Here is a 114,430-nt window from a genome sequence, read left to right as displayed (position 1 = left end):
CGGACGCGCCGGTGCACAACGTGTCACCGTCCGGCCCTCCGGGCTCCCCGCGGAAGCCGGGCCGGTTCAGCGGCCGAGCCGGTCGAGGACCGCGCGCGGCCGGTTGGTGATGATGGCGTCCACGCCCAGGTCGACGCAGAGGTCCATGTCCTCCGGCTCGTTCACGGTCCACACGTGCACCTGGTGGCCCGCCCGCCGCAGACGCTCGATGTACGCCGGGTGGTTGCGCACGATCCGTACCGAGGGCCCGGCGATCCGGACGCCGGCCGGCAGCCGCCCGTCCCGCAGCCGGGGCGAGACGAACTGCATCAGGTACACCGTCGGCAGTGTCGGCGCGGCGGCCCGCACCCGGTGCAGCGAACGCGCCGAGAAGCTCATCACGCGCACACGTGCCTCCGCGTCGTCGGCCGGGGCGTCCAGCCCGAACCGCTTCAGCAGGGCCAGCAGCCGCTCCTCCACCTGTCCCGCCCAGCGTGTCGGGTGCTTGGTCTCGATGGCCAGTTCCACCCGGCGGCCCGCGTCGGCCACGAGTTCCAGCAGCCGCTCCAGGGTGAGGACGGAGGTCGCCTCCCGGTCCTCGGGCCGGTGCTCGTACTCCGGTTCCTCGCCGCGCACCCGCCACGCCTCGCGCGTCTTCCAGGAACCGAAGTCCAGCGCCGCCAGATCGGCCAGCTCCATGGCCGAGACCGCGCCGCGGCCGTTGGACGTACGGTTGACGCGGCGGTCGTGCACACAGACCAGATGGCCGTCGGAGGTCAGGCGCACATCGCACTCGAGGGCGTCCGCGCCCTCCTCGATGGCCTTCCGGTACGCGGCGAGGGTGTGCTCGGGAGCTTCGTCCGAGGCCCCGCGATGGGCGACGACCTGGATGCGGTGCTGTCGTGCGTGGGTCACCGCGACATGGTGTCACCGCGCGGGGGCGCACGGGGGACGGAAGCCGGAGCGCGGGCGGGGAACAGCTGAGGAACAGCCGGGACACAGTCGGGGGCATCAAGGCCGGTATGTCTTACATTTCCTATGTAAGAAAGAACCACGGACGCACAGCGACGGCTTATGGTGCTCTGACGGCCCGTGGGAAAAGCTGGCGGCATACAAGAAGACATGCACAGCTACAACGCGCCGGACCGTCGAGGCCGGCGTGCACGAGCGTGGCTGAGTACGACTCAGTGTGACCGAACAACAGCCGTGGATCGAGGAGAAAAGCTGTGAGCACCGAGAACGAGGGCACCGCGGTACCTCCGGCCCCGTCCGCACCCCCCGTGCCGGTGGACTCCCCCGCAGCCTCCCCGCAGCAGCCGGCCCCGCAGCCCGGCGCCCCGGCAGCGCAGGCCGGGCACCCCGGCCACGGGGCGAACCCGTACGGGCCCGGCCCCGCCGCGCAGGGCTCGGCCCCCGACGCCTCCTGGCCCCCGCCCGCGCCGCCGGCCACCCCGTACGGGGGCGGCGACGGCACGGGTGGCGGCTACGGCGGCCCGGGAGGCGGTCCCGGCGGCTGGGGAGCCGCGTACCAGCCGCCCCCGCCGAAGTCCGGTCGCGGCCGCGGCGGACTGATCGCCGCGGTCGCGGTCGCCGCCCTGGTGGCGGGCGGACTGGGCGGTGGCCTCGGCTACACCCTGGCGGAGAACAACGACTCGGGTTCCACCACGGTCTCCGCCTCGGACACCGGCGGCTCCGTCAAGCGCGACGCGGGCACCATCGCGGGCGTCGCCGCCAAGGCGCTGCCCAGCACGGTCACCATCGAGGCCGAGAGCACCAGCGGCGAGGGCGGCACCGGCACCGGCTTCGTCTTCGACAAGCAGGGCCACATCCTGACCAACAACCACGTGGTGGCCGAGGCGGTCGACGGCGGCAAGCTGACCGCGACCTTCCCCGACGGCAAGAAGTACAACGCCTCGGTGGTCGGCCACGCCCAGGGCTACGACGTCGCCGTCATCAAGCTGGCGAACGCGCCCTCGAACCTGAACCCGCTCCCCCTCGGGAACTCCGACAAGGTGGCCGTGGGCGACTCCACCATCGCCATCGGCGCCCCCTTCGGCCTGTCCAACACCGTCACCACGGGCATCATCAGCGCCAAGGACCGCCCCGTCGCCTCCAGCGACGGCAGCTCCACCAGCAAGGCGTCCTACATGAGCGCGCTCCAGACCGACGCCTCCATCAACCCGGGCAACTCCGGCGGCCCGCTGCTGGACGCCCAGGGCAACGTCATCGGCATCAACTCCGCGATCCAGTCCGCGAGCAACGGCCTCGGCGGCACCGGCCAGGCCGGCTCCATCGGCCTCGGCTTCGCCATCCCGATCAACCAGGCCAAGTACGTCGCCCAGCAGCTGATCAAGACCGGCAAGCCGGTGTACGCGAGGATCGGCGCGTCCGTCTCCCTGGAGGAGACGACGGACGGCGCCCAGATCACCGAGCAGGGCGTCGGCGGCGCCGAGCCCGTCGAGGCGGGCGGCCCCGCCGACAAGGCCGGCCTCAAGCCCGGCGACGTGATCACCAAGCTGGACGACCACGTCATCGACAGCGGCCCCACCCTGATCGGCGAGATCTGGACCCACCAGCCCGGCGACAAGGTCGAGGTCACCTACGAGCGCGGCGGCAAGGAGAACACGGTGGAACTCACCCTGGGCTCCAAGACGGGCGACGACTGACCCGGCCTCCGCCCGCTGCCGGTACGCTGTACCCGCCCCGCTCCCAGCGGACCGGGGCGAGGTGGGTTGCCCGAGCGGCCTAAGGGAACGGTCTTGAAAACCGTCGTGGCGGCGACGTCACCGTGGGTTCAAATCCCACACCCACCGCACCCGGAGACGGCCCCTGATCAGGCACCACGGTCAGGGGTCGTTCCCTGTCCGGGGTCCGTCGGCCGGGTCAGGCGGGCGGCCGAGGTGATGGTGGCGCGGGCCTCCTGTTCGGAGAGGCCGGTGCGGCGGGCCGCGGTGACCAGGGCGTCGGTGAGGGCGGGGCCGATGCCGTTCTCGTAGGCGCGGCAGGCCGCCCAGAACAGGCGGGTGTTGCGTTGGCCCTCGTGCGCGGCGAGGACGAACTGCACGAGGCCCTGGCCGTGCGCGCCGCCCGGGGAGGGCGTGGAGCGGTGTGCGCGGGGCGCGGGGAGCAGCAGGCGCAGGAGGGCGCGCGGGCAGGGCGCGGGCGCGAGGTGCGCGGTCCCGGGGGCCGTGGTGTACGCGCCGTGCCGGGTGCGGGAGCCGGGGCCGACCAGGTAGCCGCCGGCGCCGCGGACGTCGATGCCGGGGGCGAGGCGGCCGGCGGAGTTGGGGACGGCGACGCCGGGCGGGCCGGTCAGCCACAGGTGGCGTCCGCCGCTGGGGGTGAGGACGACCACCGTGGGCGGGATCGTGAACAGGTGGCGCAGGGCCAGTTCGCGCAGGGCGGCCGAGGAGTCGCCCGTCGCCTTCGTGTCCAGGTCGATGCCGATGAGGTGGTGCGGCGGCAGGCCGCAGGCGATGCCGTAGCCCGTGGCCCAGGGGGCGGCCGCGAACAGCTCGCGGACGCGGTCGGGGTCGCTCGTCGCGTCGTGGACCCCGTGGCCGGGCCGGCCGCACTCGCCGTGGCAGGGCGCGGCGCCGGGGTCGTCGCGGTGCGGGGAGCGCAGGGCCGGGAGCTTGGTGCGGGAGAGCGGGATGACGGCCAGACCGCGTTCGGCGGCTGACAGTGCGTGTGCGAGGGCCGGCGTCCTGGCCTGCCGGTGGGTGGTGGCCATGGATTCATGGTCGTACGGGTGTTCGAGAAAAGGAAGGGGGAGTGCGGCCGACGCGCCGGGCGGGGTCGGGAAGGGCGGATGCGGCGGAACGCTTCGCCCCTTGTGGGGCTTGGGGTGTTGATGCCTTTCCTGCCCCTGGGTGGGACGCAAGGGGCGCAAAAGGGTTTATCGACTTGTCCTCACGCTTGAGGGCGAATCAGGGTCCTCGGGCTGGTTCGCGGGGGACGCGATGGGCAACTCTGATCACGCGACGTCGTGCAAGTCGCCGGGGCGGACGGCCAACTGCCCTGGTGAAAGGGCTTGTTCAGGTCTGGTTCACGTACTTCTCGCGCTGTCGGCAGCTGGCCGGTGCGCATCTTTCAGGAGGAACAACATGGCAAGCATCCGTACCGCCCGCGTCATCGCCGCCGTCTCCGCCCTGCCGCTGGCCGCCGCCCTCTTCGCCGGCGTGGCCGCGGCCGACAGCGGCGCCTTCGCGGACGACGGAGCGAACGCGACCGCCGCGGAGGGCTACGCCGGCATCATCGGCAGCGGCGTCGGTGACGACAACAACGGCAACTCGGCGACCACCCAGCAGCAGGCGGTCGGCTCCGGTGCCACGAACCAGAACAACACCGCGCAGGTCGACGGCTCCGCCTTCACGGCCATCAACCAGGGCAACGACAACGTCTCCGTCAACTTCACGCCGCTGTGGTGGTGAGCTGAGGGACGGCGCGGGCGCGGGCCCACCCGGCACCGGCGCCGCCCCTCATTCCGAGTGCGGGTGTGCTTCATGGGGTCGCATGGCGTCCGCGCGGCGGTACTTCGGTGCCGTCGCGCGGACGTGTCCCGGGCCCTGCCGGGCACCGCCCCCAGGGGTGATCCCCGACGCGTCCTCCTCCCTCGTCCACCTTCAGGAGGTGCAGCTCGCCCCACCCCTACAACCTGAGGCGGAGTCCGCTTCGGGACCTGCGGCCGATCCGGCGCGCACCCGGCGCTCCTAGCGTTGAGGCATGACCACACCCGTCTGCACCAGGGCTTCGGACGCCGCGACGGCGGCGCCGCGGACGTTCCCGCACCCGCCGCTGCCCTACTCGTCGTACCCCTCCTTCGCGTCGTACGTGAAGGCCCGGCAGCCGGTGCTGCTGCGCACCGCGCGGTCGCTGACCGCGAACCCGAGCGACGCGGAAGACCTGTTGCAGACCGCGCTCACCAAGACCTACGTGGCCTGGGAGCGGATCGAGGACCACCGGGCGCTCGACGGTTACGTCCGGCGCGCGCTGCTGAACACGCGGACGTCGCAGTGGCGCAAGCGCAAGGTCGACGAGTACGCCTGCGACGAGCTGCCCGAGCCGGAGCCGGTGCCCGGCGGGAACGACCCGGCCGAGCAGCAGGCGCTGCACGACGCGATGTGGCGGGCGATCATGCGGCTGCCCGCGCGGCAGCGGGCGATGGTCGTCCTCAGGTACTACGAGGATCTCAGCGAGGTCCAGACGGCCGAGGTGCTCGGGGTCTCCGTCGGCACGGTGAAGTCGGCGGTCTCGCGCGCGCTGGGCAAGCTCCGCGACGACGCGGAGCTGAGCACGGCCTTCGGCTGAGCACGCCGGCCGCACGTACCCGCCTGGGCACGCCGCCGAGCGCCCCGGGCACGTACCCCGCCTCGGTGCGCGGCCGGGCCCCTTGCCCCCGGCATCGCGACTGAGCACACCCGAGCCCCCAGCCGGGCGGCCTGGCCCGGGCCCCTCGCCCGGTATTCCGGCCCTCGCCCGGTTTTCCGGCCCGAGCCCCTCCGCCGGGCGCCTCCCCCGCGCAGGGCCGTGAACCGAGCGGACGCGACCCCGTGGCCGGCCGATCGGACTCGTACGTGATCGATCATCGGCCGGTAGTGACATACCACTTGGTACGTGCGCAGAATCAGCGCACCCCATGCCGCCGCGTAGGCAATGTCGCCCCGGGAGGTCACCGTGCAGAGCACGATGCAGGACGTACCGCTGCTCATTTCCAGGATTCTCACCCATGGCTCGACGGTCCACGGCGCCTCCCAGGTGACGACCTGGACCGGCGAGGGCGCACCGCACCGGCGTTCCTTCGCCGAGATCGGGGCCCGCGCCGCCCAGCTGGCGCACGCCCTGCGCGAGGACCTGGGTGTCGGCGACGGCGACCGCGCGGCCACGCTCATGTGGAACAACTCGGAGCATGTCGAGGCATACTTCGCGATCCCCTCCATGGGTGCGGTCCTGCACACCCTCAACCTCCGCCTCCCGGCCGACCAGCTCGTCTGGATCGCCAACCACGCCGCCGACCGGGTGGTGATCGTCAACGGTTCGCTGATCCCCCTGCTCGCCCCGCTGCTGCCGCGTCTGGAGACGGTCGAGCACGTCGTCGTCTCCGGCGCGGGCGACCGCTCGCCCCTGCTCGCCGCCGACGGCGCGGGGAACGGCGTACAGGTGCACGAGTACGAGGACCTGATCGCGGGGAAGCCGACCGTGTACGACTGGCCGGAGCTGGACGAGCGTACGGCGGCGGCCATGTGTTACACCTCCGGCACCACCGGCGACCCCAAGGGCGTGGTGTTCAGCCACCGCAGCGTCTACCTGCACTCCATGCAGGTCAACATGACCGAGTCGATGGGGCTGACCGACCAGGACACCTCACTGGTGGTAGTGCCCCAGTTCCACGTGAACGCGTGGGGTTTGCCCCATGCGACCTTCATGACCGGCGTGAACATGCTGATGCCGGACCGGTTCCTCCAGCCCGCGCCGCTCGCCGCGATGATCGAGGCCGAGCGGCCGACGCACGCCGCCGCCGTCCCCACTATCTGGCAGGGTCTGCTCGCCGAGCTGACCGCGAAGCCCCGGGACGTCTCGTCCCTCACCCAGGTGACCATCGGCGGGTCCGCCTGCCCGCCGTCGCTGATGGAGGCGTTCGACGCACTCGGCATGCGGGTCTGTCACGCCTGGGGGATGACCGAGACGTCCCCGCTGGGCACGGTGGCCCGCCCGCCGGCCCACGCGGTCGGCACCGACGAGGAGTTCGGCTACCGGGTCACCCAGGGCCGGTTCGCGGCCGGCGTCGAGGCCCGCCTCACCGGCCCGGGCGGCGAGCGGCTGCCCTGGGACGGTGAGTCCGCCGGTGAGCTGGAGGTCCGGGGGCCGTGGATCGCCGGGGCCTACTTCGGCGGGCCGGCCGCCGAACCGCTCCGCCCCGCCGACAAGTTCAGCGAGGACGGCTGGCTGAAGACGGGCGATGTCGGGACGATCTCCCCGGACGGCTTCCTCACCCTCACCGACCGGGCCAAGGACGTCATCAAGTCCGGCGGCGAGTGGATCTCCTCCGTCGACCTGGAGAACGCCCTCATGGCCCACCCGGACGTCACCGAGGCCGCCGTCGTCGCCGTCCCGGACGACAAGTGGGGCGAGCGCCCGCTGGCCACGGTGGTCCTGCGTGAGGGCGCCACCGCCGACTTCGACGCCCTGCGCGCCTTCCTCGCCGAGCACGGGAAAATCGCCAGGTGGCAGTTGCCGGAGCGCTGGACGGTCATCGAGGCGGTACCGAAGACGAGCGTCGGCAAGTTCGACAAGAAGGTGCTCCGGCGTCGCTACGCCGACGGGGAACTGCCCGTCACGCTCCTGTGACCCGCCGGTGAGCCCGGTAGGGGCGCGTGCCTGTGACCCGCCGGTGAGCCCGGTAGGGGCGCGTGCCTGTGACCCGCCGGTGAGCCCGGTAGGGGCACCCGCCGGTGACCCGCCGGTGAGCCCGGTAGGGGCACCCGCCGGTGACCCGCCGGTAAGCCCAGTAGGGGCACCCGCCGGTGACCCGCCGGTGAGCCCGGTAGGTCACGCGCCTGCGATCCGCCGGACGCCCGGGTTGGTCACGCTCCTGTGGCCCGCCGGGGCGCCCGGCCCCGCACGGCCGTGCTCCCCCAGCCCAGCGCCAGCCAGGCCCCGGCCACCGCGCACACGCCGCCCCAGCCCCAGTGGGTGAAGGCGGTCCCCGCGACGGCCGAGGCCACGGCGCCGCCCGCGAAGCCGGCGACGACGTAGGCGGTGTTGGCGGTGGCCGGGGCGGAGGTGGTGGTCAGCGCGAGGGTCTGGTTGGCGACGTGCGAGGCGACCAGGGCCGCGTGCACCAGGACCGCCGCCGCGCACAGCGCCGCCATGACGTGCCCGCCCAGCCAGAACAGCGGCACCGACACCGCGGCCCCCGCGTACGCCGTCCGGACGACCTTGGCGGCGCCGAACCGGTCCACCAGCCCGCCCGCGAGCGGCGCGGTGACGCTCGCCGCCAGTCCGAAGAGACCGAACAGGCCGGCCGCGGCGGTGGTCATGCCGTAGCCGTCCTCCTCGGTGAGCAGCAGCGCGAGCGTGGTCCACATCGCGCTCCAGGCGCCGTACATGCCCGCCTGGCGCACGCACGCGCGCCACAGTTCGGGCGAGCGCCGCACCACCCCCGGCAGCGCGGTGAGCCCGGCGAACAGCGGGCCGCCGAGCCGCGGCGTCTCCCGGGGCAGCGCGGCCGAGGTCGCGAGGCCCAGCAGGGCGGTCAGGCCGGCCGCGCCGAGGAAGACCCAGCGCCAGCCGAAGGCCTGCCCGGCCAGGGCACCGAGCACCCGGGCCGCCACGATCCCGGTGAACAGGCCCGCGATGACGGCGGCGACGTGCCGGCCCCGCTGGTGGGCGGGGGCGCGTTCGGCGACCAGTGGAACGAGGAGCTGCGGTACGACGGTGGCGGCCGAGGCCACCAGCACCGCGCCCGCGAGGGCGTACGTCCCGCCCGTCGCCGCCCCGGCGACCAGGGCCGCGGCGGCGGCCAGCGTGAGGACGGCGACCAGCCGGCGCCGGTTCACCCGGTCCCCGAGCGGGGCGAAGAAGAGCAGGCCGGCCGCGTAGCCGAACTGCGCGACCGAGGCGAGCCAGGCCACGGCCGAGGGGGTGGAGCCGAAGTCACGGGCGATGAGGGGGAGCAGCGGGGCGGCGAGGTAGATGTTGGCGGCCGTGACGGCGGTGCAGACGGCTATCAGGGGGAGGAACAGGCGGGAGCGGAACGAGCGGGCCGGGCGGACCGGGCGCGTGTGCCGGTCCGTGGCCGTCGCGGCGGCGGGGACCCCGGTGGCCGGTGCTGGTGAGGACATGGGCGGGACGACTCCTTCACGCACACAGTTGCAACTAACTGGTTGGTTGGCTACAACCACCGGTCCTTCCGCCGCATTCCCCTGGGGACGGAAACTTTCAACCAAACAGTTGGTTACCGCTCCCGGCTACCCTGGACCCATGGCAGCAAGGGACCCCGAGGCGACCAAGGCCCGGATCTTCGAGGCGGCCGTGGCCGAGTTCGCCGCCCACGGTGTCGCGGGCGCCCGCATCGACCGCATCGCGGCCGAGGCCAAGGCCAACAAGCAGCTCATCTACGCCTACTACGGCAACAAGACGGAGCTGTTCGCGACCGTCCTGGAGAGCAAGATGGTCGACCTGGCCATCTCGGTCCCCGTCGACCCCGACGACGTCGAGGGCTGGATCGACCGCCTGATGGACTACCACGCCGCCCACCCCGAGCTGCTGCGCCTGCTCTTCTGGGAGGGCCTGGAGTACGGCGCCGCCGAACTTCCCCACGAGGCCGAACGCCAGGAGCACTACGCCCGGAAGGTCGCGGCCCTGCGGGACGGCCAGCGGCGCGGCGTGATCACCGACGCGATCCCCGCCCCCGACCTGCTCTTCCTGCTGGTCGCGATGACCAACTGGGCGATGGTCGTCCCCCAGATGAAACGCATACTGGTCGGCGGTGAGACCCCCGACGCCGCCCGCCTGCGCGCCTCCATCAAGGAGGCGGCGCGCAGGATCATCGCCGTCGAGGGCCGCTGAGCCGAGGCCGTCAGTTGGTCCCGATCCGGGCGAGCAGCTCCACGATCCGGGCCTGAACCTCACCGCTGGTGGACCGCTCCGCCAGGAACAGCACCGTCTCGCCGGAGGCCAGCCGCGGCAGGTCGGCCTGGTCGACGGCGGCCGTGTAGACGACGAGCGGGGTGCGGTTGAGCTGTCCATTCGCCCGCAGCCAGTCGACGATGCCGGCGGTCCCGGCGCCCGGCTGCCGCCGCCCCACCCGCATCAGGTCCATCACGACCAGGTTCGGCCGGAACTGCCCGGCCAGCGCCACCGCGTCCGCGTCGCTCGCGGCCCGCGCCACCTGCATCCCGCGCCGTTCCAGCGTCGCCGTCAGCGCCAGCGCGATCTCCGCGTGCTCCTCGATCAGCAGCACCCGCGGCGGATGCTGCTCGCTGTCGCGCGGCGCCAGCGCCTTCAGCAGGACGGCGGGATCGGCGCCGTACGCCGCGTCGCGCGACGCCTGCCCCAGCCCGGCCGTGACCATCACCGGCACCTCGGCCGCCACCGCCGCCTGCCGCAGCGACTGGAGCGCCGTGCGGGTGATCGGCCCGGTCAGCGGGTCCACGAACAGCGCCGCGGGGAACGCCGCGATCTGCGCGTCGACCTCCTCGCGCGAGTGCACGACGACCGGCCGGTAGCCCCGGTCGCTCAGCGCCTGCTGCGTACTGACGTCCGGCGCGGGCCACACCAGCAGCCGGCGCGGGTTGTCCAGCGGCTCCGGCGGCAGTTCGTCGTCCATCGGCTGCGGACGCGGCGGATCGGCCACCTCCACGGCCCCGCCGGGCCCGTCCAGCGGCTCGGGTCCCTCGGCGGCGTTCCGGTCCGGCGCGCCTATGGCGTACGACCGTCCCGTGCCCTCGGTCGGCTGCGCGAGCCGGGGCGGCTGGACCTGGCCCTGCGGCGCGGCCGGCTGCTCACCCGACGGGTGCGGACGGCCGGCGGCGGGGTCGGGCGGCGTACCGAGCTTGCGGCGGCGTCCGGAGCCGTTCGGGTGGTGCGGGGCGGGGGTCGCCGTCGGCTGCTGCACCTGGGCGGCCTGCCGGTCGAACGGCACGCCCTGTCCCAGCGTCCGCACGCTGATCGACCGCCCCTGGGTGGAGTCCGGGTCCACCGGAGGGGGGGCCTCCGCGGGCAGTGGCTGCGCCGCGCGGGGGGTGCTCTCCGGGGGCAGCGGCGTACCGCGCCCGGCGGTGGAGGCGGTCTCGGCGCCGGGAGCGGGGGCCTGGGCGCGCGGCGGCACCGGCGCGGGCACCCCGGCGCCCGAGGTGTCACCGGGCGCGGGCCACGGAGCCGGGGCGGCGTGCGGCTGCCTCTGCGGCGGCAGCTGGGTCTGGGGCTGGAGCCGCGGTGGGGGCAAGGGCTGGGCGGCGGGGGCGACGGGAACGGCACCCTCCGGTGCCTCCCCGGCCTCGGCCGGCTCCGGCGGCGCTCCGACCGCCCGGCGCCGGCGGCCCGTGGGCGCGCTGGTGGGGTGCGGCTGCGGCGGGGTGTGGTCGCCGGCCTGGTCCTGCGGGACGGTGTCGTGCCGGCCCCCGTCGGCCACCGCGTCGTCGGAACCGGGGTGCGCGGAAGGCACGGGGGGCACCTGCCCGGGGACCGGCACCGGCATCGGCGGTTGCCCGGGGACCTGCCCGGGGACCGGTACGGCGGTCTGACCCGGGACCGGTGCGGGGCTCCGGCCCGGAGCCCCCGGAGCGGGTACGGCCGCCTGCCCGGCGACCTGCCCCGGAGTCGTGTCCTGACCGGCGACCGGAGGGACCGGGCCGCCGGACACCTGGGCAACCCGCGGAGCCGGGCCGCCGGGCACCTGGGGAACCTGCGGGGTCATGCCGCCGGGCACCTGGGGAACCGGGCCGGGAAGAGGGGCGGCCGGCGGAACCGGCGCGGCGGGGGCGGCCACCGGCGCGACCGGGGCGCCCGGCGCAGCCGGGGCGGCCTGCGGAACGGGCGAAGCCTGGCCGGGAATCTGAGGCGCGGCGGCCGGCGGCCGGGGTCCCGCGACCGGCGCCTGCGGCACACCGACCGGTGCCTGCGGCACACCGACCGGTGCCTGGGGCATGCCGACCGGTGCCTGGGGCATGCCGACCGGTGCCTGGGGCGTGCCGACCGGCGGCCGGGGCGCGGCGGCGGTAGCCCGGCCGGCGGGGCCCGCCACCGGCGCCTGCCCCGGCTGGACGGCCGCGGTCTCGGCCTCGGCCGGCCGGTCCGCGTCGGCCGGGGGCAGGGCGAAGACCTGCCGCGGTCCCGCGTCCTGCGCTGCCGCGCGCTCGGCGGCGGAGGCGAGGGCGCGGCGCCGCCGCCCGGTCGGCTGGTCGGCCTCGGACGGCGGCACCGCCCCGGCCACCGCCGTCCCGCCGCCCTGCGCGGGCAGCGCCGGCGGCAGGGCGTGCTGTTCGCCGCCGGGCCGCCGGGCCCGCCGCCCGGACGCCTCCGCCGCACCCTGCGGCGACACCGGAACCCCTTGCGGCGGAACCGTCCCGCCCAGGCCGTTGCCCGTGGCGGCGGCCCCCGCCGCGTGCTCGGCCGCGGTGACGACAGCACCCTCGGAGACCCCGGGACCTCCCGGAACCGCCTCCAGCGCCGCCGGGCCGCCGCCCGCGTCCTCAGCGGGCCGCCCGCGCCGCCGCCCGGTGCCGCCGGACCCGTCCGTCGCCTGCGCGGGGATCGGCGCCGGCACCGCTTCCGCGACGGCCTCGGCCTCCGCGGACGCCGCGCGGCGCCTGCGCCGTCCGGTCGGCACGCCGGCCTCGGGGCCCGTACCGACGGCCGTGTCAGCGGACGCGGACGCATCCGCGACCTCGCTCTCCAGGAACGCGTCCACCGAGGGGCGCCGCGCCCGCCGCCGGCCACCGCCCGGACCGTGCTCGCCCTCGTCCCCGCCGGGAACCGGACCCTCCGGCTCCTGGGCGACCGGAACGGCCGCGGGGGCGGGCACGGGAGCGACGGCCCCCGCCCCACCCCCGATCGGCACTTCGAGGACATAGGCGTTGCCGCTCATCCCCGGCACCGCGTGCGTCTGGAGGACGCCGCCGTGGGCTCGTACGATCCCGCGGACGATCGGCTGGTGCACCGGGTCTCCCCCGGCGTACGGTCCGCGCACCTCGATCCGTACGACCTCGCCGCGCTGGGCGGCGGCCACCACGACGGTGCTGTCCATGTAACCGCCCGCCGAGACGGGCGCGTTGCCGGTCGCGTCGACCCCGGCCACGTCGGCGACCAGGTGCGCGAGGGCGGTGGCGAGCAGCCGGGCGTCGACCTCGGCCTCGATCGGCGGCGCGTGCACGGCGAACTGCACCCGGCCCGGCCCGACCAGTTCCACGGCCCCGTCGACCCCGGCGGCGACGACCGCGTCGAGCATGACCTTCGTACGGGTCACCCCGCCGCCCTCGCCGGCCTCGGCGTCGAGGCGCTGGTAGCCGAGGACGTTGTCGATGAGGGTGGTGATGCGGGAGTAGCCCGCGGACAGGTGGTGCAGGACCTGGTTGGCCTCGGGCCACAGCTGCCCGGCGTCGTCCGAGGCCAGCGCGGCCAGCTCCCGCCGCAGCTCCTCCAGCGGGCCGCGCAGGGAGGTGCCGAGCAGGGTCAGCAGCTGTTCGTGCCGCCCCGACAGGGCCTCGTACCGGTCCTTCTCCCGTTCGCCGAGGGCGGCGTACCGCTCCTCGTGCGCGGCGAGTTCCTCCGCGTGCTGCTCGGTCAGCTCGGCCAGTTCGGCCGCGTGCCGCCGGCGCAGCGCGGTCAGTTCGGCGGCGTGTTCCCCGGCGAGCCGCTCCAGTTCCTCGGCGTGGAGCCGGTCCGCCTCCTCCTTCTCCCGCACCAGCGCGTCCAGGGGCCGCCGGTCGGTGAAGGTCATCACGGCGCCGACCAGCTGGTCGCCGTCGCGGACCGGCGCGGTGGTCAGGTCGACCGGCAGCGGGTCGCCGCTCTTGGTGAAGACCACCTGCCCGCGCACCCGGTGCTTGCGCCCGGAGCGCAGGGTGTCGGCGAGCGGCGACTCGTCGTACGGGAAGGGGGAGCCGTCGGCGCGGGAGTGCAGGACGAGGGTGTGCAGCTCGCGTCCGCCGAGGTCGCTGGCGCGGTAGCCGAGGGTCTGTGCGGCGGCCGGGTTGACGAGGACGATCCGTCCGTCGGTGTCCGTGCCGACGACGCCCTCGGACGCGGCCCGCAGGATCATCTCGGTCTGCCGCTGCGAACGGGCCAGTTCGGCCTCGGTGTCGACGGTGCCGGACAGGTCGCGGACGACGAGCATCAGCAGTTCGTCGCCGGGATAGCCGTAGGCGTCGTAGGCCTGCTGGCCGGAGTCGAGGTTGGCGCTGGCCACCTCGACGGGGAACTCGGAGCCGTCGGTGCGGCGCGCGACCATCCGGGTCGGCTTCGTCCGCGCCCGGGGGTCGACGTGGTCCGGCCGGCGCATGGAGCCGGGGATGAGCTTGGAGTCGAACTCGGGCAGCAGATCGAGCAGCCCGCGACCGACGAGCGCGGTGCCGGGGGCCTCGAACGCCTCCAGCGCGATGCTGTTCGCGTTGACGACGGTGCCATTGGCGTTGACCAGGACCAACGCGTCCGGCAGCGCGTCCAGTATGGCTGCGAGGCGAGCAGCGCCCCGGGATGGCCTGCCGCTCACGAGACGCCTTCCTCCCTGTTACCGCACCTTGCCGACCGCCCGGGCCATCTTGCCAACCGGCCCGGGGCATGTCACCCGAGGGAGTCTAAGGGCTGGGGTCGTGCCGGGGGCGCCGGATGAGAGGGAGGTCGCACGACGAAGTGACGGGGAACGCCTGTGCGTACGGTCTGACGTCGCGGGACCTTTGCGAGACCTTCGCGGAACCGTTCCCCGTCCTGTCCCTCTCCTGTACCGGCTACGCGGTGGCGGTACCCCGCAGGTCGGGCAGGAGCGGGACCAGCCGGTCCCAGCGGGCGATCCCGCAGCCGTCGCGCCGGTCGTACGTGGCGTCGACGCGGTGCCCGGCCCAGGTCCCGGTGACGTGCGCGGTGGCCGGCCCGCCGTACTGGAAGGTGCAGACGCTGCCCTCGGGGACCGGGCCGAAGACGTCCTGCCCGGCCCGCGTGCTCCGGTCGACCGCGGCGCAGGCGCCGGCCGGATCGGGGTGGCTGCCGCCGCCGGGCCGGCAGTACAGCTCGTACGTCCCGTCCTTGCCCCCGCCCGCGTCGCGGACGGTGACGGTCAGGTGATCGGGGCGGTCCTCGTCCCGGACGGGGGGCGGGGCGAGGTGACCGGCGGGGACCGCGGGGGTCGTGGCGGCGACGGTCGGCGCGGCGGACAGGGACGAGACGGCGGCGGCGCAGAGGGCGGCGGCGCCGAGGAGTCGGGTGATCTGAAGCATGACCTGACCAACGCGTCAACGCGCCGAACGTTGCGCCCACCCGGCCGACGGAAGGGCTTTGCCCTGCGGGCCGCCCGCCTAGTACCGTGGGAGCCGATTGGTGACACCGCGCTCGACTGTGTCATCATCGGCAAGCACCGCTCGCGCTCACGCGTGAGGGTGTGTTGTCTGGAGGCGTCGCCTAGTCCGGTCTATGGCGCCGCACTGCTAATGCGGTTTGGGTTTTAAAGCCCATCGAGGGTTCAAATCCCTCCGCCTCCGCATCACCACACGAAGCCCCGGCCCCAGCGGCCGGGGCTTCGTCGTCCCCTGACCGCCCGCCGTGCGTTTCCGCAGGTCACAAGGGGTGGGGGGAACGGATTTCACATGACGGCGGCAGTCATGTAATGTTCTTCCTGTCGCCGCGACGGGCCGGAAGGAACGGAAGCGGGGACGACAACAGAACAAAAGCAAGACAAGCACTCGTAGCTTAACGGATAGAGCATCTGACTACGGATCAGAAGGTTGCAGGTTCGAATCCTGCCGAGTGCACAGCAGACCAGGGGCCCTGCGGAGAGATCCGCAGGGCCCCTGGTTCGTGTCGTGCCGGTGGAGAATGCTCGGCATGGCTGTCATTCATCGCACCTTTCTCAAGCCGTCCAAGCTGGAGCTGCTCGCCACCTGGCTGCCGACCCGGCCCTGGTACCGGGGCGGCGCGGGAGAGCCGGAGCTGGCCAGGGCCGGCGGGTTCCGGCTCGACGATCCCGAGGGCGAGGTCGGGATCGAGTTCATGATCGTCACCGATACCGCCGGCGCCGGGCCGGCCACCTATCTGACGCCCCTGACCTACCGGGGCGCCCCGCTCGCCGGGGCGGAGCACGCCCTGATCGGCACGGCGGAGCACGGCGTGCTGGGGACGCGCTGGATCTACGACGGCTGTCATGACCCCGTCCTGGCCGCCCGGTTGACGGCACTGATCGAGGGCCGGGCGCAGGCCCAGGCCCAGAGCACCAGCGACACCCCCGACCGGGAGGTCACCCGCTCCTTCACGGGCGACGGTCTCGCGGACCTCACCGGCTCCGCCGCCGACGACCCCGAGGGCACCGTGCTGCCCGCCCCGCAGGGCCTGACGCTCCGCCTGCACCGGGTACTGCGCCCCGCCGAGGACGCGCCCACGGAGGCGGTCGGTCATGTCGCCGGTGCGTGGCGCACCCCGGACGGGACTCCGGCGCGGGGAGTGTTCGCCGTGCTGAGCGCCGGCTCGCACGGCTGACGGCGGGTGCGCGGGGGGGTTGTGCGCGCGGGCCGCCTCAGACGGTCTGCCACGGGTTGGACTCGTAACAGCCCACCAGCAGGGCCGTACGCGCCGGGTCGACGGTCAGGGCCGTTCCGTCGATGCCCGCGACCGGGACGGCCGGTGAGACGGAGTTGGTCAGGAAGGCGGAAAGGGCCGGGGCACCGGGCGGAGCGGTCGTGAGGTCGCCGAGCCGGACGGGGCGCCGCTCGGACGGGACGCCCTCGGCCGCCATCCCCCGTTGCAGCAGCCGCATCGTGATGCCCGGGAGCACGGCGGCCTCGGGCCAGAGGAAGCGCTCGCCGTCGTAGAAGCAGATGTTCCAGACCGACGCCTCGCTGATCCGGCCGTGCCGGTCGGTGAACAGCGCGTCGTCGTACCCGGCGAGGACCGCCTGCCGCCGGTGGTGGAGGAGGCCGAACGTCCCGGTGTGCTTGACGTGGGGCAGGTCCCGCTCGTACACCGTCGTCCGCAGGCGTACCGGTGCGGACCGCGCCTCGACGGGGGCGCTCGTCGCCACCGCCAGATCCGTCTCCACGGCCTCGCCGCGCAGCACGGCGTCCGGGCTCCGGCCGAAGACGGTCACCCGGACCGACGCCGCCGCCGGGCCTCCTTCGAGGGCGTGCCGCAGACAGGCCCGCACCCGCTCGGTGTCCAGTCCGGTGCCGAACAGCGCGCGCGTGCTCTCGTCCAGGCGCCTCAGGTGCAGGTCCAGACCCCGGACCGCGCCGTTCCGCACCTGCATCGAGGTGAAGTGCGCGTAGCCGGCCCCCGCCAGCCGCCTCAGGTCCTCGGCGTCCGCCTCGACACCGTTCACTTCCACCCGGTCGATGACGATCCCTCCCTCGTCCGTGGCCGCGCCGCAGGCGCGGCGATGCGGCGGCGGGTCCCCGGACGGTCCGTCGTCAGGGCGCTCGCGCGGGACGGCCAGTCGTGGAGGACGGCCACTTCGGCGGCCGAGCACTCGCCGAGCAGTCGTCGAGCAGCGTACGCGGACGGGACGCGGTGGGGCTCGCGGACCTCCTGGACGCGGGCCGGGGCGCGGCGGCGGGTGCCGGGGCGGGATGCAGGGGAGACAGGTGAGGCTGGGCTCGCCCGAGCCGTCCAAGGGGGCCGGCGCTGAGGCTGCGGGGAGGAAACGCCGAGGCCGGGGGCGTTGTCAGTGGTGCCCCCTACTCTCGGCAGAGATGGCACGGATGTGGCGGTGCTCGGGGCTCCGGTGGACGGCGCGGGGGCCCGAGCTGGTCTGGGACGGCGGGCGGCGCACGGCGCTGACCTGGGGGAAACGCGTGGCCTTCGGGGTCGCGGACGGGGACGGGGGTGGACGGGCATGCGTGGGAGCACGGGGGTACGCGTGCCCGCTGGGGGCGGCCGTGCCGGGGCGGAGCACGGGGGCCCGGTGCGAGGAGTGCGCGCGGCTGGACCGGGCGCACTCCGTGGCCGCCGACACGATCGCGGACGATCCCCGGCCCTACCGGGTGTACCTGGCCTGGTTCGGACCGGGGCTGGTGAAGGTCGGGATCACGGCGCTGGAGCGCGGGCCGGCCCGGCTGCTGGAGCAGGGGGCGGTCTGCTTCAGCTGGCTGGGCGGCGGACCGCTGATGGCCGCGCGGCGCACCGAGGAGCTGCTGCGCGCCGCGCTCGGCGTGCCCGACCGGATTCCGTACGCCCGCAAGCGCGCGGTGCGGGCGGTGCTGCCGGGCACGGAGGCGGAGCGCGCGGCGGAGATCGCGGAGTTGCACGGCCGGGCGGTGGCGCTGGGCGGCTGGCCGGAGGCGCTGACGCCGGAGCCGTTCCGGGCCGTGGACCACGTCCGGGCGTTCGGGCTGGGGGAGGCGGGCGGGGGGACCGCCGTCGCGGAGGTGACCGAGCTGGCCGGAGGAGGGGTGGTCGAGGGTGAGCTGGTGGCGGCGGCCGGGCCGGACCTGCATCTGGCGACGGGACGGGGGGTCGTCGTCCTGGACACCCGGCTGATGACGGGGTGGGGACTGGTGCCGGCCGGTGCCGGCGGCGGCCGGGTCGACGTGCCGGTGCGGGCGTTGCGGGCGGCGGTGGACGAGGGGCGGCAGGAAGGGCTGTTCTGACCGGAGGGCCGGGCCGGGCCGTTCCGGCGCGGACGCCCCGTGTGGCGGCGTGGCCGGGTTCCTGAGAGGTGCCTGTGGGTTTCTCAGAGAAATCACAGGTCGGGGAAAGCGTGTTCTCAGAGGACCCCGACAGGGTGTCCAGCATGACCACGACCTCGCCCCAGGGGCGCACCGAACTGCTGAGGCCGGACGGGAGCCCCGTCCGAGTCCTGGTGGTGGACGACGAGCTGTCGATCACCGAACTGCTGTCCATGGCCCTGCGGTACGAGGGCTGGCAGATCCGCAGCGCCGGGGACGGGCAGGGCGCGATCCAGACCGCCCGCGAGTTCCGCCCCGACGCCGTGGTGCTGGACATGATGCTGCCGGACATGGACGGCCTCAGCGTGCTCGGCCGGCTGCGCCGCGAGCTGCCCGACGTGCCGGTGCTGTTCCTGACCGCCAAGGACGCGGTCGAGGACCGTATCGCCGGGCTGACGGCCGGCGGCGACGACTACGTCACCAAGCCGTTCAGCCTGGAGGAGGTCGTCGCGCGGCTGCGCGGGCTGATCCGCCGCTCCGGCGCGGCCGACCGGCGGTCGGACTCCGTCCTGGTCGTCGGTGACCTCACCCTCGACGAGGACAGCCACGAGGTGACGCGGGGCGGGGACAACATCCACCTCACCGCGACCGAGTTCGAACTGCTCCGGTTCCTCATGCGCAACCCCCGGCGGGTGCTCAGCAAGGCGCAGATCCTCGACCGGGTGTGGTCCTACGACTTCGGCGGCCAGGCCAACGTGGTCGAGCTGTACATCTCGTATCTGCGGCGCAAGATCGACGCCGGGCGGGAGCCGATGATCCACACGCGGCGCGGCGCCGGTTACCTGATCAAGCCCGCGGCGTCATGACGGGCCGGCGACCGCGATCGCGCCGGCGACCGCGCCCGCGCCCGCCGCGCCCGCGCACCCTGCGGACGCGGCTCGTCGTCGCGTCGGTGGCGCTGATCGCGGTCGTGTGCGCGGTGATCGGCAGCGTGACCACGCTGGCGCTGCGGTCGCATCTGTACGAGCAGTTGGACGGGCAGCTCGGCGAGGTCGCCATGCGCGCCTCGGGCGACTTCTCGATGCCGGGCGGCGGACCGAAGGACGCGGGCGCGAACGCCGGAAAGGCCACCGGCGGCGTCGGGGGCGCCGGCGGTGACCAGAAGCCGGTCGAGCCGACCGACGTCGCCGACTTCGTCTCGCACGGCCCCCAGCCGGGCGGCACCATCGCCGCGAAGGTCGTCGACGGCGAGGTCACGGAGGCCGCGTACGGCAAGAAGTCCGACGAGGACCTCTCCCTGGACGGCACGTCGCTGGACGCCGGGCAGACCGCCGCGCTCGCCTCCGTCCCCCGGGACGGCGACAAGCACACCGTCGAGGTCCCCGGCCTCGGTGACTACCGCGTCACCTACAAGTCGGGCCCCAGCGGCGCCTACTACGTCGCCGTCCCGACCGCCGGCGTCGACAACACCATCAACACCCTGATCATCGTCGAGGTGAGCGTCACCGCGGCCGGCCTGATCGCCGCCTCCCTCGCCGGACTGGTCATCGTCGGTGTCGCCACCCGCCCCCTGCGCAAGGTCGCCGCCACCGCCACCCGCGTCTCCGAACTCCCCCTGCACACCGGCGAGGTCAACCTCGACGAACGGGTCCCGGAGTCCGAGTGCGACCCGCACAGCGAGGTCGGCCGGGTCGGCGCCGCGCTCAACCGCATGCTCGACCACGTGCACGGCGCGCTGCACGCCCGGCAGGAGAGCGAGACCCGGGTCCGGCAGTTCGTCGCGGACGCCAGCCATGAGCTGCGTACCCCGCTCGCCTCCATCCGCGGATACGCCGAACTCACCCGCAGAGGACGAGAACAGGTCGGCCCCGACACCCGGCACGCGCTCGGCCGCATCGAGTCCGAGGCCGGCCGGATGACCCTGCTCGTGGAGGACCTGCTGCTGCTCGCCCGGCTGGACGCGGGGCGGCCGTTGCAATTCGGGCGGACCGACCTCGTCCCCCTCGTCGTGGACACCGTCAGTGACGCCCGCGCGGCCGGCATGGACCACGTCTGGCGCCTTGACCTGCCCGACGAACCGGCGCTGGTCTCCGCCGACGCCGCCCGGCTCCAGCAGGTGCTGGTCAACCTGCTCGGCAACGCCCGCAACCACACCCCGCCCGGTACGACGGTCACCGCCCGGGTGCGCCGGCGGGGTCCCTGGCTCTGCCTGGACGTCGAGGACAACGGGCAGGGCATCCCGGCCGGTCTGCTCCCGCACGTCTTCGAACGGTTCGCGCGCGGCGACTCCGCCCGGTCCCGGGCCACCGGCTCGACCGGTCTCGGCCTCGCCATCGTGCAGGCCGTGTCGACCGCGCACGGCGGCGCGGTGACCGTGGACAGCGTGCCGGGACGCACGGTGTTCACCGTGTACCTGCCCGCGCTCTCCGCTCCGTCCGCGCCGGAGCCCGCACCGCCCGACCCATGGACAAACCGGGCATCGCACTCACAGGTGCAGCACAGCGCCACCACACAGGGGCGACAGCGCGGTTGAGAAAAGTCGGTGCCATGCGAACCGACTCTTCTCCGGGCACCCTTCCGGCGCGGGAGCACCTCCCGGCCGCGGGGGCCGGCACGCCTGTCCTGGACGTAGTGATCCCCGTCTACAACGAGGAGAAGGACCTCCAGCCGTGTGTGCGCCGACTGCACGAGCACCTCGCGCGCACCTTCCCGTACGCCTTCCGCATCACGATCGCGGACAACGCGTCCACGGACACCACCCCGCGGGTGGCGGCGGGGCTGGCGGCGGAGCTGGCCGAGGTGCGGTCCTTCCGGCTGGAACAGAAGGGCCGGGGCCGGGCCCTCAGGACCGTCTGGGCGGCGTCCGACGCGCCGGTCCTCGCCTACATGGACGTCGACCTGTCCACCGACCTCAACGCGCTGCTGCCGCTGGTCGCCCCGCTGATCTCCGGCCACTCCGACCTGGCGATCGGCTCCCGGCTCAGCCGCAGCAGCCGGGTCGTGCGCGGCGCCAAGCGGGAGTTCATCTCCCGCACCTACAACCTCATCCTGCGCGGCTCGCTCCAGGCCCGCTTCTCCGACGCCCAGTGCGGGTTCAAGGCCATCCGCCGGGACGTCGCCCAGGTGCTGCTGCCGCTGGTGGAGGACACCGGCTGGTTCTTCGACACCGAGCTGCTGGTGCTCGCCGAGCGCGCGGGGCTGCGCATCCACGAGGTCCCCGTCGACTGGGTGGACGACCCCGACTCCACCGTGCACATCGTCAGGACGGCGACCGACGACCTCAAGGGCGTCTGGCGGGTCAGCAGGGCGCTGGCCACCGGTTCGCTGCCGCTGGACCGGCTGGCCCGGCCGTTCGGGGACGACCCGCGTGACCGGGACATCACGGACGTGCCGCGCGGGCTGACCCGGCAGCTCGTCGGGTTCTGCGTCGTCGGCGCCCTGTCCACCCTCTTCTACCTGCTGCTCTACAGCGGCTTCCGGACCTTCGCCGGGTCGCAGTTCGCCAACGCCCTTGCCCTGCTGGTCTCGGCGGTCGCCAACACCGCCGCCAACCGGAGGCTCACCTTCGGGGTACGCGGCCGGGGCGGGGCCGTACGGCACCAGGCGCAGGGGCTGGTCGTCTTCGGCATCGGCCTGGTCCTCACCAGCGGATCGCTCGCCGCGCTGAACGCGGCCACGGACGGCGCGGCGCACTCCACCGAACTGGCGGTGCTCATCGCCGCCAACCTCGCCGCCACGGTGCTGCGGTTCCTGCTCTTCCGGGCGTGGGTCTTCCCGGACCGCCACGAGGACCTCCGCCACGAGGACCTCCGGCACGAGGACCTCCGCCACGAGGATCTCCGGCTCAAGGACCTCCCCAAGGCCCCCGAGCCGTCGACCGTGGCGGCCACCCCCAGGCCGGGCCCGTACGACGCGAACCCGTACGACGCGAACCCCTACGGCTCGAAGCCCTCCGACCCGGACCCGTACGGCCACCCACCGCTGCCCCGGCGCGGCGCCGTCCCGTACGAGACCCACCGGGACGCGACGATGCGCCTCCAGCCGGCGCGCCCGGCCGACCCCGACCCGAGGGACCCGCGATGACCACGCACCACGACCGGACGCCGGACACGGCCGGTGCCGACGCCCCGGCCACCTGGGGCCCGCCCCCGACCCCGCCCCCGGCCGGACCGGCCGCCGGGGACCGGCCCCTCCTCCGAAGACTGTGGCGCGGCCGTCCCGAGGACCCCCGCTGGGCGCGCCCGGCCCTCCTCGCCCTGCTCCTCGTCACCGCGCTGCTCTACCTCTGGAACCTGAGCGCCTCCGGCTACGCCAACTCCTTCTACTCCGCCGCCGTACAGGCGGGCAGCCGGTCCTGGAAGGCGTTCTTCTTCGGCTCGCTGGACGCGGCCAACGCCATCACCGTGGACAAGCCCTCGGCGTTCCTGTGGCCGATGGAGCTGTCGGTGCGGATCTTCGGGCTGAACTCCTGGGCGATCCTGACCCCGCAGGTGCTCATGGGCGTCGGCACGGTCGCCGTCGTGCACGCCGGCGTGCGCCGCCGGTTCGGGGCGCCGGCCGGTCTGCTCGCGGGTGCCGTGCTGGCGCTGACGCCCGTCGCGGCGCTGATGTTCCGCTTCGACAACCCGGACGCGATGCTGGCGCTGCTGATGGCGCTCACCGTCTGCTTCACCACCCGGGCACTGGAGGACGGCCGGACCAAGTGGCTCGTCTGGGCCGGGGCGGCCGTCGGCTTCGCCTTCCTCGCCAAGACCCTTCAGGCGTTCCTGATCCTGCCGCCGCTGGCCGTGGTGTACGCGGTCTGCGCGCCGGTGCGGGTGCGCAGGCGGTTCGCGCAGCTGGGCCTCGCGGCCGTCGCGATGGTCGTCGCCGGCGGCTGGTGGGTGGCGGTCGTCGAGCTGTGGCCGGCGTCGTCACGGCCGTACATCGGCGGCTCGCAGAACAACAGCTTCCTGGAGCTGACCTTCGGCTACAACGGCCTCGGCCGGCTCAACGGCGAGGAGACCGGCAGCGTCGGCGGCGGGGGCGGCGGGGGCGGCACCGGGCAGTGGGGCGAGACCGGCTGGGACCGGATGTTCGACTCCGAGATCGGGGGCCAGATCTCCTGGCTGCTCCCGGCGGCCCTGATCCTGCTGGCCGGCGCCCTGGTCCTCACCCGGCGGGCGGCCCGTACCGACGCGGCCCGTGCCACGCTGCTCGCCTGGGGCGGCTCGCTGGTCATGACGATGGCCGTCTTCAGCTACATGGCCGGCATCTTCCACCAGTACTACACCGTCGCCCTCGCCCCCTATCTGGCCGCCGTCGTCGGCATCGGTGCCGCGGCCTTGTGGGGCAGGCGCCGCGAGCCGTGGGCCGCGCTGGTCCTCGCCGCCGCCTGCACGGCGACCGCGGCCTGGGGATACGTCCTCCTCAACCGCACGCCCGACTACCTGCCCTGGCTGAAGTGGCTGGTCCTGGTCGGCGGCCTGGTCGCCGCCCTCGGCCTGGTCTTCACCGGACGGCTGACCCGGCGGCTCACGTTCGCGACGGCGGCGCTCGGCCTGGCCGCCGCGCTGGCCGGTCCGACGGCGTACACGCTCAGCACCCTGGCCGAGGGCCACACCGGCTCGATCGTCACGGCCGGCCCGTCCGGCACGAGCATGACGGGCGGCCCCGGCGGCGGTCAGGGCGGCGGCGTGCCGGGCCGGAACCAGGGGAACGGCCCCGGCGGCAACGCGCCCGGCGGCACCGGCGGCCTCCCCGGCGGCGGCCTCCCGGGCCGGAACGGCACCGGCACCGGCCAGAGCCCGCGGGGCGGCGGCGAGTCCGGCGGCCCCGGCGGCGCGGGCGGCGGCATGGGCGGCCTCCTCGACGGCGCCGAGGTCGACGCCGAGGCCGAGAAGCTCCTGGCGGCCGACGCCGACGACTACACCTGGGCCGCGGCCGCGATCGGCGCGCAGAACGCCGCGAGCTACCAGCTCGCCACCGGCGCCCCGGTGATGGCCATCGGCGGCTTCAACGGCACCGACCCCGCGCCGACGCCGGCCCAGTTCAAGAAGTACGTGGCGGAAGGAAAGATCCACTACTTCGTCTCCGGCGGCGGCACCGGCGGCATGGGCGGCGGCTCCGACAGCGGTACGTCGGCGCGGATCACGTCCTGGGTCGAGGCCAACTTCACGAAGGTCACCGCCGGTTCGGCCACCTTCTACGACCTGACCCGGCCGGCCGGCTGACGGGAGGCGGAGGATGACGAGGACGGGCGGTGGCCGGCGGCGCGGCGGGCGAACGCCCGGCCTCGACCGGGAACGGATCGTCCGCGCCGCGGTCCGGCTCCTGGACGCCGAGGGCCTGCCCGGCCTCTCCATGCGCCGCCTCGCCGCGGAACCGGACGTCACCGCGACGTCCGTCTACTGGTACGTCGACACCAAGGACGACCTCCTGGCGCTCGCCCTGGACGCCGTCCACGCCGAACCGGCCCCGCCCGCGCCCGGCGCCGGCGGGGACTGGCGCGACCGGCTGCGCGCCCTGGCCCGGGAGTACCTGGCCCTCCTGGACCGGCACCCCTGGGCGGCCCGGCCGGCCGGCACCGACCCGGCCCCGGGTCCGCACGCGGCGGCCTTCGCGGAGCGGGTGCGGGACACCGTCGCCCGGGCCGGCCTGCCCGCGTGCCGCCGCCCCGGCGCCGCCGTGAGCGTCCTCCGCTTCCTGCGGGGGCTCGGCGCGGCGCCCCGCCTGCCGGAGCAGGACGTCGAGTACGCCCTGGACCTGCTGGTCAGCGGCATCGAGGCGACGGCCCGCCCGGGAGCGCGGCCGGACGGGAAACCGGGCTGCCGGACGCGCGACTCCGGGGGACGGACGCGCGACTCCGGGGGACGGACACGGGACCCCGAGAGATGGACACGCCGCTCCGGAGGGCGGACGCGTCAGCCCTCCTCGGCCAGCCGCGCCGGGAAGCCCCCCGTCGCCACCGGACCCCACCGCTCCGGCGTCACCCGGATGATCGACTTGCCCTGCTTCACCATGGCCGCCCGGTACTCGTCCCAGTCCGGGTGCTCACCGGAGATGTTCCGGAAGTACTCCACGAGCGGCTCCACGGAGTCCGGCGCGTCGATGACCTCGGCCGTGCCGTCGATCTGCACCCAGGGGCCGTTCCACTCGTCGCTGAGCACGACCACGCTCACCCGCGGGTCGCGGCGCGCGTTGCGGGTCTTGGCCCGCTCCGGGTACGTGGAGACCACGATCCGTCCCGAGTCGTCGACACCGCAGGTCAGCGGCGACGCCTGGGGGCTGCCGTCGGCCCGCCGGGTCAGCAGCAGCGCGCGGTGACGGGGGCGGACGAAGTCGAGCAACCCGTCCAGCGAGACACGGGTGTTCGTAGCGATGTTCGGTGCCATGCCGCCAGCCTAGGCCGCCATGCCGTCGACGGCGCCCAACGCCTCGGCGAGGTTGTCGTGGACCGGCACGTCCCGGCGCAGGCCGGTCAGTTCCAGGACCCGGCTGGGCACCTCGTCCGGGATGGCCACCAGGCGGAGCCGGACCCGGCGGGGCAGCCGGTGGCGCACCTCGTCGATGAGGCGGACGCCCTGGGAGTCCATGAAGACCGTCCCGGTCAGATCCAGTACGAGGAGCCGCAGCGACTCACCGCGGGGGGTGGCCGCGGCGAGGATCAGCGGCAGCAGCCCCATCGCGTTGCAGTAGTCGATCTCCGGAGGCAGTCGGAGCACGGCGCAACCGGGCGGCTCGCACGGTGCGCCGGGTGGGGGGAGGAAGGTCACGTCACTCACCTGACAGACGTTCGTCCGGCTTCACAGGGGGGGCGGCCGCTTCCTGACCGACGCTCATTCCACCATGCCGCCCGCCGGGCGCGGAAGGCGGCCGGCCGGACGGTCAACCGGGCGTCACCGGCAGGCAACCGAGCAGCTAGAGTGCTGTCCGTCCTGTGCTCGCAGTCGGGAATGTGCTGCGGAGCTCTCCTGCGCACGGCCGTACGGCCGTGCATGCCGAAGAGGTTCGTGGTGACTGCGTCCGAATTTACCGATGTGCCGCGTTTTCCGGCTGGTTACGAGCTGGCCGAGGTCCTGACCGCGGCGGCTCGGCAATTGCACGAGACGGTCACCCCGAACGGCACCCTGCGCACCGCGGTGCAACTGGCGGTGTCCCTGGTGCCCGGCGCCGAGCAGGCGGGCATCTCGGTGGTGGAGCGCGGCAGCCAGCGCCGCACGCTCGCGTGGACCGACGAGACCGTCCGCACCGCCGAGTCCCGCGCCGGCGGCCGGGAACCGCACCCGCTGTGGGACCGCCTCTGGACGGCGCCCGTGGCCCGGCTGGAGGACAGCCTCGCGGAGGCCCCCGGCACGGCGCTGTCCGACTCGGGGCTGCGCTCGGTGCTGTCGCTGCGGCTGCGGGCCGACCGGCGCAGCCTCACCGTCCTGACGACCTACGCCCGCCGCCCCCGCGTCTTCGACGAGGACGCCACCCGCGTCGGGCGGCTGTTCACCCAGCACGTCAGCCTGGCCCTGGACACGGCGACCGAACGCGAGCAGCTCACCGAGGCCATGCGCACCCGGGACCTGATCGGCCAGGCCACCGGCATCCTCATGGAACGCATGGAGATCGACGCGGCCGGCGCGTTCGAGAGCCTGGTGAAGGCGTCGCAGCGGGAGAACGTGAAACTCCGCGACCTCGCCCGCCGCATCGTCGACGCCCACGAGGCCCCCGGCGGACGCCCGGCCGAGCGCTGATCCCCGAGGGCCGGCGCGGGTGCCGCCGGGCACCCGAGGCGTTAACGGGCGGCGACGGGATATCCGTACGGTCATGACCGCCGAGACGCCCGACACGCTCGACCACGCCATGGTGCGCAGCCAGGGCCTCGACACCCTGCTGCGCGATCTCACCGACCGCGCGGTGCGGGAGGTGCCCGGCGCGGTCGCGTGCAGCATCACCGTGCGCCGGGCCGACCGCCTCCTCACCCTGGCGGGCAGCCGGGGCCTGCCCGCCGGCCTCGACCTGCGGCAGTACGAGAACGGCTCGGGTCCCTGTGTGGACGCGGCGGAGACGGGGAGCCCGCGGTACGTCCCCGATCTGGCCACCGAGACCCGCTGGCCGGCGTACACGGAGTACGCCCTGGCCACCGGCGTCCGCTGTGTGCTGGCGCTGCCGCTCCTCCTGGAGGGCGAGACGGGCGCCGCCCTGAACCTCTACGGGCTCCTGCCGCACTCGCTGGCCCGGCATCGCGAGACGGCCCGCGCCTTCGCGGCGCGGACCGTCGGCGCCGTCGACGCGGCGCTGCGCATCGAGCGGCAGCGGTCCTCGGCGGCCGATGTGCGCACCGCCCTGCTGTCCCGGAGCGTGATCGACCAGGCGATCGGCATCCTGATGGCGCGGGAGCGGGTGGAGGCCCAGGTCGCGCTGGACCGGCTGCGCCGGGTCTCCCAGAACCGCAACGTCAAGCTGCGGGACCTGTGCCAGGACCTGGTCGACCAGGTGAGCCGGCCGGGCGGCTGAGACCCGCCGGGGGGCTCAGGCGGCCGGCGGCAGCGAGTCGCCCTGCACCGTCTGGATGTCCAGCTCCACCCGGAGCGTGGTGCCGATGGCGGCGATGCCGGCCTGGAGGACCTGGTTGTAGTTCATGGCGAAGTCCTCGCGCCGCAGCTCGGTGGTGGCCTTGAACGCCGCCCGGGTGCCGCCCCACGGGTCGGCGCCGGTGCCCAGGTAGGACAAGTCCAGGTCGACGGGCCGGACCACGCCGTGCAGGGTCAGCTCGCCGTGCACGGTCCAGCGGTCCCGTCCGGCCTCGGTGACGCCGGTGGACCGGAAGGTGATGTCCGGGAACCGCTCGACGTCCAGGAAGTCCGCGGACTTCAGGTGGGTGTCGCGCATGCCGTTGCCGGTGTCGATGGACGCGGCCCTGATGACGGCCTCCACCCGTGACTTGGTGACGTCGTCCGGCGCGATCTCGACGGTCCCGGCGAAGTCCGTGAACCGGCCGTGCACGCTGGAGATGCCCAGGTGCTGGGCGACCGCGGCGACGCTGGAGTGCGCCGGGTCGATGGTCCAGGGCCCCGGCGGCGGCAGCTCGGTGCCGCCCTGCCGGGCCAGCGTCACCGTGCCGACCTCGGCCCGTCCGCTGGCGGTGACGATCGCGCTGGACGCGGCCGGCGCGTACCCGACCGCCGTGACGATCACGGTGTAGGCCCCCGGCTGCAGTTCCGTGGTGTCCCGCACGGCCCCCTCGGCGTCCGCCTCGGCGCGCAGCACCTGAGTGCCGGTCATGTCGGTCACCGTGACGACCGCGTGCGACACGGCCCATCCGTCCCGCGTTCGGATCTTCGCGGTCAGTCCCATCCCGTTTTCTCCCTGCAAAGGCTCAGAAAGTGGTCACAGAAGAACCGGCCCGTGGCGGCGAGCGCGCCTCCGCTCAGAGCGCGCGCGCCACCACGGGCCGGGGCCTCGCTACTCGCCGGGGTGGGCGAGCTCGATGTCGTGGCCGTCCGCGCCCTGGCCGCTCAGGGTCAGGGAGGTGGCCACCGGCGGGTAGCCCGTCGCGATGACGGTGTACTCGCCGCTGTCCAGGTCGGTGAAGGCGTACGCCCCGTCCGACCCGGTGGTGGCGGTGCCGACCACGTTGCCGGCCGCGTCGACCAGCGTCACGCGGGCGTCGGCCAGCGGGCCGTGCGGCGCCTTGACGGTGCCCTGCACGCGGGCGCCGGCCTCCAGGTCGACCTCGACCCGGGTGACCCCGGTGCCGCCGACCTCGACGGGCAGCGCGCGCGGCCGGAACCCGGCGGCGTTGACCGCCACGGTCACCGTGCCCGGCACCAGTTCGGCGAGGGTGAAGTCGCCGTCCTCGCCGGTGGACGCGGTGGCGAGCAGGTCGCCGCGGACGTCGGTCACGATGACCATCGCGTCCTTGACGGGCTCGCCGTTCGCCGCGGCCCGCACCAGGCCGGTCAGGCCGCTGGTGCCGCTGAGCAGCACGTCGTAGGCGACCGGTTCGTCGTTGACGACGATCGTCGACGCCTGCGGCTGGTAACCGTCGGCGGAGGCGATCAGGACGTACGATCCGGCGCCCGGCGCGTCCACCGCGTAGGAGCCGTCGGCCTGCGCGACCGAGCGGCCGAGCTGCCGTCCGCCGAGCGAGATCAGCGTCACCGCGGCCTGCGCCACGGGCGCGCTCTCGGCGCCGCGGACGTGACCGCGGACCGGGACGCCGCCGGAGACGGGGGCCGGGGCGGCACCGGAGCCGCCGGCCGCCGTGGCGACCGCGGCGAGCCGCTGGGTCCCGTCCGGGCCCGGCTCGGCGACGGAGGCGGCCACACCGGCCGGGACCTGCTCGGCGGCCGGGGCGGCAGCCGACGTGGTGGCCTCGGCGGCGGCCGGGGCGACCGGGGCGGTGGTCCGGCCGGTGGCCTCGGCGGCCTGGGCCAGGGCGCCCGTGGTGCGCAGCGGGACCTCCTTGATGAACAGCGTCACCAGCAGACCGAGGAACGCGATCGGCGCGACGATCAGGAAGATGTCGGCGATGCCGTGCCCGTAGGCGCTCTCCAGCCACTCGCGGATGCCCGGGGGCAGCAGGTCCATGTCCGGGATCGAGCCGCCGCCGGAGGCCTTGGCCGCCGCCGCCTGCTCCTGCGGGCTGAGCTGCCCGATGGTGTCGGAGGCGTAGTGGCTGATCCGGGTGGACATGATCGAGCCGAGCACGGAGACGCCGACCGCACCGCCGAGGGACCGGAAGAAGGTCACGGTGGAGGACGCGGCGCCCAGGTCGCTCGGGGCCACCTGGTTCTGCGTGCAGAGCACGAGGTTCTGCATCATCATGCCGACGCCCAGACCCATCAGCGCCATGAAGATCGCGATCCGCCAGTACGGGGTGTCGTACCGCATGGTGCTCAGCAGGCCGAGCCCGGCGGTCAGCAGGACGCCGCCGGAGACCAGCCACGCCTTCCACTTGCCGGTCCGGGTGATGATCAGGCCGGAGACCGTGGAGGAGACGAACAGGCCGCCGATCATCGGGATGGTCATGACGCCCGACATGGTCGGGGACTTGTCCCGGGCGAGCTGGAAGTACTGGCTGAAGTAGACGGTGCCCGCGAACATCGCGATACCGACGAACAGCGAGGCCAGCGACGCCAGCGAGATGGTGCGGTTCTTGAACAGGCGCAGCGGGATGATCGGCTCGCTGGCCTTGGTCTCGACGAAGCAGAAGATCAGCGCGAGGAGGACCGAGCCGCCGACCATGACACCGGTCTGCCACGACATCCAGTCGTACTTGTCGTCGGCGAAGGTGACCCAGAGGAGCAGCAGGCAGACGGCGGCGCTGATGAAGAAGGCACCGGCCCAGTCGACCTTGACCGTGCGCTTGACCACCGGCAGGTGCAGCGTCTTCTGGAGCACGATCAGCGCGATGACCGCGAAGGGCACGCCGACGTAGAGGCACCAGCGCCAGCCGAGCCAGCTGGTGTCGGTGATGACGCCGCCGAGCAGCGGGCCGCCGACGGTGGCGACGGCGAAGGTCGCGCCGAGGTAGCCGGAGTACCGGCCGCGCTCACGCGGGGAGATCATCGCGGCCATGATGATCTGGGCCAGGGCGGACAGACCGCCGGCGCCCAGACCCTGGATGACCCGCGCGCTGATCAGCATCGCCGGGTTCTGCGCGAGACCCGCGACGACCGATCCGACGACGTAGACGATCAGGGCTATCTGGACCAGGGCCTTCTTGCTGAAGAGGTCCGCGAGCTTGCCCCACAGGGGGGTGGAGGCGGTCATCGCCAGCAGCGAGGCCGTGACGACCCAGGTGTAGGCACTCTGGCCACCGCCCAGGTCCCCGATGATCTCGGGCAGGGCGTTGGTGACGATGGTCGAGGACAGGATGGCGGCGAACATGCCGAGCAGCAGCCCGGACAGCGCCTCCATGATCTGCCGGTGCGTCATCGGAGCGTCTCCCGAGGAGCCTCCCCCGTGCTTGGCATGAGCCCGCACACCGGCCGGTGTGGTCGTTGCCATGGACTTCCTTTACTTACGTGGTGATCGCGGGTGTACGGGTGGACTGCTCGGCCGGGTGCGGCGCGGCGGTCCGCGCCGGCGCCGACCGGCAGTCGTCGAAACTCGCCCTGAGCCGGGCCATGAGCCCCGCGAGCTGGCCGACCTCGTCGTCGGTCCAGTCGCCCAGGCGGTGGGCGAGCAGCTGTGTGGTCCGTTCGGACAGCTCGTCGAGCTGCGCCTGGCCCTCGGGCGTCAGACGCAGGATGCGCGAGCGCTTGTCGGCCGGATCGGGGGACCGTTCGATCCAACCCCGATCGGCGATGTGCGCGACATGGCGGCTGGTCACCGACATGTCCACGGAGAGCAGCTCCGCGAGCTTGCTCATGCGCATGTCGCCGTGGCGGCCGAGCAACGTCAGTACGGCGGCGGAGCCACCGGGGCAGTCGGCCGGCAGGATGCGGCCCAGCTCCCGCTTCACGGCGCCGAAGGCGCTGAACTGGCGGATCAGCTCCTCGTACTGCGCCTTTCCGGCCATCTGCACCTCCTGATTTGTTGCTTAGGGCAACCATAAGAGCTGATGGTTGCTGAAGGCAAATAAAGAAGGTAAGAGAGCACTAAAAGCTTGGCAAAGGCAAGTATTGCGAATGTAAACGCACTGGTGGCGGGGGTCGACCGGGGAGCGGCCCTCCGGGGCGGGCCTGCGGTTGGGGCTGCCCGCCGGATTCGCTAGTGTCTCGGCCCATGGCGAACAACCAGGGCCCCCAGGGCAATTACGACCCCGCAGGCAGCACCCAGATGTTCCGCGCGTTCGTCGACGAGGAGGGCCCGGCCACCCGGCCGACGGCCGCCGCCGGCTCCTCCGGCCCCCGCGTCGGTCTCATCGTCGGTGTCGTGGCCGTCATCGTGGTCGTCGCGGCGGTGGCCTGGCTCGCGCTGAGCTGACCACGCGCCCGCGGACCCGAACCGTACGGACGCGTACGCCCCCACCGTCCCCCCCCCGTCACCGCCGCGGCGCCCTCGGGCGCGCCCGCGGCGGTGCGGTCGTCCCGCGGCGGACGGCACCGGGCGGGTGGGCGTGCGGCTGCGCGGTCGGTACGTGGGCGATCGCCGCGGCGACCGGTTTACGGGCGTTCGATGCGGTGACCCGTACATGCGTGGTGTCCGCGTGGTGTCGGTCGCGGGCGGCCGGTGCGCGGGCGGACGGCGGAAACGGTTCGCCGGAGGGACCGCCGACGCGGGTACGACCGGCCGGCCGACGGTGACCGGCACAGTGGTCGGCGGGCGTGGCCATCGGTGAAGGAGGGCTCGGCCGAGGAGCGGTCGGCCGATACCGGGCGTGCGGTCGGGGTCAGTCGGCGATGAGTCCGTCGCGGAGCTGGGCCAGGGTCCGGGTCAGCAGCCGGGAGACGTGCATCTGCGAGATGCCGACCTCCTCGCCGATCTGTGACTGGGTCATGTTGGCGAAGAAGCGGAGCATGATGATCCGCCGTTCCCGGGGCGGCAGCTTGGCCAGCAGCGGCTTGAGCGACTCCCGGTACTCCACCCCTTCGAGGGCCGTGTCCTCATAACCCAGGCGGTCCGCCAGGGAGCCCTCGCCACCGTCGTCCTCCGGGGCCGGCGAGTCCAGCGAGGAGGCGGTGTACGCGTTGCCGACCGCGAGGCCGTCGACGACGTCCTCCTCCGACACCCCGAGCACGGTGGCCAGTTCGCCGACCGTGGGCGAGCGGTCCAGCTTCTGCGACAGCTCGTCGGACGCCTTGGTCAGGGCGAGGCGCAGCTCCTGGAGGCGGCGCGGCACCCGCACCGACCACGAGGTGTCCCGGAAGAACCGCTTGATCTCGCCGACGACGGTCGGCATCGCGAACGTCGGGAACTCCACGCCCCGTTCGCAGTCGAACCGGTCGATCGCCTTGATCAGGCCGATCGTGCCGACCTGGACGATGTCCTCCATCGGCTCGTTGCGCGAGCGGAAGCGCGCGGCGGCGTACCGCACCAGCGGGAGGTTCAGCTCGATCAGGGTGTCCCGGACGTAGGCCCGCTCCGGGCTGTCCTCGTCGAGCGCGGCGAGCCGCAGGAACAGGGAGCGGGACAGGGTGCGGGTGTCGATGGCCTCCGGCGCCGGGAGGGGCGGGAGAGCCGGGAGAGGCTGGGCCGGCACGGCATCGAGCGTTACGGCCTCGTCGATGGAGCCGAGCGCGTCGAGCGCGTCGGGCGCGGTCTCGCTCTCCACGAGCGCGAGCACCTTCGAGCTGCCCTGGTCTGCGGACATGCCACCCCCTTTGGGTCGCGGGACGGTCGTGGCCTGGCGCTCCCACTTCAGGAACGCAGCCTTCACCTGAATACCGGAGCCGGAGCCCCGGCAAACGCGTCTCACGCAGAATGTCACATGTCGGCAACACGCTGTAGTGACATGTCGACATGCGAGATGCGAAAACCCCCTGGAAACAGGGGGTCTGACGGCCTGTCGGGCCGAAAACCACGGCAAAGGGCCTGGTGGACGGTTCGTTCTCGCGGGTTATGGCCCGCTTGCGCTTGCGATTACGCGTCGATCCGGTTCGCGGACCTCAACCGCTGGAAGCTACGCGCCAGTAGCCGCGAGACGTGCATCTGGGAGACGCCGAGTTCCGCGCTGATCTGCGACTGGGTGAGATTACTGTAGTACCGCAGCAGCAGGATGCGCTGCTCCCGTTCGGGGAGCTGGACGAGGAGGTGCCGGACCAGGTCGCGGTGCTCGACGCCGTCGAGGGCGGGGTCCTCGTAGCCGAGCCGGTCCAGCAGGCCGGGCAGCCCGTCGCCCTCCTGCGCCGCCTCCAGCGAGGTGGCGTGGTACGACCGCCCCGCCTCGATGCAGGACAGCACCTCCTCCTCGCTGATGCGCAGCCTCTCGGCGATCTCGGCGGTGGTCGGGGAGCGCCCGAAGGCCGTCGTCAGGTCCTCGGTCGCGCTGTTCACCTGGACCCACAGCTCGTGCAGCCGGCGCGGTACGTGGACGGTGCGGACGTTGTCGCGGAAGTACCGCTTGATCTCGCCGACGACGGTCGGCATCGCGAAGGTCGGGAACTGCACGCCCCGGTCCGGGTCGAACCGGTCGATGGCGTTGATCAGGCCGATCGTGCCGACCTGGACGACGTCCTCCATCGGCTCGTTGCGGGAGCGGAAGCGGGCGGCGGCGTAGCGCACCAGCGGGAGGTTGGCCTCGATGAGCGCCGCGCGCACCCGGGTGTGCTCGCTGGAACCGGGTGTCAGCTCCTTCAGTTCGCCGAAGAGCACCTGGGTCAGGGCCCGGGTGTCGGCCCCCCGGCTGCTGCGCCGGGGCGCGGGCTGCGGGGCGGGTGCGGGGGCCGGGGCAGGGGCGGGGGCGGGAGCGGGGGAGTCGGCGGTCTCGGCGGTCTCGGCGGTCTCCTGGGGTCCCTGCGGCGGTGCTTGAGGCGCAGTACTGGCCGGCACGGTCAACTCCACCTCGTGATTCGTCGCGCTCATCCGTCAACTCATCCGTCAAAAGCGGTCATAGCATCACAAGACATGTGCACTGTGTGCAAGCACCGCATAAGGTCGTGTTGAGGTAGGAAAGGGCGCCAAGGTGGGTAAAACCGGCATGCGTCACAGAAGAAACCCCGCACCGGAGAGGTGCGGGGCAGGGGGCTCGGGCGCGGCCGCGGGCCGGCGGTCTAGAACTCGTAGTCGGCCATCACCCAGGTGGCGAACTCGCGCCAGAGCGTGACGCCGGCCTGGTGCGCCGGGTGCTCCAGGTAGCGCTTGAGGGCGTCGGTGTCGTCGACGGCGGAGTTGATGGCGAAGTCGTAGGCGATGGGGCGGTCGGTGATGTTCCAGGCGCATTCCCAGAACCGCAGCTCGTCGATCTGGTCGCCGAGGGCGCGGAACGCCTCGACGCCCTCGACCACCCGCGGGTCGTCGCGCCGGACGCCCTCGTCGAGCTTGAACAGAACCAGGTGCCGGATCATCACTGTCCTCCGTGGGCGACCCAGGACATGAAGTCGCCGATGGCCTTGGCGGCGTCGGAAATGCCCTCGAACCCTATCTGCACGTAGTCCGCGGCCTTGGCCGGGTCCGTGATGATCAGGTACAGCACGAAGACCACGACCACATAGACGGCGATCTTCTTCGCGTTCACCGCCACCGCGGCCTCCCCTGTCGCTGACATGCCTGCCGCCCGGCCGGCCGGCTGCTCCGCTGCCCGAGCGCTGCTCATGATCGCACGAAGGACCCCGCCGTACGACGGGGTCCTTCAAAGAGCGGTAGCGGAGGGATTTGAACCCTCGGTGACTTGCGCCACACTCGCTTTCGAGGCGAGCTCCTTCGGCCGCTCGGACACGCTACCGGGGGAGACTTTACAGCACGGTGCGGGGTGCTCCGTAATCGGTTCTCAGCGGTTGCGGAAGAAGGCGGTCAGCAGGTCCGCGCAGTCCGCCGCGAGCACGCCCTCGATCACCTCGGGGCGGTGGTTGAGCCGCCGGTCGCGGACGACGTCCCACAGGGAGCCGGCCGCGCCCGCCTTCTCGTCGCGGGCGCCGTAGACCACCCGGTCGACGCGGGACTGCACGAGGGCGCCCGCGCACATCACGCAGGGCTCCAGCGTGACGACGAGCGTGCAGCCGGTCAGCCGCCACGCGCCGAGCCGCTCGGCGGCCCGCCGCACCGCCAGGACCTCGGCGTGGGCGGTCGGGTCGCCGGTGGCCTCCCGCTCGTTGTGCCCGGCGGCGAGCACCTCGGTGCCGTCCGGGGACAGCACGACGGCGCCGACGGGGACGTCCCCGCCGACGGCGGCCCGGCGCGCCTCGTCCAGGGCGAGCCGCATCGCGGGCCGCCAGGGGTCGCGCACCGGGTCCGGCGACGGACGACGGCCGCCCGGTGCGGTCAGCGGACGGTCTCCAGTGTCTCCGAGGCGCCCAGCGACTCGGCGATCTCCATGAGCGCGTCCTCGGTCATCGACAGCAGCTCCTTCCTGCTCACGCCCAGGTCGTCCAGGACCCCGGCGTCCCCCACCGGGCCGTGCGGCACGGCGTCGGCGGCGGGGGTGTCCGCGGCGCCCCCGGGTTCCTCGTCGTCGGCGTCGCCGTCCTCGGTGCCGTCGAGGTCGAGGGCGTCGAGGTCGGGGACGTCGTCGGGTTCCCGGCCGAGCAGTTCATCGGTGAGCAGGATCTCGCCGTAGCTGCTGCGCGCGGCGGCAGCGGCGTCCGAGACGTAGATGCGGGGGTCCTCCTCGCCGTCCACGCGGACGACACCGAACCACCCGCCTTCCTGCTCGATCAGGACGAGGACGGTGTCCTCGTCGGGAGAGGCTTCCCGGGCCAGGTCGGCCAGATCCGACAGGGTCTCCACATCGTCCAGCTCCGTGTCGCTCGCTTCCCACCCGTCTTCGGTGCGCGCGAGCAGTGCGGCGAAGTACACCGTGACTCTCCCACTGGTCATAGGCGTGCCGGTCGGGGTTCCCCCCGGCGGAGGTCTCGGGCGGGCCAGGAGCGGTCTCCGAGCCCCACCCACTCGGAATCGTGGCAGAAACATGGCCGTCAGGGGACGTCTTCGGCTCCCTGTGTCCGGCCGTCCTGATCGTGGGCCCGCCCTGGACACCGTCCCGTCCACGAGCACGCCGGAACCGCGTCACGAGGGGCTCACCAGCACACTCGTCACCGCCACGTGCGGATCGTACGCGGCTTTTCCTCGGCGTCCGCGCACACCCGCGCCAGGGCAACACCGGCGCGGCGCCCGATCTTCCCCGGCGGCCGGACAACCCGGCCGGGCTACCAGCGGAAGGTCCGCATCCGCATCGCCCGCCGCAGCCGGGCGGTCCGGGCCCTGCGCGGCTGCACCCGGTCCCGCAGTTCCCGGGCCTCGCGCAGCTCCCGCAGGAACCGCTCCCGCCGCCGGCGCCGCTCGGCGTCCGCGTTCGGGGCGGGACCGGGATCGCGGGCCGGGTCCGGAGCCGGGTCCTGGGCCGGGGCCGGTGCGGGCGGCTGTTCGTCGGCCGCCGTCCGTTCCCGCGCCGGCGGGTTCTCGGCCGCGCGCCTCGTCCTCGTCCTCGTCCGCTGCGTATCCGTACGCCTCGCCTCCGTACGCTGCGTTCCTCCGCGCCTCGTCTCCGTGCGCGTCGTCGTTTCCTTGCGCCTCGTCGTCTCCGTCCGGCCCGGCGCCGTCGTCCGACTCGTCTCCGTCCGGTCCGTACGGTCCCTCCGGTCCGTACGGTCCGTCAGGCCCTTCTGGTCCGTCCGCGTCCGGCTCGTCTTCGTCCGGCTCGTCTCCGCTCGGTCCCGTTCCGTCCGGTCCCGATGCGCCGGGTCCGGTCCCGTCGCCGTTTCCTCGCCCCTGGAGGGCCTGTTGGGGATTGTCCGGTCAGGCACAGTCTCACCACCCCGCGTTCGTCCTTTCCGTCTTCCCCCGTAAGGGCGGTCCGACGCGGGCGAGTGGGCGGAGTGCGGCGGCGGGGCGTTCGCACGGGCGCGGGGACGCCGGTGTCACGGGGCCCGGTTACTGTGGGGGACATGCGTCTCCACGTCGTCGACCACCCCTTGGTCGCCCACAAGCTCACCACGCTGCGCGACCGCCGCACCGACTCCGCGACCTTCCGTCGCCTCGCCGACGAGCTGGTCACCCTGCTCGCCTACGAGGCCACCCGTGACGTGCGGACCGAACAGGTCGACATCCAGACGCCGGTCGAGCGGACCACGGGCGTCAAGCTGTCCCACCCGCGCCCGCTGGTGGTGCCGATCCTGCGGGCCGGGCTCGGCATGCTCGACGGCATGGTCCGGCTGCTGCCGACCGCCGAGGTCGGCTTCCTTGGCATGGTGCGCAACGAGGAGACCCTCCAGGCCAGCACGTACGCCACCCGCATGCCCGACGACCTCTCCGGCCGCCAGGTGTACGTGCTGGACCCGATGCTGGCCACCGGCGGCACCCTGGTCGCCGCGATCAAGGAGCTGATCCGGCGCGGCGCCGACGACGTGACCGCCGTCGTGCTGCTCGCCGCGCCCGAGGGCGTCGAGGTGATGGAGCGCGAGCTGGCCGGCACCCCGGTGACGGTCGTGACCGCCTCGGTCGACCAGCGGCTCAACGAGCAGGGGTACATCGTGCCGGGCCTCGGCGACGCGGGCGACCGCATGTACGGCGCGGCCGAGTAACGCGGGACCCGGTCGGCGCCGGCCCGCTCAGCAGCCCTTCCCGCCGTTCCCGGCGCTGGCGGCGGGCTCGGGCGAGCCGAGCGCGGCCAGCGCCCTGTCCGCCCCGGCCTTCTTCGCCAGGCCCTTGAAGTCGTCCCCGATGATCAGGTCGACGGCGGCGCCCTTGCGGCCGGCGTCGGTGCGCCGCTCGGCGGCCGGGAGCTGGGTGCCGAGCACGGGCAGCGTGGTCCTCAGGGCCGCGGCGGGACCGAGCAGGAGGCCGGTGCCGTCGACCTTCTTGTCGTACTCCGCGGGCGCGTTGCCCACGTCGCCGATGCGGAAGCCGCGCTTCTTCAGTTCGTCGGCGGTCTCCTTGGCGAGGCCGCTGCGGGTCGTGGCGTTCAGGACGTTGACCGTGATCCCGCCGGGTTCCGGTACGGTCACGGGGGACGGCGAAACGTTCGTGCCGACGGTGTCGGCCGGGGTGCAGCGGCGGGCCGTGCCGGACCCGGCGGCGGACGCCTCGTCGCCGCCGGTGAAGACGTCGACGAGCTGCCAGGTGCCCCAGCCGAGCAGACCGAGGACGGCGACGCCGGCCACGGAGAGGGTGGCGAGCCTGCCGCGCCGCCGGGGAGGCCGCATCCGCGGGTACTTGTCACCCGTGATCCGGTATTTTCCGCCCATGCCGGGGGGAGTCAGCATGCTCATGCACGCAGCGTAGTGCGCCCGAGCGGCAATGCCTACTAGATGATCATTCGACGCCGCGGGCGGTATCGGAATGCAACCCGGACGGGTCAGGGGACGCCTGTCGGGGTGTCAGCCGGGGGTCACCGAGGCGGATGTCAGTCGAGTTCGAGGACGCGGGCGTGGAGTACCTGGCGCTGCTGGAGCGCGGCGCGTACCGCGCGGTGCAGGCCGTCCTCCAGATAGAGGTCGCCCTGCCACTTCACGACGTGCGCGAAGAGGTCGCCGTAGAAGGTGGAGTCCTCGGCGAGGAGGGTCTCCAGGTCGAGCTGGCCCTTGGTCGTCACGAGCTGATCGAGGCGGACCGGGCGCGGCGCGACGTCCGCCCACTGCCGGGTGCTCTCCCGGCCGTGGTCGGGGTACGGCCGGCCGTTTCCGATGCGCTTGAAGATCACACGGAAAGCCTACCGGCCCAGACGTTCCGGGCGCAGCCATGGAGGCGGAGTGCGGGACGGAAAAAGAAGGAGCAAAGAGGGGGGAAACGCGGAAACGGGGACATCGGCCGCCCCTCCTTCGCACCGGCCGCCCCCGCGCCCGCCCTCCCGGTTCCCCCGTCCGCCCTCCCGGTTCCCGCGCCCGCCCTCCCGGTTCCCGTCCCCTTTCTCTTGTGTCCGGCCGCCGCGCCCCGCCGTCTCGGGGGTCAGCCGCGTCCGGGCTCGCGTGCGGGTTGCTGCCGCTTCGCCGGGGTCGCCGGAGCGGGCCGCCCGGGGGCGGGTTCGGGGGCGGGGCCGGCGGTGGTGCGGGCGGCCTCCGCGCGCAGGAGGGCGCGCAGAACGGCGTAAGGGTCTCTGGGCATGGGGTCTCCCTGTTCCGTGAGTCGGGTCCGTGCGGGGCGCCGGGTGGTCCGGCCGAGTCGCGTACGGCCGGGACCGGCCCCGTCAGCAGCGCAGGACCACGCAGCGCGGAACGGGAGGGCGGGCAGGAGGAAAGGGCCAGGAGGGAGCGGGCGGCGGCACGACGGCGGCGGGCCGGTGCCGGACGCCCGGCGGTGGCGCGGGCCGCCGTGGCGCGCAGGGGCGCCGGGTCGCACGGGCCGGGACGCGCGGGGCGGTGTCGAGCAGGTCGTACTCCGCCGCCGTACCGCCGCTCCCGGCGTCCGCGGCGATCGGGGCGGACGGCGGCACCGACGCCTGCGCGTGCGCCCCGGGCACGAACAGGGCGAGCAGCAGGACCAGCACCCGCGTCGCACGCGGGCACCGCGCACGGCGCGTACGGGAGCCGCCCGGAGACTCGGCCATGCTCCATGCTGTGGACGGCCGCGCGGCAGCCGCATCCCGGAGTGGTCCGGTCGGGGCGCCCGTCCCCTCCTACTGCTTGGCCTTGGCCGCCTTCGCCGCCGCCTTCATCTCCTGCTTGTGCGCGCGGACCTTGGCCAGTGACTCAGGGCCCGTGATGTCGGCGACCGAACGGAAGGACCCGTCCTCGCCGTACGGGCCCGCCGCCTCCCGCCAGCCCTCCGGCCGCACCCCGAGCCGCTTGCCGAGCAGGGCGAGGAAGATCTGGGCCTTCTGCTTGCCGAAGCCCGGCAGCTCCTGGAGGCGCTTCACCAGCTCGCGGCCGGAGGCGGCGTCGCGCCAGACGGCCTCGGCGGCACCGTCGTAGTGCTCCACGAGGTACCGGCAGAGCTGCTGGACACGGCCGGCCATCGACCCCGGGTAGCGGTGCACGGCCGGCTTCGCTGCGAGCAGGGCCGCGAACTCCTCCGGGTCGTACGCGGCGATGTCGTGCGCGTCCAGGTCGTCCGCGCCCATCCGGCGGGCGATGGTGGCGGGGCCCTTGAACGCCCACTCCATCGGGATCTGCTGGTCCAGCAGCATCCCGATCAGCGCGGCGAGCGGACTGCGGCCGAGCAGTTCGTCGGCCTCGGGGTCCTGGGCGAGGTGCAGGGTGACGTCCATGCCCCGATGATCGCGCGCCGGCCGGCGGGCCGCGCGCCGGTACGGGGGCGGCGTACGGTCCCGCTCCGGGCGACAGCCGTGCTGCGCGCCGCCGTCGAGGAGACGGCCGCCCGCGTACCCTTCGGCGGATGAGGCAGATGAGTCCGCCGACCCCCGAGGAGCTCGTCGCGCACTACGGGCTGGAGCCGATCCCGCGCGAGGGCGGCCTGTTCCGGCGCACCTGGGCCGGACCCGAACGCTCCGACGGCCGCCCGGCGGGCACCGCGATCGTCGCGCTGCTGACCGCCCGCCCCGGCGACTTCTCCGCCCTGCACCGCCTGACCGCCGACGAGATCTGGCACCACTACCTCGGCGACCCCCTCGACCTGCTCCTCCTCGCCCCCGACGGCACCGCCCGTACGGCGGTCCTGGGACCGGACGTCCTGGGCGGCCAGCACGTCCAGCTCACCGTCCCGGCCGGCACCTGGATGGGCGGCCGGGTCGGGCCGGGTGGCGCCTGGACACTCTTCGGCTGCACGATGGCCCCCGGCTTCACCGCCGCGGACTACGAGCACGGCGACGCGGACGAGCTGACGGCTCGCTACCCGGCCGAAGCGGCCCGGATCATGGAACTGTGCCGCCCATGAGCCTCCTTGACGGACAGACAGCCCTGGTCACCGGCGCGGGCGGCGGCATCGGCCGGGGCATCGCCCTGCGCCTGGCGCAGGAGGGCGCGGCGGTCGCGGTGCACTGCCGTACGTCGGTGGCGGCGGCCGGCGACGTCGTGGACCTGGTGCGCGGGCGCGGGGGCCGGGCGGTGGTGCTGCGGGCCGACCTCACCGACGAGGACGCCTGCCGGAACCTGGTCGAGGAGGCCGCCGACTGGGGCGGCGGACGGCTGGACGCGCTGGTCAACAACGCGGCCGTCCAGCCGGTGCGCGCCCTGCCCGGGATGCCGGCCGCCGCGTGGCGGTCGGTGGTGGACACCGACCTGACCAGCGTCTTCGCGTGCACGCAGGCGGCGGCGGAGGTGATGCGCCGCACCGGCACCGGCGGCACCGTCACCCACATCGCCTCGATCGAGGCCCGCGCCCCCGCCCCCGGGCACGCCCACTACGGCGCCGCCAAGGCGGCGGTCGTGACACACGCCCGCGCGGCGGCCCTGGAGTACGGCCCGTGGGGCATCCGCGTCAACACCGTCTCCCCCGGCCTCACCGACCGGGCCGGTCTGACCGAGTCCTGGCCCGAGGGTGTACGACGCTGGCTCGCGGCGGCGCCCGCCGGCCGGCTCGGACGCCCCGAGGACATCGGCGACGCCTGCGTGTTCCTCGCCTCCCCGCTGGCCTCCTTCATCACCGGCCACGACCTGGTGGTGGACGGGGGAGTCTCGGCCCGGCCGTCCTGGTGACGTGTCCGCCCGCCGGGCCGTCCTGCGACCCGTGCCGTCGATCCCGTGCCCGTCGATCCCGTCGTCGGACCTGTCCTGCCGGCCCGTCCCGGTGAGCGCGGCGCCGCCGCGTCCGTCACCACGATCCCCTTCGACGTCGGCACCCCGGGCGGCCGGGGCGCCGTCCAGGTCACCCTGGACCCGGGCCGCACCGGCGACAACACGGTCCGGGCCGTCGTCCTCGACGCCGACGGCGCCCTGACCGCCGTACCCGGGCTCCCCCTCTCCTTCACTCTCCCCGGCACTCTCCCCGACCGGGACGCCGGCCCGATCGACGCGGGACTTGTCGACCGGGGCGGCTACTGGAGCACCAGCTCCCTCACCCTCCCCCTCCCGGGCGCCTGGACGGTCCGGGCGACGGTCCGCACCTCCGGCCTGGACCAGACGACGGCGACCCGCCCGGCCCGGACCGGACGATGACCCGCCCGTGATCCAGCTCACGCGGAACCGTTCCCTCGCTCCGGAGAGACCAGGGTGTGAGGTGCGGACACGAGCGGGACCTGAGCGACGGACATGAGCGACGGGCGATGAGCGACGGACATGAGTGAGCGCCTGCGCGCGCGCATCCGGGCGGGCGACCGGGACGCCTTCGCGGAGCTGTACGAGGAGTACGCGCGCCCCGTCTACAACTACGCCTACCGGCTGACCGGTGACTGGTCGACCGCGGAGGAGGTGATGGGGGACACCTTCCTGGAGGCCTGGCGCGGCCGGACCCGGCTCGACCCGGACCGCGGCGCGCTCGGGCCGTGGCTGCTGGGCATCGCGACGAACAAGGCCCGCAACGCCAACCGCGGCACCGGCCGGCGGCTGGCCTTCCTGGCCCGCCGCCCGGCGCCGGAACCGGTGGCCGACTTCGCCGAGGAGAGCGCCGGACGCCTCGACGACGCCCGCCGGCTGGCCGCCGTACGCCAGGTCCTCGGACGGCTGCGGCGTACGGAACGCGAGGTGCTGGCCCTGTGCGTCTGGTCCGGCCTCGACTACCCGCAGGCCGCCGAGGCCCTGGGCGTCCCGGTCGGCACCGTGCGGTCCCGGCTGTCCCGGGCCCGCGCCAGGCTGCGCCGCCTGACCGACCGGTATCTGGAGGAGGAGCGGCGCGGGCCGCCCGGGACGGCCCGCGCCCGGAAGCCGGCGGTGGACCCGGAACTCCCCCACCGCCACGGAGAGATACCCGGTGAGACCGCGTTCGCGGCTCTGCCGACAGCCCAGCGGACGAAGGAGGCACCCCGATGAACGCCACCGGTAACGGACCCGACCGGGCCCCCCGCCACCACGGCGCCGAGGGGGCCGGCCGGGAGGAGACGGACCGCGACCCGCTGCTCCGCCTCCTGCCGCCCCCGCCCGAACGGGACCTCTCCGCCGAGCGGCACTTCCACCACAAGGACCGCCTGATGCACCTCATCGACAACGACCGTGCCCGTGAGCCCCGCCCGTCCCGGTCCCGCCCGTTCCTGCGCCGCCCGGCGCTGTGGACCCCGCTGGCGGCCACCGCCCTGGCGGGCGTCCTCGCCGTCACGCTCACCACCACCGGCGACGACCGCCCCACCCCGCCGGGCGGCGGCGCGGCCGTCCTGCTCCAGCAGGTCGCCGAGGTGGCGGCCCGGACCGAGGCCACCGCCGTCCGCGACGACCAGTACGTCTACGTCAAGAGCCTGAGCGCCGGTGCGGAGCTTGAGGAGGACGGCACCTACCGGGCGGCGGGCGAGCCGGCCGAACGGGAGGTGTGGTGGTCCCAGGACCCCGCTCCCGCGAAGACGGTCGGCCTGATCCACGAGAACGGCTCCTACTTCCCCGTCAACGAACTGGTCCCGCCCGGCTCCGAGGGCGTCCCCGCCGGCCTCGACCGCCCCACCTACACCTGGCTCTCCACCCTCCCCACCGACCCCGACCGACTCCTCGAGCGCCTGTACGACCTGACCGACCCGGACGACGGCCAGGAAAAGGCCCAGGCCGTCTTCGACACCATCGGCGACCTGCTCTCCGAGACGTACATGCCCCCACGCAACGCCGCCGCCCTCTACCGGGCCGCCGCGAAGATCCCCGGCGTGACCAGGGAGACGGACGCCGAGGACGCGGCGGGCCGGCACGGCTACGGCATCCGCCGCACCGACACCCGCGCCGCCACCGCCACCGAGTGGGTCTTCGCCCCCGACACCCTCATCTACCTCGGCGAACGCACCTACCTCACCCGCGACACGACGTCCGGCAAGGCAGGCCAGACCCTGGAGGAGAACGCGGTCCTGACCCGGGGTGTGGTGGACGCCTACCGGGCCCGCCCGGACTCGCCCACCGACCCGGCGTGACCCGCCCCACACCCTGAAAGGCCCCGACCCCTGCCCGGTCGGGGCCTTTTCGGCCCCCAACACGTCGAAGGCCCCCTGTTTCCAGGGGGCCTTCGACATCGTGCCCGGTGAGGCACTGGCGGAGGATACGAGATTCGAACTCGTGAGGGGTTGCCCCCAACACGCTTTCCAAGCGTGCGCCCTAGGCCTCTAGGCGAATCCTCCGCTGGAGACATTACATGACGTCGGAGGGTGCTCGCGAACTCGTTCCGGGGGGCCGCGATCAGGTACGCTGGGTGCAGCCCCTCACGCGGCGCTATCTGACTGAACTCCCCCAGGGCCGGAAGGCAGCAAGGGTAGGTCGGCTCTGGCGGGTGCGTGGGGGGCGTTGTCGTTTCCGGGGCCGGGCCGGTTGTCAGTCGTCGCCTATAACCTCGTATGCGTGTCGTCTCTCGCGCTCTACCGCCGCTACCGCCCGGAGACCTTCGCGGAGGTCATCGGGCAGGAGCATGTCACCGACCCGCTGCAGCAGGCGCTGCGGAACAACCGGGTCAATCACGCGTACCTGTTCAGCGGTCCGCGCGGCTGCGGCAAGACGACCAGCGCCCGCATCCTGGCGCGCTGTCTGAACTGCGAGCAGGGGCCCACGCCCACGCCCTGCGGCGAGTGCCAGTCGTGCCGGGACCTCGCCAGGAACGGGCCGGGTTCGATCGACGTCATCGAGATCGACGCCGCGTCGCACGGTGGCGTCGACGACGCGCGTGACCTGCGGGAGAAGGCATTCTTCGGGCCCGCCGGCAGCCGGTACAAGATCTACATCATCGACGAGGCCCACATGGTCACGTCGGCCGGGTTCAACGCGCTGCTGAAGGTCGTCGAGGAGCCGCCGGAGCATCTCAAGTTCATCTTCGCGACCACCGAGCCCGAGAAGGTCATCGGCACCATCAGGTCGCGGACCCACCACTACCCCTTCCGGCTCGTCCCGCCCGGCACGCTCCGGGAGTACCTCGGCGAGGTGTGCGCCAAGGAGGACATCCCGGTCGCGGAAGGCGTGCTGCCGCTCGTCGTGCGGGCCGGCGCGGGGTCGGTGCGTGACTCCATGTCCGTCATGGACCAGTTGCTGGCCGGCGCGGGTGCCGAGGGTGTGACGTACGCCATGGCGACGGCCCTGCTCGGGTACACGGACGGCTCGTTGCTCGACTCCGTGGTCGAGGCGTTCGCCTCGGGGGACGGGGCCGCGGCCTTCGAGGTCGTCGACCGGATCATCGAGGGCGGCAACGATCCGCGGCGGTTCGTCGCCGACCTGCTGGAGCGGCTGCGCGACCTCGTGATCCTCGCGGCCGTGCCCGACGCCGCGGAGAAGGGGCTCATCGACGCCCCGGCCGACGTGATCGAGCGCATGCAGGCCCAGGCGCGCTCCTTCGGCGCCGCCGAGCTGAGCCGCGCCGCCGACCTGGTCAACGAGGGGCTCACCGAGATGCGCGGCGCCACCTCGCCCCGCCTCCAGCTGGAGCTGATCTGCGCACGCGTGCTGCTGCCCGCGGCGTACGGCGACGAGCGGTCGGTGATGGCCCGCCTGGACCGTATCGAGCGCGGGGTGAGCTTCTCCTCGGGCGCGGGCCTGCCGGCCGCCGGGTATGTGCCGGGACCCGAGGCCCACCCCGCCGCCGCGCCCGTGCCGCCGGGCGGCGGCGTCGCTGCGGCACGGGCGGCGGTCCGGGGACCGGGAGTGGCCGCACCGGCCGTTCCCGCAGGCCCGGACATGAACGCCGGTGCGGGTGCCGGTGCCGGTACGGGTGGTTCCGGCGACGCCCCCGCTCCCGCCTCGGCGCCCGTGCGGCCCGCCTCCGCGCCGCAGGCCACCGCGCCCGCGCGGCCCTCGCCCCCGCCCACTGCCGCCCCGAGCCCGCCCCCGCCCTCCGCCCCCGCCCAGCCGTCCGCGCCCGGTGCCTGGCCCACCGCTGCCCCCGCCGGCGGCGGCCGGCGTCCCGGTGGCTGGCCCACGGCCGCCCCCGCGGGCGGCGCCGGCCAGCCGCCGGCCCCGTCGTCCCCGCCCCCCGCCGCGGCCCCCGCACCCGCCCCGACGCCGGCTCCCGCCCCGTCCTCCGCCGGCCCCGCCTTCACGGCCCCCGGCGGCCTCGACCCCCGCACCCTCTGGCCGAACATCCTGGAGGCGGTCAAGAACCGCCGCCGGTTCACCTGGATCCTGCTCAGCCAGAACGCCCAGGTGACCGGCTTCGACGGCACCACCCTCCGCCTCGGCTTCGTCAACGCGGGCGCGCGGGACAACTTCGCGAGCAGCGGCAGCGAGGACGTACTGCGGCAGGCGCTGAGCGAGCAGTTCAACGTCCAGTGGAAGATCGAGGCGGTCGTCGACCCGTCCGGCGGCGGCTCGGCACCCCCGCCCCCGGCAGGCCCCTCCGGCGGCGGCCCGGCCGGTGGTGGCTACGGCGGTGGTGGGTACGGCGGTGGTGGGTACGGCACCTCCGCCCCCGCCCAGCGTCCGGCAGCGGCCTCCTCCCCGGCCCCCTCCGGCCCCGCGCCGTCCCCGACGGCCCCGGCGTCCTCCGCCCCCGTGTCGGCCCCGGCCCCCGCGGCCCGCCCCCCGGCGCCCGAGCCGCCGCCGGTCTCCATCGAGGACGACATCCCCGAGGACGACGACCCCGACCTCGACGAGTCGGCCCTCTCCGGCAAGGAACTGCTCGTCCGCGAGCTGGGGGCGACGGTGGTGGAGGAGATCGCCAACGAGTGAGCGCCGCCGGCCGGCGCGGGCTCCGGCCCGCACACGCTCCGGCCGTCGGTACTCCGGTCGTACGGCTGTTACTCGTGCGACCCGCGACCCGTCCGATCCGCGACCCGTTAGGGCCCGCGACCCGTACGACTCGTACGACCCGTGCGGCTCGCACCGCCCGTACGGGGTGCAGCCGTACGGGCCTCCCGCGCTCGCGCGCCCGCTCCCCTGCTCCTCGGACGATCCGACGAACGCCCCCGCCCCACCCGCTGGGCATCCCGTACAAAGGCCCCCGCCCGCTCCCGTTAGGCTGACCCCGTGAAGGTCCTCGTCATCGGCAGCGGTGCCCGCGAACACGCCCTGTGCCGTTCCCTGTCCCTCGACCCCGGCGTCACGGCGCTGCACTGCGCCCCCGGCAACGCCGGCATCGCCGAGGTCGCCGAGCTGCACCAGGTCGACGCCCTCGACGGCGTGGCGGTGACCGCGCTCGCCACGCGCCTCGGCGCCGAGCTGGTCGTGGTCGGCCCGGAGGCGCCCCTGGTCGCCGGGGTCGCCGACGCCGTGCGCGAGGCGGGCATCCCGGTCTTCGGCCCCTCCAAGGAGGCCGCGCGTCTGGAGGGCTCCAAGGCGTTCGCCAAGGACGTCATGGCCGGCGCCGGCGTGCCCACGGCCCGCTCGTACGTCTGCACCACCCCCGAGGAGGCGGACGCGGCCCTCACCGCGTTCGGAGCCCCGTACGTCGTGAAGGACGACGGTCTCGCCGCCGGCAAGGGCGTCGTCGTCACGGACGACATCGAGGCCGCCCGCGCCCACGCGCGCGCCTGCGGACGCGTCGTCATCGAGGAGTACCTCGACGGCCCCGAGGTCTCCCTTTTCGCCATCACCGACGGCGACAACGTACGTCCGCTCCAGCCCGCCCAGGACTTCAAGCGCGCGCTCGACGGCGACGAGGGCCCCAACACCGGCGGCATGGGCGCGTACTCCCCGCTGCCGTGGGCCGACCCCAAGCTCGTGGACGAGGTCGTGCACACCGTCCTCCAGCCCACCGTCGACGAGATGCGCCGCCGCGGCACCCCCTTCTCCGGTCTCCTCTACGCCGGGCTCGCGATCACCTCGCGCGGTGTCCGCGTGATCGAGTTCAACGCCCGTTTCGGCGACCCCGAGACCCAGGTCGTGCTGGCCCGGCTGAAGACCCCGCTGGCCGGCCTGCTGATGGCCGCCGCCACCGGCAACCTCGCCGATCTCGAACCCCTGCGCTGGAGCGAGGACGCGGCGGTCACCGTCGTCGTCGCCTCGCACAACTACCCCGGCACCCCGCGGACCGGCGACCCCATCACCGGCCTCGACGAGGTGGCCGCCGAGGACGCCCCGCACGCCTACGTGCTGCACGCCGGAACCCGGCGCGAGGGCGACGCCGTCGTCAGCGCCGGCGGCCGGGTGCTGTCCGTCACGGCCACCGGCGCCGACCTCACCGAGGCCCGCGACCGCGCCTACCGGGCCGTCGCCCGCATCGGCCTCGACGGCTCCCAGCACCGCACCGACATCGCGGCGAAGGCGGCGGCCGAGGTGACGACCGAGGCGTGACCGGCCCGCGTCGACGGACCGGGTGAGGACCGCGCACGGACGGAATCAGGCCCCGGTTCCCGGACTCCACGTCCCGGGAGCCGGGGCCTGATGTTCGCCGTCCGTCATCCACCTTTCCCCAAAGCCATTCCATCGAGTGACCGATGCCCCATACGGCTGACGGACCCCGGACCCCCAACTAGGGTGCGGCGCAAGCATTCCGGCACTTGGCCCACCGCGCATTGCGATGTCAGTGGCGGGTGCCACAGTGGGGGAGTGAGCACCAGCGGCGATCGCACCGCCACCAGGCGTGCGGGGTCAGTGAGGGGATGAGGTCCGGCATGAGCGGCATGGGCGTGGAGGAGCGGGGAGCGCTGGGCGCGCGTGCCCGGGCCCTGGCCGTGCTGCGGGTCCGCAGCCGGGCCCTCGCCGTCGCGCTGCTCCCGGCGGCCGCGGCGGTGATCCTGCTGGCGGGCGGAGCCACCGGCCGTCTCGTCGGCGCGGGCTGGGACGCCGCGCGCTGGACGGTGACCGTGCTCGCCCTCCTCGTCCTGCTCGCCGCCGCCGGGGTCGCCGCGGTGGTGGCCCGCGCGCGGCCCGCCGTCACCCCGACGGTCGCCGTCGCGGAGTCGTCGGCCCCTGACCTCTACCGGATGGTGCGCGACCTCGCCGACCGGCTCGACGTCCCCGCCCCGTCCGCGATAGCGCTCACCCCGGACTGCGACAGCTGGCTGGAGGACCGCACCCACCGGGCGCACGGCCGTCCGCCGCCCCCGGCGGGCGTCGACGACGGGACGGGTCCGGGCGGCCCCACCGACCGCCGGTCCTCCGCCGCGCCCGTCCTCGTCATCGGCTCCCCCTTCCTGTGGTGGATGCGTGTGGGCGAGCTGCGCGCGGTCCTCGCCCCGGTCGTCGCCGGTACGGGCCCGTCCGCGCACCCCGACATAGCCGCCGCCCGGCGTTTCGTCCGGGGCCTGGACGCGGCGGTGGCGGTGGCCGCGGAGCCGGGCCGGCACCCGCTGTCCCGTGCCGCGCGGGCCGGCGTCGGCTGGGTGGCCCGCCTGCTGCTGCGCGGTTGCCGGACGCACGCCGCCGAGATGGAGCGCGGGGTGGCGACCGCCGCCGCCGAGCGCGCCCAGGCCGTGGACTACGGGCTCCGGATCGTCGCGCAGGAGCAGGTCGGGCTGGCCTACGCGGGCTGGGACCGCCTGCTGACCCGGGTGGCGCTGCCCGCCTGGCGCACCGGTCGCTGGCCCACCCGGCTGGACGCGGGCGTCGTCGCCGCGCTGACCGAGCTGTCCCGCCGCGACCGGCTGGCCGAGGGCTTCGCCTCCCGGCTGGGCGAGCGTCCCGCCTGCGACCTGCTGGAGGAGCCCGGCGCGATGGACGAGGCCACCTCCCTCCTCGCCGCGCGCCTCTTCCACGGCGGCCCGGCCGAGCCCGGCGCCGACTGGGCGCCGCTGGAGTGGCACGAGTACCCGGAGGAGGTCGTCGACCGCACCTGGCGCACCGACGCGGCCCGCCTCCACCGGGTCCTGGACGCCCTCGGTGTCCGCCGCACCACCGACGACACCGGCCCGGAGACCGACGGCCCCACCCTGGCCCGCGTCCTCGACCACCTCACGGACGCGGCCCCGGCCACCGCCGGCACCGGCAGCGACACGACGGACGACGCCACCAGAACCGTGAGCGGCACGGACGCCACGCACGTCACGGACGACGACCACAACCCGAACGGCACGAGCGGCGGCCCGCACGACACCGCCCCCGCCCCCGGCACCGCCCCCGCACCCGACGTCGACTTCACCCCCGCACCCGTCTTCGACTTCACCCCCGCCTCCGACGTCGCCCCAGACCTCGACGATGACGACGACCTGTCCGGCACCACCGCCCGCGGCGCCGCGCTCGCCGCCGGCCTCACCGCCGAGCTGGCCCGCGAGGAGGCCGCGGCCGCCGCCGGCCTCCACCCCACCGAAAGACCGGCCCCGGCCGTCCACCCCCCGGCCCCCACCCCGGCCGCTCCCGAGACGGCCCTCTGGGACGACGGCCCCCTCCCCCTCCTCCCGCTGCGCCCCCCGCGCACCGGCCGCGAGATCCTCACCGACCACGTCACCGCGATGGTCTGCTGCGCCGCGATGGACACCGCCGGTGCCGCCCCCGGCCTGGACTGGCTCGACGGCCCGTCCCTGCTGATCCGCGGCGAGCGCGCCGCCGACCTGGCCCCCCGCGTCCTCGCCCTGGTCGAGACCGGCGACCCCGGCCCGCTGCGTACCTGGCTCACCGACCTGGGCATACGCCCCGAGAAGCCCGTACGCCTGGTCTGACCGCCGCCCGCTGCCCGCCGGCCACGGCTGCCCGTCGGCCACGATCGGTCACCGACCACGATCGGTCACCGACCACGACCGGCCACCGACCGCAGACCATCCCGCTCCCTCCTCCCGCACAACAGGTCCCCGCCACCCCCGACCACCCCTGGCACCCGGCCGCCCCGGCGCCCCCTCCACCCCCTCCCGCCCGCTGCCACCTCAGCGAACTCCCCGCGGACTCCGGCATTCCACTTCGACTCGGTCCGCGACGAACCGTGACAGCCCGCGTGCGAGATGTGATGTGCTGGGACCGATCGCGCACATGGCATTGGCGTACGTCATACGCACGACCACGGGGGCATGAGGGAGGGGATCGACCCATGGGGTCCGAGCAGATCCGCCGATGGGAATCCGGAGCACTCGCCCACGCCGTCACGGACCCCTTCGGCCAAGGGCCGGTGCCGTGGCTGCGCGGCGGCGAGACCTACTTCGGCGACAGCGGCCAGATCGTCCCCTGGTACGTCGATCCGGAGCCCGCCCCGCGGCCGGGCGGACGCGGCGGCGGGACCCGCGCCACGACAACCCGCAGCTCCCCGGACGGCGGCGGCCCCCGCGCCGCCGACGACGTGCACCTCCAGATCAAGGGATTCACCTCCACCGGCGCGGTCGCGCCCGGCGACGCGATCGACTTCCACATCACGGTGGACCCGCCCCAGGAGTTCTCCGTCGACGTCTACCGCATCGGCCACTACGGCGGCGACGGCGCCGCGAAGATCACCAGCAGCCCCCGGCTGTCCGGCATCGTGCAGCCCGCGCCGCTCGCCGCCGACCGCACCGTCTCCTGCCACCACTGGTGGCTGTCCTGGCGGCTCCAGGTCCCCACGTACTGGAACATCGGCGCGTACGTCGCCGTCCTCACCACCGCCGACGGCTACCGCTCCCACGTCCCTTTCACCGTCCGCGACAACCAACCCGCCGATCTGCTGCTGCTCCTGCCGGACATCACCTGGCAGGCGTACAACCTCTACCCGGAGGACGGCCGGGCAGGGGCCAGCCTCTACCACGCCTGGGACAAGGACGGCCGGCTGCTCGGCGAGGCCGACGCCGCCACGACCGTCTCCTTCGACCGCCCGTACGCGGGCGCCGGCCTGCCCCTCCACGTCGGCCACGCCTACGACTTCATCCGCTTCGCCGAGCGCTACGGCTACGACCTCGCCTACGCCGACGCCCGCGACCTGCACGCCGGCCGCGTCGACCCGACCCGCTACCGGGGCCTGGTCTTTCCCGGCCACGACGAGTACTGGTCCGCGGCGATGCGCCGCACCACCGAGCTGGCCCGCGAGCAGGGCACCTCCCTGGTCTTCCTCTCCGCCAACACCATGTACTGGCAGGTGGAGCTGTCCCCCTCCGCGTCCGGCGTCCCCGACCGCCTGCTGACCTGCCGCAAACGCAAAGGCCCTGGCAAGCCGGTGCTGTGGCGGGAAGTCGACCGCCCTGAGCAGGAGGTGCTCGGCATCCAGTACGCCGGCCGCGTCCCCGAGCCGCACCCGCTGATCGTGCGCAACGCCGACCACTGGCTGTGGGAGGCCACCGGCGCCCACGAGGGCGACCCGGTCGAGGACCTGGTCGCCGGCGAGGCGGACCGTTACTTCCCGCGCGCCCCACTGCCGCCGTACGACGAGCGGGTGCTGCTCGCGCACTCCCCGTACCGGGACCCCGACGGCGTCCCGCGCCACCAGGAGACGTCCCTGTACCGGTCGCCCTCCGGGGCGTGGGTCTTCGCGTCCGGGACGTTCGCCTGGTCCCCGGCCCTGGACCGTCCCGGCCACGTCGACCCGCGGATCCAACGCGCCACCGCCAACCTGATGGACCGCATCTGCAAACGCGACTGACCGGGACCCGACGGACCCGCGCCCCCGGCCGCCCCCGGCGGTTCCCCTCCCGCCCCACCCCCGACCCGCTGTCCTCCGCCCCGCACCCCGTACGGGAGAATGCGGAGGCATTGGACAGAACCACGGGGAGGAACCGTGTCCGGATTCGTCGAAAAGCCCGAGCCGACCGAGGTTCCGGGCCTGGTGCACCTGCACACCGGGAAGGTGCGCGAGCTGTACCGCAACGAGGCGGGCGACCTCGTGATGGTCGCCAGCGACCGCATCTCCGCCTACGACTGGGTGCTGCCGACCGAGATCCCCGACAAGGGCCGCGTCCTCACCCAGCTCTCCCTGTGGTGGTTCGACCAGCTCGCGGACCTGGTCCCGAACCACGTGCTGAGCACCGAGCTGCCCGCCGGCGCTCCCGCCGACTGGGCGGGCCGCACCCTGGTCTGCAAGTCGCTGGCCATGGTTCCGGTGGAGTGTGTGGCCCGCGGCTACCTCACCGGCTCCGGCCTGGTCGAGTACGACGCGTCCCGCACGGTCTGCGGCCTCGCCCTGCCCGAGGGCCTCGTCGACGGCTCCGAGCTGCCCGCGCCGATCTTCACCCCGGCCACCAAGGCCGAGGTCGGCGAGCACGACGAGAACGTCTCCTACGAGGAGGTCGCCCGCCAGGTCGGCGCCGACACCGCCGCCCGGCTGCGGCAGGCCACCCTCGCCGTGTACTCCCGGGCCCGGGACATCGCCCGTGACCGGGGGATCATCCTGGCCGACACCAAGTTCGAGTTCGGTTTCGAGGGCGAGGAGCTGATCCTCGCGGACGAGGTCCTCACCCCGGACTCCTCCCGCTTCTGGCCGGCCGGGACGTGGGAGCCGGGCCGCGCCCAGCCGTCGTACGACAAGCAGTACGTCCGGGACTGGCTGACCTCGGCGGAGTCCGGCTGGGACCGCAGGAGCGAGCAGCCCCCGCCGCCGCTGCCGCAGCGGGTCGTGGAGGCGACCCGTGCCAAGTACATCGAGGCGTACGAGCGGCTGACGGGCCTGAGCTGGTCCTGACCCCCCGGACCACATGGAAAAGCCCCCGGCCGGAGCCGGGGGCTTTTCCATCTGGAGCGAACGACGAGGTTCGAACTCGCGACCTCAACCTTGGCAAGGTTGCGCTCTACCAACTGAGCTACGTTCGCAGGTACTGCTCGCGCCTCCGCTTTCGCCGTGGCGCGAGCACCACTATACCCAACCTCGCTCTCGCGCGAGACGTACCGCGGCATGACGGTTCTCCGCCCCGAGCTTGGTCACCGCCGACGACAGGTAGTTCCGTACGGTCCCCTCCGCCAGCGCGGCCCGCTCGGCGATCTCCGCGACCGGCGCGCCGTCGGCGGCCAGTTCCAGGACCTCGGCCTCGCGCGCGGTCAGCGGCGAGTCCCCGGCGGAGATCGCGTCGGCGGCCAACTCCGGGTCGACGTACCGGTTTCCGGCCTGGACGGTGCGGATGATCTCGGCGAGCCGCTGGGCGCTCACCGTCTTCGGCACGAAGCCGCGCACCCCAGCCGCCAGGGCCCGCTTGAGGTGCCCGGGGCGGCCGTGGCCGGTCACGATCAGCACCTTGCAGCCGGGCAGCTCGGTGCGCAGCGATGTGGCCACCTTCACACCGTCGGCGCCGGGCATCTGGAGGTCGAGGACGGCCACGTCGGGGGCGTGCGCCCGCGCCATCGCCAGCGCCTCCGGGCCGGTGGCGGCCTCGGCGACCACCAGGAGGTCGTCCTCCAGGGCGAGCAGCGCGGCCAGCGCCCCCCGGATGAGGTGCTCGTCATCGGCGAGCAGCACCCGTACGACGTCACTCACGACGACCCCACCCCCCGCGCCCGTACGAAGTCACCCACGCCCCGCCTCTCGCACCCGCACGACGTCCCTCGCACCCCGACCCCGCCCCGCCTCCCGCACCCGCACGAACCTCCCTCACGCCACGCCGCAACACCACCCACACCCCTACGACGTCCCTCACGCCTCATCTCCCGCACCGGTCCCGGCGGCCACGGAGGCCCCGTTTCCCGCACCGGTCCCGGCGGCCACGGAGGCCCCGTTTCCCGCACCGGTCCCGGCGGCCACCGAGGCCCCGTTTCCCGCACCCGTCCCGACGGCTACCGAGGCCCCGGCGCCTGCCCCCACCCCCGCCCCCAGCGGCACCCGTGCCACCACCCGGAACACGTCCCCGTCAGCGGGCCCCGCCTCCAGCGTCCCGCCGACCGCGGTCAGCCGTTCGCGCAGCCCGGCCAGCCCCGAGCCGCCCCGCCCGCCCGCCGGTCCCCCGCCCGGCGCGCCGGGTGTCCCGCCGGGGGCGGCCCCGGCGCCGTCGTTCTCCACCGTCAGCACCACTCGCTCCCCGGTCGTCCGTACCGTCACGGCGCACCGCTGCGCGGCCCCGTGCCGCAGCACATTGGTGGTCGCCTCCCGCACCACCCAGCCGAGCGCCGACTGCACCGGTCCGGGCAGCCCGGCCGTGTCACCGGTCACCTCGCAGCGGATGCCCGCGGCCCCCAGGACGCCCCGGGCGCCGCCCAGTTCGGCCTCCAGGTCGGCCTCGCGGTATCCCCGTACGACGTCCCGTACCTCGCGCTGCGACTCGCGGGCGATGCGCTGCACCTCGATCATCTGCTCCACGCCCTCGGGCCGTCCGCGCCGGGTGAGCTGGACGGCGAGTTCGCTCTTGAGGGCGATCACCGCCAGGTTCCGGCCGATCACGTCGTGCAGGTCGCGGCCGAACCGCAGCCGTTCCTCGGCGACCGCGAGCCGGGCCCGGGTCTCGCGGGCCTCGTCGAGTTCGAAGACCGCGTTCAGCAGCCATACGGAGAAGACCGAGGTGAAGGCGAGGAAGCCGCCGCCCAGCACCACGCTGACCGAGGTGAGCAGCGCGGCCAGCGGATGCACGCCCAGGACGAGGGAGACGGCGACCGCGCCCGCCGCGTAGCCGCCGATGAGCGGGGCGACCCGCCGCCGGGGCAGCCCCAGCGCCATGAAGCCGATGCCGAAGGTGACGACGCAGCCGAAGAGGCCGCCCACCGCGGTGGCGAGGTCGTCGTCGTGCACGGGTCCGAACTGCACGAAGGCGATCGCCCCGGCCGCCAGCACGGCGGTGAGGACGCCGAGGGTCCACAGCAGCCGCACCGGCTGCTCGCGCCGCCCGCAGGTCCAGTCCAGCGCCCGCGCGCCGGTCACCGCGCAGACCGCGGCGTGCGCGGCGACCACCAGGCAGAGCGCGCCCGCCGGCCCGTGGCCCACCTGCGCGAAGACCGACAGTCCGGCCACGGAGACCTCGATCAGCGCGATGAAGTGGAACGACCACCGCGTGTACGTCTCCACCTTCGCCGGCGTGGTCTTGCCCCGCCACCAGCCGCCCGGCCTGCGCATCCGTGGCCCTCCCCGGTCCCGTCTCAGCGTCGTGGTTCCCAGCGGAACCACCGGCGTACAGCAAACACCGCGAGCACGGTCCAGGCCACCGCCGTCGCCAGGGCGCCCAGGGCCTCGCCGGCCGACAGGTCGCCGGTCCAGCCGCCGCGGACCAGCGCGACGACCGGGGTCAGCGGCAGCAGTTCGCAGACGGAGGCCAGCTTGTCGGGGAGGAGTTCCAGCGGGACGAACATGCCCGAGCCGATCACCGACACCATCATCAGCGGCATCGGGGTGACCTGCGCGCTCTCACCGGTCCGGGTGAAGGCCGCGGTGACGGCGGCGAGCGCGGCGCACATCACCAGCCCCAGCAGCAGACCGAGGACGGCCAGGTGCGGCGCGGGCGGCGCCGGCAGGTCCAGCAGGAGGGTGCAGCCGGCCGTGAGCAGCAGGCACTGGGCCAGTCCGATGACCACGGCCGGCAGGGCGGAGCCGCCCAGGATCTCGGCGTCGCGCAGTTCACCGGTGCGCAGCCGCTTGAGGACGAGTTCCTCGCGCCGGACGACGAAGACGCCGACCAGGGCGGAGTACACGGCGAAGAGCAGGGAGAAGCCGACCGCGGCGGGCAGGACCACGGTGCCCGGTGTCAGTCCGGCCCCGGCGAGGTCCATCTCCTCGGCCGCCGAGCGCACGCTGAGCGGCAGGACCAGCGGCACGAACACCGCGGCGAAGAGCGTGCCCTTGGCCCGGCCGAGCAGGGTCAGTTCGGCGCGGGCGAGGGCGGTCATCCGCCGCAGCGGCGTACTGGCCGGCCCCCGCGCGGCGCCGGTCCGGTCCTCGGTGGTGACGGTCATCGCACGCACTCCTTCGTCGAGAGGTCCGCCGCCGACCCGCCGCCGGCCTCTTCGGCGGCCCGCCGGGCGATCCCGAGGAACGCCTCCTCCAGGGAGGCCGGCCGCACGTCGAGGCGGCGCAGTTCCACCTCCGCGCTCGCGGCCCACATCAGCAGCCCGGTGGCGGTCCGCTGGAGTTCCCGGGTGCGCAGCCGGACCGTGCGGCCGTCGATGTCGTGGCCGCTGACGCCGAGTCCGGCGAGCGGCGGCAGGTCGCCCGCGAAGTACCCCTCGGGCAGTTCGAAGGAGATCCGGGACGGCTGCGCGGCGGTCACCTCGTCCGGTGTCCCGGTGGCGGCGATCCGGCCCTCGTGCATGATCGCGAGGCGGTCGGCGAGGTTCTCGGCCTCCTCCAGGTAGTGCGTGGTCAGCAGCACGGTCGTACCGCTGTCGCGCAGGGCCCGCGCCAACTCCCAGGTGTCGCGGCGGCCTTCGGCGTCCAGGCCGGTGGTGGGCTCGTCGAGGAAGAGCACCTCGGGCGAGCCGAGCAGCGCCATCGCCAGGTCCAGCCGGCGCCGCTGTCCGCCGGAGAGCTGCTTGACCCGGGTGCCGGTCTTCGCGCCGAGGCCGACCAGGTCCAGCACCTCCGCGACGGGCCGGGCGCCGCTGACGCAGCCCGCCCACATCCGCGCGGTCTCGGCGACGGTCAGCTCGGAGGGGAAGCCGCCCTCCTGGAGCATCACCCCGGTCCGGGGCCGTACGGCGGCCCGCTCGGTGTACGGGTCGTGCCCGAGCACCCTGATCCGTCCGGCGGTCGGCGGGGCGAGGCCCTCCAGGAGTTCGACCGTGGACGTCTTGCCGGCGCCGTTGGTGCCGAGCAGCGCGAAGATCTCGCCGCGGCGCACGGTGAAGCCGATCCCGCGCACCGCCTCGAACCCGCCCCCGTACACACGCCGCAGGCCGGTGACCTCAATCACGTGTCCGTGTTCGTTCGCATCCATGACTCCAGGGTCCCGGCGGCACGGGCGCCGGAGCAGTGCGCGGCGTCACGACTCGCCATGACAAATGTCAGACGGGCCAGGCCACTTGGAGACACGGGCACACGAGAGAACCCCCGGTCCAGAAGGACCGGGGGTTCTCTTCCCGAGCGGACGACGAGGCTCGAACTCGCGACCTCAACCTTGGCAAGGTTGCGCTCTACCAACTGAGCTACGTCCGCAATGCCGCCGACCAGCGTTCACCGATCGGTGCGAGCACCAGCCTACCCGATCGGATGAACCGGTCGGTACGGCGGTGCGGAGCGGGTGACAGGGATCGCACACTGCGTCTTCCCCCTGGAAGGGGGATGTTCTACTACTAAACTACACCCGCAAGCCCTCGTGAGCTGGGCTTTTCCGGCCCCGCCCCTCGGCGTGCTCCAGACTTTAGCTGATCGCCGGGGGTGTCGCGCAAGTCGGCTGCCGCCAGGGGCTCGTGACCGCCCGTCGGCCCCGGCTCACCGCGCCGCGGCGAAGGCCTCGTAGACCCGCTTGGGGATGCGGCCCCGGGCCGGGACCTCCATCCGGTTGGCCTGCGCCCAGGCGCGGACGGCCGCCGGGTCGGGGGCGACCTCCGTCTGCCGGTAGGCCTTGCCGGACCGCGACCGCTTGCGGCCGGCCTCCACGTACGGCTCCAGGGCCTCCCGCAGTTTCCGGGCGTGGGTCTCGTTCAGGTCGATCTCGTACATCCTGCCGTCGAGTCCGAAGGCGATCGTCTCCGCCGCTTCCGAGCCGTCGATGTCGTCGAAGAGAGTGACCACGACACGCTGCGCCACGAATATCGGTCCCTTCGTGCGGCATCTCCTCACTGACGTGCCGGGACGTCGTGGAGATGCCGACTGTTCGCCCGCAATTGGGCAAAGTATCGGCTAATGACATTTCATTTGTACAGTGCTCGGCAATGCAATGGGAAGACCGACTAAAACTCTTGGCGTGTCCGGCGCGCAATAGCTGCCCGCAGGTACTCGGCGATCTTTCCCTAAGCTTTTCCCGGGTCCCGCGCCCGATGCCGAATCGTGACAGGGCTCACGTACTTTCCTACAACTCTACACGCGTAGAAATTTCGGCGGCTTAAACCAGGTAGTCTGAAGGAACCTGCTCAGCACCACACACCGGGAGTGCCAGTGGCACGCGTCGTAGTCGACGTCATGCTCAAGCCCGAGATCCTCGACCCCCAGGGCCAGGCGGTGCAGCGCGCACTGCCGCGGCTGGGTTTCGAGGGGATCTCGGACGTACGTCAGGGAAAGCGTTTCGAACTGGAAGTTGACGGGCCGGTCGACGAGGCCGCCCTCGCCCGCATCCACGATCTTGCGGAATCCTTCCTCGCCAACACCGTGATCGAGGACTTCACCGTCCGCGTCGAGGAAGCGGCGGAAGTCGCGGGGGCGGTGAAGTGACCGCTCGTATTGGCGTCGTCACTTTCCCCGGCAGCCTCGACGACCGGGACACGCAGCGCGCGATCCGGGTCGCGGGCGCCGAGCCGGTGGCGCTCTGGCACAAGGACAAGGACCTCAAGCAGGTCGACGCCGTGGTGCTGTGCGGCGGCTTCTCCTACGGCGACTATCTGCGCGCCGGGGCCATCGCCCGCTTCTCGCCGGTGATGGACACCCTCATCGACCAGGCCAAGGCCGGTCTGCCGGTGCTCGGGATCTGCAACGGCTTCCAGATCCTCACCGAGGCGCACCTGCTCCCCGGCGGCATGCTGGGCAACGACCACCTGCACTTCATCTGCCGTGACCAGAAGCTGCGGGTGGAGAACGCCGGGACGGCCTGGACCAGCGACTACAGCGCCGGCCAGGAGATCCACATCCCGCTGAAGAACATGGACGGCCGGTACGTCGCCGACCCGCGGACGCTGGACGAGCTGGAGGCCGAGGGCCGCGTCGCCTTCCGCTACCTGGACGTCAACCCCAACGGCTCGCTCAACGACATCGCCGGCATCACCAACGCGGCGGGCAACGTCGTCGGTCTGATGCCGCACCCGGAGCACGCCGTGGAGCCGCTCATCGGCACCGGCCGCACCGACGGCCTCCCCTTCTTCACCTCGATCCTCAAGAAGCTGGTCAACGCATGAGCCGGACGCCTCTGGACACGGTCGAGCACGCGGCCGCGACCCCCGACGTCGAGCTGCCCTGGGCCGAACTGGGCCTGAAGAAGGACGAGTACGAGCGGGTCGTGGAGATTCTCGGCCGCCGCCCCACCGGCGCGGAGCTGGCCATGTACTCGGTGATGTGGTCCGAGCACTGCTCGTACAAGAGCAGCAAGGTGCACCTGCGCCAGTTCGGCGAGAAGGCCCCCGAGTCCGACGCCCTGCTCGTCGGCATCGGCGAGAACGCGGGCGTCGTCGACGTCGGCCAGGGCTACGCGGTCACCTTCAAGGTCGAGTCGCACAACCACCCGTCGTACGTGGAGCCCTACCAGGGCGCGGCCACCGGCGTCGGCGGCATCGTCCGCGACATCATCGCGATGGGCGCCCGCCCGGTCGCCGTGGTCGACCCGCTGCGTTTCGGCGCCGCCGACCACCCCGACACCAAGCGCGTGCTGCCCGGCGTCGTCGCCGGCATCGGCGGCTACGGCAACTGCCTGGGCCTGCCCAACATCGGCGGCGAGGTCGTCTTCGACGCCTGCTACCAGGGCAACCCGCTGGTCAACGCCGGTGCCATCGGCGTCATGCGGCACGAGGACATCCACCTCGCCAAGGCGTCCGGCGCCGGCAACAAGGTCATCCTCTACGGGGCCCGCACCGGCGGCGACGGCATCGGCGGCGCGTCGATCCTGGCCAGCGAGACCTTCGACGACGCCAAGCCGTCGAAGCGCCCCGCCGTCCAGGTCGGCGACCCCTTCCAGGAGAAGCTCCTCATCGAGTGCACCCTGGAGGCGTTCAAGGAGAAGCTGGTCGTCGGTATCCAGGACCTCGGCGCGGCCGGCCTGTCCTGCGCCACCTCCGAGCTGGCCTCCAACGGCTCCGGCGGCATGCGCGTCACCCTGGACGACGTACCGCTGCGCGACTCCACGCTCTCGCCCGAGGAGATCCTCATGAGCGAGTCGCAGGAGCGCATGTGCGCGGTGGTCGAGCCCGGGAAGGTCGACCGTTTCCTGGAGATCTGCGACAAGTGGGACGTCATCGCCACCGTCATCGGTGAGGTCACGGACGGCGACCGCCTGGAGATCTTCTGGCACGGTGGGAAGATCGTCGACGTCGACCCGCGCACCGTCGCCCACGACGGCCCGGTCTACGAGCGCCCCTACGCCCGCCCCGACTGGCAGGACGCCCTCCAGGCCGACGACGCGAACAAGCTGCCCCGGCCGCAGTCCGGCGAGGAGCTGAAGGACCAGGTCCTGAGGCTGGTCTCCTCCCCGAACCAGGCCAGCAAGAAGTGGATCACCCAGCAGTACGACCACTTCGTGCAGGGCAACACCGTCCTCGCCCAGCCCGAGGACAGCGGCATGATCCGCGTCGACGAGGAGAGCGGCCTCGGCGTCGCCATCGCCACGGACGGCAACGGCCGGTACGCCAAGCTCGACCCGTACACCGGCGCCCAGCTCGCCCTGGCGGAGGCGTACCGCAACGTCGCCACCACCGGCGCCAAGCCCCTCGCCGTCTCCGACTGCCTGAACTTCGGCTCGCCCGAGGACCCGGCCGTCATGTGGCAGTTCGCGGAGGCCGTCCGCGGCCTGGCGGACGGCTGCCGGCAGCTCGGCACCCCGGTGACCGGCGGCAACGTCTCCCTCTACAACCAGACCGGCGAGGCCGCCATCCACCCCACGCCGGTGGTGGCCGTCCTCGGCGTCATCGACGACGTGGCCCGGCGCACCCCGGTCGCCTTCCAGGAAGAGGGCCAGCTCCTCTACCTGCTCGGCGACACCCGCGAGGAGTTCGGCGGCTCGGCCTGGTCCCAGGTGATCCACGACCACCTCGGCGGCCTGCCCCCGAAGGTCGACCTGGAGCGCGAGCGGCTGCTCGGCGAGATCCTGATCTCCGCCTCCCGCGACGGCATGATCGACTCCGCGCACGACCTGTCCGACGGCGGTCTCGTCCAGGCGGTCGTGGAGTCGGCGCTGCTGGGCGACAAGGGCGCGCGGCTCGTCGTACCCGACGGGCTCGACGCGTTCACCTTCCTGTTCTCCGAGTCGGCCGGCCGCGCGCTCGTCGCCGTCCCGCGCTCGGAGGAGCTGCGCTTCACCGACATGTGCGGCGCGCGGGGCCTGCCCGCCACCCGCGTCGGCGTGGTCGACGGGGACGCCGTCGAGGTCCAGGGCGAGTTCGCGCTGCCCCTGGCCGAGCTGCGCGAGGCGCACGAGGGCACCATCCCGGCGCTGCTGGCCTGACCCGCCGCGCCCGTACGGGCCACCGTTCCGGACACCCCGCGGGGGACCGGGGCGGTGGCCCGTCGCCGTCCGCGGTGCCCGGGTTTCCCGAATCGTCCTGACGGGCACGGTGGTTGTGCCAACCTGAAGGCGTACGTGCGACGGGAACACCTGGGTGGGGGCCCCGATGGGTGAGCGGTTGCGGATCAGGTTCGAGGCGGACGGGCCGGAGCGCGAGGAGGAACTCCGTTCCCTGCTCGACTGGCTCGCGGACGACCGGTCGCTCCGCGGCCACCTCCGGCTGGAGCGGATCGAGGGGGAGAGCCCGGGGCGGATGAGCCCGGAGATCGCTGCGGTCCTCGCCGTGATCTCCACCGCGGCCGGCGTGCTGCAACTGCCCCTGTCGTACCTCGCGTGGCGGCAGAGCCGCAGCGACCGGACACCACCGGTCACCGTCCGGATCATCGGCGGCGACCCCGCCCGGGCCGAGGAACTGCTGCGCGCGCTGCGCGGCGAGACCCCGGAGGACAGCTCCGACGAGGGGCGGACGTGACCACCCCCGCCGACCCCGCCCCGCCCGCCGGTCCCCGGAGCCGGATCGACCCGGCCCGCTCCGCCTGCGTCCTGATCGGCGTGGACGACTACACCGTCCTCGACTCCCTGCGCAGCGTCCGGCACAACCTCGTGGACCTGCGCGCCGCCCTCACCGACCCGGAGATCTGGGGCATCCCCGAGGACCGCGTCCTCACGGTCGGCAACCCGGCCTCCGCGCGCGAGCTGATCGCCCCCGTCCGCAGGGCCGCCGAACTCGCCGAGGACACGCTGATCGTCTACTACGCGGGGCACGGCCTGATCGAGCGCCGCGAGAAGCAGCTGCTGCTCACCCTCCCCGACGCCGAGGACGACAAGCCCGAGACCTGCGTGCGGGCGGCCGACGTGAGCGCCGCCATCGGCGACACGGGTGCCGCCCAGCGCCGCGTCCTGATCCTCGACTGCTGCTTCAGCGGCAAGGTGCTCAGCGAGATGGCCGGCGAGGACCCCGGCAAGCAGGGCGGCAAGCTGGCGCTGCGGACGCTGCACGACGTCTCGGGGTCGTACGTCATGACCTCCGCGCCCAGGGACCGCCCCTCGCACGCCCCGGACCCCACGCGCTGCTCGGTCTTCACCGGAGCGCTGGTGGACGTGCTGCGGCAGGGGGTCGCGGACGGCCCCGACATGCTGGGACTGCACCACCTCTTCACGGAGGTGAAGAAGCGGATCGCGGAGATCCGGCCCATGATGCCCCAGCCCCAGGACGAGGACCGCAACGGCGTCGGCGGGCTGGACTTCGTCCGCAACGTGGCGGTGCTGCCGCCGCTGACCCCACCGGCCGACCGCGCCGCCGAGCCGCCCCGCGGCCGCGCCCGCACCCTCCTGTGGCCGCTCGCCGCCGCGGCGGCCGGCCTCGCGGTCGGCCTCGGCGCCCCCGGAGCCGTCGACTGGTGGCACACCGCGCACCCCGCCGCCGCGACCGGCGAGTGCGGCGGCCACCTGTCCACCCCCGACGCGCCCCGCGCCGTCCTCCTCGACCACTCCGACGCGCTGGACAAACGGAACGTCGACTACGAGAACATCGTCGGTCTCTCCTCCCTCGCCCTCGTCGCCGAGGGAGAGGACGGCGTCGAGGCGCTCGCCCTCGCCGACAATTCCCCCGGGCTGCTCTTCCCCCTCCGCCTCGGCACCCCCTCCGACCTGGACCCCGTCGCCGACACGGCGCGCACGCTGCGCCGGCCGGACGGCACCACGTTCCCCGAGAAGCGGCCCGACGCCGAGGGCCTCGTCATCGAACAGGGCGGCCGGACCGTCCTGGTCGCCTCCGAGGACGGCCCGGCCATCCGTCGCTTCGACACCGCCACGGGCAAGCAGCTCGGCAAGGATTTCGCCATCCCGGAGGAACTGCGCTATTCACCCGAGGGCAGCGCCCAGGTCGGCCGGGGAATCGAGTCCCTCGCCCTCTCACCGGACGGCCGGCACCTCTACGCGGGCTGGGAGGCGCCCCTCGCCAAGGACGGCGACAAGCGCGGGCGCCCCGTGATCCGCGTCCAGCGGTACACGGGGGAACCCGCCGGCACCTACACACCGGACGAGCAGTACGCCTATCTCGCCGGTGACGGGATGAACCTGGTGGAGCTGGTCGCCCTCGACAACACCGGCGACCTGCTCGCCCTGGAGCGCGAGCACACCTCCGACCTCGGCACCTCCATCCGGGTCGTCCAGATCTCCCTGCGCGACGCCCCCGCAGTGAACGACAAGGACTCCCTCCACTCGGACTCGGCGGACAACTTCGCCGACGAAACCCCCGTCCTCTCCCTCACCGCCTGCCCCTCGGGCGGCCCCGGAGCCGTCGCCACCCCCGGCTCCAACCCGGTCAACCCGCTGGTCGACAACGTCGAGGGCATGGCCGTGGGCAAGGCGTGGACCTCCGGCGCGTACGAGGGCTGGCGCCCCCTGTACCTGGTCTCCGACGACAACGGCAGCGGCGACCAGATCACCCGCCTGTACTCCCTCGCGCTGCGCCTGGAACCGTAGGCGCCCCGCGAAGACCCCGGCATAAGCTCGCCCCCATGCCGACGACGTCCAGGAAACGCCCCCGCTCCTACGACCCCGCCCGCACCCGCGCCGCCGTCCTCGCGCAGTCCGGGCACGTCCGGGAGGCCGTCCGCGGTCTCACCCCGGAGCAGCTCGCCCGGCCGACCCGGCTCGGCGACTGGACGGTACGGGACCTGGTCGCGCACATCGGCATGGCGCTCACCGCCGTACACCGCGCCCTGGACCGGCCGGCGCCGCCCGAGCGGACCGTCCAGGTGACCGAGTGGCCCTTCGCCACCGCCGGGAAGTCCGCCGCGATCGCCGACTTCACCCGGCGGCTCGCCGCCGACCACCCCGACCTCGACGCCTACCTCGCCGGTGTCGACGAGAGCCTGCGCGCCCTGCTCGACACCCACCCCGGCGGGCGGCTCCTCCAGACCAACGCGGGCGCGCTGCCGCTGGACGACTACGTCGTCACCCGCGCCGTCGAACTCGTCGTCCACACCGACGACCTGAACGCCGCCGTGCCCGGCCTCGGCGTCCCCCTCGACCGGCAGGCCCTGGCCACCGCCACCCGGCTGCTGGCCGACGCGCTCGCCCTCAAGGCGCCCGGCGGCGCCACGGAGGTACGGGTCCCGCCGTACGCCGTCGTGCAGTGCGTCGAGGGCCCCCGGCATACCCGGGGCACCCCGCCCAACGTCGTGGAGACCGACCCGCTCACCTGGCTCCGCCTCGCCACCGGGCGGCTGACCTGGGCCGACGCGGTCAAGGACGCCAAGGTCAGCGCCAGTGGGGAGCGCGCCGACCTCGGCGGGCTGCTGCCGATCCTCGGCTGACGGGAACCGGTTCCCCCGGACGCCCGTCGAATGGTCATGTACAGGCAGAAGCAGCGCACGATCATGACGGTGGCCGCCGCCGCGCTCGTCCCGCTCGCGGCGGCCTGCGGGGGCGAACACGCGGCCGGCGGCAGCACCTCGGCCGACGGCGAGGCCCAGGAGGTGACCGGCGTCCACTGGGCGATCGACAGCGTCACCACCGGCGGCGAGCGCCGGCAGGTCCCCCAGGGAGCCCACCTGACCCTCACCGCCGACGGCACCGCCGAGGGCAGCTACGGCTGCAACGACTTCCACGCCAAGGCGTCCGTCGACGGCGGCCGGGTCCGCCTCAGCGACGCCCGCTCGACCGAGATCGCCTGCGTCGGCCGGTCCGCCGACCTGGAGAAGTCCCTCGCCCGCGCCCTCACCGCCGGCCCCCTCACCGCCAAGGCCGACCACGGCCGCCTGACCCTCACCACCGCCGGCGGCGACACCGTCCGCCTCAGCGAGCGCCGGGACGCCCCGCTCCACGGCACCACCTGGACGGTGACCAGCCCCGGCACGGCCGGCCGCGCGCACCTCGTCTTCGACCGCTCCGCCGGGAACACCGCCACCGTCACCGGCCGCCTCGGCTGCAACCGCGTCACCGCGCGGGCCACGGTCGGCGACGGACGTATCACCCTGGGCCCGGCCACCACCACCCGAATGATGTGCGAAGACTCACTCATGGACGCCGAGAAGCGTCTGACGGGCCTTTTCGACCAGCGGATCGAGTATCGAATCGATCAGCGGACCCTCACGCTGACCAGCGCAAACGGCGAGACCGTCCGGGCCGTCGCGGAGCGGTGACACACGGGGGCGGCCCGATCCCCCATTCGGATCAGCCGCCGACCTCCCCTACACTCGGAGACGTGCCACGTGGTGACGGTCGACTCAATCACGATCTGCTTCCCGGCGAGAAGGGCCCCCAGGACGCATGCGGCGTCTTCGGTGTCTGGGCGCCGGGCGAAGAGGTCGCAAAGCTCACGTACTTCGGGCTCTACGCCCTCCAGCATCGGGGCCAGGAATCCGCGGGAATCGCGGTCAGCAACGGCTCCCAGATCCTCGTCTTCAAGGACATGGGCCTGGTCTCCCAGGTCTTCGACGAGACCTCGCTCGGTTCGCTCCAGGGTCACATCGCGGTCGGACACGCCCGCTACTCGACCACCGGCGCCTCCGTGTGGGAGAACGCCCAGCCGACGTTCCGCGCCACCGCGCACGGCTCGATCGCGCTCGGTCACAACGGCAACCTCGTCAACACCGCCCAGCTCGCCGAGATGGTCGCCGACCTGCCCAAGCAGGAAGGCCGCACCCCGCGCGTCGCGGCGACCAACGACACCGACCTGCTCACCGCGCTCCTCGCGGCCCAGGCCGACGAGGACGGCAAGCCCCTGACCATCGAGGAGGCCGCCCACGCGGTCCTCCCCAAGGTGCGCGGCGCCTTCTCCCTCGTCTTCATGGACGAGAACACCCTCTACGCCGCCCGCGACCCGCAGGGCATCCGCCCGCTGGTCCTCGGCCGCCTGGAGCGCGGCTGGGTCGTCGCCTCCGAGTCCGCCGCCCTGGACATCTGCGGCGCGAGCTACGTCCGCGAGATCGAGCCCGGCGAGTTCGTCGCCATCGACGAGAAGGGCCTGCGCTCCTCCCGATTCGCGGAAGCGAAGCCCAAGGGCTGTGTCTTCGAGTACGTCTACCTGGCCCGCCCGGACACCGACATCGCCGGCCGGAACGTGTACCTCTCCCGTGTGGAGATGGGCCGCAAACTGGCCGCGGAGGCCCCCGCCGAGGCCGACCTCGTCATAGCGACCCCGGAGTCCGGCACCCCGGCCGCGATCGGCTACGCGGAGGCCTCCGGCATCCCGTTCGGCGCCGGCCTGGTGAAGAACGCCTATGTGGGCCGTACGTTCATCCAGCCCTCGCAGACCATCCGCCAGCTCGGCATCCGCCTGAAGCTGAACCCCCTGAAGGAAGTCATCAAGGGCAAGCGGCTGGTCGTCGTCGACGACTCCATCGTCCGCGGCAACACCCAGCGGGCCCTGGTCCGCATGCTCCGCGAGGCCGGCGCCGCCGAGGTCCACGTCCGGATCTCCTCGCCGCCCGTGAAGTGGCCCTGCTTCTTCGGCATCGACTTCGCCACCCGCGCCGAGCTGATCGCCAACGGCATGACCATCGACGAGATCGGCACCTCGCTGGGCGCCGACTCCCTGGCGTACATCTCCCTCGACGGCATGATCGAGGCGACCACCATCGCCAAGCCGAACCTCTGCCGCGCCTGCTTCGACGGCGAGTACCCGATGGAGCTGCCCGACCCCGAGCTGCTCGGCAAGCAGCTCCTGGAGACCGAGCTGGCCGCCGGGCCCGCCGGTACGGCCGCAACCGACGCCATCCGTCGCCCGTAGCCGACCGTCCGCATCACCTGCCGTACGACACAAAGGTCAGAGGTTCTCATCGTCATGTCTGACACAACCGGTGCCAGCTACGCGGCCGCGGGCGTAGACATCGAAGCGGGCGACCGCGCCGTCGAACTCATGAAGGAGTGGGTGAGGAAGACGCGGCGCCCCGAGGTCCTCGGCGGCCTCGGCGGCTTCGCCGGCCTCTTCGACGCCTCCGCCCTCAAGAAGTACGAGCGCCCCCTGCTCGCCTCCGCCACCGACGGCGTCGGCACCAAGGTCGACATCGCCCGCCGCCTGGGCGTCTACGACACCATCGGCCACGACCTGGTCGCCATGGTCATGGACGACATCGTGGTGTGCGGCGCCGAGCCGCTGTTCATGACCGACTACATCTGCGTCGGCAAGGTCCACCCCGAGCGGGTCGCCGCGATCGTCAAGGGCATCGCCGAGGGCTGTGTCCTGGCCGGCTGCGCCCTGGTCGGCGGCGAGACCGCCGAGCACCCCGGCCTGCTCGGCGCGGACGACTTCGACGTCGCCGGCGCCGGTACGGGCGTCGTGGAGGCCGACCGGCTGCTGGGCGCCGACCGCATCCGCGAGGGTGACACGGTCATCGCCCTGGCGGCGTCCGGGCTTCACTCGAACGGGTACTCACTCGTCCGGCACGTCCTGCTGGGCGAGGCCGGTCTCGCCCTCGACGCCCACCTGGACGACCTCGGCCGCACCCTCGGCGAGGAACTCCTGGAGCCGACCAAGATCTACTCGCTGGACTGCCTGGCCCTCACCCGCACCACCGAGGTGCACGCCTTCAGCCACATCACCGGCGGCGGCCTGGCGGCCAACCTGGCCCGTGTCGTCCCCGACACCCTGCACGCCACCGTGGACCGTTCCACCTGGGCCCCGGGCGCGATCTTCGACCTGGTCGGCCGGACGGGCCGGGTCGAGCGCCTGGAGCTGGAGAAGACGCTGAACATGGGCGTCGGCATGATGGCGATCGTCCCGCAGGACTCCACCGACGTGGCCCTCGCGACCCTCGCCGACCGCGGCGTGGACGCCTGGGTGGCCGGCGAGATCACCGCGCGCGGCACGCATGACAGCGGAGCCGCCCTGGTCGGCGACTACGCCACGGCCTGAGACGGCACGACGGGAACCGGCCGGTGAGAACCGGCCGGTGACCGAACAGCCTGAACAGTCGAACAGCACAGAAGCCGGCCGGTGGCAGAGGCCACCGACCGGTCAGATGTTCAGTACAAGGTCAAGCGCCGCGACGCTGCGGTGAGGACTGGCCGTCCTCGTCCCCCTCGTCGTCGTCCTCATAGAGGTCGGCGTACCGGGAGTACAGATCGTCGTCGTCCTGCTCATCGTCCTCGAACCGCTCGCCGTTTGGCGGTTGCGGATTCGACGTCGATGCGCCCAGCTCCTCGGCCAGGCGTGAGAGGTCAGTCCCACCGCTGTTGTACTTCAGCTGGCGGGCGACCTTCGTCTGCTTGGCCTTGGCCCGGCCGCGCCCCATGGCTCGACCCCCTCAACGACGGGGCTCGACGGCCCCAGAGTCTTGACACGCGTTCATGGTCCAGAACGGGCTCTCCGCGAAGAGACCGGTCCGTAGGGCTTCCACGGTACCTGAGCCCGCGCCCATACGGTACGTCGCCCGCAGCACGTGCCCCTGACCGCAACCTCCGAGGCGCCCCGTCCTCGCTGGTCAACGGCGATTTTAACCACTTATCGGGCCACGACCCGCCGGAAGAAGTGAGAGTTCTCTCCAACTGCCCCCCGGCGGGTACCGCGGGACCCCTGCGGGCCCTCGTGGATCAGCCCCGGCCGCGGGCCTCCGCCATCCGCTGCTCGGCGATCCGGTCGGCCGCGGCGGCCGGCGGAATCCCGTCTTCCTTCGCACGTGCGAATATGGCCAGCGCGGTGTCGTGGATGCGTGCCGCCTTCGCCTTGCACCGCTCGAAGTCGAAGCCGCGCAGCTCGTCGGCGACCTGGATGACCCCGCCGGCGTTCACCACGTAGTCCGGCGCGTAGAGGATGCCGCGGTCCGCGAGGTCCTTCTCGACGCCGGGGTGGGCGAGCTGGTTGTTGGCCGCGCCGCAGACCACCTTGGCCGTCAGCACCGGCACGCTGTCGTCGTTCAGCGCCCCGCCGAGCGCGCAGGGCGCGTAGATGTCCAGGCCCTCGGTCCGGATCAGCGCGTCGGTGTCGGCGACGGCGCGGACGGCCGGGTGGGCCTCGGTGATCCGCCGTACGGCGTCCTCCCGCACGTCCGTGATCACGATCCGGGCGCCCTCCGCCAGCAGGTGGTCCACCAGGTGCCGGCCGACCTTGCCGACGCCCGCGACGCCGACCGTCCGGTCGCGCAGCGAGGGGTCGCCCCACAGGTGCTGGGCGGCGGCCCGCATGCCCTGGTAGACGCCGAAGGCGGTGAGGACGGAGGAGTCGCCGGCGCCGCCGCGCTCCGGGGACCGGCCGGTGGTCCAGCGGCACTCGCGTGCCACCACGTCCATGTCCGCGACGTACGTGCCGACGTCGCAGGCGGTGACGTACCGGCCGCCGAGCGAGGCGACGAACCGGCCGTAGGCGAGCAGCAGTTCCTCGGTCTTGACCCGCTCCGGGTCACCGATGATCACGGCCTTGCCGCCGCCGTGGTCGAGCCCGGCCATGGCGTTCTTGTACGACATCCCGCGGGCGAGGTTCAGCGCGTCGGCGACGGCCTCGGCCTCGGTGGCGTACGGGTAGAAACGCGTCCCGCCGAGGGCGGGTCCGAGGGCGGTGGAGTGGATGGCGATGACGGCCCTGAGGCCGCTCGCGCGGTCCTGGCAGAGCACGACCTGCTCATGACCGCCCTGGTCCGAGTGGTACAGGGTGTGCAGTACGTCAGCTGAAGCGCCGGATACGTCGGTCACTGTGGTGACTCCTGGGCAAGTAGCGGCGGGTGATGGCCGGCCCCCGCGGGGGTCCCCCACGCTTGTGGCAGAGGGACGGCGGTGGGGGCGTGGGACGAGATTAGAGCCTGCCGGCCCCGCCCGCCGCACCGTGCCGGGGATCACCTCCGCACGGAGTACCCCATGGCACGATTCGGGTGGGTTCCGGCGTCCCCGCGAGGGAGCCCGGCAGGTTTTCCCGGCGGTGCGCGGGGGAGGGAGCAGGCGTGCCCAAGGTGTCCTCGCTGATCGTCCCGTACGCCGCGTACTTGCGCGTGTACGAGCCGCTGGCGGCCTTTCCCGAGCCGGAGCGCGGCCACTGGACCCGCTACGCCCGCCGGACCGACCTGCCCTCGTACCAGGACGAGCTGCGCCGGTCCCTGGCCGACCTGCTGCCGAGCCCGCCGGTGCCGGTCCCGGTGCACGAGAGCGGGGACGCGTTCGTGCTGGAGTCCGACGGCGTGGTCCGCGTCTGCCCCTGGCGGACCCGGCTGCGCGGCTGGCAGGCGCTTCAGGAGCTGCCCGAGGACTTCCCGGAGCCGGTCGTGGACGCCCTGCTGCCCCCGGTCCTGCGCCGCCAGGCGGCCCAGGACTACGAACGCTGGCTGGCGGACCACCCCGACGCCCGCCCCTGGATCCGCACGGCGACCTGGCAGGTGCCGATCAACTGGTTCGTGCTCGTCTCCGACGAGGAGCGGGAGTACGACACGGGCGGCGACCCGCGCGGGGCGGCGCCGGTGCTGCGCTACCGCACGCCGATGGTGCAGGCCCGGCGCCGGGTGGCGCGGGGGCTGCGGGCGCTGCGCGAGGCCATGGACGAGGGGCCGCTGATCGACGGCCTGGTGGACGTGGGCCGCTGGCTGGAGGAGTTCCACCCGCGCTCGGTGGTCGAGCTGGACTACGGGGGCCTGGTGCACACCGTCCCGGCCGGCGCGCTGGAGGACGACCATTCCGCGGCGGACGTGGCCGAGGGCATCGACGCCCTGCGGCACGGCGACGGGGCCGCCGCGGGGGCGGCGTACGGGCGGCTCGTGGAGCGGTGGCGGGCGGTCCGGGACCGGCGGTCGGCGAACTGACGTTTGACGTGACGCCCGTTTTGGGGTTTCGTCACTCGCTCCGGGGGATTCCCGGTTCTTCCCGCTGTCGCCTCGGTGGGGGACGTAAGTCCCGATCCGGGCGTATGACTCAAGCGTGACGGACCGCACGTACACCGCCCTTGCGCCGCTTGCCCCTCCTCGTGCCAAAATAGGACAAGGAGTCCGGGGAGGGCTCCTTCCGTCCTACTGTGGTGCACTGTGGGCGGATTCTCGGCAATGCGTGCTTTGGGGGGTCCCGTGACCCCTGATCGCCGGTGTGACTGATCGTCACACCGGCGTGACTGTCCGCTATGGCATGGTCCATCGGCTTCCGTCGCTGATGGACACCTGGGAGGGCAATTCCATCGGTTTGGCCGACGCGGCTGGACAGATGGTGTAGTTGTAGTGCCGAGGACAAGCCGTTCGTCCTATAACCGACTCGACTCGCGTCCGCCATTTCGGGCAACGCGGGTCAAGGTGCAGAATTTAGAGGAAAGAACCGAGAAGGTTCGGTTCTCCCGAGGAGGCCGCTCATGACCGCTCGCACCCCTGATGCCGAGCCGCTGCTGACCCCCGCCGAGGTCGCGACCATGTTCCGCGTCGACCCGAAGACGGTCACGCGCTGGGCGAAGGCCGGCAAGCTCACGTCGATCCGCACGCTCGGCGGGCACCGCCGTTACCGTGAGGCCGAGGTGCGCGCACTGCTCGCGGGTATTCCGCAGCAGCGCAGCGAGGCCTGAAACACCGCATGACCGGACAGAACGGCAGGTCCCCCAACCCGCCGCGGCGTCCGGAACCCACAGCTCCAAGCGACGCGGGGATCTGCCCCAACAGGCCCCACGCCCACGCCGTTCACAGCTCCACAGGCATCTCAGGCAACTGACAGGGTGCGTCGTCGATCGCGCTGGACTCCGCCGGGTCCAGCGCGATTTTTTTGTGCCCGGTGACAGGTCGTGCGCGCGGTCTGTGCGCGGCCTTGTCGGAGTCTGGGGAGGGCTGCCGGGTCGGCTGTGAAGACCGCCTGGGGGGCAGTGCCCAGGTCGGTACAATTGCACATATTAAATTGACTAGTTGTAGGGGAGGTGTAAGTGCCCCCTTTTCAAAAATGAGTGCGGTGACACCCGTCACACGCCGGGTGGGTTGTTGGCCACGGCACCGGTGCGCTAGAGGAAGGGCCGCTTCCCATCGCCCCCCGCGCGTACGGGTGTTGACGCCGGCGGCGGCTCACGCGTCCTCGGTGGCGCGTCGGCCCTCCGCGGCCTCCTGACGGCCTGTCGGCGGCTGCGGGACGGAATCCATGGCCAGCCGCAGCAGACGGTGGCAGACGGGGCAGTGGCGCGTCAGATGGCCGTAGGAGGACGCGGCCGCCAGGTGCGCGCGGAGCAACGCCCGGGTCTCGTGCCTCGTCGATGCCGCCATGTGCCACCTCCGCCGGCCCGCACGGGAAGGGGCCCCTGCGTCCGGGGTACTCAGCGAAGGTGACGGCGTCAAGACCGGCACGAAAAAGCCCCACGTCATAAGACGTGGGGCTTCATACTGCGGTCCTGACGGGATTTGAACCCGCGGCCTCCACCTTGACAGGGTGGCGAGCACTCCAAACTGCTCCACAGGACCAGGTTTCGCGGCGCTTCACTCGCTCTTGCGCTGCGAGACGAAACTGTACAGGAGGGTGAGCACCCTGGTCGAACTCACCCTCCGTGGAGGCCCCGTCACGGCGCCGCCGCGTCGATCGCCTTCACGATCCGCTTGTCGGAGACCGGGTACGCGGTGCCCAGCGCGTGCGCGAAGTAGCTGACCCGCAGCTCCTCGATCATCCAGCGGATGTCCAGGACCTGGCGCGGCACCGGCCGCCCCCGCGGCAGCTGCTCCAGCAGCCACGCGTACTCGTCCCGCATCTCGTGGACCTTCTCCATGCGGGTGGTGTCCCGCTGGACGTTGGCCGGCATCTGCTGGAGCCGCCGGTCCGCCGCGATCAGGTACCGCATCAGGTCGGGCAGCCGCCGGATGCCTGCCTCCGTCACGAAACCGGGCTTCACGAGGGCGTCCAGCTGCCCGCGCACGTCCTGGAGGTTGGCGAGCAGCGCGGGGCTGCGTACGGCCTTCAGACGGCGTTCGGCGGCGCCCCAGGCGGCGAGCACCTGCTGCACCTGCCCGACCGTGCGGACGGTCGTGTCGACGATCTCCGCGCGGACCTTGTCGTACAGCTTCCGGTAGGACTCCTCGTCCCAGGCCGGACCGCCGAAGTCGGCCATCAGCTTGTCGGCTGCGGCCATCGCGCAGTCGTCGAAGAGGGCCTGGACCGAGCCGTGCGGGTTCGCCGACAGCCCCAGCTTCTGCTGGTTGGTGAGCTTTTCGGACGCGAACTTCGCGGGGTTGACCGGGATGTTGCGCAGGATCAGCCGGCGGGTGCCCTTCCACATCGCCTGCGCCTGCTCGGCCTCGGTGTCGAAGAGGCGGACGGAGACGGTGTCCCCGTCGTCGACCAGCGCCGGGTACGCCTTCACCGGCTGGCCGGCCCGGCGGGTCTCGAAGACACGGGTGAGCGTCCCGATCGTCCAGTCGGTCAGCCCGGTGCGCTCCAGGGACTCGCCGCCCTGCCGCTCGGCCGTCGCTGCGGCGGCCTGCGAGAGGGCCTTGCGCGCCTTGGGCTTGAGCTGGAGCCGGAGCGACTCCAGGTCCTTGGCCTCGGCCAGCTTCCGGCGCCGTTCGTCGACGATCCGGAAGGTGATCTTCAGATGGTCGGGGACCTTGTCCCAGTCGAAGTCCTCGGCCTCGAAGGGCACGCCGACCATGCGCCGCAGCTCCCGCGCCATGGTGGTGGTCAGCGGTTCCTGCAACGGCACCGCCCGCTCCAGGAACTTGCGGGCGTAGTCGGGGGCGGGCACGTAGTTGCGGCGGATCGGCTTCGGCAGGGAGCGGATCAGCTCGGTGACGACCTGGTCCCTCAGGCCCGGGATCTGCCAGTCGAAGCCCTCGTCGGTGACCTGGTTGAGGACCTGGAGCGGGATGTGCACGGTCACGCCGTCCGCGTCCGCGCCCGGCTCGAACTGGTACGTCACCCGGAACTTCAGCGGCCCCTGCCGCCAGGAGTCCGGATAGTCGTCCTTGGTGACCGCGCCGGCCTTCTCGTTGATGAGCATCTCGCGCTCGAAGTCGAGGAAGTCGGGCTGCTCGCGGTGCTTGCGCTTCCACCAGGAGTCGAAGTGCGCGCCGGAGACCACATGGTCGGGGACCCGCTGGTCGTAGAAGTCGTAGAGCGTCTCGTCGTCGACGAGGATGTCCCGGCGCCGGGCGCGGTGCTCCAGTTCCTCGACCTCGGTCAAGAGCCTGCGGTTGTCGGCGAAGAACTTGTGGTGGGTGCGCCAGTCGCCCTCGACCAGCGCGTTGCGGATGAACAGCTCGCGGCTGGCCTCCGGGTCGATCCGGCCGTAGTTCACCTTCCGCTGGGCGACGATCGGGACGCCGTACAGCGTGACCTTCTCGTACGCCATGACGGCGGCCTGGTCCTTCTCCCAGTGCGGTTCGCTGTACGTCCGCTTCAGGAGGTGCCCGGCGAGCGGTTCGACCCACTCGGGCTCGATCCTGGCGTTGACCCGGGCCCAGAGCCGGCTGGTCTCCACCAGCTCCGCCGACATCACGAACCGCGGCGGCTTCTTGAAGAGGGCCGAGCCGGGGAAGATCGCGAACTTGGCGTTGCGGGCGCCCACGTACTCGTTCTTGGCCGTGTTCTTCCCGCCCTCCCGCCCGGCGTCCTTCACGTCCTTCATGCCGACGTGGGAGAGGAGCCCGGCGAGGAGGGACTGGTGGACGCGGTCGCCGGGGGCGTCGTCCTCGTTGAGGTGGATGCCCATCTGCTTGGCGACCGTGCGCAACTGCGTGTAGATGTCCTGCCATTCGCGGATGCGCAGGAAGTTGAGGAACTCCTGCTTGCACATCCGGCGGAAGGAGGAGGAGCCGCGCTCCCTCTGCTGCTCGCGCAGGTACCGCCAGAGGTTGAGGAAGGCGAGGAAGTCACTGCTCTCGTCCTTGAACCGGGCGTGCTGCTGGTCGGCCTGGGTCTGCTTGTCCGACGGCCGCTCGCGCGGGTCCTGGATGGAGAGCGCGGCGGCTATGACCATGACCTCGCGGGCACAGCCGTTCTTGTCGGCCTCCAGGACCATGCGGGCCAGCCGCGGGTCGACGGGGAGCTGCGCCAGCTTGCGCCCGGTCTCGGTGAGCCGCTTGCGCGGGTCCTTCTGCGCCGGGTCGAGGGCGCCCAGCTCCTGGAGGAGCTGCACGCCGTCGCGGATGTTGCGGTGGTCCGGCGGGTCGATGAAGGGGAACTTCTCGATGTCGCCCAGGTCGGCCGCGGTCATCTGGAGGATGACGGAGGCGAGGTTGGTCCGGAGGATCTCGGCGTCGGTGAACTCGGGCCGGGCGAGGAAGTCGTCCTCGCTGTAGAGCCGGATGCAGATGCCGTCGCTGGTCCGTCCGCAGCGGCCCTTGCGCTGGTTGGCGCTGGCCTGCGAGATCGGCTCGATGGGCAGCCGCTGGACCTTGGTGCGGTGGCTGTAGCGGGAGATCCGGGCGAAACCGGGGTCGATCACGTACTTGATGCCGGGGACGGTCAGGGACGTCTCGGCCACGTTGGTCGCCAGCACGATCCTGCGTCCGGTGTGCGGCTGGAAGACGCGGTGCTGCTCGGCGTGCGAGAGCCGCGCGTACAACGGCAGTACCTCGGTGAACCGGTACTTCTTCTTCTCCAGCGCGTCGGCGGTGTCCCGGATCTCCCGCTCCCCGGAGAGGAAGACGAGGATGTCGCCCTTGCCCTCCGCCATCAGCTCCTCGACGGCGTCGGTGATCGCGGTGATCTGGTCCCGGTCGGCGTCCTCGGAGTCCTCCTCCAGCAACGGCCGGTAGCGGACCTCCACCGGATACGTCCGCCCGCTGACCTCGATGATCGGGGCGTCCCCGAAGTGCCGGGAGAAGCGCTCCGGGTCGATGGTCGCGGAGGTGATGACGACCTTGAGGTCGGGCCGCCGGGGCAGGAGCTGCGCCAGGTAGCCCAGCAGGAAGTCGATGTTGAGGGACCGCTCGTGGGCCTCGTCGATGATGATCGTGTCGTAGGCGCGCAGCTCGCGGTCGGTCTGGATCTCGGCGAGCAGGATGCCGTCCGTCATCAGCTTCACGAAGGTGGCGTCCGGGTTCACCTGGTCGGTGAAGCGCACCTTCCAGCCGACGGCCTCGCCGAGCGGCGTGTCCAGCTCGTCGGCGACCCGCTCGGCGACGGTCCGGGCGGCGATCCGGCGGGGCTGGGTGTGCCCGATCATGCCCCGGACGCCGCGGCCGAGGTCGAGGCAGATCTTGGGGATCTGGGTCGTCTTCCCGGACCCGGTCTCACCGGCGACGATGACGACCTGGTGGTCGCGGATGGCGTCGGCGATCTCGTCCCGTTTCTGGCTGACGGGCAGCTGCTCGGGATAGGTGACGACGGGCAGGTGGGCGCGGCGCGTGGCGATGCGCTGTTCGGCCCGGTCGACCTCCGTCTCGATCTCGGCGAGGACGGCGGCGCGGGCCTCCGGCTTGCGGATCTTCCGCGCGCCTTCCAGCCTGCGCCCGAGCCGGTGCGCGTCACGCAGCGACAGCTCGGTCAGACGGGGGGCGAGGGCGCCGAGGGCGGGGGCGGGGTGCGTAGACATACGGACTCCAGGATCTCATCCCGGCGAAAAGAGTGGCGAACGCTTTTGCCGTGCCTCATCCGTTCCGCCCCAGCAGCGCGGTGAGGTCACCGGCCGACCAGTGGCCGGCGGCGCCGGGGCAGGCGGCGACGTACCCGGCGACCGCGGTCAGGTCCCACGCCCCGGCGGACAGCAGCCCGGCGGCCAGGAACCGTACATAGGGGAGGGAGGGCGCGACCCACGGCACGTCGTGCATGCCCCACGGGGCGGTGAAGGTCAGGGCCGGCAGCCCGTCGAGCTGCCCGGCGCAGACCAGCGTCTCGTACCGCCCGCCCCCGAGCACGGCCCGCCCCCGCGTCAGGACGTCCGTCAGGTCGAACCCGTCCCCGCCGGGCTCCCGGTACATCTCCTGGGCGGCGATGTCGGCGAACTGCCCGGCGGTGACGAGGTGCGCCCGCGCCAGCACCCGCCCGTCCGCTCCCGGGTCGTAGAAGGCCCGGCCGCCCTGCCACACCGGTGACCTGGTGGCGAAGTACATCGCCCCGTCCAGCTCGACGGGCAGCGACCGCGCGGGCATCGTCCGGTCCCGGCACCCCGGATACCTCCGCCGGGCCCCGGCCGGCCGGCCGCCCCGGAGGTACGCGGCAAGCCGGCCGAGATGCGTGTTGGACCGTACGACGTGTACCAGACCAGCCCCGGCCGCCGGTCGCCCGGCAGCACGGGGTCGATGCGGCGCGGGGCGGTGACCATGCGGTACACGTACCCACACGAGAGAGCCCCTCTCCCGTAGTGCGGGGAGAGGGGCTCGTGCCCTGGTCGGGGCGGCGGTGGCTGGGGCCGGGGTCGAACCGGCGACCTTCCGCTTTTCAGGCGGACGCTCGTACCAACTGAGCTACCCAGCCACGAGGTTTCACGTGAAACGTGTACCTCAGCGGTCCTGACGGGATTTGAACCCGCGGCCTCCACCTTGACAGGGTGGCGAGCACTCCAAACTGCTCCACAGGACCAAGCGTGTGTACGACAGTGTCGCACACGATCTTGCGTGCCCCCAACGGGATTCGAACCCGTGCTACCGCCTTGAAAGGGCGGCGTCCTAGGCCGCTAGACGATGAGGGCTATCGGCCCGCCTGGGCGCTTCTCAGCGCGTCGGGGACGTGAGAAGCATATGGGATGGCGGGAGCTATCGCCAAAACGGTTTACGGGGAGGGGGTCCCGGCGGTGGGCGAGGGGGAGGCGCCGGGCTGGTTCTCCTTGGGGAGGTGGCGGCTGACCTCGGCCGTGGACAGGCCCAGCCCGCCCAGTTCGATCTCGTCCCACGCCTGGAGGCGGCGGCTGTCCCGGTCGAAGTAGAGGATCGACGCCTGGATCGGGTCGGGGTGCCTGCCCTCGACCGCGCGCAGGCCGCTGCCGCCCGTCGAGCCCTCGATCCGCAGCCGGGTGCCGTACTTCATGACCTCCATCTCCTCGTGGTGTACGTGCCCGGCCAGCACCAGCGGCACCGCGCCGTCCACCTCGCGGGCGGCGGACGGTTCGTGGGCGAGGGCGACGTCCACCGGGGTGCCCGCCGTGCTCTGGTCCCGCAGGGCGGAGGCGAGCCGGGCGCCGGCCAGTTCCTGGGATGCCTCCGCGCCCGGCCGCGCGTCGCGGTCCGGGGTGAACTGCGGGTCGCCGATGCCCGCGAAGCGCAGGCCGGCCACGGTGCGGGCCTTGCCGTCGTCCAGTACGTGGACGTTCTCCATGCCCTCCAGGTGGCGCTGGGTCGCCGTCGAGTCGTGGTTGCCGCGGACCCAGACGTACGGGGCGCCGAGGTCCTCGATCGGGTCCAGGAAGCCGTTCTCCGCGGCCGTGCCGTGGTCCATCGTGTCGCCGGTGTCGACGATCACGTTCACCTCGTACTGCTCCACCAGCGAGGCGATGATCTTCCAGCTCGCCGGGTTGAGGTGGATGTCGGAGACGTGCAGGACGCGGATCGTGCTGGGGTCCGGCTGGTAGGCGGGGAGCGTCGAGGTGGCGTCGTAGAGCTTGGTGACGTTCGTGACCAGGCGGGCCAGTTCCCGCTGGTAGACGTCGAACTCGGTGACGATCGAGCGCGCGTCGCCGACCAGGGAGGGGGCGGAGGAGAGCAGGCCGGAGAACTTCGGCTCCAGGACGGAGTCCGGCTTCCAGGTCGCGTACGCCGTGCCGCCGGAGGCGGCCAGGAGGGCCAGGGCGAGGCCGCCGGCGGCCAGGGCGCGGCGGGGGCGGCGGTAGACGGCGAGGCCGAGCGCGGTGGCGCCGGAGACGACGGCGACGCCGGAGCGCACGGCCAGGTCGAGGGTGCCGCGCGCGACGTCGCCGGTCACCTCGTCCTGGAGGCCGGAGAGGCGTTCCGGGTGGTCGACCAGGGCCTGGGCGCGGCCGGGGTCGAGCTGGTCGACGTTGACGTCCAGGCGGACCGGGGCGACGTGGCTGTCCAGTTCCAGGGCGCCCAGCGGCGAGATGTTGATCTTGGTGCCGCCGGTGAGGGAGGGGCGCAGGGTCATCGTCGTGTTCACGGGGCCGACGGGGGCGCGGACGTCGCCGACGACCAGCAGGCCGAGCCACGCGCCGAGCAGCACGACGACGACCAGGCCCAGGGCGCGGGTCCAGGGGTGCGGCCCGGATATCAGTGCCACGGTCGGGGGCCGGCGGTGGGTGCGGGCGCGGGACGGGCGGCGGAGGCGGCGGACGGCGTGCCGGACTGCGGTGGTGACGCGGGCCATTCGTCGCGTATGCCCATGTCGGCCGGGTGCCATGCGGGCGCGGCGGTGCCCGCGCGGCTGTGTCGTACGCGACAGCCGTACCGGACAATGGGCCTGTGCTGGAGATGACGCGCGAGGAGTTCGAGGAACTGGTCGCCGAGGCGCTGGACCGGATTCCGCCGGAGCTGACGCGGCTGATGGACAACGTCGCGGTGTTCGTGGAGGACGAGCCGCCGGCGGACGATCCCGAGCTGCTCGGCCTCTACGAGGGGACGCCGCTGACCGAGCGGGGGGAGTGGTACGCGGGGGTGCTGCCGGACCGGATCACGGTCTACCGGGGGCCGACGCTGCGGATGTGCGAGACGCGGGAGGACGTGGTCGCGGAGACCGAGGTGACCGTCGTCCACGAGATCGCGCACCACTTCGGCATCGACGACGAGCGGCTGCACGCCCTCGGGTACGGGTGACGGACCCGGTCGGTACGGCGGGGGCGCGTGTCCTCCTGCGGGCGCCGGGAGTTGGGCACGTCGACTCCTTGACGCCCCGGAGGTGGCTGCCCGTGCGCCCCTTGTACGTACCCGTCCGTCTGGCGGCCGCGGTGGTGGCCGTCGCCGCCGCCGCAGGCTGCGTGAGCGTGGGCGAGGGTGAACCGGACGGGAGCGGCGGGCCCCCGCACTCCGCGGCGGAGCGCGGCGTGCCCGGCGGCGGCCCGGCGGCCCCGGGCGCGGGCACCGGGATCGGCGCGGCGGCGGGCGACGGCCGGCCCGGGCACGGCAAGGGCAAGCGCAAGGGCAAGGACCGGGACGGCAAGGACGGCGGGCGCGAGGACGGCAAGGGCGAGGACCGGGGGAAGCGCACGGAGGCCGGCGCGGAGCCGTCGGCGCCGGGCGGCGGCTCCGCCCCCGCGCGCGGCGAGCCGGGCGGCCCGCCGCCGCCGCGGACCGCCGATCCGGAGCCCAGCCGGACGGCCGAACCGGAGCCTGAGCCGACCAGGGAACCGCCGGCCCCCCCGACGCCGGAGCCGACCGTCGCCGAGCCGTCGTCCTCGGCGCACGAGCCGCCCGGCCCGCAGCTGGAGCAGCGGGAACCGGCGCCCCGGGCGGGCGTACCGGCCTGACCGCGTGGACGAAAGGGCTGGTCAGCGTGGGTGTGCGGGGCTCGGTTTGCCTTAGGGGGTGTGGGGTGCGTATGGTGGTAGATCGTTTGATCCCATTTGCCCGGCGCCAACGCAGAGCGCGCCGTGTGGCGCGTACTCTCTCCCTTGCCGTGGTGGACCGCATTGAGGCGGTCGTATTGCGAATCGCGAATCACGGAGTTGACGGGCGCGTGCCGACGAGACTCCGGAAGGTTTCGCATTCGCATGTCCATCGCCAGTACTGATCACGTCGTCGTGCCCGAGAGCACCGAGGACACCACCCCCGAGGCCGTCGAGGTCACCGAGGCTCCCGAGGCCGTCGAGACCGCCGAGGCTCCCGAGGTCACCTTCGCGGGCCTCGGTCTGCCCGAGGGCGTCGTGCGCAAGCTCGCGCAGAACGGCGTGACCTCCCCCTTCCCGATCCAGGCCGCGACCATCCCGGACGCCCTGGCCGGCAAGGACATCCTCGGCCGGGGCCGCACCGGCTCCGGCAAGACCCTCTCCTTCGGTCTGCCGACCCTGGCCACGCTGGCCGGCGGCCGCACCGAGAAGCACAAGCCGCGCGCGGTCATCCTCACCCCGACCCGCGAGCTGGCCATGCAGGTGGCCGACGCGCTCCAGCCGTACGGCGACGTCCTCGGCCTGAAGATGAAGGTCGTCTGCGGCGGCACCTCCATGGGCAACCAGATCTACGCCCTGGAGAAGGGCGTCGACGTCCTCGTCGCCACGCCGGGCCGGCTGCGCGACATCATCAACCGCGGCGCCTGCTCGCTGGAGGACGTGAAGATCACCGTCCTCGACGAGGCCGACCAGATGTCCGACCTGGGCTTCCTGCCCGAGGTCACCGAACTGCTCGACCAGGTCCCCTCGGGCGGTCAGCGCATGCTGTTCTCCGCCACGATGGAGAACGAGATCAAGACCCTCGTCGACCGGTACCTGAAGGACCCGGCCCTCCACGAGGTCGACGCCGCCCAGGGCGCCGTCACCACGATGTCCCACCACATCCTGATCGTGAAGCCCAAGGACAAGGCGCCGGTCACCGCGGCCATCGCCTCCCGCAAGGGCCGCACCATCATCTTCGTCCGCACCCAGCTCGGCGCCGACCGCGTCGCCGAGCAGCTGCGGGACGCCGGGGTGAAGGCCGACGCGCTGCACGGCGGCATGACCCAGGGCGCCCGCACCCGCACGCTGGCCGACTTCAAGGACGGGTACGTCAACGTCCTGGTCGCCACCGACGTCGCCGCGCGCGGCATCCACGTCGACGGCATCGACCTGGTCCTCAACGTGGACCCGGCCGGCGACCACAAGGACTACCTGCACCGGGCCGGCCGCACCGCCCGCGCGGGCCGCACCGGCACGGTCGTCTCCCTCTCCCTGCCCCACCAGCGGCGGCAGATCTTCCGGCTGATGGAGGACGCGGGCGTCGACGCCACGCGCCACATCATCCAGGGCGGCACCGCGTTCGACCCGGAGGTCGCCGACATCACCGGCGCCCGGTCGATGACCGAGGTCCAGGCCGAGTCGGCGGGCAACGCCGCCCAGCAGGCCGAGCGCGAGGTGGCGGCGCTCACCAAGGAGCTGGAGCGGGCCCAGCGCCGCGCGACCGAGCTGCGCGAGGAGGCGGACCGGCTGGTCGCCCGGGTCGCCCGCGAGCGCGGCGAGGACCCGGCGGCGGCGATCGCCGAGGCGACGGCCACGGCCGGGGCCGAGGAGACGGCGGGGACGGCCGGGACGGCCGGGACGGCCGGGACGGCCGAGGTCAGCCTGCCGGAGCAGCCGGCGGCGCGGGACGTGGAGCGGACCGAGCGTACGGACCGCACCGAGCGGGCCGAGCGCACCGAGTCGCACTCGGCGCCGTACGAGCGGCGTGAGCGGCGCGACGACCGGGGTGACCGTGGTGGCTTCCGTCGTGACGACCGCCGGGACGACCGTGGCGGCCGTTCCTTCGACCGCCGGGACGACCGTGGTGGCGACCGTGGCGGCTTCCGCCGTGACGACCGCTCCTTCGACCGCCGGGACGACCGTGGTGGCGACCGTGGCGGCTTCCGCCGCGACGACCGGGGTGACCGTGGTGGTGACCGTGGTGGCTTCCGTCGTGACGACCGCCGGGACGACCGTGGCGGCCGTTCCTTCGACCGCCGCGACGACCGGGGCGGCGACCGTGGCGGCTTCCGCCGCGACGACCGCTCCTTCGACCGCCGGGACGACCGCGGTGGGCGTACCTTCGAGCGCCGTGACGACCGTGGCGGCTTCCGCCGCGACGACCGCCGGGACGACCGCCGCGACGGTGACCGTGGCGGCGACCGGGGTGGCCGTACCTTCGAGCGCCGTGACGACCGTGGCGGCTTCCGCCGTGACGACCGCGCCGGTCACACCGGCCACCGGGGCAGCGACCGCCCGTTCAACCGTGACCGCCAGGGCGACCGCCCCGGTTACCGCTCGGGCGGTACCGACCGGCCCTTCGGCCGCCGGGACGACCACCGTGGTGGTTCCTTCGGCCGCCGCGAGGACAAGCCGCGCTGGAAGCGCAACGGCTGACCCCGCCCGCAGCGCCTGAGTGAACGCCGTGGCCCCCACCGACACCGGTGGGGGCCACGGCGTTTCGTACGCGTGTCCCGTCTCCCTGTGGGGCATGTCACCCTCGATGGCTGGGAATCGCTGGGGACATGACAGATGACGCCAGAGCGAACGGCCCGGCCGGCCCGACCGCACCGCAGTCCGACGAGGAACGGCTGGCTCAGCTCGGCTACACCCAGGTCCTGGCCCGGCGCATGTCGGCGTTCTCCAACTACGCGGTCTCCTTCACGATCATCTCGGTCCTCTCCGGCTGCCTGACCCTCTACCTCTTCGGCATGAACACCGGCGGCCCCGCCGTCATCACCTGGGGCTGGGTCGGCGTCGGTCTGATGACCCTGCTCGTGGGCCTGGCGATGGCCGAGATCTGCTCGGCGTACCCGACCTCGGCGGGGCTGTACTTCTGGGCCCACCGCCTCGCGCCCCCGCGCTCGGCCGCCGCCTGGGCGTGGTTCACCGGCTGGTTCAACGTGCTCGGCCAGGTCGCGGTGACCGCGGGCATCGACTTCGGCGCGGCCTCGTTCCTCGGGGCGTACCTCAACCTCCAGTTCGGCTTCGGGGTCACCCCCGGCCGCACGATGCTCCTCTTCGCCGCCATCCTGATCCTGCACGGCCTGCTGAACACCTTCGGCGTCCGGGTCGTCGGCCTGCTCAACAGCGTCAGCGTGTGGTGGCACGTGGCCGGCGTGGCGGTGATCGTCGGCGCGCTCACCTTCACCCCGGACCGCCATCGGCCGGCGTCCTTCGTCTTCGGCGAGTTCGTCAACAACACCGGCTGGAGCAGCGGCCCGTACGTCGTCCTCCTCGGCCTGCTGATGGCCCAGTACACCTTCACCGGCTACGACGCCTCCGCCCACATGACGGAGGAGACCCGGGACGCGGCCACCGCCGGCCCCAAGGGCATCGTCCGCTCCATCTGGACGTCCTGGATCGCGGGCTTCGTCCTCCTCCTCGGCTTCACCTTCGCCATCCAGTCCTACGAGGGCGCCCTGACCTCCCCGACCGGCGTGCCGCCCGCGCAGATCCTCCTCGACGCCCTCGGCGCCACGGCGGGCGAACTGCTCCTCCTGGTCGTCATCGGGGCGCAGTTGTTCTGCGGGATGGCCTCGGTGACGGCCAACAGCCGCATGATCTACGCCTTCTCCCGGGACGGCGCGCTGCCCTTCTCGTCCGTGTGGCACACCGTCAGCCCCCGCACCCGGACCCCGGTGGCGGCCGTCTGGCTCGCCGCGCTGGCGGCCCTCGCGCTCGGCCTGCCGTACCTGATCAACGTCACGGCGTACGCGGCGGTGACCTCGATCGCCGTCATCGGCCTCTACATCGCCTACGTCGTCCCGACCCTGCTGCGGGTGCGCAAGGGCGCCGCCTTCGAGCGGGGGCCGTGGCACCTGGGGCGCTGGTCGCGGGCGGTCGGCGTGGCGGCGGTGGCCTGGGTCGCCGTCATCACGGTCCTCTTCATGCTGCCCCAGGTCTCCCCGGTCACCTGGGAGACCTTCAACTACGCCCCGGTCGCCGTCCTGGTCGTCCTCGGCTTCGCGGCGACCTGGTGGCTGGCCTCGGCCCGCCACTGGTTCCTCAACCCGGCCCACCCCCGCACCCGGGCCAGGACAGCGGCCCACGCCGGCGCCCCCGAGCCGGTCGATCCCTGACAACTCCCCCCGCGGCAGGCCCCCGACGCGGCCGTGTCCCCGATACCCGATCGGTTCCACGGCCACGTGGGGCTATGCTCGTGGGGGCGACATCGCCCTGGGCCCTTAGCTCAATTGGCAGAGCAGTGGACTTTTAATCCATTGGTTGTGGGTTCGAGTCCCACAGGGCCTACCGCGCGACCCCTGGTCAGAAGCTGTCCGACCGGGGGTCGAAGTCTGTCCGAGGCCCTGCGCGCCCCGCTGCTCCTCCCCGCCGGACTCGCCCCCGCTGCTCCTCCCCCGGACTGGGAGGGGCGTCGCCGCTGGGGGGTGCCGCCCACGGCGACGCGGCCAAGGAGCTCCTCCGGAAGGCTCGCTCCTTCTCGGGGGCGGGGCGCCTCGGGGGGCGGGGCGCCTCGGGGTGACGGGTCTCGTGTCTCGGGTCGAGCGAATAGCTGTGTTCGCCGGATCAGGTTTAGGCGGAACGCGCTCGCAGGTTTTCTGCCTCAATAAATGAGGCGGGATTTTCCCTCGCGCGTCGGGGGGCGGGGCGTGCTACTGTCGTTCTCAGTTGCAGTTGTGGTTCCCAAACTTTCCGGTTTTTCCGGATGGGGTGATCATCGCGGCGACACGGTGTCCGCACGGTGCGGTCCCGATGCACTGCCCCAAAGGAGAAATAACATGGCTGCTGGTACCGTGAAGTGGTTCAACGCGGAAAAGGGCTTCGGCTTCATCGAGCAGGACGGTGGCGGCCCGGACGTGTTCGCGCACTACTCGAACATCTCCGCCCAGGGCTTCCGCGAGCTGCTCGAGGGCCAGAAGGTCAACTTCGACATCGCGCAGGGCCAGAAGGGCCCGACGGCCGAGAACATCGTTCTCGTCTGATCTGACGCGTACTTCGTAGCTGGGGCCCGCATCCTTCGGGGTGCGGGCCCCAGCTGCTTGCGTTTTCGGGGCTGCGGGGACCGCAGGATCGCGTCTCCGCGCCACTCTTTTCTTCAGCGTCCGTGCTTGCTGTGTGCCACGCCTCATTTCCCGTCGTGGTGCCCGCCGGTCGCTTTCGCTTTTGTATTCCATCGGCCCAGTCCGGCGATTTCATGCGGCTCATCGCTGCGGGAATTCCTTGATATGTGCCGCATCGAGGAAGGTTCCGCATGAACCGCACACGTACGAACGACCGTTACGCCCGCACCCGGAGTGCCGCCGGTACCGGCGGGTCCTGGCGGGGCGGTGGCCGGCCCGCCGCCGCCCGGGGCCGTCGGCCCGCCGCCGTCCAGGGCGAGTTCGCCCTCCCCACGACGGTCACCCCCGCGCTGCCCGCCGTGGCGGCCTTCGCCGACCTCGGCATGCCCGGGGAACTGCTGGCCGCGCTCGGCACGGAGGGCGTCACCGTCCCCTTCCCCATCCAGGCCGCGACCCTGCCGAACTCCCTGGCCGGCCGGGACGTCCTCGGCCGGGGCCGCACCGGCTCCGGCAAGACCCTCGCCTTCGGGCTGGCGCTGCTGGCCCGTACGGCCGGACAGCGCGCCGAGGCCAGGCAGCCGCTCGGGCTGATCCTCGTACCCACCCGGGAACTGGCGCAGCAGGTCACCGACGCGCTCACCCCGTACGCCCGTGCCGTGCGGCTGCGGCTGGTCACGGTGGTGGGCGGGATGTCGATCGGCCGGCAGGCCTCCGCGCTGCGCGGCGGCGCGGAGATCGTCGTCGCCACCCCGGGACGGCTCAAGGACCTCATCGACCGCGGCGACTGCCGGCTCGACCAGGTCGCCGTCACCGTGCTGGACGAGGCCGACCAGATGGCCGACATGGGCTTCATGCCGCAGGTCACCGCCCTGCTCGACCAGGTGCGCCCCGAGGGCCAGCGGATGCTGTTCTCCGCCACCCTCGACCGCAACGTCGACCTGCTCGTGCGCCGCTACCTCAGCGACCCGGTCGTGCACTCCGTCGACCCCTCGGCCGGTGCCGTCACCACGATGGAGCACCACGTGCTGCACGTCCACGGCGCCGACAAGCACTCGGCCACCACCGAGATCGCCGCCCGCGACGGCCGCGTGATCATGTTCCTCGACACCAAGCACGCCGTCGACCGCCTCACCGACCACCTGCTCAACAGCGGCGTGCGGGCCGCCGCCCTGCACGGCGGGAAGTCGCAGCCGCAGCGGACCCGGACACTGACCCAGTTCAAGTCCGGTCACGTCAACGTGCTGGTCGCGACCAACGTCGCCGCGCGCGGCATCCACGTCGACCACCTCGACCTCGTCGTCAACGTCGACCCGCCGACCGACCACAAGGACTACCTCCACCGCGGCGGCCGGACCGCCCGCGCCGGCGAGTCCGGCAGCGTCGTCACCCTGGTCACCCCCAACCAGCGCCGCGACATGACCCGCCTCATGGCGGCGGCCGGCATCGTCCCGCAGACCACCCAGGTCCGGGCCGGTGACGCCGAACTGCACCGCATCACCGGGGCCCAGGCCCCGTCCGGCGTCCCGGTCGTCATCGCCGCGCCGGTGGTCGAACGCCCCAAGAAGCGCGCCGGCACCTCGCGCGGCCGGCGCCGCCGCCCCGCCTCGGCGGCCGGCCGCGGGCCCGTACGGCAGTCCTCCTCCGGTGCGGCGGCGTAGCGCCCGCGTGCCAGTGACCCGACAGGCCGCCGCCCCGACGCCCGCAGGAGGCACCCCATGACGCCGTCACCGACGCCACCGACGCAGCCCCGGACCCGCGGGGCGGACCCGGCCGGGCCGCGGGTCTGGCTCACCATGACCGTCGAGGTGGCGCTCTCCGTCATGGCCGCCGCCCGCGCCGCCCACCTCGTCGTCTGCGACGAGGACGGCCTCCGCGTCGGCCTGGTCACCCGGGCCCGGCTCACGGCCGTCCGGGACGGCGCCGGCTACACGGACCGCGTCCGGCTGAGCGATCTCACCGACGGCCACGGCCCCTTCGTCCTCTCCCGCTGAACCGTCTTCCCCCTCTCCCTGTGAGGCGTCATGCGCTGTGTCATCGCCCGTTTCCCGTTCGAACTGACCAAGAGCGGCGTGCTGGAAACGATGAAGGGCGTCAAGCCCGAGCCGGTCACCGGTGAGTCCGTGATCATCGGACGGCGGCACTACCCCGTCAAGCAGGTCGGCCAGGTCCTCACCCGTCAGGACCGCCGCGACTTCAGCGCCGCCGAAGTGGTCCGCGCCATGGTCCGGCTCGGCTTCACCTGCCGCACCGCCCTCCCCGCGGCGGAGCCCGCGCCCGCGCCTGCCCAGAGCCCGCTCCAGCGGGCCTCCCTGCTGCTCGGCGCGCCCCTGCCCGCCTGACCGACCCCGCCGGCACCGCCGGACGACCACCACGAGGACCCCGCCCGGCACCCCGCCGGGCGGGGTCCTCGTCGTCGTAGATCCGCGGATACGGATACCTCATCGCCGCGTGCGCCAAAATCTGTGATCGCCGCAGTAGACATTTGGTTCCGCAGTCTCTATCGTTTCTCTTGTAGCCGAGATCAAGTGAAGCCCGGCAGACACGAACTGCCGGGCAGCAGTACCCCGCATGACGGTGCGGCCGTGGAGTCTCGAAGCCAGGGTTGTCGTACGACGGTGACGAGGCTGACGGCCGGACCGGGTGGCCCGAGGTGATGAGGGGCCGCCGTCGGCAGGACCACGTGAAAGAGAACGGTTCGGAGGAAGAAACGGAGGAGTCGAGCGCCATCAGGATCGCCTGGGCCGCATGCATGAGCCCGGGTACCGCAGGACATCGATAGGCAGGTGGTCTCCGGTCACGCATCCGCGATCCCCGCACCCCCGTCGCAGTACCGGGCGGCCGTGCGGACACAGAAGGCCGGCGCCTCGACAGGGCCGGTAGATGGTGTTGCAGTTCCTTCGGGGCCTTGGTGCCGCATGGCACCAAGGCCCCTCGACGCGTGCGTTTCCCCGGTCCTCCAGTTCCCCGTGTCCCGACCCGAGCCCCTGGTCCCAGAGAGGTGAGATGACAGCAGACGAGTCGCTGGGCCGTCTCGACGACGACGACTACCCCGCCTACACGATGGGCCGGGCCGCCGAGATGCTCGGCACCACCCCCGGTTTCCTCCGCGCCCTCGGCGACGCCCGGCTGATCACGCCGCTGCGCTCCGAGGGCGGTCACCGCCGCTACTCCCGCTACCAGCTGCGCATCGCGGCCCGCGCCCGCGAACTGGTCGACCAGGGCACCCCGATCGAGGCCGCGTGCCGGATCATCGTCCTGGAGGACCAGTTGGAGGAGGCCCGCCGGATGAACGACGAGTACCGCCGGACCTACGGGGCGTCCAGCCCGACCCCGGCGATGTGAGGCGGACGGGCCGGCCGGCACCGCTCCCGTAGCGTTGCCCTGCCCGCCCGACCCGCCTCCCCTGGAGCCCGCCCATGCCCCACCCCCATGTCCTCCTCTCCGCGGCCGTCTCCCTCGACGGCTGCCTGGACGACACGGGACCCGAACGGCTGCTGCTCTCCTCCCCGGCCGACTTCGACCGGGTCGACGCGGTACGCGCGTCCGCCGACGCGATCCTCGTCGGAGCCGGCACGATCCGCGCCGACAACCCCCGGCTGCTGGTCAGGTCGGCCGAGCGGCGGGCCGCGCGGATCGCCGCCGGGCGGCCGGAGTTCCCGCTGAAGGCCGTCGTCAGCGGGACCGGCGACCTGGACCCGGCCGCCGCCTTCTGGCACACCGGCGGGCAGAAGGTCCTGTTCACCACCGACCAGGGGGCCGGACGCGCCCGCGCCCGCGCCCTCGCCGCCGACATCGTGCCGCTCGGCCCCGCGCTGGACTGGGACCGCACCCTGGAGTGCCTGTACGGGCGGTACGGCGTACGGCGGCTCATGGTCGAGGGCGGCGGCAGCGTCCACACCCAGTTGCTGCGCGACGGCCTCGCCGACGAACTCCAGCTCGTCGTCGCCCCGGTGCTCGTCGGCGACCCGGCCGCGCCCCGCCTCTTCGGCCCCGGCGCCTACCAGCGCGGCCGCCTGCGACTGGTGGAGACCCGGCGGATCGAGGACGTCGTGCTGACCCGCTACGAGCCCACCGCGCCCGGCACCGGCGACCGGGCCGCCGCCGCCGACCGGCACTGGCTGGCCCTCGCCTGCGAACTGGCCGAACGGTGCCCGCCCTCGGCGACGGCGTTCAGCGTCGGCGCGGTCGTGGTCGCCGCCGACGGCACGGAGCTGGCGCGCGGCCACTCCCGGGAGGGCACGGACCCCGTCGCGCACGCCGAGGAGGCCGCCCTCGCCAAGATCGACCCGACCGACCCGAGGCTGGCCGGCGCCACCGTCTACAGCAGCCTGGAACCCTGCGCCCGCCGCGCCTCCCGGCCCGCGCCCTGCGCCCGGCTGATCCTCGACGCCGGGGTCCGCCGGGTGGTCACCGCCTGGCGGGAGCCCGACACCTTCGTCCCCGGCGCGGACGGCAGCGGAGTGCTCACCGCGGGCGGGGCCGCGGTCGTCGTCCTGCCGGAGTACGAGGAGCGGGCCAAGGCGCCCAACCGCCACCTGCCCGGCTGACCGCGCGGCGGGGGACGCGGACGGGGCCGATCGGCCCAACCCGCCCTGCGGCCCGCCGCCTCCCCGGGCACGCTGCCAGTGATCGACGCGACAGTGCTCGACGCGACGCGGAGGTGGGCATGAGGGCAGTGCGCAGGCGGGCGGCGGCGCTGCTGGCGGCGGTGCTGCTGGCGGGAACGGCCGGCGCGTGCGGCCAGGAGTCCGGGCGGGTGCGGGCGGCGGCGCTGCCCGCCGACGCGGAGTTCACCCACCCCGGCGTGCTCGTCAGCGCGGCCCAACTGAAGACCGTACGGGAGAACACCACCGCCGGGCGGCAGCCATGGCTCTCGTCGTACCTGACCATGCGGGACAGCCCCTACGGGTCGTACCGGTACCGGGCGCGGCCCTACGCGACGGTCCACTGCCCAGGCGGCCAGGCGGCCGGGCGGGGCTGCGAGGAGGAGCGGCGGGACGCCATCGCCGCCTACACCCAGGCCCTGCTGTTCGGCGTCACCGGCAAGCGGCAGCACGCCGTCAAGGCCCGGCAGATCATGGACGCCTGGTCGGCGAGGCTCACCCGGCACACCGGGGAGAACGCCGGGCTCCAGGCCGGGTGGACCGCGTCGACCTGGGCACGGGCCGCGGAACTCGTCCGGCACACCCCGGACGCGGGCTGGCCCGAGAAGCGCGTACGGCGCTTCGCGCACATGCTGCGCACCGCGCACCTGCCCCGGCTGGCGGAGCGGACCCCCGACCACAACGGCAACTGGGACCTCGTCGTCACCGACGGGGCGATCTCCGCCGCCGTCTTCCTCGACGACCGCACGGCCTTCGACCGGGCCCTGCGCCGCTTCCGGGACCGCGTGCCCGCCTACTTCTACCTGCGCGAGGACGGCAAGCTGCCGTTCACCCCGGCCGGCAGCAGCATCGCCACCCGGCAGCGGCTGCTGACGTACTGGCACGGGCAGCGGACGTTCCGGGACGGCGTCGCCCAGGAGACCTGCCGGGGGCTCGCGCACGTCGGCCACTCCATCGCCGCCACCGCCCACATCGCCGAGACCGCCTGGCACCAGGGCGTGGATCTGTACGGCGAGGTCAAGGACCGGCTGACGGCCGCGCTCGCCCTGCACGCCCGCGGGCAGCAGGCCGGCGGCACCCCGCGGTGGCTGTGCGGCGGCAAGGTCGAGGGGAAGCTGGGACCGGACCTGGAGGTCGCGCTCAACCACCTGGAGAACCGGCTCGGCGGTTCCGTCCCCGCCGCGCACCGGCTCGCCGTCCGCACCCGCCCGGCCGGCACCGACGACCTCTTCGTCTCCTGGGAGACCCTCACCCACGCGGAGAATCCCGGGGACTGACCCGGCCCCGGGAAACCCGTGTGCCCAGCGGTCCGGACATGACGTACACTGGACACACAACGACGCGGGGTGGAGCAGCTCGGTAGCTCGCTGGGCTCATAACCCAGAGGTCGCAGGTTCAAATCCTGTCCCCGCTACTGAAGACCGAGGGCCGGAATCCGAAAGGGTTCCGGCCCTCGGTGTTTCCCGGCCCGGCGCCCCCGCGTCATCCGATCGGCCCGCCCCCGCTCGCCGCCCGTCCCCGTTCCGGGAACCCTGGACGGACGGGACGGGACGAAAGCAACGCGGACGCGCATGGCTGGCGGGAGACGAGTGGTGCGGCCTGGTGACGTGGAGGAGGGGCCGTACGCGCGGGCCGGCGGGCGGCTGCCCGGCGACCCGGTGCCCGACCCCGGCCTCGGCGACACCCCGCCGCCCGCGCCGCCCGCGCCGGCCGCGCGGCGCCGTTGGCTCTCCCACGACCACGCCCTCGTCCGCCTGCTCCCGCCGGTGCTGATCGCCGTCGCCGTCGTCTACGACCTCGTCACCCCGCGGTACTTCACCGCCGGCCCCCTCTACACGGCGGCCCCCCTGGTCGCCGCCCCGCTGTACTCCCGGCGCGGCACCCTCCTCACCGGGCTGGCCGTGGTCGCCGCCGTGGTCGGGCTCCAGTTCGGCAAGGGCGTCGCCCACTACATCGACTCCGTCACCGAACTGGTGACCATCACGACCGTCGCCGGGCTCGCCGTCCTCGTCAACTCCCTGGTCCGCCGCACCGACGAGCGGCTCGCCTCCGCCCGCGAGATCGCCGAGGCCGCCCAGCGCGCGGTGCTGCCCGAGCCCGCCGAACGGCTCGGCGGCTTCGAGATCGCCGCCTGCTACGAGGCGGCGCAGGCGGACGCCTTCATCGGCGGCGACCTCTACGCGGTGCAGGACAGCCCGCGCGGGATCCGGATGATCGTCGGGGACGTCCGGGGCAAGGGGATGGGCGCGGTGGCGGCCGTCGCCGTCGTCATCGGGGCGTTCCGGGAGGCCGCCGAGCAGGAGACGACGCTGGAGGCGGTGGCGCAGCGGCTGGAGCGGGCGCTGGCCCGGGAGGGCACCCGGCGCGAGGGGCTGGACGCCTTCGAGGGGTTCACCACCGCCGTCCTCGTCGAACTCCCGCACGGCGACGGAGTGGCCCGCGTCGTCAACCGGGGCCATCCGCCGCCCCTGCTGCTGCACGCCGACGGCCGCCTGAGCGCGCTGGCCGCCCGGGAGACGGCGCTGCCGCTCGGCATGGGGGAACTGGGCGTCTGGCCGGACCGCGCCGAGGAGGTCCCCTTCCCCGGCGGGGCCACGCTGCTGCTCTACACCGACGGGGTGACCGAGGCGCGCAACGCCCGCGGCGAGTTCTACGACCCGGCGGTGCGGCTGGCCGGCCGCCGCTTCCGGCGCCCCGGGGACCTGCTGGACGTCGTCGCCGAGGAGGTGCGCCGGCATTCGGGCGGCGGGATGGCGGACGACATGGCGCTGCTCGCCGTACGCCGTCCGGACCATCACGAGCAGTGACCGCCCGATCCCCCTCCGCATAACAATTGACGAACGGTCAGCGCGCGGGAGGTGTGACATCCGAGGTGAGGATATGGCGAGAGGGGGTCAACTCGCCCCGTTTTCGCCGGTCGTGCGGCCTTGGTTCCAGGGGGAAAGGTTAATGATCAAGAGGAACGGCTTGGAATGGACGCCCCGCTTCTATTAACGTTCGATAACGCAGCGCGGTCGTCCCAGCCGTCACAGAAGGCGGCTCCGCGCGCACGCGCCGAATCCCGTGAGGGAACCGGGGAACCACCACCTTGGGGTGAATCGGGCGTACACGGCTGTGGCGACACGGCCCGTTTACGCGCGTAGGAGACCTTCCTGCTCCGAACCCGTCAGCTAACCCGGTAGGCGGAGAAGGAAGGAAAGGAGTACGCCCACGTGGCGTCCAACCGGCCTGCCCCCGAGGCCCCGTACCTGCCGACCCAGCGCGACACCGAGACGTTCGGCCACGGCGGCTTCCGCGCCGATGACGGTTCCTTCGACCACTCCTACGACGCTTTCTCCGCCGGTCCTGCGGCAGGCGGCCCGGCCGACGGCCCCTTCGAGGAGTGGAACCCCACCGCCGACACCGTGCTTCCCGTGCGCGGCCGGCACCGCGTCGCCAAGCAGCGTGGCGGACTCGCCCGCAGCTCCACCGTCCTCGGCGTCGGCGTCATAGCCGCCGTCGGCGCCGGCGGCATGGCCAGCGCGCAGACCGGCAAGCCGCCGGTGTCGATCTCCATGCCGGACCTGCCCTCCGTGGGCTCGCTCCTCCCGGGCGACGAGGACGACCGGGCCGGGACGGACACGGCCACCCCGCTCAGCAGCGCCGCCGGCGTCGTCACCGCCGCCGCCGACGACGACCGGAGCACCGGTACCACCGCCGGCCAGGCCCTGGTCGGCCGGATCATGGCGCAGGCCGAGGAGCAGCAGGACCAGGTCGCGGCCAAGGCCGCCGCGGAGGCCGCCGCCGCTGCCGAGAAGCAGGCCGCCGAGGCCGCCGCGAAGGCCGCGAAGGAGGCCGAGGCCAAGGCCGCCGCCGCCAAGAAGAAGGCGGCGGAGGAGGCCGCGAAGAAGGCCGAGGCGGAGCGGCTCGCCGCGCTGGCCAAGCAGTACACGCTGCCGACCTCCTCGTACACCATCACCTCCACCTTCGGGCAGGCCGGCGTCTACTGGTCCTCCGGTTACCACACCGGCCTGGACTTCGCCGCCCCCACCGGCACCCTCATCAAGGCCGTGCACTCCGGGACCATCACGGAGGCGGGCTGGGCCGGCTCCTACGGCTACCGCACGATCCTGACCCTCGACGACGGCACCGAGCTGTGGTTCTGCCACCAGTCCTCGATCAATGTCAGCGTCGGCCAGCAGGTCAGCACCGGTGACGTCATCGGACGCGTCGGCAAGACGGGCAACGTCACCGGCGCGCACCTCCACATGGAGGTCCACCCCGACGGTTCCGCGAGCGGCGTCGACCCGATGGCGTGGCTCCAGGACAAGGGCCTCAACCCCTGATCCGCCCTTCCGGGTGAGACCCCGGCGGCCCGGCCGGCGACCCCCGGTGCCAGGGCTGCCGGTTCACGGGCGGTACGGGTGCGGGTGCGGGCGGTACGCGGCGGGCTGGTAGGGATACGGCGCCGGGGCGGACACCGGTGCCGGGTGCCCGTACGCGGGCCAGGGCGGCGCGGTCACCGGGACGGCCCGCGGTGCCGTGCTCCGCGCCGCGTGGACCAGCGCCGGACCCGCCGTCTCGCGCCGCCGCCACAGCTGTGCCAGCAGCTCCCGCTCCCGTACGACGAAGTCGGCGCCCGCCCTGCCCCGGCCCGCCCGGCGCCGCAGGACCGCCAGTGACGTCGCGTACGCCTCGTACTCCGCCACCGTGCGGGCCGCCACCCGGCCGCCGTGCCGGCGGGCATGGGCGCGGGCGATCCGCCGGGCCCGCATCGAGCCGAGCGCGTACGGTTCGGCCGGGGTCAGCCAGCCGGCCACCGCGTAGGCGGGCAACTCGGTACGGACCGTGCGCAGGTCGCGCTGCCGGAGCCCCACCGCCAGCCAGGTCAGCAGGCCGAACGCGGGGACCATGAACACCACGTAGACGGCGAAGAAGCCGTACTCGCCGAGGGCCGAGGAGCCGTTCCACAGCGCGTGCGTGCCCATCGCGAGCAGCAGGCCAGCCGGCGGAAGCAGGGCCCGGCGGGCGCGCCGGCCCTGGCCGCCGAGCGCGGCCAGGCCGAAACCGAGGCCGGTGAACGCCGTGAACAGCGGGTGCGCGAACGGGGACATGACGATCCGGACGAAGAACGTCGCCGCGGTGACGGAGGCGATGCCGCTGTCGCCGGTGAGCCGGTCGGTGCCGAACGCGTTGCCCAGGTAGAGGATGTTCTCGGTGAACGCGAAGCCGGTGGCGGTGACGCCGGCCAGCACCACGCCGTCGAGCAGCCCGGTGACGTCCCGTCTGCGGAAGAGGAAGACCAGCAGGACCGCCGCGGCCTTCGCGGACTCCTCCACCACCGGCGCTATGACGGTGGCCCCCCAGGTGTCCGCGCCGGCCGGATCGGCGGTGGCCGTCGCTATCCAGCGGGTCGCGAAGCTGTTGGCGACGATGGCGATCAGCGCCGCCGCGCACGCCCCCCAGGCGAAGCAGAAGACCAGGTTCCGCCAGGGGCCGGGCGCCACCCGCTCCAGCCAGCGGAACGCGGCGATCAGCAGCGGCACGGGCAGGACGGCGAGACCGAGGCCGACCAGGAAGCCCTCGGTGCCGGTCTGCTCCCGCACCAGGGCCAGGATGACCAGACCGGAGAGCGCGAGCAGCGTCGTCAGGGCGCCGAACCGCACCCAGCGGCGCTGCCACCAGTGCGGGCCGCCGGACCGGGGCGGGGCCGTCGGGGGCGGGGGCGGGGAACTGGTGGCCACGGCATCGATCCTGACGAGACGAAAGGCGCCGTCCTGGCTTCAGGCGCCGGTGGGGGGCTGGTCCTGGTGCGGTACGCGGCGGAAGAGCAGGTCGTTCACCACATGTCCCTTGTCCAGTCCCTGACCCTCGAAACGGGTCAGCGGCCGGTGCGCGGGCCGGGGCGCGAAACCACCGCCGGGCCGGGTGTTCTCGAAGGCGGGATGCGCGGTGAGGACCTCCAGCATCTGCTCCGCGTACGGCTCCCAGTCGGTGGCGCAGTGCAGCACCGCACCCGGTCTCAGCCGGGCCGCGGCGAGGGTGAGGAACTCCGGCTGGATCAGCCGGCGCTTGTGGTGCCGCTTCTTGGGCCAGGGGTCGGGGAAGTAGACCCGCAGCCCGGACAGCGAGTCGGGGGCGAGCATCTCGCGCAGCAGGATGACCGCGTCGCCGTTGCCCACCCGGACGTTGGTCAGGCCCTTCTCCTCGGCGAGCGCCAGCAGATGGCCCTGGCCGGGGGTGTGCACGTCGACCGCGAGCACATTGGTCCCCGGGTCGGCGGCGGCCATCTCGGCGGTCGCCTCGCCCATGCCGAAGCCGATCTCCAGGACCACGGGCCGGTCGTCACCGAACAGCTCGGGCAGGTCCAGGACGCGCTGCCCGTCGATGTCCAGGCCCCACACGGGCCACAGCCGCCGCAGGGCGTCCGCCTGCCCGGCGGTGACCCGGCTGCGCCGGGGCTGGAAGCTGCGGATGCGCCGCTCGAAGTGGGACCCGGCGGGATCGGCGCGGGGTCCTTCGGGGAAGCGGGGCTCGCCCGTGCGGCGCGACGGCGGCTGCCGGGGGGGTTCGGGGGTGGGGTGCGAATCAGACACAGTGGATCGATCTTACGGTCGTGAGGGCGCTGCCCGGTGCGCGGTGGCGCGGTCGCCGCCGGACCGGCCCAGCGCGGTCAGGGCGCGGCGGGCGACCTCCCGGCCGATGGGGAGCGCGGCGGTGGCGGCGGGCGACGGCGCGTTGAGCACATGGACCGCGCCGGGTGTCTCGCGGATCAGGAAGTCGTCGGCCAGCGTGCCGTCCGCCAGCACCGCCTGGGCCCGCACCCCGGCCGGCGCCGGCACCAGGTCGTCCTCCGTCACCGCCGGCAGCAGCCTGCGGACCGCCGAGGTGAACGCCGCCTTCGACAACGAGCGGCGCAGCTCCCCCGCGCCGTACCGCCAGTGCCGGCGGGCCAGGTGCCAGGAGCCCGGCCAGGCGAGGGTGGCGGCCAGCTCGCGGGGCCGGACGGTGGCCCAGCCGTAGCCCTCCCGGGCGAGCGCGGGCACCGCGTTGGGGCCGAGGTGGACGCTGCCGTCGACGCCGCGGGTGAGGTGCACGCCGAGGAACGGGAAGGCCGGGTCGGGGACCGGATAGACCAGGCCGCGCACCAGCTCCGGGCGGGCCAGCTCGTAGTACTCGCCCCGGAAGGGGACGATCCGCATGCCCGGGTCGTCGCCGGTGAGGCGGGCGATCTCGTCGCAGTGCAGCCCCGCGCAGTTGACCAGGACCCGGCCGCGGACCACGTCGCCGGAGCGGGTGCGGACCGCCACGCCGTGACCGGGCCGGCGGTCGATCCGGACCACCGCGCCGCCGTAGCGCAGCTCCGCGCCGGAGGCGGCGGCGAGCTGCCGGGCGACGGCCACGTAGTCGCAGACGCCGGTGGTGCCGACGTGTATGGCGGCCAGGCCGCGGACCTGCGGTTCGTACTCCGCGATCTGGGCGGGGCCCAGCTCCCGGACCGGTATGCCGTTCTCCCGGCCGCGCTGGACGAGGGCGTGCAGGCGGGGCAGCTCGGCGCGGTCGGTGGCGACGATCAGCTTGCCGGTGACGGCGTGGGCGATGCCGTACTCCGCGCAGAACTTGACCATCTCGGCGGCGCCGCGCACCGCGTACCGGGCCTTGAGGGAGCCGGGGCGGTAGTAGATCCCGCTGTGGATCACCCCGCTGTTGCGGCCCGTCTGGTGGCGGGCCGGGCCCGGCTCCTTCTCCAGCACCGTGACCCGCGTGCCCGGCGCGGCGCGCGTGATCGCGTGCGCCGTCGACAGGCCGACGATCCCGCCGCCGATCACCAGCACGTCGCAGTCGTACGTGTCCGCGCTCCGTGGCCGCACCTGCTTCACCTCCCGGGTTCGATAGTGCCTTGCGCCACTGACAACGCCCTCAAACCCGGCAGCCGCCGCAGGCTCAGGCGGGTGCCATCAGCAGCGGGCGGGCGCGCTCGCGCAGCTCGGCCACGCGCGGCTCGTCGCCGTACGGCTCCAGGCGGTGCAGCAGGTCCTTGACGTACTCGGTGGTGCGGGCGGAGGAGATCCGGTTGGCCACCTCGACCGCGCGGACGCCCTGCTCGCAGGCCGCGTCCAGGTTGCCCGACTCCAGCTCCGCGACCGCGGACACCACCAGCCGCAGACCGTGGCTGCGGACGAACTCCTCGGTGGGCCTGGAGAGCGCCTGCTCGGTGAAGCGGCGGACCTGGCGGGGCGCCTTCAGGTCGCGGTAGCACTCGGCGGCGTCGGCGGCGAAGCGGTCGTAGGAGTAGAACCCGAGCCAGTTCGGGTCGTTGTCCCCCGGGCGGGCGCGCTCCAGCCAGCTCTCGGCCGCCTTCAGCGCCCCGCCGGCCGCGTGCGCGTCGCCCGCGCGGGCGTGGGCCCGCGCCTCGACCAGGCGGAAGAAGCTCATGGTGCGGGCCGTGGCCAGGCCCCGGTTGCGCTCCAGGGCGGCCTGCGCGAGGTCGACGCCCTCGTCGCCGAAGCCCCGGTAGGTGGCCTGGAGCGACATCGACGCCAGCACGTACCCGCCGAGGGGGACGTCGGCCGCGGCGCGGGCCAGGCGCAGCGCCTGGATGTAGTACCGCTGGGCGGCCTCCTGCTGGCCGGTGTCGAACGCCATCCACCCGGCCAGCCGGGTCAGTTCCGCCGAGGCGCCGAACAGGGCGCGGCCGACCTCGTCGGAGTAGGAGCCGAGCAGCAGCGGGGCCGCCTCGACCCGCAGGCACTCCGGCACCATGGACGAACGCCAGTCGCCGCCGCCGTACTTGGAGTCCCAGCGCCGCGCGTCCTCCGCGGCCTCGCGCAGCTTGCGCACATCGCTGTGGCCGACTTTGAGCGGTGCGGCGGAGCCCTCGGCCGGGCCCGCGTCACGCGCCACCGAGCTGTCGGCCGGGGTTATCAGCCAGCGCGAGGCGGGCGTCGCGTACGCGCTGACCGCGAACGACCCCGCCAGTGACTGCCATATGCCACCGGAACCGGCCCGGCGGCCGGCCAGGTCGAGCCGGTACAGTTCCGTCGCCGTGCGCACCGCCTGGCCGACGTCCCGGGGGAAGGCGAGGCCCACCTCCGGCGCGGGGTCCGCGTCCGCCAGGCCGATCTCGTGCAGCGGCACCGGGCGGCCGAGCTTCTGGCCGATGGCGGCGGCGATGAGGTGCGGGGCCGCACCTTGCGGCACCATTCCCTTCGACACCCAGCGCGCCACCGACGTCTTGTCGTAGCGCAGGGTCAACCCGCGTTGCGCCCCGAGGTCGTTGACGCGCCGCGCGAGTCCTGCGTTGCTGATTCCCGCGAGGGCGAGAACGGCGCCGAGTTTCTCGTTCGGCCCGCGTTGCTCCCTGGACATGCGCCACCCCTCGACACAGACGGCTGCCGCGCTGGCATAACCATGCGGCATTCGTAAACCCAGCGTAGTTCGCCGCATCCCAAGCGTTAAGGGGCATTGTTCCGGATGGCGGGATTGTGGTCCGTACGGAAGTGCGGGGTCTGTACGGACTGTTGCGGCGTGCTCCCGGTGTGTGGCCGTGCGCCCGTGCGTGCGCTCTGGTCCGGCCACCGGGGGAGCGGTTCCATGGGCGTTGCGTGGGTCGGCCCGCTGTACTGGATCCAGTGGGCTGGGGGACACCGCCGCCTCATATCCCCGCGGGCGGCGGACCGGTCCGGGGGGCGCGTCCCGCCTCCCGGACCGTGCGCGGTGCGGGGGTGCGCGGAGCCTGGCAGAGCGTGTACGGAGCGTGTTCGAACGCGGTCATGGCTCCGCGAATTGGCTGAAAATAAGCTCCGTCGGTTCGCGTGTACTACCGCTTCTACCACGGCAGTTGAGGGCGCGTTGGGCGTCCTTGGGGCGCACGGTGGGGGCGCATTCGCGTCGCAGGGGCGACCGCCGGCACGGGTGGCCGGGGTCGCGCGAGGGCATACCGAAGGTGTGGCCGCAGGTGGGTGAGCGGCTCCGCCGACGCTCTGGCACGCGCCCTTCATGGCAGCATGGGGAACCAGTTCGTACGGTGCACTGGTTTGTCCACAGGCTGTGGAGGCGTCGATGCGGTGGTTGGTGGGGTGGAGCAGCGCCGCCGCGGGGGTCGCGGGTGCCCTGGGAGGCGGCGCCTCCGCCGGGGCCACCGGGTACGACGGGGAGACCGTGCAGCCGGTCGGCTCCCACCTCCTGTGGGGCGATCCCGACCCGCTCTGGGCGGTCGGTGACTGGCGGCCCGACGAGGTGCGCGTGGTCAGCGCCGACCCGCAGACCCGGATCGCCGTCCTCGGCCTCTGCGGGGCCAGCGACGAGCAGTTGCGGGTCGCCCTGTTCGCCGCGCGCGGCGGGGCGCTTCGGCACCTGACCGCCTGGCCGGGCAGTTACACCGCCGTCGTCCAGGTCGGGCGGCGGATCATGGTCTGCGGCGACCTCGCGGGCGCGCGTCCCGTCTTCCACACCCCCTGGGCCGGCGGCACCGCCTACGCGACCGCCGCGCTGCCGCTCGCCGACCTCGTCGAGGCCAACCTCGACTTCCCCTACCTCGCCGCGCTGCTCGCCGCCCCCGACGTACCGGCCGCCCTGGACGACTCCACCCCGTACGACGGCGTGAAACGCGTTCCGCCGGGGCACGCGCTGATCCTGCGCGCCGGGGCGCGCGAGATCGCCGGGTACGAACCGGTGGCCTCCCTCGCGGTGGCCGCGCCGCCCGCCGATCCCGAACGGGCGGTGGACGGCGTGCGGGACGCGCTGGTCGAGGCGGTACGGACCCGGCTCGCCGCCCCCCGGCACGTGCCCGGCAACGGCATCGACCCCGGGCCGGTGCCCGGCATGGGCCCCGCGGAACGGCGGGCGGCGCGCGGGATGCCGGTGCCGGGGATCGGCGCGGACCTGTCGGGCGGCCCGGCGTCCGGGACGCTGGCGCTGCTGGCCGCGGGGCTGCCGGGGATGCCGGGGACCGTGCTGGGACACGGCACGGGCGCGGGGGAGCGGCTGCTGGCCGTCACCTTCAACGACCTGGCGGTGGGCGGGCGCGAGGCCGAGCTGGAACGGGCGGGCGCGCTGGCCGCCAACCCGCGGCTGCACCACGTGGTGGTGGCCGGCGGCGCGGAGGTCCTGCCGTACGCCGAGCTGGACGGGCCGCTGACCGACGAACCGGCGGCCTGCCTGGTCTCGGTGGCGCGGCACCGGGCGCGGCTCGCGGCGGGCAGCGCGGACCACTTCACGGGGTACGGGGCGCGGGAGGTGCTGGACGCGCATCCGGCGCGCCTGGCCGACCTGTTGATGGACCGCAGGCGGCGGCATCTGGTCCGGCCGGTCGCCGCGCTGGCCAAGGCCGACGGGTCGGTGGGGTCGGTGATGGTGCCGGCCCGGGTGTACGGGGCGGCGCGGCGGCTGTCGCGGACGTCGTACCGGGCGGGGCTGGACGGGCTCGCGGAGCAGTTGCGGGCGCGCGGCCCGGTCCTGGACGGCGCGGAGGACGGGGCGGTGGGCGCGTCGCTGGCCGCGCTGAGCTGGGGCAGACCCGGTCCCGCGGCGCGGTGGGTGACGGGAGAGGCGCTCGCAGAGGTATCGGTTCGTCTTCAGACGGCGGCGCGGCGGTCGGCGCTGGGACCCGGGCAGCGGCCCGGTGACTTCCGGGCGCGGGCGGCGCTGTCGCGGCAGGCTGCCCAGGTGCGGGTGCTGGAGCAGGCGGCGGAGATCCGGTCGCAGCGGCTGCACACGCCGTTCCTCGACAACCAGGTGGTGCGCGCCTGCCGGGAACTGCCGGAGGCGCTGCGGGTGCGGCCGGGGGCTCGGGCGGCGATCCTGCGGACGGTGCTGGAGGGAGCCGGGGTCCCGGAGGTGCCCGGGGGGTGGGGCACGCCGGTGCAGGGAGTGGCGGCGCGGACCGCGCGGGCGGGGCTGCGGTCCGCGGCGGACGCGCTGATGGACGTGTTCGACCGGCCGCTGCTGGCGCAGGCGGGGCTGGTGGAGGCGCGGGTGGTGCGCAAGGCGGTGCGGGCGGCCGCGGCGGGGGAGGCGCTGCCGCTGGACGGGCTGGCGGACCTGATCTCGCTGGAACTGTGGCTGGGGCGGCTGCTGGCCCGCCGGGGCACCTGCTGGACGGGAACCCCGGCCCGCGCGCGAGCGGTACCGGGCGGCATCGCACCTCGCCGGGGGGCGCTGGCCTCCGGCGGTTGACCGGGGGTGCGGTGCGTCTATGTCCTTTATGTCCTTCGTCAAGCGAGCTGTGGGCTCCGTGACTGGTAGCAGGTTCCGTCGCGGAGCATGGCGAACAGGACGCTGATGCGGTGACGGGCGAGGCGGAGGAGGGCCCGGAGCCTGCGGCGGCCTCGGCGGGGTGCGGGGTGCGGTGGGGTTCGGTGCGGGGTGCGGTGCGCGGTGCGGTGGGGTTCGTGCGCGGTGCGGTGGAGTGCCTGCGGGTGGTGTGGGGTGCGGTGTGATGCCTGCGGCGCCTGTGCGGGTGGTGGGGGTGCGCGTAGCGCCTTGTGCGGGCGGGGTGGGTCGGGCCGGGGTGGGAGGTGTCCGTCGTAGGAACGGTGCGGCATCGGTTCTCTGCGGTGGTGAACGGGGTCGACGCGCCGACCGCTGCGGGCGGACACCCCCCGGCCCCGTCCCCTCCTCGCCGTACGCGACCGCGGCTCTCGCCCGGCTCCGGTGACCCCCGGCCGACCCACGCGTCGGGCTGCGCGCCGGGTGGGCTGGGTGTGCGGTCGGGCTTCGCGCTGGGTGGGTCGGGTGTATCTGTGGGCTTTGTGTGGCGTGGGCCGGGTGTATGTCCGGGCTCGCGCCGGGTGGGCTGGGTGTGCGGTCGGGCTTCGCGCCGGGTGGCCGGGTGTACTGCGGGCTTCGTGTGGCGTGGGCCGGGAGTACGTCCGGGCTCGCGCTGGGTGGGTCGGGTGTACGTCCGGGCTTCATGTGGTGTGGAGTGTGCCGTTGTCCGGTTTCGCGCGCCGATGGGCTGCGAGTGGGTCCGGTCTCGCGCCGGGTGGGCTGGGTGTGCGTCCGGCTTCGTGAGGCGCGCTGTTACTGCGTCTCAGCGTGCGGCGCGGGTGGCGGCGGTGTCCGGCTGCGCGTCGCGCGGGCGGTGCCCAGGTCTTCTCTGCGCCGGTGCTGGCGTGCCGTGTCCGGCGCAGCCGGGCTGCTGCCCCGCCCCACCGCGGCTGTGACGCGCCGGGCGGAGCGGCCGACTCCACCCCACTGCGGCTGTGACGCGCCCGGCGGGGCGGGCCGGCCCGCCTCACCGCGGGCAATCGTGCCGCCAAGGGCGATGGGGGCCCCTGCCTGAGCGAAGCCGAGAGCTTGGGGGAGGGCGGGCGCGGCGGCACCCCGCTCGCGCCGGCCCGTGCGACGCCCCCGCCTCAGCCGCGACCCCGGTCACCACGTGACGTCGGCCCGCGCCACGCCCCGGCCTCAGCCACCACGCCGGTCACGAGACGCCGCCGACCCGCGCGACGCCCCCGCCTCACACGCAACCCCGGTCACCACATGACGTCGGCCCGCGCCACGCCCCGGCCTCAGCCACCGCGCCGGTCACCAGGTGAACGCGGCCGGCCCCGACCACAGCCCCGCTCAGCAGACGACACCCCGCGCCCGCGGCTACGTACAGGTGAACCGCGACTCCACCCAGTCCGCCAACGCCAGACGATCGAACGCGCCCTCCGGCTCCACGACCAACCGCACGGACTCGTGCCCCGCGATACCGACCCGCACCGGCACCGCCGCGTCCCCGCCCTCGACCACCGCCGACCGCCACAGCCGCACCCCGTCGCCGAAGACGGAGAACCGGACCCTGCCCAGCTTCATCGTCAGGTCGTCGACCCCGACCAGCGCGTCGTACGACGTACAGGAACGGTTGAGGTCGATCGTCACGGAGGACCTGCCGTGCACCGTGACCCCGTGCGCGTACCGCTCCCCGCCGATCCGCGCGTCGGGCCGCTGCCACGCCCAACTGCTCTCCCCCATCCGCATCTCCGGCTCACTCCCGTCCCCGGCGATGTCGTACGACAACTCGCTCAGCTGGTAGACGGCCGGCGCAGCGGAAGGCGTCGGAGCCGGACTCTGCGGAGGCGTCGGAGCCGGACTCCGCGGAGGCCTGGGAGCCGGCGTCGGTGTCGGAGTGGGAGTCGGAGGCGGAGGCGGAGTAGGGGTCGGCGTGGGTGTCGGTGTCGGCGTAGGAGTGACCGTCGGCGTCGGTTCCACCGGCTCCGGCGTCCGCTCCACCGGCTCCGGCTCCGGCGTCGGCTCGGCCGGCCGGACCACCGGCGACGACTTGGGGGGCGCCGCCTCCGGCTCCGGTCGCTCCTCCGGCGTACCCCCCGTCAGTGCCATGACCACCGCCGCGACGGCCGCCGCCACCACCCCCGCCGCGATCCCGGCCTTCACCGGCGCGCCCAGCCCCTCGGACGCCGCCGCACCCCCGCCCCCGCCGGCCCCACCCGACGTACCGCTCGCGGCCGCCGCCGCCCCGGCCGCCCCCGCACCGGCGCCACCGGCGATGATCCCGGCCGCCTTGGCGTACCCGGCGGCACCGAACCACCCGATGACCGCGACCGGCACGACCGCCGGGATGCCCCCGGCGACCTCCGCGATCTGGCTGGCCGCCAGCCGGCACTTGGCACACTCCTCCAGATGCTTGCGCAGCCCCCGCTCGGCCCGGGTGCGCAGCCTGCCGCGCGCGTAGGTGCCCAGCCGGTCGGCGTACCGCGCGCACTCCTCGTCGGCGGCGAGGGCATCGCTGACATGGGCCTGGAGGTACGCCTGCCGCAGCCCTTCCCGGGCCCGGCTCGCCAGCACCCGCGTGCCGTTGGCGTCCAGCCCGAACAGCGTCGCCACCTGGCTCGGCGACTCCTCCTCGACCTCGGTGTGCCACAGCACCGCCTGCCACCGCTCGGGCAGCGAACGGAACGCCCGCATCGCCATGGACTGCTCGGCCTCGTGCATCGCCCGGACGTCCGCGCCCAGTTCGAGCGTGTCGTCGGCGGCCGTCGACGCCGGACGGGCGGCCTGCGCGGCGAACACCGCGAAGTCGTCGACGAGCTGCTCGCGCCGCGCCGACCGCGTCCACCCGGCGGCGACCCGCCGCACGCTGGTGAGCAGGTACGCCCGGACCGCGTACTCGGGGCCGGAACCGCCGCGCACCGCCTGGAGCACCCGGGCGAACACCTCGGCCGTCAGGTCCTCCGCGGTGTCGGCGTCCCGGCAGCAGGTGCGGGCGTACCGCCGCACAGCGTCCGCGTGGCGCCGGAACAGCTCCGCGTAGGCCGTGTCGTCGCCCCCGCGCAGCCGCTCGATCAGCTCGGCGTCCGACGGCGGCACCTCGCGCGGCGGCGGCAGGACGCTCTCGCCCCGCGGATCACGCTGGGGCGGGACACCCTCCGGAGATACCTCCTGGAAGACACCCTCGTGGGAGGCACCCTCCTGGGGGACGCCCGCCGCCTGCCCGTCCTGCGGCAGGTCCTCCGGCAGGTCATCGGATTCCGGGTCCCCGTCATCGGGTGAGCCGCCCCGCCTGTCAACGTCCATCGCGGTAAGCCCCCGCCACCTGCCCGACCGATCCGAATACCGGATCAGGCTGTCACAGAGGCTCACCGGCAGGAACAGGCGGTACCGAGCATCACTCGTCCGTGGGATTTCACCGCCAGGGAGCAATGATCTTCATCCGCGTGGGGAAACATCATGGCTCCCCCGGCGACCCCTGGGGCCTGTCGTTCGGATCACGCCGGTGAGCGGGGCCTGGCACGCGCACCTGCCGCGTTGTCGTCACTCGCCGGCGCTCCGCGTCGACTCCCTCCTCCGCCTCGCATCCGCACGCACCAGGCCCCGCTCACCGGCGCGAGGAAGGCGCAGCCGATTCCCCGCGAGCTGATCCAAACGACAGGCCCCAGCGGCGAGGCCCGTGACCGCCTCACGCCGGCCGCGACCGCAGCCCCTCCAGCAGGATGTCCAGCAACCGCGCCGACGCCGCCGCCTGCTGGGCCGCGTCCGGCAGCGAGGGCGCCGCCGTGGCTATGACCAGCAGGACGTCCGACACCGACACGTCCGGCCGCAGCTCACCCGCCGCGCGGGCCCGCTCCACGAGCCGGCCGACGACCTCCAGCAGCGCCGCCGCACCCGCGTCGTCCTCCAGGGCGACGGCCGCCGCGGGCTCCTCGGGCACCAGCCGCAGCTCGCCCGAGCCCGGCTGGTGCCGCTGCTGCGGTACCCGGTGCTCGTCGGCCGCGCCACCGTCGGCGGGCTCGTCGGCCACGCCCACCCGCAGGATCTGCGGCGGCAGCAGCCTGCCCGCCCCGGACGCCACCGACGTCCGCAGGAACCGGGAGAGCGCCGACCACGGCTCGTCCTCCTGCCCGAGCGCCGCCCGGGCCTGGTCGGTCAGCCGGGTCGTCTCCTCCTCGGCTATCCGGCGCACCAGCACGTCCTTGCTGGGGAACCGCCGGTACACCGTGCCGACGCCGACCCGGGCGCGCCGGGCCACGTCCTCCATCGGCGCGCCGTACCCCAGCTCACCGAAGACCTCACGCGCCGCGCGCAGCACGTGTTCCAGATTGCGCTGGGCGTCCACGCGCAGCGGCGCCGTGCGCGCGCCGTCCCCGCGACCACCGCCCGCCGCACCCGACGTCGTACCCCTCGTACCCGCCGCCGCGCTCATCGTGCCGCCGGCGGCGACAGTGGAGGCGGACGACCAATGAGAGCCCTGAACATGCATAGACAATCCCCCGGTAATGACGTCTCCCCCCGGAGACACTCCCCGTCATCGGAAGCCGGAGCGTGTGCGGAACAGGCCCGCGTCCCGGGCCGCCCGTCGCGGGCCCGATGAGCGCATCCCCCCTACACTCCGTCGAGACGAACATAGTTGAGTGGGAGTCAATTCAGAAGGGGCAGGTTCCGCACGGCGCGCACCCCGATCGGAGTACGGGCCCGATATGCCCCCGACGACCTCCTCGACCGTCCCCGGACCACCCGTGCTGACCTGCGTACTCGGTTCCGGCATCGACGATTCGGCCAACCCTGCCGACCCTCGGCCACCGGTCATACGAATCGCCGGGCCTGTGGACAAACGCAAGCGCCGGGTGCGTCATGGGATGGTGAAGGAACGTGCGCGCATTCTCGTTGTCGGCGGCGGCTACGTCGGGATGTACACGGCCCTGCGCCTCCAGCGGAAGCTCAAGGGCGAACTGCGCCGGGGCGAGGCCGAGATCACCGTAGTGGCCCCCGACCCCTATATGACGTACCAGCCGTTCCTCCCCGAGGCGGCGGCCGGCTCGATCTCCCCGCGCCACGTGGTCGTCCCGCTGCGCCGCGTCCTCGACCGCTGCCGGGTCCTCGTCGGCGAGGCCGAGTCCGTCGACCACGCCCACCGCACCGCCGCCGTCACCACCCTCGCCACCGAGGAGGAGGGCCGCGGCGCGCACCGCATGCCGTACGACGAGATCGTCCTCGCCCCCGGCTCCGTCTCCCGTACCCTCCCCGTCCCCGGCCTCGCCGACCACGGCATCGGCTTCCGCACCGTCGAGGAGGCCATCGGCCTGCGCAACCACGTCATCGAGCAGATGGACATCGCCTCCTCCACCCGCGACCCCGCCCTCCGCGACGCCGCCCTGACCTTCGTCTTCGTCGGCGGCGGCTACGCGGGCGTGGAAGCCCTCGGCGAACTGGAGGACATGGCCCGCTACGCCGCCCGCTCCTACCACAACATCGAGCCCGACGACATGAAGTGGATCCTGGTGGAGGCGTCCGGCCGTGTTCTGCCGGAGGTCGGCGAGGAACTGGGCCGCCGCACCGTCACCGAACTGCGCCGCCGCAACATCGACGTACGCCTGCGCACCCGCCTGGAGTCCTGCGCCGACCGGGTCGCGGTCCTCAGCGACGGCTCGCGCTTCCCCACCCGTACGGTCGTCTGGACCGCCGGCGTCAGACCGCACCCCCTCCTCGCCGCCACCGACCTGCCCCGCACCGGGCAGGGACGGCTGGAATGCACCCCCCAGCTGACGGTCGAGGGAGCCCCGCACGCGTGGGCGGCGGGGGACGCCGCCGCCGTCCCCGACGTCACCGCCGGCGTGCCCGGCCGGATGTGCGCCCCCAACGCGCAGCACGCGCTCCGCCAAGCCAGGGTCCTCGGCGACAACATCGCCCACGCCCTGCGCGGCGAACCCCTGGAGACGTACGCCCACCGGTCCGCCGGCTCCGTCGCCTCGCTCGGCTTCCACCGGGGCGTCGCCCAGATCCGGGGCCGCCGGCTGACCGGCTACCCGGCCTGGTTCGTCCACCGCGCCTACCACCTCAGCCGCGTACCGACCGTGAACCGCAAGGCGCGCGTGCTGGCCGAATGGATGCTCTCCGGCCTCTTCCAAAGAGAGATCGTCTCCCTCGGCTCGCTCGAACATCCCCGAGCAGAATTCGAACGCGCGGCCGGGGGAATCCCTCCCCAGGAGCCCCCGCGCAACCCGAAGGGGTCGTCCTGACCGGACCCAGGAACTCCACCGCCCGGCCCGGCGTCTGACGGATGTCGACCCGGTCGGCACCCTGCCAGACTGGTCCACACCACCGCGGGCGGCCGCCGCTCGCCCCGCGCGGCCCCCGCCGGCCCCGGTGCCGGCCGCCGACGACTACCCGAGGCAAGGATTCGTGAACTTCACGCGCTGGAGCGCCCGACTCCCCGGAACACAGCGCCGCGCCGCGGCGCGGACCGACACCACGGTCTCACCGGGCCGACGGGGAGAGAGCCGGCCGGAGACCTCCGTGCCCGCCGCCCGCGTCGAACAGCTGACCGACGAACCCCCTCCCGTACCGGCCGTCGACGACCTCCCCGTCCGCGACGTCCTCGACCGCGTCCCGGCCCTCGTCGCCCTGGTCCACGGCCCCGACCACCGCATCGCCTACGTCAACGACGCCTACACCGCCGCCTTCGGCGTCCCCCCGCTCGGCCAACGCGCCCGCGAGGCCCTGCCCGAACTGGCCGAACTGGGCCTCTTCCCCCTCCTCGACCAGGTCCAGCGCAGCCACAAGCCCCGCACCCTCAAGTCCCGCAAGGCCCCCGACGGGCGTTCCTACACCTTCACCTGCGCTCCCGTGGGCGACGGCGCCGGCGGCGGAGACGGCGGCGTGCTGGTCTTCGCCACCGACGTCACCGACCATGCCGAGGCCGCCGAGCGCCTGCGTGCCAGCGAGCGCGGGCAGCGCGAGACCGCCGTCACCCTCCAGCGCTCCCTCCTCCCGCAGAAACTGGAGGAACCCGACGACCTCCGCATCGCCGCCACCTACCACCCCGGCGGCACCGAGGCCGCCGTCGGCGGCGACTGGTACGACGTGATCACCCTCGGCGGCGGACGCACCGCACTCGTCATCGGCGACGTCATGGGCCGCGGCGTCCGCGCCGCCGCCGTCATGGGCCAGCTCCGTACGGCGGTCAGGGCCTACGCCCGCCTCGACCTGCCCCCGCACGAGATCCTCCAGCTCCTCGACGGCCTCGCCGCCGAGATCGACGCCAACCAGATCGCCACCTGCGTCTACGCCATCCACGACCCCAACGAGGGCCGGCTGCTGTACGCCTCCGCGGGGCACCTGCCGATCCTGGTCCGCGACGAGAAGGGCACCGTCCACCGCGCCGACGAGCCGACCGGCCCCCCGCTGGGCACCGGCGGCTGGGTCCACGCCTCGGGCTCGATCGCCCTCGCTCCCGGCTCCACGGCCGTCCTCTACACGGACGGCCTGGTCGAGCGCCGCAACCAGGACCTCGACGAGGGCATCGAGGCCCTGGAACGCGCGCTGGCCGGCGCCCGCGGCACGCCCCAGGTGATCTGCGACCGCCTGGTCCGCTCGGCGGGCGTCACCCCGGAGCACGACGACGACGTGGCCGTCCTGGTCCTCCAGCACCCGGCGCGCACCGGCCCCGAGCACGACCTCTTCCGCAACGCCGCGCTGGAACTCCTCGGCGGCGTGGAGGCCGCGCCCCGCGCGCGTGCGTTCGCCTCGGGCGTCCTGACCAGCTGGAGGTTCCCCACGGAGCTGCACGACCTGGGCGTCCTCGCCGCCAGCGAGCTGGTCGCCAACTCCCTCCAGCACGGCACGCCCCCGATGCGGCTGCGCCTGCGCCGCACCGACCGCCGCCTGATCATCGAGGTCACCGACGGCGACGACCACCTGCCCCGGCGCCGCCGGGCGGAACCGGGCGACGAGTCCGGCCGGGGCATCGCCATCGTCGCGACCATCGCCTCCGGCTGGGGCAGCAGACACACGCCGGGCGGCGGCAAGGCCGTCTGGTGCGAGTTCGCCCTGCCCCGCCCGTGACGCTCCGCCCGGTCACGCCTGGGCAGGCTCCTCCGCCTCGGCGGGCGTGCCGCCCTGCCGCACCACCCGGGTGGCCCGCAGCGACCACGGCCGGTCCTGCACCTGGGTGAGCCGCTGCCCCAGCCGCACCGCCAGCGCGGTCATCAGCAGCGAGAACAGCAGGAAGACGACGATGTACGGGCCGGGCAGCGCCGCCGCCAGCGGCCCGCCCACCGCCGGTCCGATGGCCAGCGCGAGCTGCTTGACCAGCGCGAAAGCGGAGTTGTACTGCCCCGCCATGCCCTCCGGCGCCAGATCGGCGACCAGCGGCACCAGCGTCGGCGAGAGCATCGACTCGCCCAGACCGAACAGCGCGTACGTCGAGACGAACGCGGCCGTCGCCATGGTCTGGCTGCCGTGCCCGAGCCCGGCGTACCCGGCGATCGCCCAGGCCACGGCCCAGATCAGCCCCACGGCCGCGATCACCCGCGACCGCCTGCGCCGCTCCACGAACCGCAGCACCGCGAACTGCGCGACCACGATGGCGAGGGTGTTCGCCGCCAGCGCGGTCCCCAGCGCGGACGTCGAGATCCCCGCCGCCTCCACGCCGTACGCGCTCAGCCCCGACTCGAACTGCCCGTAGCACGCGAAGAACAGGACGAAGCCCAGCACCAGCAGCTGCGTCATCGCCCGGTTCCCCAGCAGCTGCCGCCAGCCGCCCTTCGCACCTTCGGGAGCGTCCGCGACCCGCGGCGCCCGTGGCATCCGCACCGTGGCCAGCACACCGACCAGCAGCAGGAACATCGCCGCCTCGATGCCGAACAGCAGGGTGAACGACGCCGGGCTGGAGGTGTCGACGAGATGCCCGCCGATCAGCCCGCCGATACCGAGCCCGAGGTTCTGGAGGAAGAACTGCAGGGCGAACGCCCGCGACCGTGTCTCGGCCGGCGAGCAGTCGACGATCATCGTCGCCAGCGCCGGCTGCATCACGGCCTGCCCGGCCCCGAGCAGCGCGGCGGACAGCAGCACGGTCGCCGCCTGCCCCGACACCCCCAGGCTCAGCGCCCCGACCGCGGCCACGACCAGGGCGGTGAGCAGCACCGGCAGCGGGCCGCGCCGGACGATGGCCCGTCCGGCGAACGGCAGCACGACCAGCGCGGCCACCGCGAAGACGGCGAGCACGAGCCCCGCCGTCACGGAACCCAGCCCCCGCACCTGCGCCACATAGACGTACAGGTAGGGGACGGTGAAACCGAGCCCGAACGCGCTGAGTGCGTTGCCCACATGGATCCGGCGCATCGCAGCGCCCATCGCCCTGGTCACGTTCACCTCTCTCACGAGTTAGGAGTGAAGACTTCGATACTAAACTTCGATGCTAAAGACTATATTCCGAAGGACTTCAAGGCAAAGCCATGCCGTGCCATACTGCGACCCATGGGCGACACCTCAGCTGCCGGAGAGCCGACACTCGAAGAACAGATCGCCGCCTACCAGCGCGAGTTCCAGGACCTCGACCCCCAGGTCGAGAAGATCGTCTCGGCGCTCTCCCGGCTGAACCGCCGCATGAACGTCGCCTACGGCCGTCAGACCGCCGACCTCGGCATCAGCAACGCCGACTGGGAGGTCCTCAAGGCCCTCGTCCTCTCCGGCGCCCCCTACCGGATGGGCCCGGGCGACCTGGCCAAGCGCCTCGGCCTCACCCCGGCCGCGATGACCCACCGCATCGACCGCATGGTCACCGAGGGTCTGGTCACCCGGGAGCGCGACGAGTCCAACCGGGTCCGCGTCATCGTCGAGCTGACGGGCGGCGGCCGGGAGAAGTGGCTGGAGGCGATGCGCCTGGCCTCGGTCTTCGAGGAGGACCTCCTCCAGGACCTCTCCCCGGACGAGCGGACGGCCCTCGGTGAGGTCCTCACCCGCATCCTGCGCCGGGTCGAGCACGACCAGCCGGACGCCGGCGGCCGGCTCAGCGACCTCGACTAAAGATCTTGACAGGCGATGCTTGACGGCCCCCGTCCCGATCTGTAGGGTTCTTCGAGTTGTCGCAGCGCCGTAACGGTTGTGCGGCAGCGCTTCCGCCGCAGCAGCGGCACCTCACACACCACCAGCACGACCTCCCCTCGGGATCAATTCGACGTGCCCGAATTAATTCTCGAACTCCGATTTTGGAAACAGGGAGCGGGTCCGCTAAGGTTTGAGACGTCGGAACGGCCCAACAGCCGGGAAGGCAAACCCCCTCTGACTGGGAATCAGGCCCGAAAGGATCTGATAGAGTCGGAACCGCCGGAAAGGGAAACGCGGAAGCGGAAACCTGGAAAGCACCGAGGAAATCGGGTCGGAAAGATCTGATAGAG

General features: G+C 73.5%; 93 protein-coding genes, 14 tRNA genes, 1 other RNA gene, 1 pseudogene and 1 riboswitch. Of the genes and pseudogenes, 60 read left to right on the top strand and 49 right to left on the bottom strand.

The genetic code is table 11. From position 1 onward, the window contains the following. Nucleotides 1-66: 66 nt before the first annotated feature. Nucleotides 67-894 carry a glycerophosphodiester phosphodiesterase gene (locus Sdagh_RS20880; protein ID WP_189417020.1) on the bottom strand — a complete coding sequence of 276 codons (828 nt, stop codon included), beginning with the start codon at nt 892-894 and terminating at the stop codon, nt 67-69. 311 nt (nt 895-1,205) lie between these two features. Between Sdagh_RS20880 and Sdagh_RS20875 the strand changes: the two genes are divergently transcribed. Together Sdagh_RS20875 and Sdagh_RS20870 are read left to right on the top strand one after the other, a co-directional pair. Continuing rightward, the gene (locus Sdagh_RS20875) at nt 1,206-2,645 is read left to right on the top strand and encodes a S1C family serine protease (RefSeq protein ID WP_190076903.1); all 1,440 of its coding nucleotides are present in this window, start codon (nt 1,206-1,208) and stop codon (nt 2,643-2,645) included. A gap of 60 nt (nt 2,646-2,705) precedes the next feature. Then, a tRNA-Ser gene (locus Sdagh_RS20870) sits at nt 2,706-2,792 on the top strand. Between the two features lie 20 nt (nt 2,793-2,812). Here the strand turns inward: Sdagh_RS20870 and Sdagh_RS20865 are convergent. Next, the gene (locus tag Sdagh_RS20865; protein ID WP_190076902.1) at nt 2,813-3,712 is read right to left on the bottom strand and encodes a bifunctional DNA primase/polymerase; all 900 of its coding nucleotides are present in this window, start codon (nt 3,710-3,712) and stop codon (nt 2,813-2,815) included. Between the two features lie 373 nt (nt 3,713-4,085). Between Sdagh_RS20865 and Sdagh_RS20860 the strand changes: the two genes are divergently transcribed. From Sdagh_RS20860 to Sdagh_RS20850, 3 genes are all read left to right on the top strand, one after another. After that, entirely contained in the window at nt 4,086-4,412 is a 327-nt protein-coding gene (locus Sdagh_RS20860) for a hypothetical protein (protein WP_189417026.1), read from the top strand. Between the two features lie 292 nt (nt 4,413-4,704). Continuing rightward, a complete protein-coding gene (locus Sdagh_RS20855) occupies nt 4,705-5,289 on the top strand; it encodes a SigE family RNA polymerase sigma factor (RefSeq protein WP_189417028.1) in 585 nt (194 codons plus the stop codon). Between the two features lie 345 nt (nt 5,290-5,634). After that, nucleotides 5,635-7,326 (top strand): long-chain fatty acid--CoA ligase, encoded by a 1,692-nt coding sequence (locus tag Sdagh_RS20850; protein WP_190076901.1) that lies wholly within the window; start codon nt 5,635-5,637, stop codon nt 7,324-7,326. A 236-nt stretch (nt 7,327-7,562) separates the two neighbouring features. On the opposite strand, the gene Sdagh_RS20845 is transcribed toward Sdagh_RS20850, so the two are convergent. Continuing rightward, nucleotides 7,563-8,822, bottom strand: a complete 1,260-nt coding sequence (locus Sdagh_RS20845) for an MFS transporter (protein ID WP_190076900.1) — start codon at nt 8,820-8,822, stop codon at nt 7,563-7,565. 139 nt (nt 8,823-8,961) lie between these two features. On the opposite strand from Sdagh_RS20845, the gene Sdagh_RS20840 reads away from it, so the two are divergent. Next, the gene (locus tag Sdagh_RS20840) at nt 8,962-9,549 is read left to right on the top strand and encodes a TetR/AcrR family transcriptional regulator (RefSeq protein WP_189417032.1); all 588 of its coding nucleotides are present in this window, start codon (nt 8,962-8,964) and stop codon (nt 9,547-9,549) included. A 10-nt stretch (nt 9,550-9,559) separates the two neighbouring features. Here Sdagh_RS20840 and Sdagh_RS20835 read toward each other — a convergent pair whose 3' ends face one another. Further along, nucleotides 9,560-14,191 (bottom strand): PAS domain-containing protein, encoded by a 4,632-nt coding sequence (locus Sdagh_RS20835; RefSeq protein ID WP_190076899.1) that lies wholly within the window; start codon nt 14,189-14,191, stop codon nt 9,560-9,562. Between the two features lie 235 nt (nt 14,192-14,426). Next, entirely contained in the window at nt 14,427-14,912 is a 486-nt protein-coding gene (locus Sdagh_RS20830) for an SSI family serine proteinase inhibitor (protein WP_189417034.1), read from the bottom strand. A gap of 170 nt (nt 14,913-15,082) precedes the next feature. Between Sdagh_RS20830 and Sdagh_RS20825 the strand changes: the two genes are divergently transcribed. From Sdagh_RS20825 to Sdagh_RS20815, 3 genes are all read left to right on the top strand, one after another. After that, a tRNA-Ser gene (locus tag Sdagh_RS20825) sits at nt 15,083-15,173 on the top strand. A 197-nt stretch (nt 15,174-15,370) separates the two neighbouring features. Beyond that, a tRNA-Arg gene (locus tag Sdagh_RS20820) sits at nt 15,371-15,443 on the top strand. Nucleotides 15,444-15,516: 73 nt separating this feature from the next. Next, entirely contained in the window at nt 15,517-16,164 is a 648-nt protein-coding gene (locus Sdagh_RS20815) for a maltokinase N-terminal cap-like domain-containing protein (RefSeq protein WP_189417036.1), read from the top strand. 37 nt (nt 16,165-16,201) lie between these two features. On the opposite strand, the gene Sdagh_RS20810 is transcribed toward Sdagh_RS20815, so the two are convergent. Beyond that, nucleotides 16,202-17,002 (bottom strand): aminotransferase class IV family protein, encoded by an 801-nt coding sequence (locus Sdagh_RS20810; protein WP_226535484.1) that lies wholly within the window; start codon nt 17,000-17,002, stop codon nt 16,202-16,204. A gap of 370 nt (nt 17,003-17,372) precedes the next feature. On the opposite strand from Sdagh_RS20810, the gene Sdagh_RS20805 reads away from it, so the two are divergent. From Sdagh_RS20805 to Sdagh_RS20780, 6 genes and pseudogenes are all read left to right on the top strand, one after another. After that, nucleotides 17,373-18,269: a DUF2797 domain-containing protein gene (locus Sdagh_RS20805; protein WP_190076898.1), complete on the top strand. Its 897-nt coding sequence runs from the start codon at nt 17,373-17,375 to the stop codon at nt 18,267-18,269. 143 nt (nt 18,270-18,412) lie between these two features. Continuing rightward, the gene (locus Sdagh_RS20800; RefSeq protein ID WP_189417038.1) at nt 18,413-19,153 is read left to right on the top strand and encodes a response regulator transcription factor; all 741 of its coding nucleotides are present in this window, start codon (nt 18,413-18,415) and stop codon (nt 19,151-19,153) included. After that, on the top strand, nt 19,150-20,820 hold the full coding sequence (locus tag Sdagh_RS20795; RefSeq protein WP_189417039.1) for a sensor histidine kinase: 1,671 nt from the start codon (nt 19,150-19,152) through the stop codon (nt 20,818-20,820). The genes Sdagh_RS20800 and Sdagh_RS20795 overlap by 4 nt, the downstream gene beginning before the upstream one ends. 14 nt (nt 20,821-20,834) lie before the next feature. After that, nucleotides 20,835-22,370 carry a bifunctional glycosyltransferase family 2/GtrA family protein gene (locus Sdagh_RS20790; RefSeq protein ID WP_190076897.1) on the top strand — a complete coding sequence of 512 codons (1,536 nt, stop codon included), beginning with the start codon at nt 20,835-20,837 and terminating at the stop codon, nt 22,368-22,370. Next, nucleotides 22,367-24,499 carry an ArnT family glycosyltransferase gene (locus tag Sdagh_RS20785; protein ID WP_190076896.1) on the top strand — a complete coding sequence of 711 codons (2,133 nt, stop codon included), beginning with the start codon at nt 22,367-22,369 and terminating at the stop codon, nt 24,497-24,499. Before Sdagh_RS20790 ends, Sdagh_RS20785 begins: the two co-directional genes overlap by 4 nt. Nucleotides 24,500-24,512: 13 nt before the next feature. Beyond that, nucleotides 24,513-24,968, top strand: a pseudogene (locus Sdagh_RS20780) (TetR/AcrR family transcriptional regulator); the annotation flags it as partial. A gap of 221 nt (nt 24,969-25,189) precedes the next feature. Here Sdagh_RS20780 and Sdagh_RS20775 read toward each other — a convergent pair. After that, on the bottom strand, nt 25,190-25,660 hold the full coding sequence (locus Sdagh_RS20775) for a PPOX class F420-dependent oxidoreductase (protein ID WP_189417051.1): 471 nt from the start codon (nt 25,658-25,660) through the stop codon (nt 25,190-25,192). A 9-nt stretch (nt 25,661-25,669) separates the two neighbouring features. Then, the gene (locus Sdagh_RS20770) at nt 25,670-26,041 is read right to left on the bottom strand and encodes an STAS domain-containing protein (protein WP_189417241.1); all 372 of its coding nucleotides are present in this window, start codon (nt 26,039-26,041) and stop codon (nt 25,670-25,672) included. Nucleotides 26,042-26,263: 222 nt separating this feature from the next. On the opposite strand from Sdagh_RS20770, the gene Sdagh_RS20765 reads away from it, so the two are divergent. Both Sdagh_RS20765 and Sdagh_RS20760 read left to right on the top strand, forming a co-directional pair. Continuing rightward, a complete protein-coding gene (locus tag Sdagh_RS20765; RefSeq protein WP_189417053.1) occupies nt 26,264-27,007 on the top strand; it encodes a GAF and ANTAR domain-containing protein in 744 nt (247 codons plus the stop codon). 73 nt (nt 27,008-27,080) lie between these two features. Next, nucleotides 27,081-27,770 (top strand): GAF and ANTAR domain-containing protein, encoded by a 690-nt coding sequence (locus Sdagh_RS20760; RefSeq protein ID WP_189417056.1) that lies wholly within the window; start codon nt 27,081-27,083, stop codon nt 27,768-27,770. A 15-nt stretch (nt 27,771-27,785) separates the two neighbouring features. Here the strand turns inward: Sdagh_RS20760 and Sdagh_RS20755 are convergent, their stop codons facing one another. From Sdagh_RS20755 to Sdagh_RS20745, 3 genes are all read right to left on the bottom strand, one after another. Beyond that, complete coding sequence (locus Sdagh_RS20755; protein ID WP_189417059.1) at nt 27,786-28,610, bottom strand: YceI family protein; 825 nt, start codon at nt 28,608-28,610, stop codon at nt 27,786-27,788. 108 nt (nt 28,611-28,718) lie between these two features. After that, nucleotides 28,719-31,196, bottom strand: coding sequence for an MFS transporter (locus Sdagh_RS20750; protein ID WP_504967635.1), 2,478 nt, complete (start codon nt 31,194-31,196; stop codon nt 28,719-28,721). Between the two features lie 85 nt (nt 31,197-31,281). After that, the gene (locus tag Sdagh_RS20745) at nt 31,282-31,782 is read right to left on the bottom strand and encodes a MarR family winged helix-turn-helix transcriptional regulator (protein WP_189417064.1); all 501 of its coding nucleotides are present in this window, start codon (nt 31,780-31,782) and stop codon (nt 31,282-31,284) included. 206 nt (nt 31,783-31,988) lie between these two features. Here Sdagh_RS20745 and Sdagh_RS20740 point away from each other — a divergent pair, with 206 nt between their 5' ends. Beyond that, on the top strand, nt 31,989-32,189 hold the full coding sequence (locus tag Sdagh_RS20740; protein WP_189417066.1) for a hypothetical protein: 201 nt from the start codon (nt 31,989-31,991) through the stop codon (nt 32,187-32,189). Nucleotides 32,190-32,595: 406 nt separating this feature from the next. Here the strand turns inward: Sdagh_RS20740 and Sdagh_RS20735 are convergent, their stop codons facing one another. The 7 genes from Sdagh_RS20735 to Sdagh_RS20705 form a co-directional block, all read right to left on the bottom strand. Beyond that, nucleotides 32,596-33,516, bottom strand: a complete 921-nt coding sequence (locus tag Sdagh_RS20735) for an RNA polymerase sigma factor SigF (protein ID WP_189417068.1) — start codon at nt 33,514-33,516, stop codon at nt 32,596-32,598. A gap of 269 nt (nt 33,517-33,785) precedes the next feature. After that, complete coding sequence (locus Sdagh_RS20730) at nt 33,786-34,727, bottom strand: RNA polymerase sigma factor SigF (RefSeq protein ID WP_190076894.1); 942 nt, start codon at nt 34,725-34,727, stop codon at nt 33,786-33,788. A 188-nt stretch (nt 34,728-34,915) separates the two neighbouring features. Continuing rightward, the gene (locus Sdagh_RS20725; RefSeq protein WP_190076893.1) at nt 34,916-35,209 is read right to left on the bottom strand and encodes a Dabb family protein; all 294 of its coding nucleotides are present in this window, start codon (nt 35,207-35,209) and stop codon (nt 34,916-34,918) included. Then, nucleotides 35,209-35,409, bottom strand: a complete 201-nt coding sequence (locus Sdagh_RS20720; RefSeq protein WP_189417307.1) for a hypothetical protein — start codon at nt 35,407-35,409, stop codon at nt 35,209-35,211. The genes Sdagh_RS20725 and Sdagh_RS20720 overlap by 1 nt, the downstream gene beginning before the upstream one ends. 92 nt (nt 35,410-35,501) lie before the next feature. Further along, nucleotides 35,502-35,586 (bottom strand) — tRNA-Ser (locus tag Sdagh_RS20715). A gap of 45 nt (nt 35,587-35,631) precedes the next feature. Further along, a complete protein-coding gene (gene tadA, locus Sdagh_RS20710; protein WP_226535550.1) occupies nt 35,632-36,063 on the bottom strand; it encodes a tRNA adenosine(34) deaminase TadA in 432 nt (143 codons plus the stop codon). A gap of 59 nt (nt 36,064-36,122) precedes the next feature. Continuing rightward, the gene (locus Sdagh_RS20705; protein WP_189417243.1) at nt 36,123-36,656 is read right to left on the bottom strand and encodes a tRNA adenosine deaminase-associated protein; all 534 of its coding nucleotides are present in this window, start codon (nt 36,654-36,656) and stop codon (nt 36,123-36,125) included. Between the two features lie 1,088 nt (nt 36,657-37,744). Between Sdagh_RS20705 and upp the strand changes: the two genes are divergently transcribed. Then, entirely contained in the window at nt 37,745-38,380 is a 636-nt protein-coding gene (gene upp, locus Sdagh_RS20700; RefSeq protein ID WP_189417078.1) for a uracil phosphoribosyltransferase, read from the top strand. A gap of 27 nt (nt 38,381-38,407) precedes the next feature. On the opposite strand, the gene Sdagh_RS20695 is transcribed toward upp, so the two are convergent. The 5 genes from Sdagh_RS20695 to Sdagh_RS20675 form a co-directional block, all read right to left on the bottom strand. Continuing rightward, the gene (locus Sdagh_RS20695; protein WP_190076939.1) at nt 38,408-39,043 is read right to left on the bottom strand and encodes a LytR C-terminal domain-containing protein; all 636 of its coding nucleotides are present in this window, start codon (nt 39,041-39,043) and stop codon (nt 38,408-38,410) included. Between the two features lie 158 nt (nt 39,044-39,201). Next, nucleotides 39,202-39,498 (bottom strand): type II toxin-antitoxin system VapB family antitoxin, encoded by a 297-nt coding sequence (locus tag Sdagh_RS20690; RefSeq protein ID WP_003999914.1) that lies wholly within the window; start codon nt 39,496-39,498, stop codon nt 39,202-39,204. 245 nt (nt 39,499-39,743) lie between these two features. Further along, entirely contained in the window at nt 39,744-39,899 is a 156-nt protein-coding gene (locus Sdagh_RS20685) for a hypothetical protein (RefSeq protein ID WP_190076892.1), read from the bottom strand. Nucleotides 39,900-39,981: 82 nt separating this feature from the next. Then, the gene (locus tag Sdagh_RS20680) at nt 39,982-40,341 is read right to left on the bottom strand and encodes a hypothetical protein (protein WP_190076891.1); all 360 of its coding nucleotides are present in this window, start codon (nt 40,339-40,341) and stop codon (nt 39,982-39,984) included. Nucleotides 40,342-40,410: 69 nt separating this feature from the next. Continuing rightward, complete coding sequence (locus Sdagh_RS20675) at nt 40,411-41,001, bottom strand: HhH-GPD-type base excision DNA repair protein (RefSeq protein ID WP_189417085.1); 591 nt, start codon at nt 40,999-41,001, stop codon at nt 40,411-40,413. Nucleotides 41,002-41,129: 128 nt separating this feature from the next. On the opposite strand from Sdagh_RS20675, the gene Sdagh_RS20670 reads away from it, so the two are divergent. The 5 genes from Sdagh_RS20670 (at nt 41,130) to Sdagh_RS20650 (ending at nt 44,727) form a co-directional block, all read left to right on the top strand. Beyond that, entirely contained in the window at nt 41,130-41,627 is a 498-nt protein-coding gene (locus Sdagh_RS20670) for a cupin domain-containing protein (RefSeq protein WP_372478459.1), read from the top strand. Next, entirely contained in the window at nt 41,624-42,388 is a 765-nt protein-coding gene (locus Sdagh_RS20665) for an SDR family NAD(P)-dependent oxidoreductase (RefSeq protein WP_190076890.1), read from the top strand. The genes Sdagh_RS20670 and Sdagh_RS20665 overlap by 4 nt, the downstream gene beginning before the upstream one ends. A 45-nt stretch (nt 42,389-42,433) precedes the next feature. After that, nucleotides 42,434-42,847: a hypothetical protein gene (locus Sdagh_RS20660; protein WP_370594902.1), complete on the top strand. Its 414-nt coding sequence runs from the start codon at nt 42,434-42,436 to the stop codon at nt 42,845-42,847. A 120-nt stretch (nt 42,848-42,967) separates the two neighbouring features. Further along, nucleotides 42,968-43,657 carry an RNA polymerase sigma factor gene (locus Sdagh_RS20655; RefSeq protein ID WP_189417090.1) on the top strand — a complete coding sequence of 230 codons (690 nt, stop codon included), beginning with the start codon at nt 42,968-42,970 and terminating at the stop codon, nt 43,655-43,657. Next, on the top strand, nt 43,654-44,727 hold the full coding sequence (locus Sdagh_RS20650) for a CU044_5270 family protein (RefSeq protein ID WP_189417092.1): 1,074 nt from the start codon (nt 43,654-43,656) through the stop codon (nt 44,725-44,727). Before Sdagh_RS20655 ends, Sdagh_RS20650 begins: the two co-directional genes overlap by 4 nt. 116 nt (nt 44,728-44,843) lie before the next feature. Here the strand turns inward: Sdagh_RS20650 and Sdagh_RS20645 are convergent. Continuing rightward, nucleotides 44,844-44,931 (bottom strand) — tRNA-Ser (locus tag Sdagh_RS20645). A gap of 72 nt (nt 44,932-45,003) precedes the next feature. Between Sdagh_RS20645 and ffs the strand changes: the two genes are divergently transcribed. The 6 genes from ffs to Sdagh_RS20615 all read left to right on the top strand — a co-directional run bounded on the left by ffs (nt 45,004) and on the right by Sdagh_RS20615 (nt 54,233). Further along, nucleotides 45,004-45,102, top strand: an RNA gene (ffs, locus tag Sdagh_RS20640) — signal recognition particle sRNA small type. A 46-nt stretch (nt 45,103-45,148) separates the two neighbouring features. After that, the gene (locus Sdagh_RS20635) at nt 45,149-47,458 is read left to right on the top strand and encodes a DNA polymerase III subunit gamma and tau (RefSeq protein ID WP_190076889.1); all 2,310 of its coding nucleotides are present in this window, start codon (nt 45,149-45,151) and stop codon (nt 47,456-47,458) included. A gap of 297 nt (nt 47,459-47,755) precedes the next feature. After that, complete coding sequence (gene purD, locus Sdagh_RS20630) at nt 47,756-49,021, top strand: phosphoribosylamine--glycine ligase (RefSeq protein WP_190076888.1); 1,266 nt, start codon at nt 47,756-47,758, stop codon at nt 49,019-49,021. Nucleotides 49,022-49,341: 320 nt separating this feature from the next. Beyond that, a complete protein-coding gene (locus Sdagh_RS20625) occupies nt 49,342-51,324 on the top strand; it encodes a M48 family metalloprotease (RefSeq protein WP_190076887.1) in 1,983 nt (660 codons plus the stop codon). A 362-nt stretch (nt 51,325-51,686) separates the two neighbouring features. Further along, entirely contained in the window at nt 51,687-53,198 is a 1,512-nt protein-coding gene (locus Sdagh_RS20620) for a N,N-dimethylformamidase beta subunit family domain-containing protein (protein WP_190076886.1), read from the top strand. Nucleotides 53,199-53,333: 135 nt separating this feature from the next. Beyond that, nucleotides 53,334-54,233 (top strand): phosphoribosylaminoimidazolesuccinocarboxamide synthase, encoded by a 900-nt coding sequence (locus tag Sdagh_RS20615; RefSeq protein WP_190076885.1) that lies wholly within the window; start codon nt 53,334-53,336, stop codon nt 54,231-54,233. 52 nt (nt 54,234-54,285) lie between these two features. Here Sdagh_RS20615 and Sdagh_RS20610 read toward each other — a convergent pair. From Sdagh_RS20610 to Sdagh_RS20575, 8 genes are all read right to left on the bottom strand, one after another. Beyond that, nucleotides 54,286-54,361: transfer RNA gene (locus tag Sdagh_RS20610), tRNA-Gly, on the bottom strand. 43 nt (nt 54,362-54,404) lie between these two features. Next, on the bottom strand, nt 54,405-55,019 hold the full coding sequence (locus tag Sdagh_RS20605) for a response regulator transcription factor (RefSeq protein ID WP_189417106.1): 615 nt from the start codon (nt 55,017-55,019) through the stop codon (nt 54,405-54,407). A gap of 156 nt (nt 55,020-55,175) precedes the next feature. After that, a complete protein-coding gene (locus Sdagh_RS20600) occupies nt 55,176-56,582 on the bottom strand; it encodes a sensor histidine kinase (protein ID WP_189417109.1) in 1,407 nt (468 codons plus the stop codon). A 23-nt stretch (nt 56,583-56,605) separates the two neighbouring features. Then, nucleotides 56,606-57,415, bottom strand: a complete 810-nt coding sequence (locus Sdagh_RS20595) for an ABC transporter permease (RefSeq protein WP_189417111.1) — start codon at nt 57,413-57,415, stop codon at nt 56,606-56,608. Continuing rightward, nucleotides 57,412-58,395 (bottom strand): ABC transporter ATP-binding protein, encoded by a 984-nt coding sequence (locus tag Sdagh_RS20590; RefSeq protein WP_190076884.1) that lies wholly within the window; start codon nt 58,393-58,395, stop codon nt 57,412-57,414. Before Sdagh_RS20590 ends, Sdagh_RS20595 begins: the two co-directional genes overlap by 4 nt. Before the next feature lie 145 nt (nt 58,396-58,540). Further along, nucleotides 58,541-58,613, bottom strand: a tRNA-Gly gene (locus Sdagh_RS20585). Between the two features lie 80 nt (nt 58,614-58,693). Then, a tRNA-Gly gene (locus Sdagh_RS20580) sits at nt 58,694-58,765 on the bottom strand. A 124-nt stretch (nt 58,766-58,889) separates the two neighbouring features. Then, complete coding sequence (locus Sdagh_RS20575; protein ID WP_189417113.1) at nt 58,890-59,207, bottom strand: histone-like nucleoid-structuring protein Lsr2; 318 nt, start codon at nt 59,205-59,207, stop codon at nt 58,890-58,892. A 348-nt stretch (nt 59,208-59,555) separates the two neighbouring features. Here Sdagh_RS20575 and purS point away from each other — a divergent pair, with 348 nt between their 5' ends. From purS to purM, 9 genes are all read left to right on the top strand, one after another. Further along, nucleotides 59,556-59,828: a phosphoribosylformylglycinamidine synthase subunit PurS gene (gene purS / locus Sdagh_RS20570; protein ID WP_029382608.1), complete on the top strand. Its 273-nt coding sequence runs from the start codon at nt 59,556-59,558 to the stop codon at nt 59,826-59,828. Next, complete coding sequence (purQ, locus tag Sdagh_RS20565; RefSeq protein ID WP_189417114.1) at nt 59,825-60,505, top strand: phosphoribosylformylglycinamidine synthase subunit PurQ; 681 nt, start codon at nt 59,825-59,827, stop codon at nt 60,503-60,505. The genes purS and purQ overlap by 4 nt, the downstream gene beginning before the upstream one ends. Then, nucleotides 60,502-62,760 carry a phosphoribosylformylglycinamidine synthase subunit PurL gene (gene purL / locus Sdagh_RS20560; protein WP_189417115.1) on the top strand — a complete coding sequence of 753 codons (2,259 nt, stop codon included), beginning with the start codon at nt 60,502-60,504 and terminating at the stop codon, nt 62,758-62,760. Before purQ ends, purL begins: the two co-directional genes overlap by 4 nt. A gap of 166 nt (nt 62,761-62,926) precedes the next feature. Then, nucleotides 62,927-63,292, top strand: coding sequence for an effector-associated constant component EACC1 (locus Sdagh_RS20555; RefSeq protein WP_226535482.1), 366 nt, complete (start codon nt 62,927-62,929; stop codon nt 63,290-63,292). Beyond that, a complete protein-coding gene (locus Sdagh_RS20550) occupies nt 63,289-65,307 on the top strand; it encodes a caspase, EACC1-associated type (RefSeq protein ID WP_189417117.1) in 2,019 nt (672 codons plus the stop codon). Before Sdagh_RS20555 ends, Sdagh_RS20550 begins: the two co-directional genes overlap by 4 nt. A gap of 35 nt (nt 65,308-65,342) precedes the next feature. Continuing rightward, nucleotides 65,343-66,143, top strand: coding sequence for a maleylpyruvate isomerase family mycothiol-dependent enzyme (locus Sdagh_RS20545; RefSeq protein ID WP_189417119.1), 801 nt, complete (start codon nt 65,343-65,345; stop codon nt 66,141-66,143). Between the two features lie 36 nt (nt 66,144-66,179). After that, a complete protein-coding gene (locus Sdagh_RS20540) occupies nt 66,180-66,971 on the top strand; it encodes an META domain-containing protein (RefSeq protein ID WP_189417122.1) in 792 nt (263 codons plus the stop codon). 62 nt (nt 66,972-67,033) lie between these two features. Then, nucleotides 67,034-68,560, top strand: a complete 1,527-nt coding sequence (gene purF, locus Sdagh_RS20535) for an amidophosphoribosyltransferase (RefSeq protein ID WP_189417124.1) — start codon at nt 67,034-67,036, stop codon at nt 68,558-68,560. A 54-nt stretch (nt 68,561-68,614) separates the two neighbouring features. Continuing rightward, complete coding sequence (gene purM / locus Sdagh_RS20530; protein WP_189417128.1) at nt 68,615-69,685, top strand: phosphoribosylformylglycinamidine cyclo-ligase; 1,071 nt, start codon at nt 68,615-68,617, stop codon at nt 69,683-69,685. Between the two features lie 121 nt (nt 69,686-69,806). Here the strand turns inward: purM and Sdagh_RS20525 are convergent, their stop codons facing one another. Together Sdagh_RS20525 and Sdagh_RS20520 are read right to left on the bottom strand one after the other, a co-directional pair. Then, nucleotides 69,807-70,064: a DUF3073 domain-containing protein gene (locus Sdagh_RS20525; protein ID WP_189417130.1), complete on the bottom strand. Its 258-nt coding sequence runs from the start codon at nt 70,062-70,064 to the stop codon at nt 69,807-69,809. 298 nt (nt 70,065-70,362) lie between these two features. Beyond that, nucleotides 70,363-71,457 (bottom strand): Leu/Phe/Val dehydrogenase, encoded by a 1,095-nt coding sequence (locus Sdagh_RS20520; protein WP_190076883.1) that lies wholly within the window; start codon nt 71,455-71,457, stop codon nt 70,363-70,365. A 245-nt stretch (nt 71,458-71,702) separates the two neighbouring features. Here Sdagh_RS20520 and Sdagh_RS20515 point away from each other — a divergent pair, with 245 nt between their 5' ends. Together Sdagh_RS20515 and bldC are read left to right on the top strand one after the other, a co-directional pair. Beyond that, nucleotides 71,703-72,551, top strand: coding sequence for a DUF8083 family protein (locus Sdagh_RS20515; RefSeq protein ID WP_189417134.1), 849 nt, complete (start codon nt 71,703-71,705; stop codon nt 72,549-72,551). Nucleotides 72,552-73,084: 533 nt separating this feature from the next. Next, complete coding sequence (gene bldC / locus Sdagh_RS20510; RefSeq protein ID WP_003949541.1) at nt 73,085-73,291, top strand: developmental transcriptional regulator BldC; 207 nt, start codon at nt 73,085-73,087, stop codon at nt 73,289-73,291. 484 nt (nt 73,292-73,775) lie between these two features. Here bldC and Sdagh_RS20505 read toward each other — a convergent pair whose 3' ends face one another. The 8 genes from Sdagh_RS20505 to Sdagh_RS20470 form a co-directional block, all read right to left on the bottom strand. Continuing rightward, nucleotides 73,776-73,970 (bottom strand): DUF6274 family protein, encoded by a 195-nt coding sequence (locus tag Sdagh_RS20505; protein ID WP_189417136.1) that lies wholly within the window; start codon nt 73,968-73,970, stop codon nt 73,776-73,778. A 120-nt stretch (nt 73,971-74,090) separates the two neighbouring features. After that, nucleotides 74,091-74,165, bottom strand: a tRNA-Asp gene (locus Sdagh_RS20500). Between the two features lie 95 nt (nt 74,166-74,260). Next, entirely contained in the window at nt 74,261-78,229 is a 3,969-nt protein-coding gene (hrpA, locus tag Sdagh_RS20495) for an ATP-dependent RNA helicase HrpA (RefSeq protein ID WP_189417138.1), read from the bottom strand. A 55-nt stretch (nt 78,230-78,284) separates the two neighbouring features. Then, a complete protein-coding gene (locus tag Sdagh_RS20490) occupies nt 78,285-78,785 on the bottom strand; it encodes a histone deacetylase (protein ID WP_372478458.1) in 501 nt (166 codons plus the stop codon). A gap of 251 nt (nt 78,786-79,036) precedes the next feature. Beyond that, nucleotides 79,037-79,110, bottom strand: a tRNA-Phe gene (locus Sdagh_RS20485). Between the two features lie 30 nt (nt 79,111-79,140). After that, nucleotides 79,141-79,215: transfer RNA gene (locus Sdagh_RS20480), tRNA-Asp, on the bottom strand. 36 nt (nt 79,216-79,251) lie between these two features. Then, nucleotides 79,252-79,324 (bottom strand) — tRNA-Glu (locus tag Sdagh_RS20475). Nucleotides 79,325-79,404: 80 nt separating this feature from the next. Further along, on the bottom strand, nt 79,405-80,949 hold the full coding sequence (locus Sdagh_RS20470; protein ID WP_190076882.1) for a metallophosphoesterase family protein: 1,545 nt from the start codon (nt 80,947-80,949) through the stop codon (nt 79,405-79,407). A gap of 95 nt (nt 80,950-81,044) precedes the next feature. Between Sdagh_RS20470 and Sdagh_RS20465 the strand changes: the two genes are divergently transcribed. The 15 genes from Sdagh_RS20465 to Sdagh_RS20395 all read left to right on the top strand — a co-directional run bounded on the left by Sdagh_RS20465 (nt 81,045) and on the right by Sdagh_RS20395 (nt 96,157). Further along, nucleotides 81,045-81,395 (top strand): metallopeptidase family protein, encoded by a 351-nt coding sequence (locus Sdagh_RS20465; protein WP_189417147.1) that lies wholly within the window; start codon nt 81,045-81,047, stop codon nt 81,393-81,395. A gap of 92 nt (nt 81,396-81,487) precedes the next feature. Beyond that, nucleotides 81,488-82,045: a hypothetical protein gene (locus Sdagh_RS20460; RefSeq protein WP_190076881.1), complete on the top strand. Its 558-nt coding sequence runs from the start codon at nt 81,488-81,490 to the stop codon at nt 82,043-82,045. 243 nt (nt 82,046-82,288) lie between these two features. Beyond that, entirely contained in the window at nt 82,289-84,601 is a 2,313-nt protein-coding gene (locus tag Sdagh_RS20455) for a DEAD/DEAH box helicase (RefSeq protein WP_190076880.1), read from the top strand. 128 nt (nt 84,602-84,729) lie between these two features. Then, entirely contained in the window at nt 84,730-86,286 is a 1,557-nt protein-coding gene (locus tag Sdagh_RS20450) for an amino acid permease (protein ID WP_189417155.1), read from the top strand. 99 nt (nt 86,287-86,385) lie between these two features. Next, a tRNA-Lys gene (locus Sdagh_RS20445) sits at nt 86,386-86,458 on the top strand. Nucleotides 86,459-86,946: 488 nt separating this feature from the next. Then, a complete protein-coding gene (locus Sdagh_RS20440) occupies nt 86,947-87,150 on the top strand; it encodes a cold-shock protein (RefSeq protein ID WP_164320284.1) in 204 nt (67 codons plus the stop codon). A gap of 269 nt (nt 87,151-87,419) precedes the next feature. After that, on the top strand, nt 87,420-88,886 hold the full coding sequence (locus tag Sdagh_RS20435) for a DEAD/DEAH box helicase (protein ID WP_189417158.1): 1,467 nt from the start codon (nt 87,420-87,422) through the stop codon (nt 88,884-88,886). Nucleotides 88,887-88,943: 57 nt separating this feature from the next. Next, nucleotides 88,944-89,219, top strand: a complete 276-nt coding sequence (locus tag Sdagh_RS20430) for a CBS domain-containing protein (RefSeq protein WP_189417160.1) — start codon at nt 88,944-88,946, stop codon at nt 89,217-89,219. A gap of 30 nt (nt 89,220-89,249) precedes the next feature. Continuing rightward, the gene (locus tag Sdagh_RS20425) at nt 89,250-89,567 is read left to right on the top strand and encodes an SCO5918 family protein (RefSeq protein ID WP_189417162.1); all 318 of its coding nucleotides are present in this window, start codon (nt 89,250-89,252) and stop codon (nt 89,565-89,567) included. Between the two features lie 664 nt (nt 89,568-90,231). After that, entirely contained in the window at nt 90,232-90,570 is a 339-nt protein-coding gene (locus Sdagh_RS20420) for a helix-turn-helix domain-containing protein (protein ID WP_189417164.1), read from the top strand. 74 nt (nt 90,571-90,644) lie between these two features. Then, on the top strand, nt 90,645-91,775 hold the full coding sequence (locus tag Sdagh_RS20415; protein ID WP_189417166.1) for a dihydrofolate reductase family protein: 1,131 nt from the start codon (nt 90,645-90,647) through the stop codon (nt 91,773-91,775). Between the two features lie 119 nt (nt 91,776-91,894). After that, on the top strand, nt 91,895-93,109 hold the full coding sequence (locus Sdagh_RS20410) for an alginate lyase family protein (RefSeq protein WP_190076879.1): 1,215 nt from the start codon (nt 91,895-91,897) through the stop codon (nt 93,107-93,109). 63 nt (nt 93,110-93,172) lie between these two features. Further along, nucleotides 93,173-93,246, top strand: a tRNA-Met gene (locus Sdagh_RS20405). Between the two features lie 178 nt (nt 93,247-93,424). After that, a complete protein-coding gene (locus tag Sdagh_RS20400; RefSeq protein ID WP_226535480.1) occupies nt 93,425-94,639 on the top strand; it encodes a PP2C family protein-serine/threonine phosphatase in 1,215 nt (404 codons plus the stop codon). A gap of 235 nt (nt 94,640-94,874) precedes the next feature. Beyond that, a riboswitch (cyclic di-AMP (ydaO/yuaA leader) is annotated at nt 94,875-95,032 on the top strand. Between the two features lie 12 nt (nt 95,033-95,044). Continuing rightward, a complete protein-coding gene (locus Sdagh_RS20395) occupies nt 95,045-96,157 on the top strand; it encodes a M23 family metallopeptidase (RefSeq protein ID WP_189417172.1) in 1,113 nt (370 codons plus the stop codon). A gap of 63 nt (nt 96,158-96,220) precedes the next feature. Here the strand turns inward: Sdagh_RS20395 and Sdagh_RS20390 are convergent, their stop codons facing one another. From Sdagh_RS20390 to Sdagh_RS20375, 4 genes are all read right to left on the bottom strand, one after another. After that, entirely contained in the window at nt 96,221-97,555 is a 1,335-nt protein-coding gene (locus Sdagh_RS20390) for a PrsW family intramembrane metalloprotease (RefSeq protein ID WP_190076877.1), read from the bottom strand. 39 nt (nt 97,556-97,594) lie between these two features. Next, nucleotides 97,595-98,407: a tRNA (guanosine(46)-N7)-methyltransferase TrmB gene (trmB, locus tag Sdagh_RS20385; RefSeq protein ID WP_189417174.1), complete on the bottom strand. Its 813-nt coding sequence runs from the start codon at nt 98,405-98,407 to the stop codon at nt 97,595-97,597. Nucleotides 98,408-98,419: 12 nt separating this feature from the next. After that, a complete protein-coding gene (lhgD, locus tag Sdagh_RS20380; protein WP_190076876.1) occupies nt 98,420-99,691 on the bottom strand; it encodes an L-2-hydroxyglutarate dehydrogenase in 1,272 nt (423 codons plus the stop codon). 64 nt (nt 99,692-99,755) lie between these two features. After that, nucleotides 99,756-101,180 (bottom strand): NsdA family TPR-like regulatory protein, encoded by a 1,425-nt coding sequence (locus tag Sdagh_RS20375; protein ID WP_189417179.1) that lies wholly within the window; start codon nt 101,178-101,180, stop codon nt 99,756-99,758. Between the two features lie 693 nt (nt 101,181-101,873). Between Sdagh_RS20375 and Sdagh_RS20370 the strand changes: the two genes are divergently transcribed. Further along, nucleotides 101,874-103,988 (top strand): asparagine synthase-related protein, encoded by a 2,115-nt coding sequence (locus Sdagh_RS20370; protein ID WP_190076875.1) that lies wholly within the window; start codon nt 101,874-101,876, stop codon nt 103,986-103,988. Between the two features lie 1,419 nt (nt 103,989-105,407). Here the strand turns inward: Sdagh_RS20370 and Sdagh_RS20365 are convergent. Together Sdagh_RS20365 and Sdagh_RS20360 are read right to left on the bottom strand one after the other, a co-directional pair. Then, nucleotides 105,408-107,333, bottom strand: coding sequence for a sigma-70 family RNA polymerase sigma factor (locus Sdagh_RS20365; RefSeq protein ID WP_190076874.1), 1,926 nt, complete (start codon nt 107,331-107,333; stop codon nt 105,408-105,410). 382 nt (nt 107,334-107,715) lie between these two features. Further along, entirely contained in the window at nt 107,716-108,516 is an 801-nt protein-coding gene (locus Sdagh_RS20360; RefSeq protein ID WP_189417186.1) for a TetR/AcrR family transcriptional regulator, read from the bottom strand. Between the two features lie 376 nt (nt 108,517-108,892). On the opposite strand from Sdagh_RS20360, the gene Sdagh_RS20355 reads away from it, so the two are divergent. Together Sdagh_RS20355 and Sdagh_RS20350 are read left to right on the top strand one after the other, a co-directional pair. Then, complete coding sequence (locus tag Sdagh_RS20355; RefSeq protein ID WP_190076873.1) at nt 108,893-110,272, top strand: NAD(P)/FAD-dependent oxidoreductase; 1,380 nt, start codon at nt 108,893-108,895, stop codon at nt 110,270-110,272. Nucleotides 110,273-110,435: 163 nt separating this feature from the next. After that, nucleotides 110,436-112,097: an ATP-binding SpoIIE family protein phosphatase gene (locus Sdagh_RS20350; protein WP_189417192.1), complete on the top strand. Its 1,662-nt coding sequence runs from the start codon at nt 110,436-110,438 to the stop codon at nt 112,095-112,097. A 12-nt stretch (nt 112,098-112,109) separates the two neighbouring features. Here the strand turns inward: Sdagh_RS20350 and Sdagh_RS20345 are convergent, their stop codons facing one another. Then, nucleotides 112,110-113,387, bottom strand: a complete 1,278-nt coding sequence (locus tag Sdagh_RS20345) for an MFS transporter (protein WP_189417293.1) — start codon at nt 113,385-113,387, stop codon at nt 112,110-112,112. Nucleotides 113,388-113,510: 123 nt separating this feature from the next. Between Sdagh_RS20345 and Sdagh_RS20340 the strand changes: the two genes are divergently transcribed. Next, nucleotides 113,511-114,059, top strand: a complete 549-nt coding sequence (locus Sdagh_RS20340; RefSeq protein ID WP_189417195.1) for a MarR family winged helix-turn-helix transcriptional regulator — start codon at nt 113,511-113,513, stop codon at nt 114,057-114,059. Nucleotides 114,060-114,430 lie beyond the last annotated feature (371 nt).

Source organism: Streptomyces daghestanicus (assembly GCF_020521275.1).
In the GTDB taxonomy this organism is placed as follows: Bacteria; Actinomycetota; Actinomycetes; order Streptomycetales; family Streptomycetaceae; genus Streptomyces; species Streptomyces griseoviridis.
This window is presented reverse-complemented; position numbering and strand designations above follow the sequence as displayed.

Excerpts from the sequence above, each read along its gene's own strand:
- Sdagh_RS20865 (WP_190076902.1), bottom strand. The coding sequence starts at position 3,712 with ATGGCCACCACCCACCGGCAGGCCAGGACGCCGGCCCTCGCACACGCA.
- Sdagh_RS20860 (WP_189417026.1), top strand. The coding sequence starts at position 4,086 with ATGGCAAGCATCCGTACCGCCCGCGTCATCGCCGCCGTCTCCGCCCTG.
- Sdagh_RS20855 (WP_189417028.1), top strand. The coding sequence starts at position 4,705 with ATGACCACACCCGTCTGCACCAGGGCTTCGGACGCCGCGACGGCGGCG.
- Sdagh_RS20850 (WP_190076901.1), top strand. The coding sequence starts at position 5,635 with ATGTCGCCCCGGGAGGTCACCGTGCAGAGCACGATGCAGGACGTACCG.
- Sdagh_RS20845 (WP_190076900.1), bottom strand. The coding sequence starts at position 8,822 with ATGTCCTCACCAGCACCGGCCACCGGGGTCCCCGCCGCCGCGACGGCC.
- Sdagh_RS20840 (WP_189417032.1), top strand. The coding sequence starts at position 8,962 with ATGGCAGCAAGGGACCCCGAGGCGACCAAGGCCCGGATCTTCGAGGCG.
- Sdagh_RS20830 (WP_189417034.1), bottom strand. The coding sequence starts at position 14,912 with ATGCTTCAGATCACCCGACTCCTCGGCGCCGCCGCCCTCTGCGCCGCC.
- Sdagh_RS20815 (WP_189417036.1), top strand. The coding sequence starts at position 15,517 with ATGGCTGTCATTCATCGCACCTTTCTCAAGCCGTCCAAGCTGGAGCTG.
- Sdagh_RS20805 (WP_190076898.1), top strand. The coding sequence starts at position 17,373 with ATGGCACGGATGTGGCGGTGCTCGGGGCTCCGGTGGACGGCGCGGGGG.
- Sdagh_RS20800 (WP_189417038.1), top strand. The coding sequence starts at position 18,413 with ATGACCACGACCTCGCCCCAGGGGCGCACCGAACTGCTGAGGCCGGAC.
- Sdagh_RS20795 (WP_189417039.1), top strand. The coding sequence starts at position 19,150 with ATGACGGGCCGGCGACCGCGATCGCGCCGGCGACCGCGCCCGCGCCCG.
- Sdagh_RS20790 (WP_190076897.1), top strand. The coding sequence starts at position 20,835 with ATGCGAACCGACTCTTCTCCGGGCACCCTTCCGGCGCGGGAGCACCTC.
- Sdagh_RS20785 (WP_190076896.1), top strand. The coding sequence starts at position 22,367 with ATGACCACGCACCACGACCGGACGCCGGACACGGCCGGTGCCGACGCC.
- Sdagh_RS20775 (WP_189417051.1), bottom strand. The coding sequence starts at position 25,660 with ATGGCACCGAACATCGCTACGAACACCCGTGTCTCGCTGGACGGGTTG.
- Sdagh_RS20765 (WP_189417053.1), top strand. The coding sequence starts at position 26,264 with ATGCCGAAGAGGTTCGTGGTGACTGCGTCCGAATTTACCGATGTGCCG.
- Sdagh_RS20760 (WP_189417056.1), top strand. The coding sequence starts at position 27,081 with ATGACCGCCGAGACGCCCGACACGCTCGACCACGCCATGGTGCGCAGC.
- Sdagh_RS20755 (WP_189417059.1), bottom strand. The coding sequence starts at position 28,610 with ATGGGACTGACCGCGAAGATCCGAACGCGGGACGGATGGGCCGTGTCG.
- Sdagh_RS20750 (WP_504967635.1), bottom strand. The coding sequence starts at position 31,196 with ATGACGCACCGGCAGATCATGGAGGCGCTGTCCGGGCTGCTGCTCGGC.
- Sdagh_RS20745 (WP_189417064.1), bottom strand. The coding sequence starts at position 31,782 with ATGGCCGGAAAGGCGCAGTACGAGGAGCTGATCCGCCAGTTCAGCGCC.
- Sdagh_RS20740 (WP_189417066.1), top strand. The coding sequence starts at position 31,989 with ATGGCGAACAACCAGGGCCCCCAGGGCAATTACGACCCCGCAGGCAGC.
- Sdagh_RS20735 (WP_189417068.1), bottom strand. The coding sequence starts at position 33,516 with ATGTCCGCAGACCAGGGCAGCTCGAAGGTGCTCGCGCTCGTGGAGAGC.
- Sdagh_RS20730 (WP_190076894.1), bottom strand. The coding sequence starts at position 34,727 with ATGAGCGCGACGAATCACGAGGTGGAGTTGACCGTGCCGGCCAGTACT.
- Sdagh_RS20725 (WP_190076893.1), bottom strand. The coding sequence starts at position 35,209 with ATGATCCGGCACCTGGTTCTGTTCAAGCTCGACGAGGGCGTCCGGCGC.
- Sdagh_RS20720 (WP_189417307.1), bottom strand. The coding sequence starts at position 35,409 with ATGTCAGCGACAGGGGAGGCCGCGGTGGCGGTGAACGCGAAGAAGATC.
- tadA (WP_226535550.1), bottom strand. The coding sequence starts at position 36,063 with ATGCGGCTCGCCCTGGACGAGGCGCGCCGGGCCGCCGTCGGCGGGGAC.
- upp (WP_189417078.1), top strand. The coding sequence starts at position 37,745 with ATGCGTCTCCACGTCGTCGACCACCCCTTGGTCGCCCACAAGCTCACC.
- Sdagh_RS20695 (WP_190076939.1), bottom strand. The coding sequence starts at position 39,043 with ATGGGCGGAAAATACCGGATCACGGGTGACAAGTACCCGCGGATGCGG.
- Sdagh_RS20685 (WP_190076892.1), bottom strand. The coding sequence starts at position 39,899 with ATGCCCAGAGACCCTTACGCCGTTCTGCGCGCCCTCCTGCGCGCGGAG.
- Sdagh_RS20680 (WP_190076891.1), bottom strand. The coding sequence starts at position 40,341 with ATGGCCGAGTCTCCGGGCGGCTCCCGTACGCGCCGTGCGCGGTGCCCG.
- Sdagh_RS20675 (WP_189417085.1), bottom strand. The coding sequence starts at position 41,001 with ATGGACGTCACCCTGCACCTCGCCCAGGACCCCGAGGCCGACGAACTG.
- Sdagh_RS20670 (WP_372478459.1), top strand. The coding sequence starts at position 41,130 with ATGAGGCAGATGAGTCCGCCGACCCCCGAGGAGCTCGTCGCGCACTAC.
- Sdagh_RS20665 (WP_190076890.1), top strand. The coding sequence starts at position 41,624 with ATGAGCCTCCTTGACGGACAGACAGCCCTGGTCACCGGCGCGGGCGGC.
- Sdagh_RS20655 (WP_189417090.1), top strand. The coding sequence starts at position 42,968 with ATGAGTGAGCGCCTGCGCGCGCGCATCCGGGCGGGCGACCGGGACGCC.
- Sdagh_RS20650 (WP_189417092.1), top strand. The coding sequence starts at position 43,654 with ATGAACGCCACCGGTAACGGACCCGACCGGGCCCCCCGCCACCACGGC.
- Sdagh_RS20625 (WP_190076887.1), top strand. The coding sequence starts at position 49,342 with ATGAGCGGCATGGGCGTGGAGGAGCGGGGAGCGCTGGGCGCGCGTGCC.
- Sdagh_RS20620 (WP_190076886.1), top strand. The coding sequence starts at position 51,687 with ATGGGGTCCGAGCAGATCCGCCGATGGGAATCCGGAGCACTCGCCCAC.
- Sdagh_RS20600 (WP_189417109.1), bottom strand. The coding sequence starts at position 56,582 with ATGCGCAGGCCGGGCGGCTGGTGGCGGGGCAAGACCACGCCGGCGAAG.
- Sdagh_RS20595 (WP_189417111.1), bottom strand. The coding sequence starts at position 57,415 with ATGACCGTCACCACCGAGGACCGGACCGGCGCCGCGCGGGGGCCGGCC.
- Sdagh_RS20590 (WP_190076884.1), bottom strand. The coding sequence starts at position 58,395 with ATGGATGCGAACGAACACGGACACGTGATTGAGGTCACCGGCCTGCGG.
- purL (WP_189417115.1), top strand. The coding sequence starts at position 60,502 with ATGAGCCGGACGCCTCTGGACACGGTCGAGCACGCGGCCGCGACCCCC.
- Sdagh_RS20555 (WP_226535482.1), top strand. The coding sequence starts at position 62,927 with ATGGGTGAGCGGTTGCGGATCAGGTTCGAGGCGGACGGGCCGGAGCGC.
- Sdagh_RS20545 (WP_189417119.1), top strand. The coding sequence starts at position 65,343 with ATGCCGACGACGTCCAGGAAACGCCCCCGCTCCTACGACCCCGCCCGC.
- Sdagh_RS20540 (WP_189417122.1), top strand. The coding sequence starts at position 66,180 with ATGTACAGGCAGAAGCAGCGCACGATCATGACGGTGGCCGCCGCCGCG.
- purM (WP_189417128.1), top strand. The coding sequence starts at position 68,615 with ATGTCTGACACAACCGGTGCCAGCTACGCGGCCGCGGGCGTAGACATC.
- Sdagh_RS20525 (WP_189417130.1), bottom strand. The coding sequence starts at position 70,064 with ATGGGGCGCGGCCGGGCCAAGGCCAAGCAGACGAAGGTCGCCCGCCAG.
- bldC (WP_003949541.1), top strand. The coding sequence starts at position 73,085 with ATGACCGCTCGCACCCCTGATGCCGAGCCGCTGCTGACCCCCGCCGAG.
- Sdagh_RS20505 (WP_189417136.1), bottom strand. The coding sequence starts at position 73,970 with ATGGCGGCATCGACGAGGCACGAGACCCGGGCGTTGCTCCGCGCGCAC.
- hrpA (WP_189417138.1), bottom strand. The coding sequence starts at position 78,229 with ATGTCTACGCACCCCGCCCCCGCCCTCGGCGCCCTCGCCCCCCGTCTG.
- Sdagh_RS20490 (WP_372478458.1), bottom strand. The coding sequence starts at position 78,785 with ATGCCCGCGCGGTCGCTGCCCGTCGAGCTGGACGGGGCGATGTACTTC.
- Sdagh_RS20470 (WP_190076882.1), bottom strand. The coding sequence starts at position 80,949 with ATGGCCCGCGTCACCACCGCAGTCCGGCACGCCGTCCGCCGCCTCCGC.
- Sdagh_RS20455 (WP_190076880.1), top strand. The coding sequence starts at position 82,289 with ATGTCCATCGCCAGTACTGATCACGTCGTCGTGCCCGAGAGCACCGAG.
- Sdagh_RS20450 (WP_189417155.1), top strand. The coding sequence starts at position 84,730 with ATGACAGATGACGCCAGAGCGAACGGCCCGGCCGGCCCGACCGCACCG.
- Sdagh_RS20440 (WP_164320284.1), top strand. The coding sequence starts at position 86,947 with ATGGCTGCTGGTACCGTGAAGTGGTTCAACGCGGAAAAGGGCTTCGGC.
- Sdagh_RS20435 (WP_189417158.1), top strand. The coding sequence starts at position 87,420 with ATGAACCGCACACGTACGAACGACCGTTACGCCCGCACCCGGAGTGCC.
- Sdagh_RS20430 (WP_189417160.1), top strand. The coding sequence starts at position 88,944 with ATGACGCCGTCACCGACGCCACCGACGCAGCCCCGGACCCGCGGGGCG.
- Sdagh_RS20425 (WP_189417162.1), top strand. The coding sequence starts at position 89,250 with ATGCGCTGTGTCATCGCCCGTTTCCCGTTCGAACTGACCAAGAGCGGC.
- Sdagh_RS20420 (WP_189417164.1), top strand. The coding sequence starts at position 90,232 with ATGACAGCAGACGAGTCGCTGGGCCGTCTCGACGACGACGACTACCCC.
- Sdagh_RS20415 (WP_189417166.1), top strand. The coding sequence starts at position 90,645 with ATGCCCCACCCCCATGTCCTCCTCTCCGCGGCCGTCTCCCTCGACGGC.
- Sdagh_RS20410 (WP_190076879.1), top strand. The coding sequence starts at position 91,895 with ATGAGGGCAGTGCGCAGGCGGGCGGCGGCGCTGCTGGCGGCGGTGCTG.
- Sdagh_RS20375 (WP_189417179.1), bottom strand. The coding sequence starts at position 101,180 with ATGTCCAGGGAGCAACGCGGGCCGAACGAGAAACTCGGCGCCGTTCTC.
- Sdagh_RS20370 (WP_190076875.1), top strand. The coding sequence starts at position 101,874 with ATGCGGTGGTTGGTGGGGTGGAGCAGCGCCGCCGCGGGGGTCGCGGGT.
- Sdagh_RS20365 (WP_190076874.1), bottom strand. The coding sequence starts at position 107,333 with ATGGACGTTGACAGGCGGGGCGGCTCACCCGATGACGGGGACCCGGAA.
- Sdagh_RS20360 (WP_189417186.1), bottom strand. The coding sequence starts at position 108,516 with ATGCATGTTCAGGGCTCTCATTGGTCGTCCGCCTCCACTGTCGCCGCC.
- Sdagh_RS20355 (WP_190076873.1), top strand. The coding sequence starts at position 108,893 with ATGGTGAAGGAACGTGCGCGCATTCTCGTTGTCGGCGGCGGCTACGTC.
- Sdagh_RS20345 (WP_189417293.1), bottom strand. The coding sequence starts at position 113,387 with ATGGGCGCTGCGATGCGCCGGATCCATGTGGGCAACGCACTCAGCGCG.
- Sdagh_RS20340 (WP_189417195.1), top strand. The coding sequence starts at position 113,511 with ATGGGCGACACCTCAGCTGCCGGAGAGCCGACACTCGAAGAACAGATC.